This window comes from Kitasatospora sp. NPDC001261 (genome assembly GCF_042896795.1).
Taxonomy (GTDB): Bacteria; Actinomycetota; Actinomycetes; order Streptomycetales; family Streptomycetaceae; genus Kitasatospora.
Map to the genome: position 1 here is coordinate 71277 of NZ_JBIAXP010000020.1, position 115343 is coordinate 186619.

General features: G+C 74.3%; 87 protein-coding genes and 4 pseudogenes (1 of these 91 only partly in view). 51 read left to right on the top strand and 40 right to left on the bottom strand.

The window, feature by feature from the left end; all coding sequences use genetic code 11:
* Positions 1–143: 143 nt before the first annotated feature.
* A complete protein-coding gene (locus ACFY4B_RS25950; RefSeq protein ID WP_387971479.1) occupies positions 144–875 on the bottom strand; it encodes a maleylpyruvate isomerase family mycothiol-dependent enzyme in 732 nt (243 codons plus the stop codon).
* Positions 876–1193: 318 nt separating this feature from the next.
* Here ACFY4B_RS25950 and ACFY4B_RS25955 point away from each other — a divergent pair, with 318 nt between their 5' ends.
* From ACFY4B_RS25955 to ACFY4B_RS25965, 3 genes are all read left to right on the top strand, one after another.
* Positions 1194–2237, top strand: coding sequence for a DUF1702 family protein (locus ACFY4B_RS25955; protein ID WP_387971481.1), 1044 nt, complete (start codon positions 1194–1196; stop codon positions 2235–2237).
* A gap of 88 nt (positions 2238–2325) precedes the next feature.
* A complete protein-coding gene (locus ACFY4B_RS25960; RefSeq protein WP_387971483.1) occupies positions 2326–3300 on the top strand; it encodes a DUF1702 family protein in 975 nt (324 codons plus the stop codon).
* A gap of 2 nt (positions 3301–3302) precedes the next feature.
* Positions 3303–4661, top strand: a complete 1359-nt coding sequence (locus ACFY4B_RS25965) for a cytochrome P450 (RefSeq protein ID WP_387971486.1) — start codon at positions 3303–3305, stop codon at positions 4659–4661.
* Between the two features lie 140 nt (positions 4662–4801).
* On the opposite strand, the gene ACFY4B_RS25970 is transcribed toward ACFY4B_RS25965, so the two are convergent.
* On the bottom strand, positions 4802–5593 hold the full coding sequence (locus tag ACFY4B_RS25970) for a helix-turn-helix transcriptional regulator (RefSeq protein ID WP_234348608.1): 792 nt from the start codon (positions 5591–5593) through the stop codon (positions 4802–4804).
* A 578-nt stretch (positions 5594–6171) separates the two neighbouring features.
* On the opposite strand from ACFY4B_RS25970, the gene ACFY4B_RS25975 reads away from it, so the two are divergent.
* The 8 genes from ACFY4B_RS25975 to ACFY4B_RS26010 all read left to right on the top strand — a co-directional run bounded on the left by ACFY4B_RS25975 (position 6172) and on the right by ACFY4B_RS26010 (position 19087).
* Positions 6172–6702 (top strand): DUF5987 family protein, encoded by a 531-nt coding sequence (locus ACFY4B_RS25975; RefSeq protein WP_387971489.1) that lies wholly within the window; start codon positions 6172–6174, stop codon positions 6700–6702.
* Positions 6699–8354 (top strand): FAD-dependent oxidoreductase, encoded by a 1656-nt coding sequence (locus ACFY4B_RS25980; RefSeq protein ID WP_380740993.1) that lies wholly within the window; start codon positions 6699–6701, stop codon positions 8352–8354. Before ACFY4B_RS25975 ends, ACFY4B_RS25980 begins: the two co-directional genes overlap by 4 nt.
* A 40-nt stretch (positions 8355–8394) precedes the next feature.
* Positions 8395–9462, top strand: a complete 1068-nt coding sequence (locus tag ACFY4B_RS25985) for a carboxymuconolactone decarboxylase family protein (protein ID WP_387971492.1) — start codon at positions 8395–8397, stop codon at positions 9460–9462.
* A 289-nt stretch (positions 9463–9751) separates the two neighbouring features.
* Positions 9752–15622, top strand: a complete 5871-nt coding sequence (locus ACFY4B_RS25990; RefSeq protein WP_387971495.1) for an SDR family NAD(P)-dependent oxidoreductase — start codon at positions 9752–9754, stop codon at positions 15620–15622.
* Positions 15622–16119, top strand: coding sequence for an acyl-CoA thioesterase (locus ACFY4B_RS25995; protein WP_387971498.1), 498 nt, complete (start codon positions 15622–15624; stop codon positions 16117–16119). Before ACFY4B_RS25990 ends, ACFY4B_RS25995 begins: the two co-directional genes overlap by 1 nt.
* Before the next feature lie 98 nt (positions 16120–16217).
* Positions 16218–16694, top strand: coding sequence for a flavin reductase family protein (locus ACFY4B_RS26000; protein ID WP_053112049.1), 477 nt, complete (start codon positions 16218–16220; stop codon positions 16692–16694).
* Positions 16695–16710: 16 nt separating this feature from the next.
* Positions 16711–17742: an NAD-dependent epimerase/dehydratase family protein gene (locus ACFY4B_RS26005; RefSeq protein ID WP_387971501.1), complete on the top strand. Its 1032-nt coding sequence runs from the start codon at positions 16711–16713 to the stop codon at positions 17740–17742.
* A gap of 160 nt (positions 17743–17902) precedes the next feature.
* The gene (locus ACFY4B_RS26010; protein WP_117486069.1) at positions 17903–19087 is read left to right on the top strand and encodes a cytochrome P450; all 1185 of its coding nucleotides are present in this window, start codon (positions 17903–17905) and stop codon (positions 19085–19087) included.
* A gap of 45 nt (positions 19088–19132) precedes the next feature.
* Here the strand turns inward: ACFY4B_RS26010 and ACFY4B_RS26015 are convergent, their stop codons facing one another.
* Together ACFY4B_RS26015 and ACFY4B_RS26020 are read right to left on the bottom strand one after the other, a co-directional pair.
* Complete coding sequence (locus ACFY4B_RS26015) at positions 19133–20497, bottom strand: ammonium transporter (protein ID WP_387971504.1); 1365 nt, start codon at positions 20495–20497, stop codon at positions 19133–19135.
* An 11-nt stretch (positions 20498–20508) separates the two neighbouring features.
* On the bottom strand, positions 20509–20880 hold the full coding sequence (locus ACFY4B_RS26020) for a hypothetical protein (RefSeq protein ID WP_387971507.1): 372 nt from the start codon (positions 20878–20880) through the stop codon (positions 20509–20511).
* Between the two features lie 187 nt (positions 20881–21067).
* On the opposite strand from ACFY4B_RS26020, the gene ACFY4B_RS26025 reads away from it, so the two are divergent.
* From ACFY4B_RS26025 to ACFY4B_RS26035, 3 genes are read left to right on the top strand one after another with little or no spacing between them, the layout of a single operon-like run.
* Entirely contained in the window at positions 21068–21643 is a 576-nt protein-coding gene (locus ACFY4B_RS26025; protein WP_387971510.1) for a hypothetical protein, read from the top strand.
* Complete coding sequence (locus ACFY4B_RS26030; RefSeq protein WP_387971513.1) at positions 21640–22143, top strand: hypothetical protein; 504 nt, start codon at positions 21640–21642, stop codon at positions 22141–22143. Before ACFY4B_RS26025 ends, ACFY4B_RS26030 begins: the two co-directional genes overlap by 4 nt.
* Positions 22133–22447, top strand: coding sequence for a DUF6968 family protein (locus tag ACFY4B_RS26035; protein WP_387971516.1), 315 nt, complete (start codon positions 22133–22135; stop codon positions 22445–22447). Before ACFY4B_RS26030 ends, ACFY4B_RS26035 begins: the two co-directional genes overlap by 11 nt.
* A gap of 39 nt (positions 22448–22486) precedes the next feature.
* Here ACFY4B_RS26035 and ACFY4B_RS26040 read toward each other — a convergent pair whose 3' ends face one another.
* From ACFY4B_RS26040 to ACFY4B_RS26085, 10 genes are all read right to left on the bottom strand, one after another.
* Positions 22487–22954 (bottom strand): ester cyclase, encoded by a 468-nt coding sequence (locus ACFY4B_RS26040; protein ID WP_387971519.1) that lies wholly within the window; start codon positions 22952–22954, stop codon positions 22487–22489.
* A 114-nt stretch (positions 22955–23068) separates the two neighbouring features.
* On the bottom strand, positions 23069–23704 hold the full coding sequence (locus ACFY4B_RS26045; RefSeq protein WP_387971522.1) for a TetR/AcrR family transcriptional regulator: 636 nt from the start codon (positions 23702–23704) through the stop codon (positions 23069–23071).
* Between the two features lie 79 nt (positions 23705–23783).
* The gene (gene mdlC, locus ACFY4B_RS26050; protein WP_387971525.1) at positions 23784–25394 is read right to left on the bottom strand and encodes a benzoylformate decarboxylase; all 1611 of its coding nucleotides are present in this window, start codon (positions 25392–25394) and stop codon (positions 23784–23786) included.
* Between the two features lie 143 nt (positions 25395–25537).
* A complete protein-coding gene (locus tag ACFY4B_RS26055; protein WP_387971528.1) occupies positions 25538–26374 on the bottom strand; it encodes an alpha/beta fold hydrolase in 837 nt (278 codons plus the stop codon).
* A gap of 282 nt (positions 26375–26656) precedes the next feature.
* Positions 26657–27928 carry an MFS transporter gene (locus tag ACFY4B_RS26060; protein WP_387971531.1) on the bottom strand — a complete coding sequence of 424 codons (1272 nt, stop codon included), beginning with the start codon at positions 27926–27928 and terminating at the stop codon, positions 26657–26659.
* Positions 27921–29120: a cytochrome P450 gene (locus ACFY4B_RS26065; protein ID WP_387971534.1), complete on the bottom strand. Its 1200-nt coding sequence runs from the start codon at positions 29118–29120 to the stop codon at positions 27921–27923. Before ACFY4B_RS26065 ends, ACFY4B_RS26060 begins: the two co-directional genes overlap by 8 nt.
* Positions 29121–29167: 47 nt before the next feature.
* Entirely contained in the window at positions 29168–29884 is a 717-nt protein-coding gene (locus tag ACFY4B_RS26070) for a DUF5825 family protein (RefSeq protein WP_387971537.1), read from the bottom strand.
* Positions 29865–31778, bottom strand: a complete 1914-nt coding sequence (locus ACFY4B_RS26075; RefSeq protein WP_387971540.1) for a RiPP maturation radical SAM C-methyltransferase — start codon at positions 31776–31778, stop codon at positions 29865–29867. The genes ACFY4B_RS26070 and ACFY4B_RS26075 overlap by 20 nt, the downstream gene beginning before the upstream one ends.
* Positions 31779–31936: 158 nt before the next feature.
* Positions 31937–32095, bottom strand: coding sequence for a hypothetical protein (locus ACFY4B_RS26080; protein ID WP_181970410.1), 159 nt, complete (start codon positions 32093–32095; stop codon positions 31937–31939).
* Positions 32092–34020, bottom strand: a complete 1929-nt coding sequence (locus ACFY4B_RS26085; RefSeq protein WP_387971543.1) for an alpha/beta hydrolase family protein — start codon at positions 34018–34020, stop codon at positions 32092–32094. Before ACFY4B_RS26085 ends, ACFY4B_RS26080 begins: the two co-directional genes overlap by 4 nt.
* A gap of 352 nt (positions 34021–34372) precedes the next feature.
* Here ACFY4B_RS26085 and ACFY4B_RS26090 point away from each other — a divergent pair, with 352 nt between their 5' ends.
* A complete protein-coding gene (locus ACFY4B_RS26090) occupies positions 34373–35437 on the top strand; it encodes a polyprenyl synthetase family protein (RefSeq protein ID WP_387971701.1) in 1065 nt (354 codons plus the stop codon).
* A gap of 36 nt (positions 35438–35473) precedes the next feature.
* Here the strand turns inward: ACFY4B_RS26090 and ACFY4B_RS26095 are convergent.
* Both ACFY4B_RS26095 and tnpA read right to left on the bottom strand, forming a co-directional pair.
* Positions 35474–35863: pseudogene (locus ACFY4B_RS26095) on the bottom strand (LuxR C-terminal-related transcriptional regulator); the annotation flags it as partial.
* A gap of 3 nt (positions 35864–35866) precedes the next feature.
* Positions 35867–36162: pseudogene (tnpA, locus tag ACFY4B_RS26100) on the bottom strand (IS200/IS605 family transposase); the annotation flags it as partial.
* Between the two features lie 18 nt (positions 36163–36180).
* On the opposite strand from tnpA, the gene ACFY4B_RS26105 reads away from it, so the two are divergent.
* From ACFY4B_RS26105 to ACFY4B_RS26120, 4 genes are all read left to right on the top strand, one after another.
* Positions 36181–37416 carry an RNA-guided endonuclease InsQ/TnpB family protein gene (locus tag ACFY4B_RS26105; protein WP_387971704.1) on the top strand — a complete coding sequence of 412 codons (1236 nt, stop codon included), beginning with the start codon at positions 36181–36183 and terminating at the stop codon, positions 37414–37416.
* Positions 37417–37650: 234 nt separating this feature from the next.
* Complete coding sequence (locus ACFY4B_RS26110; protein ID WP_375873014.1) at positions 37651–37809, top strand: hypothetical protein; 159 nt, start codon at positions 37651–37653, stop codon at positions 37807–37809.
* Positions 37810–37997: 188 nt separating this feature from the next.
* The gene (locus ACFY4B_RS26115; protein WP_387971546.1) at positions 37998–39173 is read left to right on the top strand and encodes an FG-GAP-like repeat-containing protein; all 1176 of its coding nucleotides are present in this window, start codon (positions 37998–38000) and stop codon (positions 39171–39173) included.
* A 29-nt stretch (positions 39174–39202) separates the two neighbouring features.
* Positions 39203–40732: an FG-GAP-like repeat-containing protein gene (locus tag ACFY4B_RS26120; RefSeq protein WP_380779512.1), complete on the top strand. Its 1530-nt coding sequence runs from the start codon at positions 39203–39205 to the stop codon at positions 40730–40732.
* Between the two features lie 119 nt (positions 40733–40851).
* Here the strand turns inward: ACFY4B_RS26120 and ACFY4B_RS26125 are convergent, their stop codons facing one another.
* A complete protein-coding gene (locus ACFY4B_RS26125; RefSeq protein ID WP_387971549.1) occupies positions 40852–42408 on the bottom strand; it encodes an FAD-dependent monooxygenase in 1557 nt (518 codons plus the stop codon).
* A 58-nt stretch (positions 42409–42466) separates the two neighbouring features.
* Here ACFY4B_RS26125 and ACFY4B_RS26130 point away from each other — a divergent pair, with 58 nt between their 5' ends.
* Positions 42467–43108: a TetR/AcrR family transcriptional regulator C-terminal domain-containing protein gene (locus tag ACFY4B_RS26130; protein WP_387971552.1), complete on the top strand. Its 642-nt coding sequence runs from the start codon at positions 42467–42469 to the stop codon at positions 43106–43108.
* 46 nt (positions 43109–43154) lie between these two features.
* Here the strand turns inward: ACFY4B_RS26130 and ACFY4B_RS26135 are convergent, their stop codons facing one another.
* Positions 43155–43295 (bottom strand): hypothetical protein, encoded by a 141-nt coding sequence (locus ACFY4B_RS26135; RefSeq protein WP_387971555.1) that lies wholly within the window; start codon positions 43293–43295, stop codon positions 43155–43157.
* Between the two features lie 73 nt (positions 43296–43368).
* Between ACFY4B_RS26135 and ACFY4B_RS26140 the strand changes: the two genes are divergently transcribed.
* The 11 genes and pseudogenes from ACFY4B_RS26140 (at position 43369) to ACFY4B_RS26190 (ending at position 63296) form a co-directional block, all read left to right on the top strand.
* Entirely contained in the window at positions 43369–43542 is a 174-nt protein-coding gene (locus ACFY4B_RS26140; protein WP_387971557.1) for a hypothetical protein, read from the top strand.
* Positions 43543–43691: 149 nt separating this feature from the next.
* Positions 43692–44030, top strand: a pseudogene (locus ACFY4B_RS26145) (sulfotransferase); the annotation flags it as partial.
* A gap of 285 nt (positions 44031–44315) precedes the next feature.
* On the top strand, positions 44316–45428 hold the full coding sequence (locus tag ACFY4B_RS26150) for a hypothetical protein (RefSeq protein ID WP_387971709.1): 1113 nt from the start codon (positions 44316–44318) through the stop codon (positions 45426–45428).
* Positions 45429–45864: 436 nt separating this feature from the next.
* Entirely contained in the window at positions 45865–46878 is a 1014-nt protein-coding gene (locus ACFY4B_RS26155) for a 3-oxoacyl-ACP synthase (protein ID WP_387971559.1), read from the top strand.
* Entirely contained in the window at positions 46875–47168 is a 294-nt protein-coding gene (locus ACFY4B_RS26160; RefSeq protein WP_387971562.1) for an acyl carrier protein, read from the top strand. Before ACFY4B_RS26155 ends, ACFY4B_RS26160 begins: the two co-directional genes overlap by 4 nt.
* Positions 47152–48411 (top strand): acyl-CoA dehydrogenase family protein, encoded by a 1260-nt coding sequence (locus ACFY4B_RS26165; RefSeq protein WP_387971565.1) that lies wholly within the window; start codon positions 47152–47154, stop codon positions 48409–48411. The genes ACFY4B_RS26160 and ACFY4B_RS26165 overlap by 17 nt, the downstream gene beginning before the upstream one ends.
* On the top strand, positions 48408–49454 hold the full coding sequence (locus tag ACFY4B_RS26170; RefSeq protein WP_387971568.1) for an HAD-IIIC family phosphatase: 1047 nt from the start codon (positions 48408–48410) through the stop codon (positions 49452–49454). Before ACFY4B_RS26165 ends, ACFY4B_RS26170 begins: the two co-directional genes overlap by 4 nt.
* Positions 49451–51400: a non-ribosomal peptide synthetase gene (locus ACFY4B_RS26175; RefSeq protein ID WP_387971571.1), complete on the top strand. Its 1950-nt coding sequence runs from the start codon at positions 49451–49453 to the stop codon at positions 51398–51400. Before ACFY4B_RS26170 ends, ACFY4B_RS26175 begins: the two co-directional genes overlap by 4 nt.
* Positions 51401–51422: 22 nt before the next feature.
* Positions 51423–57383, top strand: a complete 5961-nt coding sequence (locus ACFY4B_RS26180; protein ID WP_387971574.1) for an amino acid adenylation domain-containing protein — start codon at positions 51423–51425, stop codon at positions 57381–57383.
* On the top strand, positions 57380–62089 hold the full coding sequence (locus ACFY4B_RS26185) for an amino acid adenylation domain-containing protein (protein ID WP_387971577.1): 4710 nt from the start codon (positions 57380–57382) through the stop codon (positions 62087–62089). Before ACFY4B_RS26180 ends, ACFY4B_RS26185 begins: the two co-directional genes overlap by 4 nt.
* A gap of 151 nt (positions 62090–62240) precedes the next feature.
* Positions 62241–63296, top strand: coding sequence for a beta family protein (locus ACFY4B_RS26190; RefSeq protein ID WP_049651707.1), 1056 nt, complete (start codon positions 62241–62243; stop codon positions 63294–63296).
* 103 nt (positions 63297–63399) lie between these two features.
* Here ACFY4B_RS26190 and ACFY4B_RS26195 read toward each other — a convergent pair whose 3' ends face one another.
* Complete coding sequence (locus ACFY4B_RS26195) at positions 63400–64359, bottom strand: alpha/beta fold hydrolase (protein WP_387971581.1); 960 nt, start codon at positions 64357–64359, stop codon at positions 63400–63402.
* 115 nt (positions 64360–64474) lie between these two features.
* On the opposite strand from ACFY4B_RS26195, the gene ACFY4B_RS26200 reads away from it, so the two are divergent.
* On the top strand, positions 64475–65455 hold the full coding sequence (locus tag ACFY4B_RS26200; protein ID WP_049651711.1) for a YafY family protein: 981 nt from the start codon (positions 64475–64477) through the stop codon (positions 65453–65455).
* Between the two features lie 99 nt (positions 65456–65554).
* Here the strand turns inward: ACFY4B_RS26200 and ACFY4B_RS26205 are convergent, their stop codons facing one another.
* Positions 65555–66118 (bottom strand): YdeI family protein, encoded by a 564-nt coding sequence (locus tag ACFY4B_RS26205; protein WP_049651705.1) that lies wholly within the window; start codon positions 66116–66118, stop codon positions 65555–65557.
* A gap of 283 nt (positions 66119–66401) precedes the next feature.
* Here ACFY4B_RS26205 and ACFY4B_RS26210 point away from each other — a divergent pair, with 283 nt between their 5' ends.
* Positions 66402–67238: a hypothetical protein gene (locus tag ACFY4B_RS26210; RefSeq protein ID WP_387971584.1), complete on the top strand. Its 837-nt coding sequence runs from the start codon at positions 66402–66404 to the stop codon at positions 67236–67238.
* A gap of 70 nt (positions 67239–67308) precedes the next feature.
* On the opposite strand, the pseudogene ACFY4B_RS26215 reads toward ACFY4B_RS26210, so the two are convergent.
* The 7 genes and pseudogenes from ACFY4B_RS26215 to ACFY4B_RS26245 form a co-directional block, all read right to left on the bottom strand.
* Positions 67309–67413, bottom strand: a pseudogene (locus tag ACFY4B_RS26215) (dihydrofolate reductase); the annotation flags it as partial.
* A gap of 156 nt (positions 67414–67569) precedes the next feature.
* The gene (locus tag ACFY4B_RS26220; protein ID WP_387971587.1) at positions 67570–68730 is read right to left on the bottom strand and encodes a CopD family protein; all 1161 of its coding nucleotides are present in this window, start codon (positions 68728–68730) and stop codon (positions 67570–67572) included.
* A gap of 97 nt (positions 68731–68827) precedes the next feature.
* Entirely contained in the window at positions 68828–70270 is a 1443-nt protein-coding gene (locus ACFY4B_RS26225) for an MATE family efflux transporter (RefSeq protein ID WP_387971707.1), read from the bottom strand.
* 40 nt (positions 70271–70310) lie between these two features.
* Entirely contained in the window at positions 70311–71342 is a 1032-nt protein-coding gene (locus ACFY4B_RS26230) for a cysteine synthase family protein (RefSeq protein ID WP_387971590.1), read from the bottom strand.
* A 49-nt stretch (positions 71343–71391) separates the two neighbouring features.
* Positions 71392–72735, bottom strand: coding sequence for a Y4yA family PLP-dependent enzyme (locus ACFY4B_RS26235; protein WP_387971593.1), 1344 nt, complete (start codon positions 72733–72735; stop codon positions 71392–71394).
* Entirely contained in the window at positions 72726–73715 is a 990-nt protein-coding gene (locus tag ACFY4B_RS26240) for an ornithine cyclodeaminase family protein (protein ID WP_198959361.1), read from the bottom strand. The genes ACFY4B_RS26235 and ACFY4B_RS26240 overlap by 10 nt, the downstream gene beginning before the upstream one ends.
* A 59-nt stretch (positions 73716–73774) precedes the next feature.
* Positions 73775–74764, bottom strand: coding sequence for a TauD/TfdA family dioxygenase (locus ACFY4B_RS26245; protein WP_387971597.1), 990 nt, complete (start codon positions 74762–74764; stop codon positions 73775–73777).
* A gap of 375 nt (positions 74765–75139) precedes the next feature.
* On the opposite strand from ACFY4B_RS26245, the gene ACFY4B_RS26250 reads away from it, so the two are divergent.
* Genes ACFY4B_RS26250 through ACFY4B_RS26265 form a run of 4 tightly spaced genes read left to right on the top strand, consistent with a single transcriptional unit; the run spans position 75140 to position 79987 of the window.
* Complete coding sequence (locus ACFY4B_RS26250; protein WP_387971600.1) at positions 75140–76699, top strand: ABC transporter substrate-binding protein; 1560 nt, start codon at positions 75140–75142, stop codon at positions 76697–76699.
* Positions 76696–77676, top strand: coding sequence for an ABC transporter permease (locus ACFY4B_RS26255; RefSeq protein ID WP_387971603.1), 981 nt, complete (start codon positions 76696–76698; stop codon positions 77674–77676). The genes ACFY4B_RS26250 and ACFY4B_RS26255 overlap by 4 nt, the downstream gene beginning before the upstream one ends.
* The gene (locus tag ACFY4B_RS26260) at positions 77673–78524 is read left to right on the top strand and encodes an ABC transporter permease subunit (RefSeq protein WP_387971605.1); all 852 of its coding nucleotides are present in this window, start codon (positions 77673–77675) and stop codon (positions 78522–78524) included. The genes ACFY4B_RS26255 and ACFY4B_RS26260 overlap by 4 nt, the downstream gene beginning before the upstream one ends.
* Positions 78521–79987, top strand: a complete 1467-nt coding sequence (locus tag ACFY4B_RS26265) for an ABC transporter ATP-binding protein (protein ID WP_387971608.1) — start codon at positions 78521–78523, stop codon at positions 79985–79987. The genes ACFY4B_RS26260 and ACFY4B_RS26265 overlap by 4 nt, the downstream gene beginning before the upstream one ends.
* 48 nt (positions 79988–80035) lie before the next feature.
* Here ACFY4B_RS26265 and ACFY4B_RS26270 read toward each other — a convergent pair whose 3' ends face one another.
* From ACFY4B_RS26270 to ACFY4B_RS26285, 4 genes are all read right to left on the bottom strand, one after another.
* Positions 80036–80617 (bottom strand): MarR family winged helix-turn-helix transcriptional regulator, encoded by a 582-nt coding sequence (locus ACFY4B_RS26270; RefSeq protein ID WP_387971611.1) that lies wholly within the window; start codon positions 80615–80617, stop codon positions 80036–80038.
* A gap of 208 nt (positions 80618–80825) precedes the next feature.
* Entirely contained in the window at positions 80826–81773 is a 948-nt protein-coding gene (locus ACFY4B_RS26275; RefSeq protein WP_387971614.1) for a M48 family metalloprotease, read from the bottom strand.
* Positions 81770–82192, bottom strand: a complete 423-nt coding sequence (locus tag ACFY4B_RS26280; protein ID WP_074002949.1) for a BlaI/MecI/CopY family transcriptional regulator — start codon at positions 82190–82192, stop codon at positions 81770–81772. The genes ACFY4B_RS26275 and ACFY4B_RS26280 overlap by 4 nt, the downstream gene beginning before the upstream one ends.
* 243 nt (positions 82193–82435) lie before the next feature.
* Positions 82436–83656 (bottom strand): hypothetical protein, encoded by a 1221-nt coding sequence (locus tag ACFY4B_RS26285; protein WP_387971617.1) that lies wholly within the window; start codon positions 83654–83656, stop codon positions 82436–82438.
* Positions 83657–83938: 282 nt separating this feature from the next.
* Between ACFY4B_RS26285 and ACFY4B_RS26290 the strand changes: the two genes are divergently transcribed.
* From ACFY4B_RS26290 to ACFY4B_RS26300, 3 genes are read left to right on the top strand one after another with little or no spacing between them, the layout of a single operon-like run.
* Positions 83939–84343 carry a hypothetical protein gene (locus ACFY4B_RS26290; protein ID WP_387971619.1) on the top strand — a complete coding sequence of 135 codons (405 nt, stop codon included), beginning with the start codon at positions 83939–83941 and terminating at the stop codon, positions 84341–84343.
* Positions 84343–85689 (top strand): DUF4062 domain-containing protein, encoded by a 1347-nt coding sequence (locus ACFY4B_RS26295; protein ID WP_387971622.1) that lies wholly within the window; start codon positions 84343–84345, stop codon positions 85687–85689. Before ACFY4B_RS26290 ends, ACFY4B_RS26295 begins: the two co-directional genes overlap by 1 nt.
* Before the next feature lie 11 nt (positions 85690–85700).
* Positions 85701–86387 carry a hypothetical protein gene (locus ACFY4B_RS26300; RefSeq protein WP_387971625.1) on the top strand — a complete coding sequence of 229 codons (687 nt, stop codon included), beginning with the start codon at positions 85701–85703 and terminating at the stop codon, positions 86385–86387.
* A gap of 72 nt (positions 86388–86459) precedes the next feature.
* On the opposite strand, the gene ACFY4B_RS26305 is transcribed toward ACFY4B_RS26300, so the two are convergent.
* The 4 genes from ACFY4B_RS26305 to ACFY4B_RS26320 form a co-directional block, all read right to left on the bottom strand.
* On the bottom strand, positions 86460–90554 hold the full coding sequence (locus ACFY4B_RS26305) for an AAA family ATPase (protein WP_387971627.1): 4095 nt from the start codon (positions 90552–90554) through the stop codon (positions 86460–86462).
* A gap of 5 nt (positions 90555–90559) precedes the next feature.
* A complete protein-coding gene (locus ACFY4B_RS26310; protein WP_387971630.1) occupies positions 90560–91669 on the bottom strand; it encodes an effector-associated domain EAD1-containing protein in 1110 nt (369 codons plus the stop codon).
* A gap of 4 nt (positions 91670–91673) precedes the next feature.
* Entirely contained in the window at positions 91674–92732 is a 1059-nt protein-coding gene (locus ACFY4B_RS26315) for a trypsin-like peptidase domain-containing protein (RefSeq protein ID WP_387971633.1), read from the bottom strand.
* Between the two features lie 64 nt (positions 92733–92796).
* Entirely contained in the window at positions 92797–94122 is a 1326-nt protein-coding gene (locus ACFY4B_RS26320) for an alpha/beta hydrolase (protein ID WP_387971636.1), read from the bottom strand.
* A gap of 231 nt (positions 94123–94353) precedes the next feature.
* Between ACFY4B_RS26320 and ACFY4B_RS26325 the strand changes: the two genes are divergently transcribed.
* Genes ACFY4B_RS26325 through ACFY4B_RS26340 form a run of 4 tightly spaced genes read left to right on the top strand, consistent with a single transcriptional unit; the run spans position 94354 to position 100558 of the window.
* Complete coding sequence (locus ACFY4B_RS26325; RefSeq protein WP_387971639.1) at positions 94354–94965, top strand: hypothetical protein; 612 nt, start codon at positions 94354–94356, stop codon at positions 94963–94965.
* Between the two features lies 1 nt (position 94966).
* The gene (locus tag ACFY4B_RS26330; protein ID WP_387971642.1) at positions 94967–98269 is read left to right on the top strand and encodes a WD40 repeat domain-containing serine/threonine-protein kinase; all 3303 of its coding nucleotides are present in this window, start codon (positions 94967–94969) and stop codon (positions 98267–98269) included.
* A gap of 31 nt (positions 98270–98300) precedes the next feature.
* Positions 98301–99203: a tetratricopeptide repeat protein gene (locus ACFY4B_RS26335; protein ID WP_387971645.1), complete on the top strand. Its 903-nt coding sequence runs from the start codon at positions 98301–98303 to the stop codon at positions 99201–99203.
* Entirely contained in the window at positions 99200–100558 is a 1359-nt protein-coding gene (locus ACFY4B_RS26340) for a protein kinase (RefSeq protein ID WP_387971648.1), read from the top strand. Before ACFY4B_RS26335 ends, ACFY4B_RS26340 begins: the two co-directional genes overlap by 4 nt.
* Before the next feature lie 30 nt (positions 100559–100588).
* On the opposite strand, the gene ACFY4B_RS26345 is transcribed toward ACFY4B_RS26340, so the two are convergent.
* The 3 genes from ACFY4B_RS26345 to ACFY4B_RS26355 all read right to left on the bottom strand — a co-directional run bounded on the left by ACFY4B_RS26345 (position 100589) and on the right by ACFY4B_RS26355 (position 104675).
* Positions 100589–101866 (bottom strand): alpha/beta hydrolase family protein, encoded by a 1278-nt coding sequence (locus ACFY4B_RS26345; RefSeq protein WP_387971650.1) that lies wholly within the window; start codon positions 101864–101866, stop codon positions 100589–100591.
* A 192-nt stretch (positions 101867–102058) separates the two neighbouring features.
* Positions 102059–103936, bottom strand: a complete 1878-nt coding sequence (locus tag ACFY4B_RS26350) for a sensor histidine kinase (RefSeq protein WP_387971653.1) — start codon at positions 103934–103936, stop codon at positions 102059–102061.
* Positions 103926–104675: a response regulator transcription factor gene (locus ACFY4B_RS26355; RefSeq protein ID WP_387971656.1), complete on the bottom strand. Its 750-nt coding sequence runs from the start codon at positions 104673–104675 to the stop codon at positions 103926–103928. Before ACFY4B_RS26355 ends, ACFY4B_RS26350 begins: the two co-directional genes overlap by 11 nt.
* 142 nt (positions 104676–104817) lie before the next feature.
* Here ACFY4B_RS26355 and ACFY4B_RS26360 point away from each other — a divergent pair, with 142 nt between their 5' ends.
* The 5 genes from ACFY4B_RS26360 to ACFY4B_RS26380 all read left to right on the top strand — a co-directional run bounded on the left by ACFY4B_RS26360 (position 104818) and on the right by ACFY4B_RS26380 (position 111494).
* Positions 104818–105759, top strand: a complete 942-nt coding sequence (locus ACFY4B_RS26360) for a M20/M25/M40 family metallo-hydrolase (RefSeq protein WP_387971659.1) — start codon at positions 104818–104820, stop codon at positions 105757–105759.
* A 26-nt stretch (positions 105760–105785) separates the two neighbouring features.
* Positions 105786–107219, top strand: a complete 1434-nt coding sequence (locus ACFY4B_RS26365; protein ID WP_387971662.1) for a M1 family metallopeptidase — start codon at positions 105786–105788, stop codon at positions 107217–107219.
* A 216-nt stretch (positions 107220–107435) separates the two neighbouring features.
* Positions 107436–107684, top strand: coding sequence for a hypothetical protein (locus tag ACFY4B_RS26370; RefSeq protein WP_049651741.1), 249 nt, complete (start codon positions 107436–107438; stop codon positions 107682–107684).
* 351 nt (positions 107685–108035) lie between these two features.
* On the top strand, positions 108036–109562 hold the full coding sequence (locus ACFY4B_RS26375; protein ID WP_049651742.1) for an FMN-binding glutamate synthase family protein: 1527 nt from the start codon (positions 108036–108038) through the stop codon (positions 109560–109562).
* 372 nt (positions 109563–109934) lie between these two features.
* Entirely contained in the window at positions 109935–111494 is a 1560-nt protein-coding gene (locus ACFY4B_RS26380; protein WP_387971666.1) for a carbohydrate binding domain-containing protein, read from the top strand.
* 164 nt (positions 111495–111658) lie between these two features.
* On the opposite strand, the gene ACFY4B_RS26385 is transcribed toward ACFY4B_RS26380, so the two are convergent.
* A complete protein-coding gene (locus tag ACFY4B_RS26385) occupies positions 111659–112702 on the bottom strand; it encodes an NAD(P)-dependent alcohol dehydrogenase (RefSeq protein WP_049651744.1) in 1044 nt (347 codons plus the stop codon).
* Positions 112703–112995: 293 nt separating this feature from the next.
* Between ACFY4B_RS26385 and ACFY4B_RS26390 the strand changes: the two genes are divergently transcribed.
* Both ACFY4B_RS26390 and ACFY4B_RS26395 read left to right on the top strand, forming a co-directional pair.
* The gene (locus tag ACFY4B_RS26390) at positions 112996–114321 is read left to right on the top strand and encodes a peptide ligase PGM1-related protein (RefSeq protein WP_387971668.1); all 1326 of its coding nucleotides are present in this window, start codon (positions 112996–112998) and stop codon (positions 114319–114321) included.
* Positions 114318–115298, top strand: coding sequence for a zinc-binding alcohol dehydrogenase family protein (locus ACFY4B_RS26395; protein WP_387971671.1), 981 nt, complete (start codon positions 114318–114320; stop codon positions 115296–115298). Before ACFY4B_RS26390 ends, ACFY4B_RS26395 begins: the two co-directional genes overlap by 4 nt.
* A 9-nt stretch (positions 115299–115307) precedes the next feature.
* On the opposite strand, the gene ACFY4B_RS26400 is transcribed toward ACFY4B_RS26395, so the two are convergent.
* Positions 115308–115343 carry the 3' end of a sensor histidine kinase gene (locus ACFY4B_RS26400; protein WP_387971674.1) on the bottom strand. 1236 nt of this gene lie beyond the right edge of the window, so the window shows 36 of its 1272 coding nt (coding positions 1237–1272); its start codon lies beyond the right edge, outside the window; it ends in the stop codon at positions 115308–115310.

The window sequence follows — 115343 nt, forward strand, 5'->3', positions numbered from 1 at the left end:
CCCGCCCCGGCCCCCCCCCCCCCCCCGCGCGGGGGGGGGGGGGGGGGGGGGCGCGCCCCCCCCCCCCCGCTTGGCCCCCCGCGCCCCCCCCGGGGGCCCCCCCCCCGGGGGCGCCCCCACGGAGCCGTTCCGCGGCCCGGGCGCTACCGCGCGGCGACGGCGGCCTCCACGGGCCGCTCCGGCGGCCGGAACGGCCCCCAGGTGAACGCGGGCAGCCAGGCGTCCGGCGCGGCGCTCCAGGCCAGTCCGGAGACCTGCTCGACCGTCCGCCGGCCGGTGAGCGACCGGAGCAGGTCGTGGCGGTGCCCCTGGAGGACGGCGGCCGGCTCGCCGTCACCGGCCTGCCACTCGGCGCCCGCCGTCCGGATGCGCAGCGCCGGAAGCCCGTGGGAGCGCACCGAGTTGGCGAAGCCCCGGACGACCAGGTCCAGGGCCGAGGGGTACGACGGCTGGTCCGCGACCACCGGCGCCCGGAGCGCGCCGCGCAGGTCGAGCTCGTGGGTGAACGCGTCCATCATCATCATGGTGTGCCGCAGCTGCGGCGTGTCCGAGAGCACCCGCTCCACCGGGCCGTCCAGCCGCGACCACTCCTCGAGCAGGCCGGCCAGGCCGGTGCCGGACTCGGCGTGCGGCACCTCCCAGAGGTTGCCGGGCACGTCGGCGGCCACCGTCCGGCAGACCTCGACCAGGTGGCCGAGCAGGTCCAGGACGGTCCACCCGGGACAGGCGGGGACCGGGACGCCGGCCGCCCCGGGCCGGGCGGCGAGCAGCAGTTCGGTGATGTTCCGCCGGGACCGGCGGTAGGCCACCCAGTCGGGCGCCCGGTCCCAGAGCGGCTCGGGCGGGGCCTCGTCCTGCTGGTGACGCGTGTTCATGCGCGCACTCCTTCGATGGGACGGCCTGGACGGGGAACGGACCCGACGGCGCCGGGGATCAGCTCCCGCACGGCCCCATTCCACCGCGCCGCCGGGGATTTCGACAACACGGTCCGCGGCACCCCCGGGCGCGGTTTCCGAGGCCTTTCGACGGCCTGGCCGAGGAAACCTCAGGTGAGGAAAGGCCGCTTCGTGAAAGGGAGTTCGGGTAGCGACGGTCGTCCGGCCGAAAAGAACGCAACCGCGGAGATGCGGCCGCCCCCGCCGCCCCCGGAGCATGGAGGGGCCGTCATTCAGGACGCTGGGCTGGGAGGGATCGTGCCGACGACCTTCGGATCACTGCGCCGACTGGTGCTGACACCGTCACTGGCCTCGGTGGCCTTCGCGGGGCGGGGCTTCCCGGTGACCCCCACGGCCGCCACCGAACGCCTGGAGGCGGTGCCCCAGGCGGTGGTCTGCGGCTTCGAGTGGGGCATCGACGCCCGCAACCAGTGGGAGGTCGAGCGCCGGCTGCGCCTGGTCGACCCGGAGCAGCGCGGATTCGCCTACGAGGGCGCCACGATGGCCTTCACCGTCCTGGACGCGACGGGCCGGGGCAGCCGCACCCGCGACCTGCTGGCCGGGCCGGGGCAGCCGCACATCTTCCTGGCGTACATCGGCATCGGCTTCGCCATGGCGCGCCTGCCGCGGCCGCTGTGGCGCAAGGTGCTGCCGGACCTGGCCGGGACGCCGTACCACCCGACGATGAGCTGGCTGGCGGTCGACGGGTACGGCTTCGACCTCGCCTACTTCGGCACCCGGCGCTGGGTGGACGAGCAGCGCGAGGTGAAGCCGTACCCGTGGCAGGGCGCGCCGGAGTACTTCCGGCGGGCCGTCGACCAGGGCATCGGGCGGGCGCTGTGGTTCATCCACGGCGGGGTGCCGGAGCAGGTGGCCGTCGCGGTGCGGAGGTTCCGCGCCGACCGGCGGGCCGACCTGTGGAGCGGGGTGGGACTGGCCGCGACCTTCGCCGGCGGCGCCACGGCGGACGGCCTGGCCGTCCTGCGCGGGGAGGCGGGGGAGCACCGGGCGGAGCTCGCCCAGGGGTCGGTGTTCGCCGCGAAGGCGCGCGCGTACGCGGGCTTCGTGCCCGCGCACTGCGAGGCCGCCGCCACGGCCCTGACCGGCCTGTCGGTCGACGGGGCCGCGAAGCTGGCCGACGACTGCGCGGTGGACGAGCCCGCCGCGGCCGGCCGTGCCCCGGGCGCCACCACCGCCGGACCGCCGGCGTACGAGCTGTGGCGGGCCAACGTGCGGACGCACTTCCGTGCCGCCGGGCAGCCGGACCGGCCCCGGCCGCCCGCGGCGGCCCCCGCGAACTGAGCAGGTGCGGAGAAGCCCCGCCGGAGCCGGCCGGGCACCATCCGCGTGGCAGTACACCGACGTGAGGAAGACCTGAGAGGAGAATGGCGTGCCCAGTGCATGGCGAACGCTCCGACGACGCGTTCTCACCCCGAGCACCTCGGAGACCCTACTGGAGAAGCGCGGCTTCCACCGGAAGTCACCGGACGCCCAGCACCTGCTGGAGTCGGTCGGCGGGCGGTTCCTGGAGGGCTACGCGTACGCGATGGAGGCCCGGAACCCGGCGGCGGCGGAGCTCCGCCTGGAGGGCGTTCCGGTCCCGTTCCGCGGATTCGCCTACGAGGGCGCCGGCATGGGCTTCGCCGTGCTCGACGGGCTGCCGCTGTCCGGCCGCGGCTCGGTGGGGCGCTTCCTCGCCGGGCGGGGCGCGGACCACGTCTACATGGTCTACGTCGGGATCGGTTGGGCGATGGCCCGGCTGCCGAGGTTCCGCTGGCCGGACGTCGACGGGCTCGACCCGCTGCTGCGCTGGCTCGTGCTCGACGGGTACGGGTTCCACCAGGCGTACTTCCGTACCGCCCGGTACGTCCACGAGCAGTACCGCGAGCCGGCCTTCCCCTGGCCGGCCGGTGACACGCCGTCGTACGCCGGCCGCGCGATCGACCAGGGCATCGGCCGGGCCCTGTGGTTCGTCGGCGGCACCGACGCGGACCTGGTCGCGACCATGATCGAGAAGTTCCCGGAGTCCCGGTGGTCCGACCTCTACAGCGGGGCCGGACTGGCGGCCACCTACGCCGGGGGCGCGGACGAGGCGGAGCTGCGGGCGTTCCGGGACCGGGCCGGCCCGCACCGGGCCATCGTCGCGCAGGGCAGCGCGTTCGCGGCCGAGGCCCGGCTGCGGGCCGGCCTGCTGGTCCCGCACACGGAACTGGCCACCCGGGTCCTCTGCGGCACGGGACCGGAGGAGGCGGCCAGGGTCACCCGGGACGTCCGGCCGGCCGGGCCGGTGCCGGGCGCGCTGCCCGCGTACGAGGTGTGGCGCCGGGCCGTCGCCGACCGCCTGGCGAACGACGGGGGGTGCTAGCCGTGCCCGCGACCCGCCGGGTGCCGCCAGGACCGCCGCGCCGGGCCGCCCCGGTCCTGCTGCGCAGGCTGGTGGGGGACCGGCTGGAGCTGATGCGCTCCGCCGCGCGGGAGTACGGCGACGCGGTCCGGATCTCCATCGGCCCCAAGACGCTCTACTTCTTCAACCACCCCGAGCACGCCAAGCACGTGCTCGCGGACAATGCGGCCAACTACCACAAGGGAATCGGCCTGGTGCAGGCCCGACGGGCCCTCGGCAACGGCCTGTTGACCAGCGAGGGCGAGCTCTGGCGCAAGCAGCGCCGGCAGATCCAGCCCGCCTTCCAGCACAAGCGGATCGCCCGGCAGGCCGGGGTCGTCGCGGAGGAGGCGGCCAAGCTGGTCGGCCGGCTGCGGGCGCACGAGGGCGGCGGGCCCGTCGACGTGGTCCACGAGGTCACGGCGCTCACCCTCGGGGTGCTCGGCCGCACGCTGCTGGACGTCGACCTCGGCGCCTTCGAGGCGGTCGGCCACGACTTCGAGGCGGTGCAGGACCAGGCGATGTTCGACATGGTCACCATGGGCGCGGTGCCCGCCTGGGTGCCGCTCGCCAAGCAGCTGCGCTTCCGGCGGGCCCGGCAGGACCTGCAGCGGGTGGTCGACCGGCTGGTCGCGGACCGGACCGCCCGCGACGGCGGGCGGAGCACGGGCGACGACGCGCTGTCCCGGCTGATCACGGCCACCGCGGAGGAGCCCGACCCGCGGGTCGGCCGGCAGCGGATGCGCGACGAACTGGTCACCCTGCTGCTCGCCGGCCACGAGACCACGGCGAGCACCCTCGGCTGGACCTTCCACCTGATCGACCGGCACCCCGAGGTGCGGGAGCGGCTGCACGCCGAGGCCGTCGAGGTGCTCGGCGACCGGCTGCCCGAGTTCGAGGACCTGCACCGCCTCCGGTACACCTCCAGGGTGGTGGACGAGGTCATGCGGCTCTACCCGCCGGTGTGGATCCTCCCGCGGCAGGCGCAGGCGGACGACGAGGTGGGCGGCTACCACGTGCCGGCCGGCGCCGACGTCCTGATCTGCCCGTACACCCTGCACCGCCACCCCCGCTTCTGGGACGCGCCCGAGCAGTTCGACCCGGAGCGCTTCGACCCGGACCGGGCCACGGACCGGCCGCGCTACGCCTACATCCCGTTCGGGGCGGGGCCGCGCTTCTGCGTCGGCAACCACCTCGGGCTGCTGGAGGCCGTCTTCACGATCGCCGTGGTGGCCCGGGACCTCCGGCTGGTCAAGGTGCCCGGCCACCGGGTGACGCCCGAGCCGATGCTGTCGCTGCGGGTGGCCGGCGGCCTGCCGATGACCGTGCACCCGGCCGGCTGAGGCCCGCACCCTCCGTCGCGGCCCGGATCCCCCCGCAGAGGACCTCCGCGGGGGGATCCGGGCCGTAAGGACCTCGCCGTCCGTCGGGTCTTCACTGTCCTGTCCTCGCCTGTCCTGTCCGGGCCGGGGCCGGCGGCGGCTCAGGCGCTGTCGGCCCGGGGGGCCTCGGCGACCTGGGACAGCTCGTTGAACGCCGTCGACCGCACGTCCAGCAGCGCCAGCAGGACCGGTGGGTCCAGGGCCCGGATCGGGCGCAGCCGCAGTTCCATCGGCAGCAGCGGCACGTCCGGCCGCACCTCGATCGGTCCGACCGATCCCACCGAGACCTCGCCGTCGCCGGTCAGCACCTCGTCGAAGGAGACGGGGACGGAGTGCGCCAGCAGGTACCAGGTGCCGCTCGGCACCCGGTCGAGCAGGAAGGCCCCGGGGCGGGGGAGGACGCAACAGGCGGCCGGCCGTCCCTCCGGGATCCGGGTCGGGAAGAGTCCGACGAACACCCGGCCGAGGTCCCCCGCGACCGAGGCCCGGATCTCGCCCCGGAACGTCGAGAGTTCCGCGCCGCGGCCCCGGCCGTGTAAGTCGACCTCGATCCGGGGAGTGAAGCCCCGGAGCTGACGGAACATCGTGGGGGAGGCGCCGACGCTGCTGGTGAACCGGGAGCTGAACGTGCCGACGCTGTTGTACCCGACCCGGTGGCTGATCTCCGTCACGGTGAACGTCGTCTCGATGAGGAGGCGTTTCGCGGTCTCCAGGCGTATGGCGGAGAGGAATCGCCGTGGCGAGACCCCGGTCATCCGTTGGAACTCACGGGAGAAATGGAATTTGCTGTACATGGCCGCCTGCGCCATATCGTCTATGGTCAGCAGCTCGCCGATGTTCTCGTGCATGGTCTCGATGGCCCGGGTCACGGCTTGCTCGATGGCAGATTTCATGATCGACTCCAGGTTCTCTGCTGTACATGCGAATGAACAGAAATTCCGCCCGTGCGATGGTCGGGTACGAAAGTCGCGGCCGTGGTTTCCGGGCCGGCGGTCAGAGAGGCCATGGCATGCGAAGGCGTCCCCCGCCGGAAAGGGGAGGACGAAAGGGGGCCGCCGCCATAACGAGAGACGACGTTATCAGTTGGTGCATGACAAGTGCAATGGCGCGTTGGCACATTCCGTTGGCATGTCTGAAAGTTGGGATGCCGGGGGGGTTCGTATGTTTGAACCCGATTGTCAAGGGCGATTGCCGGAACGGGCGGGATCGGGTGCGCACCACTGCCGACCCGCGGTGGGGGATGGTGCGCTCACGGGTCAACGCCGCCGCGCGGCCGCCGGGTTGAGGCCGCCGAAGCCGATCAACGCTCCTCAGCAACGCAGGAGATGCGGAGGTGGAGGTATTGCCCGGACGATGCCAAAGTCGCGTATGCGAATCGGGGTCGGCCGGTGCGTCGGGCCCGTTTTTTCGACGACCACCTGAGGAGATGCCGGTGGGCTCGCGTATCCCAGATCAGCAGGATTACCGCACCATGACGCTCGAGGCGTTCGCGGACACGATCGTCCCGGGGGAGAAGCGCTCCCCCGACGACCAGGCCGTGGCCGGCGCCTCGACCGGAGGCGGCGCGGTGCAGGCAGGCGCCATCGAACTGCTGGAGACGCCCGCGACCGGGCTCTCGAACGCCCTGGACGACTACGAGCAGGCGCTCAACCGCCACGCCCGCGCCTACGCGGAGGAGCACGGCCGGCCGCTCGACGACGCGGTGCCGCCGTTCGTCGCCCTTCCGTTCGCGGACCGGACCGGCCTGGTGCGGACGCTGACCGGCCCGGACCACCCGGAGCGCGAACTGTGGGTCCTGCTGGCGCTGTTCAGCAACATGGCCTACGACACCGCCGCCCACCTGCACACCGCGGACGCGATCGCGGCGGGCCACCCCGGTCTCACGGCGATGGGGTTCATGGACCCGGACGCCGACGGCCTGTGGCGGTTCTCCGACTTCTCGTACCGGCGGCAGCTGGCCGAACCCCACCCGGGCACCACGTCCACAGGGAGCCCCGCATGACGAGCACCGAGAGCACCGACGTCCTGATCGTCGGCAGCGGCTTCGGCGGCGCCATCGCCGCCTACCACCTGGCGGCCGGCGGCGCGCGGGTCACCGTGCTGGAGCGCGGCCCGTGGCTGGAGGCGCCCGACTTCGAGCACGACTTCCTGCTCGGGTCCTCGTACACCCGCATCTTCGACTTCGTGGTCGGCGACGGCATGAGCCTGCTCGGCGGGAACTGCGTCGGCGGCGGCAGCGTGGTGTACTTCGCCGCGATGCCGCGCGCGCCCCGGTTCGCCTTCGAGCGCCGCGGCGGCATCGGCCGCCGGATGTGGCCGGCGGCCATCACCCGGGACACCCTCGACCCCTGGTACGACCGGGTGGCCGAGGCGCTGCCGATCACCCAGCAGGACTGGAACGACGTCACCTACGCGGGCGGCCTGTTCGCCGCCGCCTGCGACCACGCGGGGCGCACCGCCAACCCCGTCCCGGCCGCCATCGACCGGGCGAAGTGCACCAACTGCAACTGGATGATGTCCGGTTGCCGCTTCGACGCGAAGCGGTCGCTGCTGCTGAACTACCTCCCCGCCGCCCTCGCGCACGGGGCCGAGATCCGGCCGTTGCACGAGGTGCAGCGGCTCTCCCGGACGGACGGCGGCGGCTACCGGGTGCACTACGAGGTCGTCGACGACACCGACTACCGGGTGCACGTCGGCAGCGGCACGATCGACGCGAAGATCGTCGTGCTCGCGGCCGGCGCCGGCGCCACCCCGGTGATCCTCCAGCGCTCCGAGGCGGACCTCGGCACGATGCCCTCCGCCGTCGGCCGCTACTTCTCCGGCAACGGGGAGCGCCTCAACACGGCCGTCGTCGACGAGGACCGGGCCCGCGACCTGCTCGGGCTCAAGCGCTCCGACGGCCTGGCGTTCGGGGCCAACCAGATCGGCAAGGGGCCGGTCGTGGCGAGCTGGGACAACCTCGACGGCTCGCTCCCGGAGCACTCGCGGTTCTCCCTGGAACAGCTCTACTTCCCGCCCGGGTTCGGCACCATCCTGGCGCAGGTGCCCGACGCGACCGGCCCCGGCTGGTTCGGTGTGGAGAAGAAGGAGATGGTCCGGCGGTGGCAGTCCTGGCTGACCGTCTTCACCATGGTCGAGGACGACAACGAGGGCGTCTTCGGCCCGCCGCCGGCCACCGGCAACGCGGACCGGATCTCCCAGCAGATGCTCGGGCGCGGACCGATCAGGTACCGGCCGACCGAGAACACCCTGCGCGGCTGGGCCGAGTCGGACGCCGTGGTGAAGGACATCCTGGAGCGCGACGGCCTGGCCCGCGTCATGCCGTGGACCAACGACCTGGTGGGCGCGTACACCGTGCACCCGCTGGCGTCCTGCCGGATCGGCGACGACCCGGGGACCTCGGCGCTCGACGACCGGCACGAACTCCGCGACCACCCGGGCATCTTCGTCACCGACGGCTCCGCCGTCCCGGGAGCGCTCACCGTCAACCCCGCGCTGACCATCTCCGCGCTCGCCGAACGCGCCGTCCCCGGCATCGTGCGCGCAGCGCGGGAGCGCGGCGTGAACGTCCGGTACGGCGCGCCCTCGCCGGACGGCGGGACCAGCGGACGGCGCGGGGTGCGGACGCAACTGCCCGGCCTGACGCGACCCTAGCGTGCCACGGCGACAGATCGAGCCAGAGAGGAGGAGACCGATGGTGATACCGCTGCTGCGGCCGGCCCTGCGGCCGCTGGCGCAGATCCGCCGGGTCGCCCCGGTCCGCCCGGCCGACGCGGGGAAGGAGGTGGCCCGGGTCTACGCCGAGGTCGAGCGGGAGTTCGGCCTGCTCGCACCGCCGATCGGCCTGCACGCGCCCTCGCCGGCGGTGCTCGCCGCCTCGTGGGTGATGCTCCGGGAGACCCTGCTCGCCGCCGGGCGGGTCGACCGGGCGCTCAAGGAGGCGGTGGCCGTCGCCGTGTCGGAGGCCAACGCCTGCCCGTTCTGCACGGAGGTGCACGGCGCGACGCTGGCCGCGCTGCGGCCCGGACCGGCGGCGTCCGCCGGGGCCCGGGCGGCGGCGGGGAGGGAGCGGGAGGTGGCCGACTGGCTCCGGGAGACCGGGGACGGCGCGGGCGGCCGAGGTGCGCGACCGCCGTTCCCCGCGGACCGGGTGCCCGAACTGGTCGGCGTGGCGGTCACCTTCCACTACCTGAACCGCATGGTCAACCTGTTCCTGGAGGAGAGCCCGCTCCCGGCCGGCCTCCCGGCGCCCGCGCGGTCGGCGGCGACGGCCGTGCTCGGCCGGCTGATGCGCCGCAGCGCGCGCGGCACCCCGCCGGCCGGCGCCTCGCTGGACCTGCTGCCCTCCGCGCCGCTGCCGGCGGACCTGCGGTGGGCGGCGGGCACCCCGAGCATCGCCGGCGCGTTCGCGCGGGCGGCGGCCGCGATCGACGAGGCGGGGGCCCGCTCGGTGCCGGACGGCGTCCGGCGGCTGGTGACGGCCGGGCTCGCCGGGTGGGACGGGGGCCCGCCCGGGACCGGCCGTGCCTGGGTCGAGGACGAGGTGTCGGCCCTGCCCGAGGAGCAGCGCCCGGCGGGCCGGCTGGCGCTGCTGGTCGCCAAGGCCTCGTACCGGGTCGACGACGGTCTCGTCGCCGAGTTCCGGCGCGGCCGGCCCGGCGACGCCGCGCTGGTCGAGCTCGCCTCCTGGGCCGCCCTGGCGGCGGCCCGGGAGCTGGGCGCCAGGCTGGGGGAGCGCGCTCTGACGGGTGGTCACGGCTGACACCGAAGCCGCCCGCGGCACTCCGGACGCACCGAGGCCCCCGCCCCGCGGCGGGGGCCCCGGTGCGTTCACGGCCGTCGGCTCCGGTGGGCCGCGCGGAATATCACGGCGTTATGGAATGCGAACGCGGGGAAATAACGCCGTTATTGAAAGAGCGCGACCCGCGCGGGTGGTAAAGCAAACTCGGAGAAGGCATTTTCCCGGCCTTGGTCGCACGCTTGACCGATGGGTGGATCGCCGGGTTGGCGAAGGGATTCGCCGTCAATTCATCTCCATGGGTGGTGGATACATGAGCAGTGAACGGATCGCAATCGTGGGAATCGGCCTCCGCTATCCGGACGCCAATTCCCCGGGCGAGTTGTGGGACAACGTCCTGGGCGGCCGCCGGGCCTTCCGGAGGCTGCCGGACGAGCGGATGAACCAGGCGGACTACTGGTCGGCGGACCGCACCGCGCCCGACCGGTACTACGCGACCAAGGCCGCCGTCCTCCGGGACTACAGCTTCGACCGGGTCGGGTACAGCGTCGCCGGCAGCACGTACCGGGCGACCGACCTGACCCACTGGCTGGCCCTCGACGTGGCCGCCGAGGCGCTCGCCGACGCCGGGTTCCCGGACGGCGCGGGCCTGCCGCGGCAGGCCACCGGCGTGGTGGTCGGCAACAGCCTCACCGGGGAGTTCTCGCGCGCCAACACCATGCGGCTGCGCTGGCCCTACGTGCGCCGGACGCTGGCCGCCGCCCTGGCGGGCAAGGGCTGGCCCGAGGGCGACGTCGCCGCCTTCCTCGGGGAGCTGGAGCCGCAGTACAAGGCGCCCTTCCCGCCGATCGACGAGGACTCGCTGGCGGGCGGCCTCGCCAACACCATCGCCGGGCGGATCTGCAACCACTTCGACCTGCGCGGAGGCGGGTACACCGTCGACGGCGCCTGCTCCTCCTCCCTGCTGTCCGTGGTCACGGCCGCCGGGGCGCTCTGCGACGGCGACCTGGACGTGGCCGTCGCCGGCGGGGTCGACCTGTCCATCGACCCGTTCGAGGTGATCGGCTTCGCCAAGACCGGCGCGCTGGCCACCGGGGAGATGAAGGTCTACGACCGGGACTCCAACGGCTTCTGGCCCGGCGAGGGCTCCGGCATGCTGGTGCTGATGCGCGAGCGGGACGCGGTGGCGCAGGGGCGGCGGATCTACGCGAGCATCAGCGGCTGGGGGGTCTCCTCGGACGGCAGGGGCGGCATCACCCGGCCCGAGGCGGGCGGCCACCGGCTGGCACTGGACCGCGCCTACCGGCGGGCGGGCTACGGCGTCGAGACGGTCTCGTACTTCGAGGGCCACGGCACCGGCACGGCCCTCGGCGACGCGACCGAGATCGAGGCGCTGTCCTCCGCGCGCCGCGCCGCGGACCCGACGGCCCGACCGGCCGCGCTCGGGACGGTCAAGGGGAACTTCGGGCACACCAAGGCCGCGGCGGGCGTGGCCGGCCTGATCAAGGCCGCCCTCGCCGTGCACCACCAGGTGATCCCCCCGGCGACCGGCCACCACGACCCGCACCCCGGCCTGCTCGGCGAGACGGCGGCCATGTACGTGCCGGGCCGGGCCGAGCTCTGGCCGGCCGACCAGCCGGTCCGGGCGGGCGTGTCGGCCATGGGCTTCGGCGGGATCAACACCCACGTCGCGGTCGCCGAGGGCCCCGGCCGCACCCGGCGCGAGGCGCTCGACGAGCGCACCACCCGGCTGGTCGCCGGACGCCAGGACGCCGAACTGCTGCTGCTGGACGGCGCGGACCCGGCCGCGCTGCGCGCGGAGCTGGGCCCACTGCTCGACCTGGTGCCCCGACTGGCCCAGGCCGAACTCGCGGACCTGGCCGGAACGCTGGCCGAGCGGCTCTCCGGCGCCCCGGTCCGGGCCGCCGTCGTCGCGACCTCGCCGGACGACGCCGCGCGGGCCCTCGAACGGCTGGCCGCGCTGCTCGACTCGGGCGCGCGGGAGGCGTTCTCGGCCGCCGAGGGGGTCTTCCTCGGCCGGGCGCGGACCGCGCCCCGGATCGTCTACCTCTTCCCCGGGCAGGGCTCGGGACACGGCGCCGTCGGCGCGATCCGGCGCCGGTTCGCCACCGCGGAGGAGGTGTTCGGCGCGGCCGGACCGCCCGCCGGTACGGACCAGGTCGCCACCGAGGTGGCCCAGCCGCGCATCGTCACCGGTTCGCTGGCCGCCCTCCGGGTGCTGGACGGACTGGGCATCCGGGCCGGGGCCGCGGTCGGACACAGCCTGGGCGAGCTGACGGCGCTGCACTGGGCCGGGGCGATGAGCGAGGAGCAGCTGGTGCGCCTCGCCACGGTCCGCGGCCGGGTGATGGCGCGGGCGAGCCGCGGCGGCGGCGCGATGGCCGGCCTGGCGGCGACCCCGGAGCGGACCGCCCGGCTGTCGGACGGATCGGACGTCGTCGTCGCGGGCTACAACGGCCCCCGGCAGACCGTCGTCTCCGGCCCCGCCGGGGCGGTCGACGAGGTCTGCCGCCGGGCGGCGGCCGAGGGCGTCACGGCGACCAGGCTGCGGGTGTCGCACGCCTTCCACTCGCCGCTGGTCGAACCGGCCGCGGCCGCGATGGCGGCCGAGCTGGCCGGGTTCGACCTCCGCCCGCCGGTCCGCCCGGTCGCCTCCACGGTCACCGGGCGGCTGCTGGACCCGACCGCCGACCTGCGGGAGCTGCTGCGCGCCCAGGTGCTGCTCCCGGTCCGGTTCCACGAGGCAGCCGAGACCGCGGCCGCCGACGCCGACCTGGTGGTGGAGGTCGGCCCCGGCCGGGTGCTGTCCGGCCTGCTGGCGGAGATCGCGCCGGACCTCGCGGTGCTGGCGGTCGACACCGACAGCGCCTCGCTCGGCCCGCTGCTCAGGGTCGCCGGCGCCGCCTACGTGCTCGGTGCGCCGGTGCGGACCGCGGCCCTGTTCGGCGACCGCCTGGTCCGGCCGCTGCCGCCGGAGAGCGAGCCCACCTTCCTGGCCAGCCCCTGCGAGGCGGCTCCGGCCATCGGCGCGGCCCTGGTGGCGCGGGCCGACGGAGCGGACGACGGGGCGGACGGCGCCGAGCGGTCCGCGCGTCCGGCGGGCGCGGACACCGGCACCGGCCCGGTCTCCACCCTGGACCTGCTGCGCCGGCTCGCGGCCGAGCGGGTCGAGCTGCCGCTGGACTCCGTCACCGCGCGGACCCACCCGATGGACGACCTGCACCTGAGCTCCATCACGGTCGGCCAGATCGTCAACGACGTCACCCGGGCGCTGGGCCAGCCCGCGCTCGCCGCCACGACCGGCTTCGCGACCGTACGGCTGGGCGAACTCGCCGAGCTGATCGACCGGTTGGCGGACACCTCGCAGGCCGGGGCGGAGCCGGCGGGCGAGGTCCCCGGGGTGGCCCCGTGGGTGCGCCCCTTCGCGGTCGAGCACGTGGCGGCTCCCCTGCCGGCCGGGCCGCACCCCGGCCCCCGGGCGTCCGACCCCCGGGCCGCGGCCGACGGCTGGACGGTCTTCGCCACGCCCGGCCACCCGCTGGCCGCACCGCTGCGCACCGCGCTCGCCGCGGCGGGCCTCGGGGACGGCGTCCTGCTCTGCCTCCCGGACGAGTGCGGCGCGCAGGACACGGAGCTCTTCCTGACCGCCGCACGAGCCGTCCTGGCCGCCCCCGAGGGCACCAGGCTGGTCGTGGTCCAGCACCGCCTCGGGGCCGCGGGCCTGGCGAAGACCCTGCACCTGGAACACCCGTCCGTCCCGACCACGGTGGTCGAGCTGCCCGACACCGCCCCCGAGGGGTCCGCCCGCGACGAGGCGGTGGCCCGCGTCGTCGCCGAGGCCACCGCCACGGCCGGCTTCGCGGAGGTCCGCTACCAGCGGGACGGCCGCCGCACCGTCCCGGTGCTCCGCCCCCTGCCGCGCCGCCCGGTGGCGGAGGGGGAGTCACCGCTCGACGCGCGGGACGTCCTCCTGGTCACCGGCGGCGGCAAGGGCATCACCGCCGAGTGCGCCCTGGCGGTCGCCCGGGACTCCGGGGCGGCCCTGGCCCTGATCGGCCGCGCCGACCCGGCCGCCGACCGCGAACTCGCCGGGAACCTGGCCAGGATGGACGCCGCCCGCCTGCGCTACCGCTACGCCCGGGCGGACGTGACCTCGCCCGAGGAGGTCGCCGCCGCGGTGGGCCGGCTGGAGCGCGAACTCGGCCCGGTCACCGCCGTGCTGCACGGCGCCGGCCGCAACGAGCCGGCCGCCCTGGACGCGCTGACCGCCGAGGACTTCCGGCGGACCCTGGCGCCCAAGACCGACGGCCTGGCGGCGGTGCTGGCGGCCGTCGACCCGGACCGCCTGAAGCTGCTGGTCACCTTCGGCTCGATCATCGGCCGGGCCGGGCTCCGCGGCGAGGCCCACTACGCCACCGCCAACGACTGGATGACCGAGCTGACCCTCCGCTTCCGGGACCGGCACCCGCGGGCCCGGGCGATCGCCCTGGAGTGGTCGGTCTGGTCGGGCGCGGGGATGGGCGAACGGCTCGGCGTCGTCGAGGCGCTGATCCGGGAGGGCATCACGCCGATCTCCACCGAGGACGGGATCCGGGTGCTCCGCGAGGTGCTCGCGGACCCCTCGGCCGGCCCCGTCCTGGTGGTGAGCGGACGGGCCGGCGGCCTGCCCACCCTGGCCACGGTCCAGCGCGAACTGCCGCTGACCAGGTTCGTGGAGCGGGTGGTCGCCCACCACCCGGAGATCGAGCTGATCACCGAGGCCGAGCTGTCCGAGGGCAGCGACCCCTACCTGTCCGACCACCGGCTCCAGGGCGACCTGCTCTTCCCGGCCGTCCTGGGCATGGAGGCGATGGCCCAGGTGGCCGCCGCGGTGAGCGGGCACCAGGGCTCGCCGCTGCTGGAGGACGTCGAGTTCCGCCGCCCCGTGGTGGTCCGCCCGGGCGGCTCGACCACCATCCGGATCGCCGCGCTGGTGCAGGCCCCCGGGACGGTCGACGTGGTGCTGCGCAGCGAGGACACCGGCTTCACGGCCGACCACTTCCGGGCGAGGCTGCGCTACCCCCGTCCCGAACCGCCCGGCACACCGCCGCCGCTCGGCTCCGGCCTGCCGACGGTGCCGGTGGACCCGGTGACCGAGCTGTACGGCGGCGTGCTGTTCCAGGGCAAGCGGTTCCAGCGCCTGCTGGAGTACCGGCGGGCGAGCGCCCGGCACGCCCTGGCGGAGATCTCCACCGCCGCCCAGGCGCCCTGGTTCGCCGCCTTCCTGCCGCAGGACCAGCAACTGGCCGATCCGGGCACCCGGGACGCGATGATGCACGCCATCCAGTGCTGCGTGCCGGACGCCACCCTTCTGCCGCAGAGCATCGAGCGGCTCTGGCTGGCCGACCGGGCGGACCAGGACACCGGGTTCGTCGTGCTCGACGCCCGGGAGCGCTCCCAGGACGGGGACCGCTACGTCTACGACCTCGTCGTGCGCACGCCCTCCGGAGCGGTGGTCGAGCACTGGCAGGGGCTGACCCTGGTCGCCGTGCGCCGGCGCGACGGCGCCGGCCCGTGGGTGCCCGCGATGCTCGGCTCGTACCTGGAACGCAGCCTGGAACGGGTCCTGGGCGGCAGCCGCGCGGTGGTCGTCGAACCCGCCGCGGACGGCGACGCCGGGCACCGCGACCGCCGGGCCCGCACCGCGACCGCCGTCGGTCGGGCGCTGGGCCGGCCGGTGGAGCTGAACCACCGGCCGGACGGCAGGCCCGAACTCGGCGGCGGGCCGGGGCTCGAGGGCTGGACGGTGTCGGCCTCGCACGACGGCGGCCTGACCCTGGCGGTGGTGGGCCGGGGACGCCTCGCCTGCGACGCCGAGTCCGTCCTGGAACGGACCCCCGAGGACTGGGACGCGCTGCTCGGCCCCGGCCAACACGCCCTGCGGGACCTGCTGGCGGCCGAGGCCGCCGAGGCTCCGGAGGTGGCCGGCACCAGGGTCTGGAGCGCCCTGGAGTGCCTGCGCAAGTCCGGTGCGACCACGCAGGCGCTGACCCTCGACCGCGTCCACCCGGACGGCTGGGCCGTCCTGTCCGCCGGTGACGCCGCCGTCGCCACCTGGGTGACCACCGTCAACGGACGGCCCGGGCCGGTCGTCTTCGCCGTACTCGCCGGAAAGGAGAACTGATGTCGGGCTACTACGAGCTGCGCCACACCGTGGGGTTCGAGGAGACCAACCTCGTCGGCAACGTCTACTACGTGAACTACCTGCGCTGGCAGGGGCGTTGCCGGGAGATGTTCCTCAAGGAGAAGGCACCCGGGGTGCTCGCCGAGCTGCGGGAGGACCTGAAGCTGTTCACCCTCAAGGTGGAGTGCGAGTTCTTCGCCGAGATCACCGCGTTCGACGAGCTGTCGGTCCGGATGCGGCTGGAGGAACTGACCCGGACCCAGGTCCAGTTCAGCTTCGACTACCTGCGGATCGACGGCGGGCCGGGGAGCCCGGTCGCCCGCGGCCGCCAGCGGATCGCGTGCATGCGCGGGCCGAACACGGCGACCGTCCCGGCCCCGGTGCCGGAGGAGCTGCGCCGGGCGCTGGCGCCGTACGCCGAGGACGCGGTGGCCGCCCGGGTCCTGGCGGCGCCGGCCCCGCCCGGCCGGCCGGTGGGCACGGGGAGGGCGCGGTGAGCGACAACGGCCGCGCCCTGGTCGACGACCCGTCACCGTCCACGACCTCGCCGTCCTCCCGGCACGCCGCCGTTCCACCGGACGCGCTGCGCGAGACGATGGCCCGGTTCGCCACCGGGATCACGGTGCTGACCACCGGCGGCGAACACGTCCACGGGATGACCGCCAACGCGTTCAGCTCGGTGTCGCTGGAGCCGCCGCTGGTGCTGTGCTGCGTCGCCCGCACCGCGACGATGCACCGGGCGATCACGGCGACCGGGTCCTTCGCGGTCTCCGTCCTGGGGGCCGAACAGGAGCCGCTGGCACGGTACTTCGCGGGCCGCGGCCGACCGCGCGGCGCCGCCCAGTTCCACGGCGTCGACTGGCGGCCCGGCCCGTTCACCGGCGCCCCGCTGCTGTCGGGCTCGCTCGCCTGGCTGGAGTGCAAGCTGGCCGCGCAGTACGACGGCGGCGACCACTCGGTCTTCCTCGGCAGCGTGCTCGGGTCGGGCTGGACGGAGGGCCGGCAGGCGCTGCTGTTCTACGGCGGAGGATTCCACCGGGGCGTCGGCGGTGCCGGCGACGGGACCGGCTGAGCGGAGGGGTGGTCCGATGTTGGTGAGCGTGACCGGCGGCACCGGGTTCGTCGGCATCCACTCGGTCGCGGCGATGGTCCGGGGCGGGCACCGGGTGCGGATGCTGGTGCGCGACCCGGCCCGCGCGGAACGGGCCCTCGCCCTGCTGGAGGTGGCCCCGGGCGCCGTCGACCTGGTCGTCGGGGACGTGACGGACGAGGGCGGTGCGGCCCGCGCGGTGCGCGGCGCCGACGCCGTCCTGCACGCGGCCTCGGTGTACTCCTTCGACAGCCGGCGGTACGCGGCCATGCGCCGGACCAACGAGCGGGGGACCGACCTGGTGCTGGCCGCGGCCCGCCGGTCGGGCGCCGATCCGGTCATCCACGTGTCGAGCATCGTCGCGCTGCTGCCGACCCGCCGGCGGCCGCTCCGGGAGGACTCCCCGGTCGGCCGCCCCCGGGAGACGTACATGGCCACCAAGGCCGCCGCCGAGCGCGTCGCCCGCCGCCACCAGCGGGACGGCGCACCGGTGGTCATCAGCTACCCGCCCGCGCTGCTCGGCCCGCTGGACCCGGGGCCGGGCGACCAGAACACCCGGCTGCGCAACACCCTGCGCGGGCTGATGCCGGTCTGGCCGCTCGGCGGCTTCCCGGTCGGCGACGTCCGCGACACCGCGCGGCTGCACGCCCGACTGCTGACCGCACCGAGGACGGGCCTCGACCGCCACTTCGCCCCGGGCCGCCAACTGGCCACCCGGGAGTACGTGCGGACCCTGCGGGAGGTCACCGGGCGGCGGCTGCCCGCGGTCTTCCTGCCCGCCCGCGCCATGCTGCCGGTCGGCGCCCTGGCCACCCTGGTGCAGCGCGGCTGGCCCTGGCACATCCCCGCGGAGTACGGCGCCGTCTACACCTGCGCCTGCGCGGCTCCCGTCCACCCGGCCGCGAGCACCTGCGGACTGCTGCCGAGGCCGATCGCGGAGACCATGGCCGACACGGTGCGCTGGCTCTGTACCGAGGGGCTCCTGACGGACCGGCAGGCGGGCCTCCTGGCGGACGGGAAGGGCAGGTGAGCCTGAGGTGAGGCGCGCCGGGGGCGGCTCCGGCTCGGGAGAGGGGGCGCGGGCGAGGCCGCCGCGCCCCCGCGCGCCGTACGGGATAGCCGCCGGCGTGCGCGGTGGCCCGGGGCCGGGGGTATCGGGAAGGGGATACCGGATGATCACGGGAGGTTCCATGAGCGAGCAGGACGTGCCGCCGATCTCGATCTTCTACCGTCGCGACGGGTTCGACCCGGGCCCGGCCCTGGGCGAGGCCCAGCGCGGGGACCCGGCCCGGCGGGTCCGGGACTTCTGGCTGCACCGGGTCGGCGAGTACCGGCTCGTCACCCGGCACGCCGACGTACGGCGCGTCCTGGCCGACCAGGAGACCTTCGCGATGTACGACCCGGAACGCGCCCCGGTCCTACCGAACGAACTCCTCAACATGGACCCGCCGGAGCACACCCGGCTGCGCCACGTGCTGACGCCGGAGTTCACCGGGAAGCGGATCCGCTCCCTGGAGCCGATGATCCGCGCCCTGGTCGGCGAACTGCTCGACGCCATGGAGGCGCGGGGGCCCGCGGCGGACCTGATGGACGCCTTCGCCCTCCCGCTGCCGCTCGGGGTGATCTGCGCGATGCTCGGCGTCCCCGACCCGGACCAGGGGGACTTCCACCGCTGGTCCCGGACCACGCTGGACCTCGGGCTCCCCATGGAGGAACGGCTCGCGGCCGGCCGGGAGTCGCACGCGTACGTGGCCTCCCTGGTGGCGGAGAAGCGGCGCAGCCCGGACGACGGGATGATCGGCATGCTCGTCCGGGAGCACGGCGGCGCGGTGTCGGACTCCGAACTGGTCGGGGTCTGCGAGCTGCTGCTGCTCGCCGGCCACGTCACGGTGTCCAACACGATCGGCCTGGGCGTGCTCGCCCTGCTGTCGCACCCGGAGCAGGCCGACCGGCTGCGCGACGCGCCCGAGGGCGATCCGGTGGTCGACGCCGCCGTCGAGGAACTGCTGCGGTACCTGTCCGTGTCCAGCACCGCGCTGGCCCGGACGGCGCGGTGCGACACCGAGATCGGCGGCGTGCCCGTCAAGGCCGGCGAGCAGGTCGTCTGCCAGCTGCCGGTGGCCAACCGGGACCCGGCGCTCGGCGCCGGGATGGACCGCCTCGACATCGGACGCGAACCCGTGTCGCACCTGACCTTCGGGCACGGCCCGCACCACTGCCTCGGCGCACCGCTGGCCCGCGCCGAACTGCGGATCGCGCTGCCCGCGCTGCTGCGGCGGCTGCCCGGCCTCGCGCTCGCGTGTCCCGTCGAAGAGGTGCCCTACCGGGTCAACAACGAGGTCTACGGGCTGCACGCACTGCCCGTCACCTGGTGACGGCGGCCCTCGGCCGGTGACGGGGGCCCCGGCACGTCCCGCCGGCTACGGGGCCCTCCTCCGCAACGCCTTCCGCACGGCCGTCGCCAGGCCGTCCGCCATTCCCCGGGACCGGGACCGGGACCGGGGCCGGGACGCCGGGGGCTCGGGCCAGGGAGCCCCCGACGCCGTGAAGTCGTAGGCGGTCTCGGCGTGCTCGGTCTGGTCGATGCCGACCACCTCGACCTCCTCGGCGACCCGGAAGCCGATGGTCCGCTGGATCGCCCGGCCGAGCAGCCAGGAGAGCACGAAGGAGTAGCAGGCGACCACCACGACTCCGACCGCCTGCCTGCCGAGCTGCCCGAAGCCGCCGCCGTAGAACAGGCCCCTGGCACTCTGGCCGACGTGCCCGGTGGCGAGCAGGCCGACCAGCAGCGAGCCGATCGCCCCGCCGACCGCGTGCACGCCGACCACGTCGAGCGAGTCGTCGAAGCCCAGCCGGTACTTGAGGCTGACCGCCGCCGCGCAGACCGCGCCCGCGACCAGCCCGATCACGATGGAACCGAGCACCGAGACCGACCCGCAGGCCGGGGTGATGGCGACCAGTCCGGCCACCGCGCCGGAGGCCGCGCCCAGCGAGGTGAAGGCGCCGTTCCTCGCCCGTACGTAGGCCAGCCAGCCGAGCATCGCGGCGGCGGTGGCGATCTGGGTGTTCAGGAACGCCGCGCCGGCGACGCCGTCGGCGGCCAGCGCCGAGCCCGCGTTGAAGCCGAACCAGCCGAACCAGAGCAGCCCGGAGCCGAGCATCACCAGCGGCAGGCTGTGCGGGCGCATCGGGTGCTTCCGGAAGCCGACCCGCTTGTCCAGCACCAGGCAGAGCGCCAGGCCCGCGACTCCGGCGTTGACGTGCACCGCGGTGCCGCCGGCGAAGTCGATCACGCCCACCCGGTCGACCAGCCAGCCGCCGCGCCCGTTGTCGGTGCTGAACACCCAGTGCGCGACCGGGAAGTACACCACCGTGGCCCAGACCGTGACGAACAGCGTCCAGGCGGTGAACCTGGCGCGGTCCGCGATCGCGCCGCTGACCAGCGCCGGGGTGATCACCGCGAACATCAGCTGGAACACGGCGAACACGGTGACCGGGATCGAGCCGTGCAGCTCGTCCCGCCCGATGCCGCGCATCCCCAGGTGGTCGAGGTTGCCGATCAGGCCGTGGAAGGCGTCGGAGCCGAAGCTGAGCGAGTAGCCGTAGAGCACCCACAGCACGCTGACGATCGCCAGCACGACGAAGCACATCGACAGCATGTTCAGCGTGCTCTTGGCCCTGACCATGCCCCCGTAGAAGAAGGCCAGCCCGGGTGTCATCAGCATGACCAGGGCCGCACTGATGAGCACGAAGGCGGTGTCGCCCGCACTGAAACCGGCCGGCATCGGTGGCTGGCTCAGCCGAGCCGGGTGCCGGTGCTCCGGTGGACCGCCGTCTTCCCGGACTCCACCGTGCCGTGCGCGGCGCGGACCGAGTCGCGCAGCAGCTCCAGTCGGTGGGGGCCGGGGGCGGCGCCCAGGGCGGTGAGCACGCCGAGCGCGGTGTCGGTCGCCTGGCGCGCGGTCCGCAGGATCGCCGTGCGCTCCTGGTCGTCGTCCTCGCCGAGGCTGTGCAGCGCCGCCGCCGCCTCCGCCAGGTGGGCGGCCACGCCGTGGACCGTCGGCGGGTGCGGATGCCGCCGGGCGGCCTGCCCGTGCGGCCACAGGTGGCAGCGCACCCGCAGCGGCCGGGAGTGGCGGTCATGAGCAGGGTCAAGGTGCGTACTCATCGCGAAGCTCCTCGGGATCTCCTGGGGACGGCCCCCTGCTCCACCGGAATGCTAAGGCGGCTCCTCGATCGGCGCCCGCCGGGGAGGCCGGGGCGGAGGCGTGCGGAGCACCGGCCGGACACCTCATTGGGTAACCTTGAGATTACGGACAGATTTCGGAAAGGTAAACCACTATGGGGTGATCGTGATGCCTCCCCTCCCAGCCTCCTCCCCTTCCCTGACCGCTTCCTCCTCCCTGACCGCGACGCCGACGACCACGCCCCGAGCGGGGCCGCTGCGCCTGTTCGTCCGCCAGCCGTTGACCCGTTCCGGCCCGGGCGACCGGGACGTGGTGCAGAGCGTGGTCGACCTGGCCGCCGACCCAGGGGTGGCGAGCGGCCCGGTGACCCTGCTGCCCTACCCGGCCGCCCAGCACGCGGGGACGTTCAAGGAGGCCTTCACCGAGGAGACCGGCCTGCTGTTCACGCCCGCGGCGTTCCGCGCCTGGCGGCTGGGCCTGCTCGACAGCGCCCACGCGATGCTGGTGGTGCGCACCGAGCTGAGCGAGTCCGGCGCCTACGAGGTGGCCTACAACGTCCACGCCGGGCCCCGGCTGCCCGTCTTCTTCGCCGTCCACGCCTCCTGCCCGATCAGGACGACCCTCCTGCAGGACCTGGCCCCGCTGGTGGACGCCCGCTACCACTCCTTCACCCGTGCCGGGGAACTGGCCGGGCCGCTGCACTCGTTCCTGGTCGCCGCCCGCCGAAGGGGACGGTCGGCATGATCTCCCTCGCCTCCCGCCCCGCGTCCGGCGGCCACCCCCGGGAGGTGGCGGAGTGGGACGCACGGCGCCACCTCGGGTGCGCGGCGCGAATGCTCCAGGTGCCCGACACGGCCTGGCCGCAGCAGCAGGACGCGGCCTGGGCCACCCTCCGGGAGGCCGTCCGCACCGCCCTGTCCGCGCTGGCCGCGGCCCGGGTGCCGCCCGGACCGCGCCGCCTGGTCCTGCTGCGCGAGACCGTCGGCAGCGCCCGCGCGACGGGGCTCTCGGCCCACATGGCCGTCTACCAGCAGCAGGCCGCCACCGCCCACCCCGGAGCCGGCGAGACCGCGCTCCGGCACCACCCGGCGGGAGTCCGCGCCGAGCGGCGCCCTTCCGCTCCTCCGCCGCCCGGAGCGGACCCGAGGATCATCGGGACGAGGGCCGGCGCCCGGCCGCGCGGGGGACCTGCCGTCGATCACCCGGTGGTACGTCGTGTGGTGTACTGCGGCGGTGAGCACTGAGCACGAACTTGGTCGGGCCGTAGCCAGCCGTGAGCTGGTCTTCACCGCTGCGGACGGCACGCGGGTGCCGGTGCTGGTGGAGGTCGGGGTGCCGTCCCGCGACCCGGAGGGGCCGGACTGGTACTGCCCGTACCGGATCACCGGGCACCCCGGCATCGCCGACCGCGTGACGGCGATCTTCGGCGTCGACTCGTTGCAGGCGCTGCAGCTCGCCCTCACCTGCCTCCCCGACGAGTTGAGCGACGCGGCCGGGCTGACCTTCCTGGGCGGGACGGACCTGATGCTGGGGAGCGGCGGTTCGTGAGGGCGGAAGCCTGACGGATCGGGGGCCGGGCCCGGGCGGTCAGGACGGTGCGGCCGCCGAGGAGGCGACGGCGGCGGCGAAGTCGGGGTGCACGCCGAGCTGGGCGAGCATGACGCTGAGCCCGACGTAGCAGTTGAACTCCTTGACCTTCCCGTTCTCGACGTACCAGAAGTCGGCGGTGGGGATGCTGAGTCGGGCGCCGGGCGCCCGGACGGTGCCAGCGGGCGTCTCGAAGGGGCCGGTGACGGTGCCCTCGATCGTCAGCTCGACGGCGACCACGTCGCCGATGACGTGGACCCGGTGGAGTTCGCGGTGGATGTCGGGTGCCAGGGCTGCCATGAAGACGACCTGGTCGCCGAGGTGTTCGCCGCGGTAGCTCTCGCCCGCGACGACGTTGTTGAACACCCCGTCCTCGGCGAACTCGTCGATGAAGCCCGGTACGTCGAGGACGTGGCCCTCGGCCGCGTGGTAGGCGGCCCGCACCACGGCTTCCGCGTTGGTGGTCATCGCACTTCCCCTTCCATGAAAGCAATCAAATGCTTGCTTGAAATTATGGGAGCGCCATGGCGAGTGGTCAAGCATTTGCTTGAATGGTTCTGGTCGGACGGGGGTCCGTGCAGGTCAGCCGGGGTACGGCTGGCCGTGGAACGCGCCGGTCAGGACGGGCAGCAGCTGCCGCTCGATCCGTTCGGCGGGCTCGCTGGCCAGCTCGGCGCCGATGGGGGCCAGGGCGAGCCAATTCAGCAGGCCGGCGGCGCAGCGGGTGCGGAAGACGAGTTCCCGCTCGTCGACACCGGGCAGGTGGGCCGCCAGGACGCGGACGGCGTCCTGGCGGGCCCGTTCGAACTTGCCGCTCAGGCGGTCCCAGCCCTGGGGCGGGTCGATGCCGACCCGGGCGACGGTGCGCATCACGGCCAGTTCCGGTCCGCCGGCGGCCAGTGCCCTGATCATCGGCCGGGCGAACGCCGCCGCGAGCTCCTGGAGGGTCGCGTCGGGGCCGAGCGGGTCGAGCGCCTGGATCTGGGCGTCCAGGTACCGCTCCAGCGCCTGCTCGATCGCGGCGTCGCAGAGCGCCCTCAGCGAACCGAAGTGGTAGCTGACCGCGGCGACGTTGGCCCCGGCGCGGTCGGTGACGTCGCGGAGCTTCACGCCGTCCTGGCCGCGTTCCGCCAGGAGGTCCAGGGCGGCGGCCAGCAGGCCGTCCCGGGTGCGCCGGCCGGTCTCCCGGCGCTGGTCCGTCTTCTCTGCCCGTGCCATGGTCCGGACTCAAGCAGGGGCTCGCGATGATTGTCAAGCGACTGATTGAGTTCCCGCCGCCCGGGCCCGGCGGTACCCCCTACAGCGTGGCGGGCTGGGGTTGGGTGGGGACGACGATGACGGTGGTGGTGTCGGCGGTCAGGGCCGTGGTGAACTCCCGTTCCAGGTCCTCGGTCGTCTCTACGTCGACGGCGTGGCAGCCGAAGCCGCGGGCGAGTGAGGCGATGTCGAGGCCGGGGAGGTCGAGTGCGGGGACGCCGGGGGTGTCCTCCAGTCGGGCGAAGGACTTGAGGATCGCGTACTCGTGGTTGCGCATGACCACGTAGACGATCGGGAGGCGGTGCCGGGCCGCGGTGTAGAGGGCCTGGACGCAGTACTGGAAGGAGCCGTCGCCGATCAGGCCGACCACCGGGCGGCGCACTCCGCGCTCCCGGTCGGCGAGCGCGATGCCCACGGCGGCGGGGACGGCCCAGCCGATGCCGCCGCTGGCCGTGGAGAAGAAGGATCCGGGGCGGGTGGTGGGCAGCCATTCGAGTTGCTCGGCCATGGTCGAGGTGGACTCGTTGACGATGACGGCGTCCGGTGGGCGGACCCGGCTCAGGGCGGCGTAGACGGCGGGCGGGGGGAGCGGGAGGGTCGGGGAGGCCGGCAGGACCCGGGGCCGGGGCATCGGGTCGGGCGCGGTGCGGGCCGTGCCCTCCTGGACCAGGTCCAGCAGCCCTTCGAGGGCCAGTCGGGGGTCGCCGAGCAGGCTGTCGCCGGCCCGGGCGGTGGCGGCGGCGTGCGGGTCGCCGGTGAGCTGGAGCAGGGCGGTGCCCGCGGGGAGGTAGTCGCCCGGTACGTACGGGTAGTAGCGGAACACCTCCGCGCCGATCACGGCGACCAGGTCGTGTCCGGTCAGGCGTTCGCCGACGGCCTTGACCGACAGGCCCAGCGGGCCGGCGTAGAGCGGATGGTCCTCCGGGAAGGAGGTGCGCTCCGCGAGCGGGGGGCCGTAGACGGTGGCGCGCAGCTTCTCGGCCAGGGCGACGGCCGCGTCCCAGCCGCCGCCGCGGTCGACCTCGGGTCCGAGGACGAGCGCGGGCCGGCGGCTGGCGGAGAGGCGTTCGGCGAAGGCCCGTAGCCGTGCGGGGTCGGGGGCCACCCGGTGGCTGACCGTCCGCACCCGGGTGAAGGCGGACAGCGGCTGCTTCCAGTCGTCCAGCGGGATCGACAGGTAGACCGGCCCGGCGGGCGGCTGGAGCGCGTGCGCGTAGGCGCGCATGACGGCCTCGGGAACGTCCTCGGCGCGGGCCGGTTCGTAGGACCACTTCACCGAGGGCAGCGGCAGCAGGGTGGCCTCGCGGTTGGCGAGGTACGGCTCGCCGATCAGCAGTTCCCGGTGCTGCTGGCCGGAGGTGACGATCAGGGGCGTGTGCGCGTGGGAGGCCGACACCAGGTTGCCCATGGCGTTGCCGGTGCCGGCCGAGGAGTGCAGGTTGACCAGTGCGGGGCGGCCGGTGACCTGGGCGAAGGCGTCGGCCATGGTGATCGCGGAGGCCTCCTGGAGGGCCAGGACGTAGCGGAAGTCCGCGGGGAAGTCCTGGAGGAAGGGCTCCTCGGTGGAGCCCGGATTGCCGAAGACCGTGGTGAGTCCGAGCGTGCGCAGCAGGTCGTACGTCACGGTGCGGACGGTGGATCGCTCGGCCATGGGGGCCACCGGCTTTCCCTCGGGGGCGTCGGGCGATTCGGCTGCGGCCGTCGCACGGCCCGACACCAGCAGGAGAGCACCGGCCCCGAGGGCCCCGCAACCGGACGGGCGGGTGCGGGGCCCTCGGGGCCGGACGGATCCGGCTACTTCGCGAGGAAGGTCAGGAGGGCGGTGTTGACCTCTTCTGCGTGGGTCCACAGCAGGCCGTGCGGTGCGCCCTCGACCTCCACGTACTCGGCGGAGGGCAGGGCCCGGTGGAACGGGCGGGCGGTGCTGTCGATGGGCAGGATGCGGTCGCCGGTGCCGTGCAGGATCAAGGCCGGCACGTCGATGCGCGGGATGTCGGCGCGGAAGTCGGTGTACCAGGTGGAGGGTGCCGCGGCGGCGGCGTACCAGCCGCCGGCCGCCGCGACGTTCCAGCTGTTGCGGACGGCCTCCTCGCTGATCCGGGTGCCGAGGTTCTCGTCGAGGTTGTAGAAGTCCTGGTAGAAGGCGGTGTAGTAGGCGTACCGGTCGGCCTTCACAGCAGCCACGATGCCGTCGAAGAAGTCCTTCGGGGCCGCGCCGTCCGGGTTGTCGTCGGTCTTGAGGAGGTAGGGCTCCAGCGAGCCGAGGAAGGCCACCTTGGCGACGCGGCCGGAGCCGTACGCGGACACGTAGCGGGCGACCTCCCCGGTGCCCATCGAGAAGCCGACCAGGACGGCGTCCCGCAGGTCGAGGGTCTCCAGCAGGGTGTGCAGGTCGGCGGCGAAGGTGTCGTAGTCGTAGCCGGTGGTGGGCTGGGAGGAGCGGCCGAAGCCGCGGCGGTCGTAGGTGACGACCCGGTGGCCGGCGTCCAGCAGTGCGGCGCTCTGCCGTTCCCAGGAGTGCCCGTCCAGCGGGAACCCGTGGATGAGGACGACCGGCTGCCCGGAGCCGTGGTCCTCGTAGTAGAGCTCGACGGGGGCGGAGTTCTCCTGGCCGACGGTGACGAAAGGCATGGGCGCTTCCTTTCTCTCGGGCAGCGTCAGGGCTGCGGTGGGTCACACGCTAGGGCGTGTCTGACAATTGGCGTCGGATCAGCGCGCGGCGTTGGGGTGCGTGCATCGCAAGGCGGAGGAGGGAGCCACTGCGGAGCATTGGCGACCGACGACAACGCGGCGAGGTGCGTGCACCGGCGTCGCGCGCCCGGCGGGAATTGTCAGACACGCCCCCGGACCGGCCGGGTACGAATGGTTGCCGCTGCGGGCACCGCGTGTCGTCCGGGAGCGGCGTCGGGAGTCCTACAGCTCGCGCATCTCGCGCCTGGTCAGCGCGTACCCGAAGGCGCCGATCAGGCACAGCCCGGTCGTCGCGAACACCCACCGGCTGCCGAAGGCGTCCACGGCTGCGCCGGCCGCGATCACCGAGACCGGGAAGACGCCCAGCGCGCAGAAGGTGACGGCCGCCATGACCCGGGCCAGCAGCGCGGGCGGGGTGCTCTTCTGCACGCCGGTGACGACCAGGACGTTGGTCACCGTGCTGGCGCCGCCCGCCACGCAGAGCAGCAGGACGGCGCCGACGAGGCCGGTGAACGGCACCAGGCCGATCGCCGCGCCCATCGCCAGGCCGGAGAGCATCGCCGTGCGGCCGCGGGAGCGCACCTCGGTGAGGCCGGCCGCGAACAGGCCGCCGACCAGCGCGCCGCCGGTGAACGCGGCGAGCAGCAGGCCCAGCCCGGTGGCACCGGCGGAGAAGCCGTGGGTGGCCAGGGCCGGCAGGGCGACCCGGGTGGCGCCGCCCACCGTCAGGTTCGCGATCGCCGTCACCGTCAGCACCGCCCGCAGCAGCGGCGATTCCCGCAGCAGGGTACGGAAGTTCCTTGGTACGGAGGCGCGTTCGGAGATCGGGCGGGCCGGTGCGACGAGGCCGCCGCGACCGATCAGCAGCAGCGTCGCCGTCGACACGGCGAAGGTCGCCGCGTCCACGCCCAGGGCGGTGGCCGGGTTCAGCCAGGCGACCAGCGGGCCGGCCACCGCCGGGCCGAGCAGGCCGGCGCCGAAGGTGACCGTGCTGTTCAGGGCGTTGCCCGCGTGCAGGTCCTCGGCGGGCAGCAGGGCCGGGGTGATCGCCCAGGCGGCCGGCAGGAAGACCCCCGCCCCGAGGCCGACCAGCAGGGCGAGTCCGCCGATCAGCCAGAACGCGGCCGCCCCTCCTGCGGCGACCGCGCAGAGCCCGGCGGTGGCGAGCAGCCGGCCGAGGTCGGCGGTCAGCATCACCCGCCGGGCGCCGAACCGGTCGGCGAGGATCCCGCCGAGCGGGGTGGCGGCCAGCCGTCCCGCGCCGTAGGCGGCGACCACCAGGCTCAACTGGCGGGCGCCGCCGCCGAGGGAGTAGACCAGCAGCGGCAGGGCGACCACCTGGAACGCGTTGCCGAACTCCGAGGTGGCCTGGCCGATCACCAGCAGCCGGAAGCCGCGCGAGCGCAGCGGGGCGACGCCGAACCGGGGGCGGAACCGCAGCAGGCCCGAAGCGCCCGCTGTCCTCGCGCCGTCCGCCTTCGCGCCGCTAGCCATCGAGCGAGACCGGCAGCGACTCCAGGCCGCGCAGCATGATCGTGTTGCGCCAGGGCAGGGTCTCCTCCGCGGCGGCCAGCTCGATCCGCGCGAAGCGCTCCAGCAGGCCGGTCAGCGCGACCTCGCTCTCCAGCCTGCCGAGGAAGGAGCCGAGGCACCGGTGCAGGCCCTGTCCGAAGGCCAGGTGGCCCGGATCGCCCCGGTCCAGGATCAGCCGGTCGGGATCGGTGAAGCGGGCCGGGTCCCGGTTGGCCGCGCCGAGCGAGAGCAGCACCAGCTCGTCCGCCGGGATCTCCACGTCGTCGACCATCACGTCGGCGTTGGTGAACCGCAGGGTGGCCATGCTCACCGGGGACTCGTAGCGCAGGAACTCGTCGATGGCGACGGGCATCGCCGCCGGGTCGGCGCGCAGCCGGGCGAGCTGGTCGGGGTGGTGGAGCAGGGCCAGGGTGGCGGTGCCGAGCAGGTTGACGGTGGTCTCGTGACCGCCGATCAGCAGCAGGAAGACCATCGAGAACACCTCCTGCTCGGTGAGTTCGCCGGCGTCGCGGGCCCGCACCAGGTCGGTCAGGACGTCCTCGCCCGGGGTGGCCCGTCGGGCCGTCATCAACCCCCGGAGGTAGTCGTTCATCTCGGTGGTGGCCTGGTCGAAGGTCATCTCGCCGCCCTGGGTGAGGATCGCCGTCGACCAGGTGCGGAAGGCGTGCATGTCCTCCGGGGGGAAGCCCAGCAGCTCGCAGATGACCATGATCGGCAGCGGGAAGGCGAAGTCCGCCACCAGGTCGGCGGTCTCCCGTCCGCGCAGCCCGTCCAGCAGGCCGTCGGAGATGCGCTCGACCATCGGCCGCATCAGGTCGACCCGTCGGCGGGTGAAGACGCCCTGGATCAGGCGGCGCAGCCGGGTGTGGTCCGGCGGGTCGCTGTTGAGCATGTGGACGACCTCGGAGCCGAGCGTCAGGCCGGAGCCCCGCCCGCTCGCGATGGCCTGGCTGCGGCGGACGTCCTGCCCGAAGCGCGGGTCCATCAGCGCCGCCCGGACGTCCTGGTAGCGCGTCACCAGGTAGACCGGCAGGCCCTCGCCGAACTCCACGACGGAGACCGCGCCGGCCTCGCGGATCCGGGCGAGGGTGGGGTAGGGGTCGCGGATGAAGGCGGACATCCGCCCGGCGGCGTCGTCGACCGCGGTGGTCATGGATCTCTCCTCGGGCTCGGAACTCTCGCGGTTACGCGGTTGCGCGGCTACACCGTCAGCGACGGGAAGGGCCAGCGGCGCACCCGCATCGGCAGGAACCAGGCGCGGCCGGCCTGTTCGGCGATCAGACCGGCCTCGGCGAAGTCCCGGTGGACGGCCTCCGGCAGCCGGCCGACCTCGACGCCATCGGCCAGCGCGTCCACCTGCGCCAGGTGGCCCGGCTCGTCGATGGTGAACAGCTCCAGCGTCCCGAACCGGCGGTCGCGCACCTCGACGAAGCCGGGGCCGCGCCGGAAGACGCACTTGCTCGGGTAGTACGTGGCGCGCCAGTCGGCGACGACCTCCTCCGGCCCGCCGGTCAACCGCTCCGGCGGGTACAGGTGGTGGAACCGGCGCCGCGCGGCGCAGCCGTCCGTGCAGACCGCCTGCCAGAGCACGGCCAGCCCCTGCCCGGTCGCCTCGCGCAGCAGCATCAGCGCCCGTGCGGAGGCCGCGGGCGCGTCCGCGCAGAGCCGCACCGGCTCGGTCAGCCGCAGGCAGCGCACCCCGGCGCGGTGCAGCCCGGTGACCTCCTCCTGCGCCGGTCCGGGCAGGGTGCGGCGGCCGAGGGCGAAGCCCGGCAGCTCCCGGGCGGCGGGGTCGTAGTCGAACCAGAGCTCGACCTCCGGGCCGGCCGCGCGCCAGGCGGCGTCGGTCCTTCCAGCACCGGTCCTTCCGGCGTCGTCCCGTGCGGCATCGTTCCGTTCAGCCGATCGCGACGGCATCGGGCACCTCCTCGGTGCGGGGGAGGGCGGCGGCGGGGCCGTGCCGGTGCCGCATCCGCATCAGCACCTGGTTGTCGGACTCGACGGCGACCTGGAGGTAGCCGGCCCCGTCGTGGAACAGCAGGCCCAGCGCGGTGAAGCGCTCCAGCACCGGTTCGACCGCCGCCGCCCCGCCGGGGACCTTCGCGGCCAGCGCGGCGGCCGAGCGGGGCTGGGCCAGCAGCCGGAAGACGGCGAGCTCCACCGGATCGGTCAGCTCGACCACCCGCCAGTCGTACCCGGGACGGGTGTTGACGAGCACGACCCGTCCGCCCGCGTCCCGGTAGCTGAGCCGGCTGTCGGGGAACCGCGCGAGCCAGGTGTCCACCGCCGCGCCCAGCCGCTCCGCGAGCCCGCCGCCGATCCCGCGCGGCGGCGCGGTGAACACGTAGGCCAGTTCGTTGAGTTCGCTCTCCGGCAGGCGGTACGTCGCGCGGTACTGGAAGGCCGGCCGGGTGATCGCGAAGCCCAGTTCGGGGCGGTCGAAGTACGGGCTGAACCGCTCGATCGCGATCCGCCCCGCCCCGGTCGGCGGGTCCAGGTGGTGCAGGACGGGCAGCTGGCGGATCACCGACTCGTAGTCCTCCGGCTGTTCGCCCGGGAAGCCGTAGAGGTAGTTCCAGGTCACCGAGACCCCGGCGCTCTGCGCGTCCCGCAGCGCGCGGACGTTCTGGCAGCCCGTCACCCCCTTGTCCATGATCCGCAGGACCCGGGTGCTCAGGTTCTCGATGCCGGGCTGCACCTGGGCCGCGCCCGAGTCGCCGAGCAGCTGGAACTGGTGGCGGCGCAGGTTGGCCTTGATCTCGAAGTGCAGCCGCAGGTCGACCGGGAGTTCGGCCAGCGACTTCAGGACGGTGTCGAAGTAGCCCATGTCCAGGATGTTGTCGACCACGTAGACGTCCAGCAGCTGGTGGCGTTCGGCGAGCCCGAGCACCTCGGCGAGGAAGTCCGCCGGCGGCTTGGAGCGGAACTCCATCGAGGAGCCGTTGAGCCCGCAGAAGGTGCAGTGGTGCTTCTCGCCCCACCAGCAGCCCCGGGAGCCCTCGACGACCAGCTTGGGATCGACCCAGCCGGCCGCGACGGAGGCGTCGAGCCGCTCGAAGAAGCCGTCGTAGCGGGGCGCCAGGATCGCGGAGGGCGGCAGCGGGCGCCTCGTCATCGCGTTGGCCGTCGACGTCCCGGAGCCGTCGCGCCAGCACAGCCCGGGGACGGCGGAGAGGTCGCCGCCCGCCAGGAGGCCCGCCAGGAGCGCCGGGAAGGCGGCCTCGCCCTCGCCGCGCACCACGTAGTCCAGGAAGGGGAAGTTGCGGTGCAGCGCGGCGCCCTGCGGACCGTCGCAGTTCGCGCCGCCGAACACCGTGCGCACCTGCGGGCAGCGCTGCTTGAGCAGCCTGGCGGCGGCGAGGCTCGCGGTGTTCTGCTGGAAGGTGGTGGTGAAGCCGACCAGGTCCGGCGGGTCGGCGGCGAGTTCCTCGACCAGGCGGGCGATGAACGCCGGGGCGATCGCGCGGACGGCCCGGGTCAGGGCGATCTCCTGCTCGCTCGCGCCGTTGGCGGCCAGGTACTCGAAGTAGCCGGTGCTGTCGGTGCTGTCGTCGCCGCCGCCGTCGTCGCCGTACAGCGCGCCGGCGAACGCCCAGTCGCCCGCGCCCTGGAAGTAGGACTTCTCGGAGAAGTACTGGTAGTCGTCCGCGCCGAAACCCGCGGTCTCGGCGGCCCAGTCCACGAAGTCCAGGTTGGCGTACCGGACGTCGACCTGGTGGCCGGCGCGCGCGGCGGTGGTGTGCAGGATCCCGAGCGCCAGCGACGGCACGTCGATCGCGCCCCAGGGCATGTGCAGAAGAACGATACGCATGGTGGCCAGTTCCGTCGGTCGCAGGCGGTCGGTCAGGGGTGTCGGCGGGGTGTGGGGGGGGGGGGGGCCCCGGGCGCCCGCCCCCCCGGGGGGGGGGGGGGGGGGGGGGGGGGGGGGGGCGGGGGGGGCCCCGGGGGCCCCCCCGCCCCCACGGGGGGTCACTTCTTCGCTTCCGGCTTCGGCTTCGGCTGCCCCTTCAGGGCAGGCGCGACCGGCGCGGCCTTGGTGATGTCGAGCGCGAAGTTCTGGACCACCACGGCGCCCCGGTCACGCTCCGGGGTGCTGATCGGGTCGTTCTGGATGCTGCGTCGCTTCATGGCTGTTCACCTCCTTCCATCGAATCGGCGGGAACCCCGGGGCGGTCGCCCCGGGGTGGCCGGGGGAGCGGTGGCGGCCAGGCGTGTTCGGCGAACCGGACCATCGCGGCCAGCACCGATCGGTGGTCGGCGGTCCGGCGGCTGTAGTGGCCGCCGTCCACCCAGAGCAGCTCGTGCGGCACCGCCAGCCGCCGCAGGTCCGCGGCGTACCGGGCGACCTGGTCGGGCGGGCACCGCTCGTCGGTCCGCGAGGCGACCAGCAGGACGGGCGAGCGGACCTGGTGCACGTACGTCCGCGGGTCGGCGGCTCGGTAGCGTTCGGGCACCTCGTCCGGGGTGCCGCCGAAGAGCTGCCGGTCGAGCTCGCGCAGTGCGGGGGTGGTGGTGCGGTACGTGGCGGGGTAGTCCGCGATCGGCTGCGCGGCCATGCCGAGCGACCACAGCTCCGGCTGCGCGCCCATCGCCAGCAGGGCCAGGTAGCCGCCCCAGGAGAAGCCGCACAGGCCGGTGCGGTCCGCGAGCGCCGTACCGTCGGCGACCAGCTCCGCGCGGACGGCGGCCAGGTCCTCGATCTGCGCCAGCCCGACCCGGTGGCCGTACTCGTGCTGCCAGCGGGCGCCGTAGCCGGTGGAGCCGCGGTAGTTGGTGCGCACCACCGCGTAGCCGCGGTCGACCAGGGCGTTCACCCGCGGGTCGTAGGAGTCCCGGTCGTGGGTGGCGGGGCCGCCGTGGACCAGGAAGAGGGTCGGCCACGGGCCGGGGCCGGTCGGGGTGCTGACGAAGCTGTGGATCCGCCCGTACGGCCGGGGCGTCCAGCGCCGGGTACGGGAGGTGTCGCCGCCGTCCGGGTCGGGGTGGTCGGCCGTCGCCGTGCCGGGGTGCAGGACCAGCGGGCGGGGCGGGGTCGACTCTCGGCTCCAGACGCAGTGCAGGGTGCCGTCCGGGGCGCAGGACAGGTCGTGGATGGTGCCGCCGGGGGTGCTGATCTCCTGTACGCGCGGCTGTGCGTGCGACTGTACGCGCGACTGTGCGTGTGCCTGTACGTGCGTCTGTACGCGCGTCGCCTCCTGTCCCGTCGGCGGGTCGAGCTCGGCGAGGAGGAGCCGGCTCCGCCCGGCCCGCTCGTGCTGGATCAGCACTCCGCGCGGTCCCTGGTACCAGCCGGCCGAGATCTGCGAGTCGAAGGAGAGCCCCGGGTGTCTTCGCAGGCCCGTGCTCGCCCGCCAGGTCGCGACGGTGTACCGCTCGTCCTCCTCGGCCACCAGGAGCAGCTCCGGTTCGTGCACCGCGAGCGGGTTGAACTCGATCGGCCAGAGCCGCAGTCGGCGGTTCCCGGCGAGCCGCAGCGGACCGTCCACCGGGGTGTCGTGCTGGGCGTCCGGCCGGATGTCCGTCGGCCAGAGGACCACCGAGTCGTCCCCGTCGGGGCGCCCGCCGAGGGCGAGCAGCCGGCCGTCCGGCGACAGGTCGGCCAGGCTCAGGTAGCCCGGCGCCGAACCGACCAGCCGCGCCTCGCCCGCGGGCGGTCCGACGTAGCAGTGCGAGGCGCCGTCGACGCCGACGGCCACCGCCGCGAGCGCGCCCGTCCGGTCGAAGGCGACGCCGTAGGCCCGCCCGGGCGGCACGCCGTGCAGCGCCGCGCCGCCCGTTCCGTCCGTTCCACCCGCTCCGCCTGTTCCGCCCGCGAACGGCTCGCGCCACCACCGCCCCTCCCCGGCGCTGTCGGCGTCGAACCACCAGATGGCCCCGCCGTCCGGCTCGATCTCGCTGAGGTGGACGCCTCCCGGTCGGTCGGTGACCACCCGGCGTCGACCCGTTCCCAGATCCCAGGCGACCGCCTGCCAGCGCTCCTCGACGAGCCGGGTCTCGACCGCGCGGTCGGCCGCGAGCGCGGCGAAGCCGGGGGACTGGAACGCCTGCGTCATGGACCCGGCCCTTCCGGCTCGACGGCTCGATGGTGGGAACAGGCTGCGCTGAACGTCCCGGGGCCGGTGCGCCGGTGTGAAGGTCCGGTGAACCAGCGTGAAGAAAGGGTCACTTGCGGAAGATTGCGGCCACTCTAGGGAGACACCGTGGCGGCGACCAGACCTTTCGCACAGTTGGCCGAAAGACGGCTGAAGTGACCGCCGGTAGGCGGTGATGCGGATGCGCCGGCAAGGCGCGGAGGCCACCGGCAACGGGCGTCCGCCCACGGGCCCGCCCCGACCCCGACTCCGACCCCGGCCGCGCGGCTGCGCCCGTACGGATGCGAGGGTGGGCCCCGTGAACGAGACGATCATGGCAGCCGCCCGCGAACGAGCCGCCGGACACCGGCGCCGGTTCGACCTCCGCTTCGAGGCCTACTTCGCCGCCCTGCCGGAGCGCCTCGACACGCCGCCGCTCAGCCGCTTCACCCCGCGCTGCCTGGAGCTGCTGCGGGACCTCTCACTGCGCGGCGGCAAGCGCCTGCGGGTCGCCCTGCTGTACGAGGCCGCCCGACTGGTGACGACCGACCCGGTGCCCGGCCTGGCGGAGGCCGCGCTGAGCATCGAACTGCTCCAGACGCACGGGCTCGTCCACGACGACATCATCGACGACGCGCCCGTACGCCGCGGCGGCCCCTCCACCTACTACGCCTACCGCCGGGAGTTCCCGGAGGCGGACCGCACCGCCCTCGGCCTGGCCGTCCTGGCCGGTGACCTCGCGGCCTTCCTGGCGATGCGGGTCCTGCTGGAGGCGGACGTCCCCGCCGAGCTGCGCCAGGCGATGCTGGAGGTGCAGCTGAACGCGGGCGCCGAGACCGTCACCGGCCAGATCGTCGACCTCGAACGCGATTTCCGGTCGCTCCCGGACGAGGAGTTCCTGCACACCGTCTGCGAGTACAAGTCCACCCGGTACTCGGTGCTCGCCCCGCTGCGGCTGGGGCTGCTGGCCGCCGGCGAGGACGTGGCCGCCCACGACGCACGGCTGCGCCGCTACGCGACCCTGGTCGGCATCGGCGGCCAGCTGCGCGACGACTACCTCGACCTGTTCGGCGACGAGGACGCCACCGGCAAGTCCACCGGCGCCGACCTCCGCGCGGGACGCCGCAGCTACGCCGTGAGCGCCCTGCTCGCCGCCGCGGACGAGGCCCAGCGGGCCGTGGTGGAGTCCGCGCTCGGCGACCCGCACTGCCCGGACGACACGGTGGAGCGGGTTCGCGAGCTGGCCCGGCGGCTGGGCGTGGACGGCAGGCTCCGCTCCGACATGCGCTGCTGGGCCGAGGCGGCCCGCGCCGAGGCCGAGGGCTGGCGCCCGCACTGGCGGGAGGAGGCGGTGGCCTTCTTCGCGGGCCTGCCGCTGTCGAACGTGGTGCCGGACTGACCGGGCGGTGCGGGCCCGCGTCCGAGGGAGCGCCGCTCAGACGCGGGCCGGGAGCCAGCCGTGCTGGACGGCGCGCACACCGGCCTCGAACCGGCTGCGGGCGCCGAGCCGCTCCATCAGTTCCGTGGCGATCCGCCGCGCCGTGCGCGGCGAGACGCCCAGCCGCTTGGCGATCGCCTCGTCGGTGTGCCCCTCGGAGAGCAGCCGCAGGGCGGCCGACTCCTGGCCGCTGAGGCCCCGGGAGTCGCGCACGGCGGGGCCCACCAGGGGCCGCGCGGCGTCCCAGACGTTCTCGAACAGGGCACACAGGGCCGTCAGCGTGCCGTGGCCGGTCAGCACCACGGCCGCCGCCGCCGTGTCGTCGCTGTTCACCGGGATGACGGCGGTGGCGCGGTCGACCACGATCATCCGCGTCGGCAGCGACGGCTGTCGGAGCCTTCGGGAACTGACGCCCTTGAGGCTGTTGACCAGCTTGGAGAGCTGGATCTCGGGCGGGTAGTGCACCAGCAGATGGACGTGGTCCTGTTCGCCGTTGGACTGCTTCAACTCGGCCTCGAAGTCCGCGCATACGTCCTGCGTGATTTCCTCGCAGCGGGTCGGCATGGCGTCCATGGAGGCCCTGCGCCAGTACTTCGTGACAAAACCAGGTGGACGTGCAGGCTGTGGGCGGCATGGCAGCCGGTGCGCACATCGGGATTCGGATTCCAACGCGTGACATGAACCAAACTGCTACGGTGAATATCGTGCAGCTTCGGTACGCCTTCCGTGTGTACCCGAGTACCGGTCAGCGTGCTTCGCTGGCAAGGTCGTTCGGGTGTGCACGGGTGGTCTTCAATGACGCGCTCCGCGTCCGCGAGGACGCCCGCGCCGCCGGGCTGCCGTTCGTCACGTCGGCCGAGCTGTCCAAGCGGCTGACGGCCTCGAAGAAGACCCCCGGGCGTGCCTGGCTCGGCGAGGTGTCCTCGGTGATCCTTCAGCAGTCCTTGCGGGACCTGGACACCGCGTACCGGAACTTCTTCGACGGCATCAGGGGCAAGCGGCCGAAGGCCGGACCGCCCCGTTTCAAGTCCCGCAGGGACAACCGGCAGGCGATCCGCTTCACCGCCAACGCCGGATGGAGGATCACCGACGGCGGGAAGCTGCGTCTGCCGAAGATCGGTGGCGTGCGGGTGAAGTGGTCGCGGGCGCTGCCGTCGGTGCCGTCCACGGTGACCGTGGTCCAGGACGCCGCCGGGCGGTACTTCGCCTCCTTCGTGGTCGGGACCGACCCGGCCGCCGACCGTGAGCGGATGCCCGCGGCCGACGCCACGGTCGGCATCGACCTCGGACTGGCCCACTTCGCCGTGCTCTCGGACGGCACGAAGATCGACAGCCCGAAGTTCCTGCGCCGCGCCGAGAAGAAGCTCAAGAAGGCGCAGCGGGTGCTCAGTCGCAAGGTGAAGGGGTCGAAGAACCGGGACAAGGCCCGGGTCGGGGTCGCCCGTGCGCACGCACGGGTGGCCGACGCGCGGCGCGAGTTCCACCACCGGCTCTCCACCAGGTTGATCCGCGAGAACCAAGCGGTCGCCGTGGAGGACCTGGCGGTGAAGGGACTCGCCCGCACACGCCTGGCCAAGTCCGTGCACGACGCCGGGTGGTCGGCGTTCGTGACCATGCTGGAGTACAAGGCCGCCCGCTACGGGCGTGCCTTCCACCGGACAGGCCGCTTCGAGCCGACCTCGCAGGTCTGCTCGAACTGCGGCGTCAAGGACGGGCCCAAACCCCTCAGTGTCCGGGAGTGGACGTGCGGGGCGTGCGGGGCTGTCCTGGACCGGGATGTCAACGCGGCGGTCAACGTCGCCAAGGCCGCCGGACTGGCGGTATCAGCCTGTGGAGCGCAGGTGAGACCGGAACGCGTTCCGGCACAGCGCGGTGAAGCAGGAACCCACCCGAAGCCGCACCGGGCAACGGTGCGACAGGCGGGAATCACTCGCCTTTAGGCGGGTGAGGATGTCAAGAACTGGAACTGTCCCGATCCGGCCCCGCTGGACGAAACCGGCAGGGGACGTTTCCGTCCACCTGACAGCCCTTCCGTCCGCCTCGGGCCACGACGAAGGTAGAGGTCGCCGGCCGGGAGCACCGGCCGGCGAGGCCACCAGGACGAAGCGGCACCGCGGGACGCACGGTCCGGCCGCTCCACCCACCCGGCCCCGCCTCCGTTGAAGGGCCCCACCATGCTGCGCACCCGTCTCGCCAAGGCCGCCGCGGTCGTCACCCTTGCCGTCGCCGCCGCCCTGCCCGCCGTCGCCCTGTCCGTCGCCGGGCACGCCACCGCCTCAGTCCCCCGCGTTGAGGCCGCCGACGTGCACGACGACAACATGATCTGGCAGTAAACGGCACCGCTAACCGGCACCGCCGCGGGCGCCCACGACCGCTGCTCCTGCAGGGCAGCCGTCCCGCCCCGCGCCTACTGAACACCGGTCCCGGTCTCCGTGCCCGTCGCCACCGCCCGACCCGCGGACCGTTCCTCCACTGCCGTACCACGCCTGTCCCAGCCATGCCCGAAACAGGAGAACCCACCATGCGCAAGCGTTCCGCCCGCACGCTGGTCACCGCCGCGTTCGCCACCGCCGCGGTCACACCCGTCCTCATGCTGGCGGGAGCCCAGATCGCCGTCGCCGGCGTCGGGTCGAACATCGTCGGCACCGCCGAGGCCAACCTCGGCCACGGCGCCTGCGACACCAACAGCGCCGGCGGTAGCGGCTACTACACCAGCTGCGGCGAGAACTGGTGCGCCGACTTCGCCCGCTGGGTCTGGGCGCAGAACGGCGTCAACGTCTCGGGGCTGACCTCCGGGGCCGGCAGCTTCGGACAGTACGGCTCCGGTCTGCACTCGACCCCCCGCGTCGGTGACGCCGCCGTCTTCAACTACAGCTCCGGCTACGCGGAGCACGTCTCGCTGGTCGTCTCGGTCAACTCCGACGGGTCCGTCGGCACCATCGGCGGCAACCAGGGCAACAGCCAGGTCACCCGCGGCACCATCACCGCCGGCGGGATGTACGGGTCGAAGCACGTCAGCGGCTACGTATCGCCGATCGACGGCCGGGGGTCCTCGGCCGGTACGGAGTCGGGTGGGGCGGGTCGGGTGCGCTGGGCGGACTTCGACGGTGACGGCCGTGCGGACTACGTCATCCTGAACGACAACGGTTCGGCGCGGGTGTTCCTGAACAAGGGTGGTGACGGCCACGGTGGTTGGAGCGACCTGGGTCAGGTCGCGAGCGGGCTCACCGCCGACCCCTCCCAGGTCACCTTCGCCGACTTCGACGGCGACGGCCGCACCGACTACGTCATCACCCAGCCGGACGGTGCGGTGGGTGTCTTCCGCAACACCGGGATCGGCAGCTGGAGCGACCTGGGCAAGGTCGCCGGCGGTGTCACGGCCGACACGTCGCGGATCAAGTGGGCGGACATCGACGGTGACGGGCGTGCCGACTACAACATCGTGAACCCGGACGGCAGCATCACCAGCTACGTGAACCACGGTGGTGACACCGGTGGCGGCTGGACCCTGCGTTCCAAGATCACCACCGGTCTGACCAGCAACCAGAACACCGTCGACCTGGCCGACATCAACGGCGACGGCCGTGCCGACTACCTCGTGACCACCGGTCCGACCACCGCCTTCCTGAACAACGGCGGAGACGACCGGAACAACCCCGGCTGGATCGACTACGGCCAGATCGCCGCCGGCGCCTGAACCGCGACCGGAAACAGGGAAGGAACCCCGTGAAGCGCACCACCACACTCGCCATGGCCGCGGTGACCGCAGTGGCCGCACTCGCCGCCGTGGCCCCCACGGCGTCCGCCGCCGCACCGACGCCCGCCCCGGTCCTGCGGGTGATGCCGCTCGGCGACTCGATCACCGCCGGGTACCGGAGCACCACCGACGCCGGGTACCGCGGACCGCTCGCCGACCTGGTGGCCCAGCAGAACCGCTACACCGTCGACCTGGTGGGCTCGCGCGGCAACGGCGCGGTGCTCGACCCGGACAACGAGGGCCACAGCGGGTCCATGGTCAACGACCTCCTCGCCGGAGTCGACGGATGGCTGGCCGCCGCCCAGCCGGACGTCGTCCTGCTCCACATCGGCATCAACGACCTGGACCGGGGCACCGACAAGGCGCACGCCGCGGACCGGACGTCGGCGCTGATCGACCGGATCCTGGCCGACCGGCCGGGGGTGACCGTCCTCGTGATGGGCCTGATCCCGACCACGCCGAACCTGACCGCCCAGGTGGCCGACTACAACAGCGCCCTGAGCCAGGCCGTTCTCGCGAAGCAGGCCCAGGGCCGCAAGGTCCGCTACACCGCCGCGCCCGCGCTGACCCCGGCCGAGATGGCCGACGGGCTGCACCCCGACGACCTGGGCTACCAGCGGCTGGCGCAGACCTTCGACCAGGCCCTGGACCGCGCCTTCACGGACGGCCTGGCCGCCCCGGCGCCGGTGCACCACGCCGGTACGGAGTCGGGCGGGGCGGGCCGGGTGCGCTGGGCCGACTTCGACGGCGACGGCCGCGCCGACTACATCGTCCTCAACGACGACGGCTCGGCCCGGGTGCTCCTCAACAAGGGTGGTGACGGCCACGGCGGTTGGAGCGACCTGGGGCAGGTCACGACCGGGATGACCAGTGACCGCAGCCGGGTCCGCTTCGCCGACTTCGACGGCGACGGCCGCGCGGACTACATCCTGATCAACGGTGACGGTTCGGTGCGGGTGTTCCTGAACAAGGGCGGTGACGGCCACGGCGGCTGGAACGACCTCGGCCAGGTCGCGAGCGGGCTCACCGCCGACCCCTCCCAGGTCACCTTCGCCGACTTCGACGGAGACGGTCGCGCCGACTACCTCATCACCCAGCCGGACGGCGCCGTGGGCGCCTTCCTCAACCGGGGCGGCGACGGCCACGGCGGCTGGATCGACGACGGCAAGGTCGCCGGCGGTCTCACCACCGACCGCGGCCGGGTCCGCTTCGCCGATCTCGACGGTGACGGGCGGGCCGACTACAACGTCATCAACCCGGACGGCTCCATCACCACCTTCCTCAACAAGGGCGGCGACGGCCACGGCGGCTGGACCGACTACGGCCGGACGGCGACCGGGCTCACCACCGACCAGGCCACGGTGGCACTGGCCGACATCAACGGTGACGCCCATGCCGACTACCTCGTCACCACCGGCCCCACCACCGCCTTCCTCAACAACGGCGGTGACGGCCACGGCGGTTGGACCGACTACGGCCGGATCGCGGCGGGCGTCTGAGCCGGCGGGTCGTTGATCGACCCGCGTGGCGCGATGCGCAGGGCGGTGGTCTTCGCGGTGGGGAACCCCGCGAAGACCACCGCCCCGCGCGTTCGTGCCCGTACGGCCGCGGTCGGCGGCTACCGGCGGGCGAGCGTCGCCCTGACCGCGTCGCGGGCGGCGTCGCGCGGGTCGGCCTCGGTGGAGAGCCAGGCGAGGTGGCCGTCGGGGCGGACGAGGGCGGCGGTGACGCCGGACCAGGCCGGGCGGTGGCCCGCTGGGCGGTCGCCGGCCGGCGGGGCGGTGCGGACGTCGAGGCCGGGCGTCACGTCGTGGGCCAGCGGCGCGAGCGGTGACGGGGCGTCGGGGGCGGTGGCGAGGTCGAGCAGGACGTAGCGGCCGCGGCGCAGCAGGGGCAGCAGCGTGCCGCCGCCGTGGACGGCGAGGTCGGGGGCGCGGGTGCCGGTGAGCGGGTGGGCGCCGGACGGGTCGGCGGGCGGGTAGGTGACGGCGAGCCCGGCGGAGCGCAGGGCCAGGGTGTCGGAGAACTCCGGGACGCGGGCGATGAGTTCGCCCAGCAGGTCGCGCATGGCGAGGTTCTCCGGGGTGTAGGTGGTCATCAGGCCGGTCTGCGCGCGGGTGCTGCGCAGCAGGTCGGCGCCGACCGGGTGGCGTTCGGCGTGGTAGCTGTCGAGCAGGCCCTCGGGGGCGGTGCCGGCGAGGGTCTGGGCGAGCTTCCAGCCGAGGTTGCCGGCGTCCTGGAGGCCGACGTTGAGGCCGGGGCCGCCGGCGGGGAAGTGGGTGTGGGCGGCGTCACCGGCGAGCAGGACCCGGCCGTGGCGGTAGCGCTCGGCCTGGCGGGTGGCGTTGCCGAAGGTCGAGATCCAGCGCGGGTCGCGCATGCCGTAGTCGGTGCCGGTGATCCGGCGCACCCGGGCGCGGAGCTCCTCGACGGTGGGGGTCTCGGGCCGTTCCCGGACGCTCCGCGCGTCGTTGCCGACCACCCGGTGGAGGCCGTCGGGCAGTGGGAAGACCATGACGGTGCCGTGCTCGTTGGCGACGGAGTGCGCGGCCGGCGGCGCGTCGAGGACGACGTCGGCCATCCAGGCCCACCGGGTGGCGGCGGTGCCGGGGAAGCCGATGCCGGCGGCGGTGCGCACGGTGCTGCGGCTGCCGTCGCAGCCGACCAGGTAGGCCGCGCGCAGCCGCCGGGGCCCGGCCGGGGTGTCGACGTCGACGGTCACCGCGTCCTCGTTCCGGGTCAGCCCGGTCACCCGGTGCTCGCGCAGCAGGCGGACGCCGACGGCCTCGGCGTGGGCGGCGATGAGTTCCTCGGTGCGCGCCTGCGGCAGGGCGAGGGTGAACGGGTAGGGCGTGTCCAGCCGGGAGAAGTCCATCCGGCTGGTGAGCGAGGCGAAGTGTCCGCTGGGCACCCGCAGGCCTTCGGCGAGGAACGGCGCCACCAGCCCCCGGGCGGCGAACAGTTCGAGGCTGCGCGGGTGGACGGTGAGGGCGCGGGAGTGCGGGTCGGGCTCGGCCCGGGTCTCCAGCACGGTCACGTCGACGCCGTGGAGCCGCAGCTCGCAGGCGAGCCAGAGGCCGACCGGTCCGCCACCGGCGATGACGACCTGGTGCGTGGCGTCCGGTGCGGTGTCGGGGGCGGAGGCGTGCGTGCGGGTGTGCGTGGCTTCGGACATGGCGAAGCCCCCTTTCTTGGTCACTGACCAACGATGGCTCCTCCAGTACACTTGGTCGGTGACCAAGAATCAACCCCGGACCACCGCGCGGCCCCGGCTCGACCCGACCGCCGTGGTGAACGCCGCGCTCGAACTGCTCGACGAGAAGGGCGCCGACGCCGTGTCCCTGCGCGGCACGGCCGAACGCCTCGGCGTACGGATGAACACCGTGCTCTGGCACGCCAAGACCAAGGCCCGGCTGCTGGAGCTGATGGCCGAGGCGATCGTCGCCGAGGTCCGGTTCTCCGACCTGCCCGAGGCCCCGGCCGAGCGCGTGCGCGAACTGGCCCGCCGCTACCGCCGCAGCCTGCTCGCCCACCGCGACGGCGCGGCCGTCGTCGCGGGCACCTACGCCGCCGAGCCCGCGACCCTCGGCTTCGCCGACCACGTCGTGGCGGCCCTGCTCAGCACCGGACTCGACGAACGCCGGGCCGCCTGGACGTTCTGGAGCATCCAGTACCTGACGCTCGGCCTGACCCAGGAGGAACAGGCACTCCGCGCCTCCGACGAGGAGCACACCCTCGGCCCCGCACTCGCCGACGGAGGCTACCCCGCGCTCGACCGGGTGGCCCGGCACATGGAGGACACCGCGTTCGACGAGCGCTTCGAGTTCGGCCTCGACCAGCTGCTGCGCCCCCTCGGGGAGGCCGAGGAGGGGTGACCCGGGTGGCGAAGGGACCGGGCCGGAGGCACGCCGGCTCCTCCGGTCAGCGGTGCAGGCGGATGCCGGTCGGGACGATCTGGCCGCCGTTGGCGGTGGCGAAGGTGGTGCGGTACCCGTAGAGGGCGCTCGAGCCGACCGCGGACCCGGCCGACTTCGCCGCGCTGCGCCGGCGCCTCGGCCTCACCGACGACACGGCCGCGGGGGACCGGCTGGCACTCGATCTCCCCGGTACGGACGGTGAGGCGGAGAAGGTGGTCGTGGACTACCTGACCCCCGACCTGATCGGCCTGCGCGGGCCGGACACGCTCTACCGCTTCTACAACGGCAGCCCCTGGAACTGGCCGATCTGGCTGGGCCACCACCTGTTCGCCGGGGGAGCGGACGAGCAGCGGACCACCGAAGCCTGGGACGCCTGGCTCAACGGCTCCTGACCCGCGCACGACGGACAGGACGTCGTGCGGGACACCGTCCAGGTCACGCGGGATGACACCCGTCGGGCAGGTGGCGGTCCCACCGTCGGGGGGCGCGGTCCGCTCCAACTTCTCCTTGACTGAGAGGAGTTGGACGGCTACTTTTGGTAATGGCGAAGGGGGGTGGCGACCCCAGGACTTCGCGGCCCCTGGGTACCGCGTCCCCCCATCGGGCCCTCCACCTCCTCGGCCGCACGCCCTGCTACCACTGCACGACCCTCCTCGCCGAGCCGTCCGGAGCGGCGCACCGGCACCAGGTCCCGGACACCACGGACGCGGACAGGATCCCGCGCCGGCGCGATGTGCGGGCCGGGTTCCGCTCGACGGTCGACCGGCCCACCGCGGCGTTCCGGCGGGAACTCGCCGACGCCCAGCCCGCGGCCAGGGTGATCCTGGCGGTCCGCGACCCCGCCGCCTGCTACGACGGCTTCGCCCGGACCATCTCCGTACGGCCGAAGGCCGCATCCCCGCTCCCCCCGACCAGGGCGGCCGTCGCCGCCTGCCGGCGCCATGTCGACGACCGGGGCCGCAGGCCCCGGCGGGACCGGGCGCGAGATCGGAGCACCGGCCGATTCCGGCCGCTCCGAACGATCAGGAAAGGCGTGTGCACCGTGTACGAGAAAGAACACCGGCCCGTGCCGGCGACCGGTACGGAATCACCCCGCCGGTCCGGGAAGCGGCTGATCGGTGCCGCGAGCGTGCTGGCCCTGGGCTGGAGCACGCTCTGCGGCCCCATGCCGGCATCGGCCCTGCCGGCGGCTGCCGCCGGGCCCGAGCCCGCGGTCAAGGCGGCGAGCGGCTTCCAGCTCTTCACCACGCCGGGGCCGGCGTCCTTCACCGTCCCGGCGGGGGTGACACTTCTGACGATCTCGGCATGGGGAGCGGGCGGGCCCGGTGGGGGCGGCGGAGGTGGCGGTGGTGGGGGCGGCGGGGGCGGAGGGGAGAGCGCCAGCGGTGACACGGGCGGTGGCGGAGGCGGGGGTGGTGGCGGCGGTGGGAGCGGTGGCGGCGGCCAGGGCGGCCAGGCCGGCACGTTCGTCACCTGCACGTCGAGGTTCCTGACCGAGCCCGGCGAACCGGCGCCCGTCCTGCAGATCAACATCAGCGGGCCTGCGGGAGCGCCTGACGGCGGCTCGGGCGGCACGGGCGGTACGGGCGGCCCCGGGGACAACAAGGACGGTACGGGTGGAGGCAACGGCGGCAACGGTCAGGAGTACCTCAACGCCGACTCCATGACCTCCACCTCCATCACGGAGAACGTGAACCTCGGTGGCTCCCCGTTCTCGTTCCGGTTCGTGAACGCGCCCGTGGGCGGTGGTGGACACGCGGGCGGGGCCGGAGGCTACGGCAAGGGCGGCGACGGCGCGGGCGGCTTCCTCGAAGGCTATGCCAAGGGCGGACCCGGAGGCAGCGCGGGCAACGGAAGCTCCGGCCCGCCGGCGGCCCCCTCCGTGTTCAACGCGCCCCTGTGCATCGGTACCGGGATCGAGTTCGTCCCCGGGGCGGCTGGCGGCGACGGCACCGAGGCGGACCCCGGACAGGACGGCGACAACGGTCAGGGCCGCCTGAACGGCGCCGGCGGCATGCCCGGCGGCCGCGGCGGGTACGGCGGCCCGAACGGCGTGGGCCGTGCGGGCGGCGCGGCCTACGCCTTCGCCGGCTACGCCTACGGCGCCGGCGGCAAGGGTGGTGACGGAGGGTACGGCGGTACGGGCGGCTCCGGGGGGAGGGGTGGTTCGCCCGGAGTCAACGGCGGCAACCCGCAGGGCGGCAGTCCGGGCCAGAACGGCGCCGGCGGAATGAGCGGAGCCGTGGGCGGAGCCGGGGCCGTCCTCATCCAGTGGTGACCGCACCGCCCGCCTGACAGGGCCGCCCCGCGATCGATACGAGCGGTGCGAACGGTGCCCGGGAAGGCTCGCTGGTGGGGGTGTCCCGGCGCGACTCCTGTGCTCGCGACCACGACCTCCCACCACCGGCCTGACCGGGCACCGGCATGTCCGCATCCGGGCGACCGGCCCGCTCGGGCGGCCGGAGATCGACGGCCACGCCGCCTTGCGGGGGTTCGGGCTGCGGTCCGAGCGGGAGGGCGGACGCTGTGGCCCCCTCGCGTCCTGCGTCCCCGGGGCAACGGCCCGGCGGCGTGGGCCCCCTCGTCAGGCACCGGTCAGCACCGTGTCAGTGGGCCCCGGCAGCATCGTGATCGACGCTCCGGCCCGCCTGGCGGCCGCGCTGTGCCAGGCCCGGACGTCGTGCCCCAGAGGAGCCAGACGAGGGGGAACGACCGTGTCCCAGCAGGCCGTCCAGTACGGCGCGGCACCCGTCGCCATCCGCAGCGCCGCCTGGTACCTTCCCGAGCGGACCCTGCCGATCACCGAGGTGCGGACGCTCGACGAGACCGAGCGCGCCACCCGCGACCGCCTCGGCATCGAGACGATCCGGGCGGACGACCGGCTGGACTCCGTCACCCTCGCGGAACGCGCCGCGCGGCGGGCGCTCGACCAGGCGGGGCTCGACGCCCGACACCTGGGCGCCCTGGTGATGGTGGAGTCGCGGGTCCAGGAGACCTTCCTCAGCTCCGAGGTGACGCGGCTCCAGCAGCGGCTCGGCGCCGGGAACGCCGTCGCCTTCTCGGTGGGCGGGCTCGGCTGCGTCTCGATCACCCCCGCCCTGCTGGCGGCCCGCGGACTGCTGGCCGCGGACCCCGCCCTGGACGACGTCCTGGTCGTCCACGGCAGCAAGCCGGCCGCCGCCCTGCGCTACCGCCACCCCGTCACGGTGAACGGCGACGGCGGGCAGGCGCTGCTGCTCTCCCGGAGCGGTCGGATCCGGGTGCGCGACATCGCCCAGCTGACCGACGGGCGGTACTGGGACCTCTTCCACATCGACTACCGGGACCGCCCCACCGCCCAGTGGCGCGAACAGTGCACGGAGCCCGAGACCTACTCCTTCCGCCTGGCCGTGGAGACGCGCAACCGCCTCTCCTCGATGCTCGGCGACCTGCTGCGGCGCAACGGGCTCGGCCGCGGGGACGTCGGCGGCTTCGTCAGCCAGAACCTGTCCACCGGGAGCCTCGCCTTCCTGGAGGACGCCCTGGACATCGAACTGCTGCCGGCCTGCCGGGAGAACCTCCGGAGGTACGGACACCTCGGTCCCAACGACGTCTTCCTCAACCTCGGCACCGCGCTCGACCGCGGGGAGCTGGCCCCCGGAGCTCTCGCGGTCCTCGTCAACGTCAGCCCGGTGGCCGCCTGGAGCCTGCTGCTGGTCGAGACAGGTCCTCAGGAGGACGCGGCATGAGTGACGGCAACGCGCGGCTCACCGGGCAGATCACCGAGCAGATCACCGACTTCCTGAGCGCGGCACTCCGCCGGCGGGTCGAGCCGGACGACGACTACTTCGCCCAGGGCCTCGCCGACTCGCTGTTCGCACTGGAGTTGGTGACCTTCGTCGAGACCCGCTTCGCCCTCACCGTCGAAGTCGAGGACCTGAACCTGGACTCCTTCCGGACCGCCAACCGCATCACGGAGTTCGTCCGGCGCAAGACCGCGGCGCCCGAACGGGGAGAGGCGCATGGCGAGGCTTCCTGAAACGAGGCTCTCCGAAACGAGGGTGCCCGGCAGCGGCCCCGACGCCGCGACGGCGAAGCCGCGGGCCCTGGACCTGCTCCGGGCGGCGGACGACCTGGCAGCCGAAGCGCGGGCCCGTGCCTCGCGGTGGGACCAGGACGGCGGACTGCCCGACGCGGTGCGCGAGGAGGTCGCCGGGACGGGGCTGCTCGCCGCCGACCTGCCCGAGCGGTACGGGGGAGCGGGCCTCGACCCGCTGACGCTCGGGGAGATCACCGCACGGATCGGCGGCGAGTGCAGCGCCCTGCGCGGGCTGCTGACCGTCCAGGGCATGGTCGCGGCCGCCCTGCTGCGCTGGGGAACGGCGGAGCAGCGGGACGACTGGCTGCCCCGGCTGGCCGGCGGCGGGCTGACCGCCGGCTTCGCGGCGACCGAGCAGGCCGCCGGCAGCGCGCTGGGCTCGGTGGAGACCCGGATCGAGGCCTCGGGCCGGTCGGGCCGGCCGGACCTGGTCGTGAGCGGCCGCAAGAGGTGGGTCACCTTCGGCGCGGTCGCCGACGTGTTCCTGGTGCTCGGCACGTGCGAGGGGAGGCCGGCCGCCGTGCTCGTGGAGGCGGACCGTGCCGGTGTCGAACGGGAGCCGGTGAACGGCCAGCTCGGCATGCGGGCGGCCCGGATCGCCCACCTGTCCTTCGACGGCGTGCGGGTGCCCCGGAACCGGCTGGTCGCCCCTCCCGGCCTGGGCCTCTCCCATGTCGTCGGGACCGCGCTCGACCACGGCCGCTTCACGGTCGCCTGGGGGTGCGTGGGCATGGCGGAGGCGTGCGTCGAGGACGCCGCCACCCACGCGGCGGTCCGCCGGCAGGGCGGCGTCCCGCTGGGCGACCACCAGTCGGTCCGTTCGCTGCTGGCCAGGGCGGCGGTGGACGCCGCCGGGGCCCGCGAACTCGCCCGCAGGGCCGCGGAGGCCCGGGCTCCGGGCCCGGGGCACGGGGTGGCCGAGACGGTCATGGCCAAGTACGCGGCGGCCTCGGCGGCGGCGTCGGCGAGCCGCGACGCCGTCCAGGTGCTCGGCTCGGCCGGCTGCGCGCCGGACAGCAGGGCGGGCCGCCACTTCCGGGACGCCAAGGTCATGGAGATCATCGAAGGAGCCCAGCAGGTGTCCGAACTCTACATAGCGGAGCGGTTGTTACGGCGTTTCGGGGAAACGGCGCGGGGCACGGACAGCCCCGTCGGGCCCGGTCTCCCCGGAGGCGCGTCATGACGGCGGCGGACGCGCCCACCGTCAAGTGCCTCGTGTGGGACCTGGACGACACCCTGTGGGACGGCGTGGTGCTGGAGGGCGACGACCCCGCGCCCTTCCCCGCGGCGCTGGGGACCCTGGCCGAGCTGGACCGCCGCGGCATCCTGCACGCCGCCGCGAGCCGGGGCGAACCCGGCGCCGTCCGGCGCCACCTGACCGAACGCCGGTTGAGCGACTGGTTCTGCGCGGTGCAGGTGGGCTGGGGCGCCAAGTCCGCCGCGGTTCGCCGGATCGCGAAGGCCCTCAACATCGGCCTGGACACCGTCGCGTTCATCGACAACGACCCGGTGGAGCGGGCGGAGGTCGCGAGCGAACTCCCCATGGTCCGCTGCTACCCGGCGGCGGAGGCCGGACGGCTGCCGGGCTTCCGGGACTTCCGGCCCGAGCACCTCACGGCGGAGGCCGCCGGGCGACGCCGGCTCTACCAGGCCGAGTGGCGGCGCCAGGAGGCCGAAGAGGGGTTCACCGAAGGACGCCAGGCGTTCCTCGACTCGCTCGGCCTGGTCATGGAACTGCGCCCGGCCACCGAGGAGGACCTGGCCCGGGCCAGCGAGCTGACCGTCCGCACCCATCAGCTCAACAGCACGGGGCTGACCTACGGGATCGACGAGCTGCGCCGGCTGAGCGCCTCCCCGGACCACCAGGTGCTGCTGGCCGGGCTCCGGGACCGCTTCGGCGACTACGGGACCATCGGCCTGTCCGTCACCGAACTCGTCGGGCGGGACGCGGTCCTGCGGCTGATCCTGATGTCCTGCCGGGTCGCCTCCCGCGGTGCGGGGAGCGTGCTGCTGCACCAGCTGATCCGGCAGGCCCTGGCGGACGGCCGGCGCCCGGTCGCGCACTTCGTCCCGACCGCGGTCAACCGGAACCTGCTGGTCACCATGCGCTTCGCCGGCTACGAGGCGACGGCCGCCGACGGGGACCGCCTGGTGCTCGTCGTGGACCCGCGGCGCCCGCCGGCCGAGGCGCCAGGGCACACCCGGGTGATCGGCGGTGCGGCATGACCGGCACGGGCGGCGGCGCCGCGACGACCCGGCACCCCGGTGGCACCGGCAAGGACGCCCCGGCGGAGGTGCGGCCGGTGTGGGCCGCCTTCCGGAGCCAGGTGGCCAGGACACCCGAGGCGGCCGCACTCGTCATCGGCGGGGTCTCGCTGACCTACCGTGAGCTCGACCACGCCTCGGCGGGTCTCGCACGGCTGCTGTGGCGGCACGGGCTGCGGCCGGGCCGGGTGGTCTGCGTCCGGACACGGCAGAGCGCGCTGTCCGTCCTCGCCATGCTCGCCGCGCTGCGCACCGGTGCCACCTGGGCGGTCCTGGAACCGGACCTGCCGGTGGGGCGGTTCGAGGCGCTGTGCCGGGACGTCGACTGCGCCGTGGTGCTGAGCGAGGGCGATGACGCCGTGCCGGCCTCCGTGCTCGCCGCGCTGCCCGTACCGCCGGCCGTCCTGGACGCGGCGGACCTCCGGCCGGCGCGGCTCGTCGAGGCGGGCCGGCGGGAGCCACCCGGCGACCCGTACCCGGCGGTCCCGGAGCAGAGCCCCGCCTACGTCGCCTACACCTCCGGGTCCACCGGTGCGCCCAAGGGCGTCCTGGTCGGCCGGGACCAGCTCGCGGCGTCCATCGGCGGCCGGGGGCCGGTGTACGGCACCGGGCACGCCGTCCTCCTGATCGCCTTGCGGCTGTCCTTCGACGGGATCCTCGGCGGCATGTTCTGGTCGCTCACCGGCGGCCACACGCTGGTGCTGCCCGATCCCGAACAGCTGGTGCGCGTCGCGGAGTTCGCCCGGCTGGCCAGGGAGCACCGGGTGACCCACCTGTTCAACATCCCCTCCTACTACCGTGCCGTGCTCCAGGACCCGGGCGGCCTGCCCGACACGCTGCGCCTCGTGGTCGTGGGGGGAGAGGTGTGCACGCCCGGGCTGGTGGGCGCGCACCGCGAGCGGTTCCCCCGGATACCGATCGTCAACGAGTACGGGCCCACCGAGACGACCATCGCCTGCACGGTGGAGACCGATCCGGACCCGGAGCGGGACCGGGTCCCGATCGGGCGGCCCTGGCCGGGGGTGCACACCCTGGTCCTGGACGAGCGGCTGCGCGAAGTCCCCGCCGGGGAGCGGGGCGAGCTCTACGTCGGCGGCCCGCTGGTGGCGCTCGGCTACGCGAACCAGCCGGCCCGGACGGCCGAGCGGTTCGTCGCGGACCCGTACGGCCGGCCGGGCGGGCGCCTCTACCGCACCGGGGACGTCGCCAGCGTCGACGAGCGGGGCGCGCTGCACTACCACGGCCGAACGGACGACCAGGTCAAGATCCGCGGTGCCAGGATCGAGCTCGGCGAGATCGAGAGCGTGCTGGAACGCCACCCGGGCGTGGAGCAGGCCGTGGCGCTCTGCGAGCCGGCCGGCCCGGGAGGGCCGCAGCTGGTCGCCTTCGTCCTGCCGACACCCGGTGGCAGTCCGCCGGACGCCGCGGAGCTGCGCGGACACTGCCGGGGCCGGCTGGTCGAGCAGGCCGTGCCGGCCCTGTTCGTCCCGGTCGACCGCATTCCGCTCGACCGCAGCACCAAGGCGGACCGGGCCGCGCTCCGCGCGCTGCTCCCGACCGCCGGGCCCGGCTCCGGGGCCGTCGCAGGCGTTGCGGGCGTTGCGGGCATTGCGGGCGTCGCGGGCGGGGACTGGGGCGGGCACCGGTGCGCCGTCGGCCGGATCTGGGCCGAGGTGCTCGGGCACTCCGACTCCGCCCCGGACGACAACTTCTTCGCGGTCGGCGGGAGTTCGATCAAGGTCGTCGACCTGCACGACCGGCTGGACGGGCAGTGGCCCGGGGCACTGCGGGTGGGCGAGCTGTTCGACCACGTCACCATCGCCGCCCAGGCGCAGCGGATCGCCGACCACCTGGGCGAACGCGGGCAGGACGACGGACCGGTCCCACCGGCCGCCTACGAGCTCTGAGACGCGGGAACGGAGAGGCGAGATGAGCGGTACGGACGTGGCACCCGGCAGGCCGGTCGTCGCGGTGATCGGCATCGCCACCAGATTCCCGCAGGCGGACTCCCTCGCCGCCTTCCGGGCGAACCTGCGGGCGGGGCGGGACTCGGTGCGCCCGATCCCCCCGGAGCGGATCCGGAGCACCGGGCTCGACCCCCGGCAGGACTATCCGGAGCAGGGCTACCTGGAGCGGATCGACCTCTTCGACCACGAGCACTTCGGCCTCTCCCGGCGCGAGGCGGAGGTGACCGACCCGCAGCACCGGCTGGCGCTCCAGCTCACCGAGGAGGCGCTGGAGAACGCCGGATACGCCCCGTCCGAGCTCCGGGACAGCCGGACGGCGGTGGTCTTCAGCTCGCCGAGCAACGGCTACGCACCGCTGGTGCGCGAGCCCGGCACCCTCGGGATGAGCGGCAACATCCCCTGCGCCCTGCCCGCCAGGGTCTCCCACCTCTTCGGCTTCACCGGCCCCTGCTACGGCGTCGACACCGGCTGCAACGGCGCCCTCGTCGCCGTCCACCAGGCCTGCCGTGAACTGCGCGACGGCGACGCGGACTACGCCGTCGTCGGCGGGGTGAGCCTGCGCCACGTCGTGCCGCCCGCGGCCGCGATGGCCGACTTCCCCGGCATCGCCTCGCCCACCGCCCGGTCCCGCGCGTTCGACCGAGCCGCGGACGGCGCGGGCTCCGGCGAGGGCGGCGCGGTGGTGCTCCTCACCACGCTGGACCGGGCGCTGGCGGAGGGCTCGTTCATCCATGCCGTGATCCGCGGCAGCGCCGTGGTGCACAACGGCCGGCACTCCGCGACCATCAGCACCCCGAGCGCCCGCTCGCAGGCCGAGGCCATCACCAGGGCATGGCGCAGCGCCGCGTTGGACCCGGCGACCGCCGGATACATCGAGACCCACGGTTCGGGCACCCGGCTCGGTGACGCGGTCGAGGCCGAGGGCCTGGCCCTGGCCCGCCCGGACGGCGGCCGCACGGTCAAGGTGGGCTCGGTGAAGACCAACATCGGGCACCTGGACCACGCCGCGGGGATCGCCGGGCTCGTCAAGGCGGTCCTCAGCGTGCACCACGGCGAGCTGTACCCCTCGCTGCACTTCGAGGAGCCCGCCGACGAGGTCGACCTCGACGGCGCCCGCCTGGAGGTCGTCACCTCGCTCGAACCGTGGGACGAGGAGACGCGCCGGGCGGGTGTGAGCTCGTTCAGCCTCGGCGGCGTCAACGCGCACTGCGTGGTGGAACAGCCCCCGGCGGCGGCCCCGGTGGCCACGCGCCCCGCCGTCGGCACCCCGCGGCTGGTCGCGGTGTCCGCCCGCGGCCGGGCGGACCTGCTCGACCAGTGCGAGCGGCTGTCGCTCGAACTGCGGCACACCGCCCACCCGTTGGCCGATGTCGCGCGGACGCTGAACGAGGGCCGGGAGCACGCCCGCCACCGGGTGTCCGTGGTCGCCCGGGACACCTCGGAGCTTGCGGCGCGCCTGGCCGCCGAGGTCACCTGGCGTCGGCCCGGGGCGGCCGGGGCACCCGAAGCGACCGGCCCGCTCGCCGCGCCCCGGGTGGTGTTCCTGCTCTCCGCGGACGCCGTACCCGGCGAGCCGTTCGACCAGCCGCCGGGCGAGCCGCCGGGCGAGCCACCGGCCGGGCCGCCGACGGGGCTGCCGGACGACCTGCCGGACGAGCTGCCCGCCCCCGCCGACCGCGCCGCGATGGTCCGCGGACAGCTCGCCGCGTACCGGCGGCTGGTCCGGGCCGGCGTCAGGCCGGACGGGCTGATGAGTTCGGGGATCTCCCGCTACACCGCCCGGTACCTGCGGGGCGATCTCAGCGCCGAGGACACCGCCACGCTGCGACGGGCGCGCAGCGGCGGGGACCCGGCGGTGGCGGGCGACCCGCTGCGGGTGGAGCAGCTCCACGCGGCGGCGGACGAGCAACTCGCCGCCGGCCCCGTCGTGTTCGTGGAGCTGGCGGTCCGCGGCGAGCTCGGCGACCGGTTGACGGCCCGTCTGCACGGCCGTACGGACGCCCGGGTGCTCCGGCTGCGGCCCGGTGCCGCCGACGCCGCCGTCCTGGAGCTGCTGGGGCGGTTGTACGAGGAGGGCGTCGGCCTGGACTGGCCGGCGCTGCGGGCCGACCCGTCGGCGGGCCGGGTCCCGCTGCCGGGGCACCCGTTCACCGGGGTGCGCTGCTGGGCCAGGCCACTGGGCGAGGTGCTGTCCTCCGATGACGGGCTCCGTCCGGCCGCCGCGCCGACCACCGCTCCGCCTCCGGCCCCGGCTCCGGCTCCGGCTCTGGTGCCCGCGCCGGCCGCCGAGGAGACTGTCCGCTCGCCCGGCGCGGAGCCGACCGGGGAGCCGGGGACCGTACTGGAGTGGCTGCGGGAGACCCTGGTCGAGCTGCTGCACGCGGACGAGGTCCCCGCCGACGCCGACTACTTCTCGATCGGTGGCAACTCCGTCATCGCCCTCCAGCTCCTGGACCGGATACGGGAGCGGCACGGGGTCCGGCTCAAGACGACGGACATCTACGACCATCCCGTCGTCGGCTCGCTCGCACAGGCCGTGCACGACCGGGCGCGGCACGCGCCCACGCCCTCGCCGGAACCGCCGGCCGCCGCGGACGCGCCGGCCGCCCCGGCCGTCCCCGAGTCGTCCGGCGCCGGACTGCCGCCGATCGTCCCGGGCGGGGAGCCGGTGCTGTCGTACGGGCAGGAGCGCATGTGGTTCCACCACCAGCTCGACCCGTTGACCACGCTCTACAACCTCCCCGGCGCCTCCCGGCACCGCGGCCCGCTGGACGTCGGGGCGTTCCGGCTCGCCTGGGAGGACCTGGCCCGGCGCCACGAGGTGCTGCGGTCCAACCTCGTCGAGACCGACGGCCTGTCCGGGCTGAGGATCCGGCCCGAACTCGGCGACTTCTTCACGTACCTGGACGTCTCGGGCGAGGACGACCCGATGACCGCGGTGGGCGAGGTCATCGCCTCCGCCATGCGCCGGGCCTTCGACATCGCCGGGGAACCGCTCGTCCGGGTGACCGTCGTGCGGATCGGCGAGGACGACCACGTCGTCTGCTGGTGCATGCACCACGCGGTGAACGACGGCTGGGCTCCGCAGATCCAGCGGCGGGAGCTGCTGGAGTTCTACACGGCCCGCCTGGAGGGCCGCGCCCCCGACCTCGATCCGCTGCCGGTGCAGTACGCGGACTACGCGCGGTGGCAGCGCGAGCTGGTGGCCGACTCCCGCCTCGACCGTGAACTGGACTACTGGCGCGAACGGCTGAGCGACCCGCCCGTCCTGGAGCTGCCCACCGACCGGCCGCGTCCCGGCCGGATGGACTTCGTGGGAGCCACCCACGGGTTCACCATCCCGGGCCCGCTGGTCCTGCGGCTGCGCGAGGTGGGAGCCCAGGAGTCGGCCACGCTGTTCATGGTGCTGCTCACCGCGCTCAACGTGCTGCTCGCCCGCTGGTCCGGTCAGCGGGACATCGTCGTCGGCACCTCGACCATCGGCCGCAGCCGGCCCGAACTGTGGGGTCTGCTCGGCTTCTTCAACAACACCGTGGCCCTGCGCACGGACCTGTCGGGCGACCCGGGCTTCCGCGAGCTGCTGCGCCAGGTGCGCGGGGTGGTGCTCGGCGCCCTCGACCACCAGGAGGTCCCGTTCGAGAAGGTCGTGCACGAGGTCGTGGGCGATCGCGATCCGAGCCGCAACCCGGTCTTCGACGTGATGTACGTGCACCAGACGCTGCCGCCGGCCACCGACTTCGGCGGGATCGCCGTCGGACCGGCGCACGACCCGGAGCTTCTCGCCCACTTCCCCGGGCTCCCGCCCGGCACCGCCAAGTTCGACCTCTCGATGATCGTCGGCGAGCTGGCGGACCAGGACGGGCTGACGGTCATGATGGAGTACGCGACGCGGCTCTTCGACGCCGACACGATCACCGCCGCGTCCGAGGCGTTCGTGGAGCTGCTGTACGCCGTCGCGGACGACGGGGAGGCCCACTGCGGCGGCCTCCTCGGCGGTCCTGCTCCGCCGGCCGGCCAGGTCGCGGACGAGCCGGCGGCCGCTCCCTCCCGGCCGGGCGGCGCGGCCTCCGGACCACCCGGACGGACGCTCACCGACCTGCTGGAGGACGCCGCCCGGGGCCACTGCGACGCGGTCGCCGTCATCGACGCCGAGGGCGGGCTCAGCCATGCCGAGCTCCACGAGCGGGCCAACCGGCTGGCCCGGCTCCTGCTCGACCGGGGCGCCGGGCCGGAGTCGGTCGTCGGGCTGCTGCTCCCTCGGCGCGCCGGGACCCTCGTGGCGATGCTCGCGGTACTCAAGACCGGCGCCGCGTACCTGCCGCTCGACCCCGGCTACCCGGCCGAGCGGCTCCGCTTCATGGTCGAGGACGCGGAACCCGTCTGCGTGCTGGCCGACGCGGCGGCCGGCCCGGGCGTCACGGACGCGGTGAGCCGGACGACCACGACCATCCGGCTCGACGACCCCGCGATCGCCCGGGAGCTGGCGCGCCTCTCGCCCGCGGCGCCGTCCGACGCCGACCGCCCCGAGCCGCTGCGGCCCTCGCATCCCGCGTACGTCGTCTACACCTCGGGCTCCACCGGTACGCCCAAGGGGGTCGTGGTGCCGCACCGCGGTGCGGTCGCCCTGGTGGAGTGGGCGGCCGCCGGATTCGGCGCCGGGTCGTTGGCCCACGTGCTGGCGGCGAGCCCGTTCGGCTTCGACGTGTCGGTGGCCGAGATCTTCCCGGCGCTGGCGGGCGGCGGCAGCGTCGAGGTGGTCGACAGTCTCCTGTCGCTGCTCGACGGAGACCCGCCGCGCTGGTCGGGCGGCCTGCTGTGCGCCGTCCCCTCGGTGTTCTCGGCGCTGATCGGGGACGGCGGCCTGGAGGTGTCGGCCACGACGCTCGCGATGGCCGGTGAGCCGCTCCCCGCCGCCCTCGCCGCGCGGATCCGGGAGACCGCGCCCGGCACCCGGGTGCTCAACCTGTACGGGCCCACCGAGGCCACCGTCTACGCCACCGCGGCCACCCTCGGGGCCCCCGCCCCGGCGGGCGACGGTCCGCTGCCGGAGGGCGCGCCGCCCATCGGGCGGCCGCTGGGCCACGTACGCGCCTACGTGCTCGACGGTTCGCTCCGCCGGGTGGAGGCCGGCCGCCAGGGCGAGCTGTACCTGGCGGGGGACGGCCTCGCCCGGGGCTACCTGCGCCGACCCGGGCTGACCGCCGCGCACTTCGTCGCCGACCCGTTCGGCCCGCCCGGCGAGCGGATGTACCGGACCGGCGACCTGGCCCGCCGGCGCCCCGACGGGCAGCTCGACTTCCTCGGCCGCGCGGACGCCCAGGTCAAGGTCAACGGCTTCCGGGTCGAACTCGGCGAGGTGGAGGCGGTGCTGGCCCGGCACCCCGCCGTCGCCGAGGTCATGGCCGGCGTTCGGAAGGGGACGAGCGGCGACGCCAGGCTCGTGGCCTGTCTGGTGCCCGTGCCGGGAGCCCGCGTTCCCGGCAGCCGCGCACTGCGGGACTGGGCGGCCGAACGGCTGCCGGCACACCTGGTCCCGGCAGAGGTGGAGGCCGCCTCCGCGCTGCCGCGCACGGGCAGCGGCAAGCTCGACCGGGGGAGGCCGCCGACGGGCGTGCGGCCGCTGGAGGCCGACCCGCAGGCCGCCGACGGAGCGCGGGAGGAGCTTGTGGCGCGGGCGTTCCGCGAGGTGCTCGGACTCCCCGACGTCGCGGCGGACAGCGGCTTCTTCGACCTCGGCGGCGACAGCATCATGTCGATCCGGCTGCTGAGCCGACTGCGCCGGGCGGGGCTCGCCCTCACGGCGCAGGACATCCTCGAACACAAGACGGTCGGAGCGCTGGCCAGGGTCGCGGGCGGGACGGACCGTACGGACGGCGTGCGGGTCGTCGAGGCACCGCAGGAGGGATCGGTGAACACCCCGTGAGGAACGGGCCGGAGCAGGAGCGCTCGGCGGACCACCCGTCGATTCCGCTCACCACGACGCAGCAGGGGATCTGGTCGGCGCAGCAGCTGGCGTCCCCGGTCCGGTACCGGCTGGCGAGCGCGTTCGAGGTCGCCGGAGACCTCGACCCGGGGCTGTACGAGGCGGCCTTCCGGTTCGCCGTGGCGGAGACCGGGCCGTTCGGGTCCCGGTTCGCCGTCACGGCCTCCGGGGAGCCGAGGCAGTGGGCCGGCCCCCTGCCCGCCTGGCACGTGCCGGTCGTCGACCTCCGGGGGGAACCCGCGCCGACGGCCGCCGCGCTGGACTGGATGCGGGCCGACCTCGCCCGACCGCTCGACCTGGAGAACGGTCCGGTGTTCAGGACCGCGTTCCTGCGCCTCGCCGAGGACCGGGTCTGCTGGTACCTGCTCGTCCACCACCTGGCGGTGGACGGCTTCGGCCTCGCGCTGTTCGCCCGGCGGCTCGGCGAGGTCTACGCGGCGCTGGAGCGCGGCGAGTCCCCGGAGCCGGGCCACCAGGTGCCGTCGGACACCCTGCTGAACGCCGAGCGGGCCTACCGCGCCACGCCCGACTTCGAGGCCGACCGCGTGTTCTGGACGGCGACGATGGCCGGCTGGCCGGGTGTGCCCCTCCCGGCCGCACCCGGCCGGGAGCGGCCCGACCGGACGGACCGGGCGCCGGTGCGCGGCGCCTCCCGGATGCCCGAGGCCCGGGCGGCCGCCCTCCGCGCCCGCGCCCGCGAACTCGGCGTCCCCTGGACGGCGGTGGCGACGGCCTGCGCCGTCCTGCTGGAGCACGTCCGCACCGGCGGGGGCGACGAGGTCGTCGTGGGGTTCCCGGTCGCCGGCCGCACCGCCAGGACGGCGGGCGCCGTGACCGGCGCGGCGTCGAACGTGCTCCCCCTGCGGGTGCCGGTCGACCAGCGCCGGCCGGCCGCCGACCTGATCCGGACCGTCGATGAGGCCACCACCCTCGCCCTCGCCCACCAGCGCTACCGGTACGAGGACCTCCGCCGTGACCTCGGCTTCACCGGGTCCGCCCGCGCGCCGTACCGACTGACCGCGAACATCGTCCCCTTCAGCTTCGGCCGGAGCTTCGCCGGGCGGCCGATGACCCTCCGGCAGCTCAACACCGGCGCGCTGGAGGACCTCTCCGTCATGGTCAGGCCGGAACGCGGCCGGGCCGGCCTGATGGTGGAGGTGCACGCCGAGGCCGGGCGGTACGGGCCCGAGGAGGTCGCCGCCGAGGCCGGGCGTTGCGTCCGCCTGCTCGACCAGCTGGTCGACGAACCCGGCTGCCCCGTCGGAGGGTTGGACCTGCTGTTGCCGGACGAGCGCAGGCTGCTGGTGCCGCGCCCCGGCGCACCCACGCCCGCCTCGCCGCGTGAGCCGTGTACGCCGCGTACGCCCGCCTCGCCCCGTACGCTGCCCGAGCTGTTCGAACAGTGGGCCGCGCGCACCCCGCACGCCCCGGCCGTCGGCCACGGCGACCGGTGGCTCACCTACGCCGAACTCAACGCGCGCGCTAACCGGCTGGCCAGGACGCTGATCCGGCGCGGCGCGGGACCCGAACGCACCGTCGCCGTCCTGCTGCCCCGCTCCGAGGCCGTGGTCACCGCGATCCTGGCGGTGACCAAGACCGGCGCGGCCTACCTCCCGCTCGACCCGGACTGGCCGCCGGAGCACACGGAGCGGATCCTCGCCGACGCCCGGCCGGTCTGCGTCCTCTCCGAAACCGACCTGGCAGGAGCCGCGACCGCGACCGGCGATGCCGATCCGACCGGTGCCGATCCGACCGACGCGGACCGCACGGAGGCGCTGATGCCCGACCACGCCGCGTACGTCATCTACACCTCCGGATCCACCGGCCGCCCCAAGGGCGTGGTGGTCCCGCACCGCGGCCCGGTGGCGCTGCTGAGCGAGGGAGCCGCCGGGTTCGGGTTCGGCCCCGACGACACCTGGACGATGTTCCACTCCTGCGCCTTCGACTTCTCCGTCTGGGAGATGTGGGGCGCCCTCGCGCACGGCGGCCGCCTGGTGGTCGTCCCCCGCGAGGTGAGCCGCTCGCCGCGGGCCTTCCTCGACCTGCTGGTGCGGGAACGCGTCACGGTGCTCAACCAGACGCCCTCCGCCTTCCTGGCACTGGCGCGGGCCGACGCCGACGAGCCGGAGCGGGGGCGGGACCTGGCCCTGCGCCGGGTCGTCCTCGGTGGTGAGGCGCTCTCCCCGGCCGTCGTGCGCTCCTGGTACGGGCGGCACCGGGACCGCGGGCCCGTCCTGGTCAACATGTACGGCATCACCGAGACCGTGGTCCACTCGACCCGGCTCGACCTGGACCACGGCCACGGCACGGCGCGGGCCGTCCCGATCGGCAAGGCCCTGGCCGGCACCCGGCTGTACGTCCTGGACAACCGACTGCGCCCGGTGCCCCCCGGGGTGGCCGGCGAACTGTACGTCGCCGGTTCGGGAGTGGCCAGGGGCTACCTGCATCGCCCCGGGCTGACCGCGCAACGCTTCGTGGCCGACCCCTTCGGCCCCGCCGGGTCCCGGCTGTACCGCTCGGGCGACCTCGTACGCGCCCGCCGGGACGGCACCCTGGAGTACCTCGGCAGGGCGGACCACCAGGTCAAGGTCCGCGGTTTCCGGATCGAACCGGCCGAGGTCGAGGCGGCGCTGCTGGCCGCCCCCGGCGTGGCGGGCGGCGCCGTGCTGGCGAGCTCCGGCCCTCCGGACGGTCCGGCCCCCGCCGGGGAGCGGAGCGATCAGCGGGCCGACGGGGCCGCCCGGTTGGTGGCCTTCGTCGTCCTTGCCCGCGAGGCGGCGGCGGACGATCCCGGGCCGGACCTCGCCCGGCTGCGGCAGTGGCTGCGCGGGCGGCTTCCGGAGCATCTGGTCCCGTCCCTGTTCGTCCCGCTCGACCGGCTGCCGCTCACCCCCAACGGGAAGCTGGACCGGGCGGCGCTCCCCGCCCCCCGCGCCCGCGCGCACCTGCCGTCACGCGCCCCGGGCACGCCGCTGGAGATCGAACTGGCCAGGCTGTACGGCGAGGTGCTCGCCGCGGAACGGGTCGGGGCCGACGACGACTTCTTCGACCTCGGGGGCGACAGCCTGCGGGCGAGCAGGCTGGTCGCCCTGGTGCGCCGCGCCGGCCTCGGCGCCCGCGCGGAGCCGGACGTCAGGGACGTCTTCGACCACCCGACCGTCGCCGCGCTCGCCGTCCACCTCGGCGACCCGGACCGTCCGGGCGACGTCCCCGGGGGACCGGGGCCCCGGCCCGTCCCCCGGCTCCCACGGGCCGGGGACCGGGGTGCCGAGCCGGTCCCGCTCTCCTACGGCCAACGGCGCTTCTGGTTCCTGCACCGGCTCGCCGGCCCCGACAGCACCTACAACGTCCCCCTGGTGCTGCGCTGGGACGGCGAGCCGGACCGGGAGGCGCTCCGCGCCGCCCTGGGCGACCTCACGGCCCGGCACGAGACCCTGCGCACCCTCGTCCGGCAGCGGCACGGCCAGGCGGTCCAGCACATCCTGCCGGTCGCGGCCGCGCGCCCCGCACTCACGGTCGAACCCGTCGCCCCGGGCGGGCTGCCCGCCGCACTGGCCGCCGCGGCCGGCCGCCCCTTCCAGCTGGAGAGCGAACTCCCCCTGCGAGCAGTCCTGTTCACCGAAACGGCCGCTGGCCGGCCGACGCTGCTCCTGCTGCTCCACCACATCGCCTGCGACCGCGCCTCGCTGCCCCGGCTGCTGGACGACTTCGCCGCCGCGTACCGGGCCCGCGTCGGCGGCGACGCCCCGGGCTGGCCGCCGCTGCCCGTCCAGTACGCCGACTTCACCCGGTGGCAGCGCGGACTGCTCGGCACCGACGAGGAGCCCAGCGCCCTGCGGTCCGGCCAACTCGCCTACTGGAACAAGACCTTGGACGGCCTGCCGGAACGCATCCCGCTGCCCGCCGACCGTGCCGAGCGGGCCGCGCCCGGACGCCCGGCGCACCGGGCCGGCGACACGGTGGCCTTCACCGTCCCCGCGGACGTGCACCGGAGGCTCCTGGAACTGGCCGCGGACGAGCACGCCAGCCTCTTCCTGGTGGCGCACGCCGGACTGGCCGCGCTGCTCACCCGCCTCGGCGCGGGGACGGACCTCCCGATCGGCACGGCGGTGTCCGACCGCCCGGACGCGGAACTCGACGACCTCGTCGGCTTCTTCGTGAACACGCTCCTCCTGCGCACCGACACCTCGGGCGAGCCGACCTTCCGCGAGCTGCTCGGCCGGGTCACGCACACCGACCTGGCCGCCTTCGCCCACCAGGACCTGCCCTTCGACCTGGTCGTGGAGGCGCAGGGGCCACGGCGGGCGGCGAGCGGGCGTGCCGTGTTCGGCCGGGCCCCGTTCCAGGTGATGCTGGTCCTCGCGCCGGCCCTCCCCGAGAGACTGGAACTCCCGGGCGCGACCGCCGCGGTGGAGCTGGTCGGAACGGGGGCCGCCGGGTTCGACCTGAGCTTCGGCCTGTCCGAGCGCCGGGACGCCGACGGCACCCCGCGCGGACTCGACGGCGTGGTCGAATACCGGACCGACCTGTTCGACCGCTCCACCGTCGAGGCCCTCCGCACCCGCTACACCCGGCTGCTGGGCACGGCCGCCGCCGACCCGGACATCCCGGTCCACGACATCGACCTCTCCGAGGGCACTCGGTAGGGGAGCCCGCCGGGCCGTCCGGCCGCCGTCGCCGCGCGCCCGCCCGCTGCGCCGGGTGCGCGCCCTGGTGCGACGGCGGCGGGCGTCGCACACTGGCGGGGCGACAGTAACCCCGGGTAACGCACGCGCCACCGTCAGCAGGGGGATGCCGATGGAGTACGTACCGATCCTGCGTGGCAAGGCGGGCGAGTTCATCGCCCTTCGCAACATCAGCGCCGACGTCCAGGCGCGCATCCGCCCGCTCCTCGAAGTCCACCCCGACCAGCGCCTGGCCGACGTCGTGCAGACCTTCGCCGACCACGCCGGGGACCACCTGCCCGGCAACCTCACCGTGACCGTCGACTGCGGGCAGCTCTGGCAGTACGGCGCCGTGGGGACCGGCTTCCGCGGCCACGCGATGCGCTGGCTCAGCGACGCCTTCCGCGAGTGGCTCCACACGCTCGTCCCCGCCTTCCGCACCACCGACCCGGACGGCTCCCTCGACGAGACCCGCCAGGCCCAGCTCGCCCACGGCGCCGGAGGGTGCCTGCGCGTCGACCTCAACCACCTGCCCCACGGCCCCCGGGAACTGACCGAGGACGTCCGCCGCACCCTCGACGCCGTCGTGCTCAAGCCGCCGGACACCGACCTGCTGCTCGACGCCGGCTACCTCCCCGACGCCGACACGGTCACCGGCCTCGTGCCACGGGCAACCGAGGTCCTGGCCTGGGCCCGCGCACTGCCCTGGCGGCGCATCGCGCTCGCCGGCGGCGCGTTCCCGCCGTCCCTGCGCCGCGTCACGCCCCACGTCCTCACCGCGCTGCGCCGCCACGACCTCGACCTCTGGGAGCGCGTCGCCCGACGGGCCGGAGGCCGACCGCCCGACTTCGGCGACCACGGCGTCACCCACCCCGAGCCGCCCGCTCCCGCCCGCGTGCGAGCCGCACCCGTCAACCTGCGCTACACCAGCGGGCGGCACTGGCACGTCGTGCGGGCCGTCGGCATGGCGGGGATCGACACGCTCCGGCTGTGCCGCGAACTCACCCGGGCCGAGGTCTGGTTCGGCGGTCGGACGAACGACGAACTGTCCTGGGGGGACGGTGAGATCCGCCTCCGGGCCGACGGCCTCGCGGCCGGTCCCGGCGGCCCCAGCCAGCGGCGCGCCTGGGAGACCTCCCACCACCTGGCCGCCGTCACCCGGTCCATCGCGGAGCGGGGACGGCCCTGACGGTGCCGCCCGCACGCGGGGCCGTGACGCCTACGGGTGACGCCTACTGGCCGACGTCAGGACGGCAAGGCAATTTGGACCGAGCAATGCACCCGCTCGGTGATCATTTGTCGGACAGGCTCCAGCCCTGCCGCTCCAGCCATTCCGAAATCACCTGGTTGGTTTCTTCCGGCATTTCCTCCTGGATCCAGTGACCGCAGTCCAGGCCGACCACTTCCACGTTGGGCACGAACTCTGCCAGTCTTTCGAACCTCGGGATCGCGAAGTCCTGGTCGCCGTAGATCATGAGGGCGGGCTGCTTGATGACCGGGTCCGCGTCCGCCAGCTGGTGCCAGTTGCGGTCGAGGTTCCTGTACCAGTTGATGCCGCCGGTGAATCCCGACGTCTCGAACGCGGCGACGTAGACGGCCAGGTCGCTGTCGCTCATGACGGGCTCACCGAGTGCTGTTTCCGCCTTGGCGAGGTTGATGAACGCCATGCCCGGCTCTGGGGATGCGGGGGGCACGTTCTTCCGGTAGAGGTTGCGGAGGAACCGGGAGGTGTTGGCATCGAATGCGGCGTCCGCGACGCCCGGCTGCCGGTTGAAGTGGACGAAATAGAAGTCGCCGCCGAGGAAGGTCTCCATGACCTCGATCCACGGCGTTTCTCCGCGCTCCTGGTAAGGCAGGCTCAGGTTGATCAGCTTGTTCACCCGGTCGGGGTGCAACAGGGTCAGCCCCCAGACGACGAACGCACCCCAGTCATGGCCGATGAAGGTGGCGTCCTCGTAGCCGTAGTGGTCCAGGAGCGCGACGAGGTCACCCGTCAGGTGTTCGATGTCGTAGTCCGTCACCTCGGTCGGGCGGGATGAGTTGCCATAGCCCCGCTGGTTCGGTGCGATGACGTGGTAGCCGGTCGCTGCGAGGACGGGCATCAGGTGACGCCAGGAGAAGGCGTGCTCCGGCCAGCCGTGGCAGAGCACGATGGGCTTGCCCTTGTTCTCTCGGCCTGCCTCGAAGACTTCGAGCTCCACACCGTTGACCTGGACGAGGGTGGGCTCGGGAAATTCTGCTGGATTGAACACTGCATTTCCTCTCTGGGGCGTTCGCCGGCGGTCGACCTCCTCGATGAGGCCATGTCGCCATCGTGCTCCCCAAACCGGTCACCCCATGACCGGTTTCCATGAGACTTTTGTCAGCATGCGATCCGATCGGCTGGTGGCCGTACTCCTCCTGCTCCAACGGCGCGAGCAGGTGACAGCCGCAGAGGTCTCCCGAGAGCTGGACGTCTCCGAGCGCACCGCCCGCCGCGACCTCGACGCCCTGGCCATGGCCGGGGTGCCCGTGTACTCCGTACAGGGCCGAGGTGGCGGCTGGCGCCTCGTGGGCGGCGCTCGTACCGACCTGTCCGGGTTGACCGCCAGTGAGGCCCGCGCCCTGTTCCTGGCCGTCGGTCCGGCCTCGGATGCGACGCCGGCGATGAAGGCAGCCCTGCGCAAGCTCGTCCATGCCCTACCGAAGCCATTCCAGGTGCAGGCCGAGGCAGCGGCGGCGTCGCTGGTCGTGGACCCGCAGCGATGGGGGGCGAGCCGGATCGAGCACCGGCCGCCGCGCTTCCTCGACGAACTCCAGGACGCGGTGATCAGCGGCGTCCAGGTGTCGCTCGGCTACGTCGACAGCAAAGGCGTCGAAACCCGGAGAACCGTCCACCCGCTGGGCATCGTCGCCAAAGGTCCTGTGTGGTACCTCGTCTCCAACACCGGGACCGGCCGACGGGTCTTCCGGATCGACCGCGTGTCGTCCGCTGACCCGACCGGCGACCCTGTGCACCGACCCGGGGACTTCGACCTTGCCGAGAGCTGGAATGAGATCGCCGAAGAGGTCGATCGCAAACGAACGCCGCTGGAGGTCCAGGCGGTATGCACACCCGACGGGATAGGCATACTCCGGATGGCGCTCGGCGACCGGCTCGACGTGGGAGGTTCCACGACCGATGGCCGCATCGAGGTCGTGATCCGCGGCCCCAATGAGTACATCCTCGCCGGCGAGCTCTCCGGGCTGGTCGAATGGGTCGAGGTGACCGGCCCTCCGGGTGTGCGAGACCACCTGGCCTCGATCGGCAACGCCCTCGTCGAACGATACGGCCGGCCGCGCACCCGCGGAGACCTTCACCCGTCTTGAAGCGGACGAGGCAGGGCTTCGAGAACAGTTCCGTTCAACAGGGTGGGTTCGTCCGTTCCGGCAGTCGCCTGGTCACGAGTCGGCGGGTCTGCCGGGCCCTCAGGTTCCGGGGCGCCGGAACGGCTTGAGCCGCACCCCCTCCAGGCTGTCGGCGATCAGCTGGTCCAACCGCCGCTCCCGAGTCTCGTCCCGCTTGGCACTGATCACATGGTGGATCGCCGACTTGCGGTAGGACGGCGCCTGCCCGCTGAACCACTCCCACGCCCGCGGTTCCGCTTGGAAACGAGCCAGCTGCGCCGCCTCGAACTCCCAGACCGGCTTCTCCTCGCGGCCCCGGTCACGGGCTTCGAACACCGCGATGCCGGCCGGCCGCATGAGCCCCTGCGCGGTCAGCTCCTCGATCTTGCGGAGGTTGACCTGGCTCCAGTTGCCGCGCGGCCTGCGCGGGGTGAACCGGATCGTCCAGGAGAAGTCGTCGATCGGGCTCTGCCGGCCGTCGATCCAGCCGTAGCACAGGGCCTGGTCGACCGCCTCCGACCAGCTCAGGGTGGGCTTGCCCGTTCCCTTCTTCCACATGCCCACCCGGCATTCGGAGGCAGTCGCATGGTGCTCCTCCAGCCAGTCCCGGAACTCCTCAGGACTTGAGAAGAAGGTTGGTTCCATGCGCGGTGCTCCCGTCGGTCGTCTCGTCGGTTCCATTGAACCCGTCGGGTGCGACAATCCGAGACCTGGGCGAAGCTACTGGAACACGTTCAGGTCGACGATGCGGTGGGCCGGGGGGAGTGGACGGTTGCCGTGGACTCCACGGTGTACGGGTGCGGCCCGCGTGTTCAGGCCATTCCCGGGTGCGGGCGCCCGAACCCGTCGCCCTGGCGGGCAGGATGGCCGGCAGCCCGCGCCCCGCCCGGCCGGGCCTCGACGACCGATCGGAAGGCAGGAACCAGCGATGCCGAAGAGCCCACGGCGATTCACGGCGGCGGCCACCGTCTGCGCCGCACTCATCAGTGCGGTGGGCCTCCTCGCACCGACCGCGCAGGCGCAGGTGCGGACAGGGGCACCGGCGTCGGTGCTCGCCGCACCGGACGCGGAGACGGGCCTGCCGAGGGACACCGGAACTCCCCCGGGCACCGAGGGCCAGTCCACCACGGTCACCCGTCCCGACGGCACCCAGGCGCGGTTCGCGGTCTTCTCGACCGACTACGCCACCGGCCAGACCATCTGGTACCGGACGCAGTCCGCCCCCGGCGGCCCGTTCGGCGCCTGGAGCCAGGTCAACGGCATGAGCCTCAACTTCCAGAACCTGGTGCTCACCGCCGCCGCGGACGCCGACGGCGCCCTGGAGGTGTTCACCATCGGATACCAGTCGTCGGTCCTGGTACGGATCCACCAGGCCGGCCCGGACGGTCCGTGGTCGGCGCCCGAGCCCTTCGGCCCCGCCGGGGCGGGCGTGCCGAGGTTCTTCGGGCCACCGGTGGCCTTCCAGCGGGCGGACGGCACGCTGGCCTTCTTCGAGGTCTACCAGGGCTCGGGCAGCCCGCGGTTGTACGTCAACGAGCAGAGCGCCCCCGGGGTCTGGGGCTCCTGGAACGACCTGGGATCCGGCCCGCTCCCGGCGGGGGTGGCCACTCCCTCCTCCGTCACGCAGTCGGCGGACGGGCGGCTGACGGTGCTCGCGCACATGTGGAATGCCACGTCGTGGACGGCCCGGATCTCCGAGCAGGCTCCGGGTGGCCCCTGGGACCTCTGGCAGGACTGCCGGAACGGCGGCTGCGCCGCGGGCTGACCCCGGCACCCGCCACCCGTATCCGAGCGGCGCCCCGCACGTGAACCCCTCCTGGCCTCCCGGGAGTTGCGTGCGGGGCCGGGCCGCCGGTGCCCAGGCCGTTGTCCGGTCCGGGGTCGGGGCCGGTGACGAAGCCGTCCGGGGAGACCGAGATGTCGGCGATGACGCGGGTCATGCCGGGGTGCGTCCGGTCCGCTGCCCGGGGGCGGCGTCTCCGCCTCCGGCGGGCCGGCTCCGGACTGCCGCTGCCTGGTTCGTGCCCGGGTCGACGACGCGCGGGCGGAGGGACACGTGGGGCCGCCGACCCGGGTCGGCGGCCCCACGTCCGTCGTCAGGCGGTGGCGCCCTGACGGCGGGCCAGGGCGTCGGAGGCCTTGGCGGTGGCGTAGAGGGAGACGCCGAGGGCCAGCGCGAGGGCGGCGCCGGCCGCGAAGACGGTGCCGGAGGAGACGGCCTTGGCGTCCGCGGCCTCGGCGCGCGCCGATCCGGTGATGAACGGGACGACCGCCAGGACGGCGACGCCGAGGGCGACCTCTCCCCACACGACCTTCGGGAAGTGCCGCAGCGTGAGGTGGAGCAGGGAGGAGGTGTCGTCGGCGCGCCGGGCGTGGGCGATGCGGGGCATCAGCCAGAACTGGTTGAAGGCGCCGGCGGTGACGAGGCCGAGGACGAGGAGGACCTTGACGAGCAGGGCGAGGCCGTAGCCGGTGGTCCACAGCTGGGAGACCGCGCCGACGTGCTTCCAGCTGAGCCAGAGGCCGGAGACGGTGACGGCGGCGACGCAGACCATGGCGACCAGGCTGAAGCGGCGCCACAGGTCCGCCCACAGCAGGCCGGCGCCCGTGCCGAGCCGGCCGCGGGTGCCGGCGAGGGCGACGAGCAGGGGGAGGCCGCCGAGCCAGACGGTGCCCGAGACGATGTGCGCCTGGTCGAGGAGGAGGTCGAGCCAGCGGTCGAGCCCGGCGGGGGTGGTGGTCGGGACGGCGGCGATCAGGGTGACGGCGAGGGCGGCCGGCAGCGCGGTGAGCGCTATCGCGTCGACGTGGCGGCGTACGGCCGGGACGAACAGGGCGGCCAGCAGGACGGCCGTCGCGGCCAGGACGGCGTTCTGGACGAGGTGGACGGTGCCCTGGGCGATCCAGGCGCCCTTGGCGGCCGGGGCCTGGAGGTAGTCCCAGAGCCTGCCGGGGGCGAGGGCGTCACCGAAGGGCATGCCCTTGCCGGCGCGGGCGAGGCGGGCGGCGAGCTGGAAGTAGCCGGCGACCAGGAGGACCACGCCGGACACGGCCAGGTAGGTCGCGGCCCTGGCACGCAGGACCCTGGAGTCGTCGGGGTCCGCGCCGCGCAGGGCGGGGCGGACGGTGGTGGCGTAGGTGACGGTGGTGCCGATGGCCGCGCTGAGGCCGAGGAAGTAGCCGGCCTTGGTCAGGACGCGCCACAGCGGGGGCAGGACGTACGGGGTGGCGGTGGCGGCGAGCGAGGCAGCGTGCATGGGGGAGTCTCACGTGGTGGTGGGTGGATGCGGAGCAGGGTGGTGCGCCGGAGGACGGGCGGGGTGGCACCCGCCCTCCGGCACCGCCGACGGGCTGTCAGGCTCCGGCGGCGACGGCGTCCGGTGCCGCGGCGGCCCTGGCGGTGAGGGCGCGGCCGTAGCGGCGCAGCAGGAGGACCGCGGTGGTGGCGAGGCCGATCAGCAGGCCGAACCAGAGGCCGCGGGTCTCGCCGCCGAGGGGGTAGGCGAGGAGCCAGGAGGCGGGCAGGCCGACGGCCCAGTAGCCGACGAGGGTGATGCGGAAGCCGCTCCTGGTGTCGTCGAGGCCGCGCAGCAGGCCGACGCCGATGTTCTGGGCGCAGTCGAAGAACTGCAGGACGGCGACGACGACGAGCAGGCCGGTGGCGATCTCCAGGCCCTGCTGGTCGGTGGGCGCGTTCGGGTCGAAGTAGGGGCGCAGGACGAGGTCCGGGAGCGCGAGGTAGAGGATGCCGACGACCGTCATCACCACGGCGCCGCAGGCGAGCGCGGTGTTCTTGATGCGGCGGGCGGCGGCGTACTCGCCGAGGGCGAGTTCGCGGCTGACGTTGATGGACGCGGCGTGCGAGAGGCCGACGGCGACCTGGAAGACGATGTAGATCAGCTGGTTGACGGCGGTGTGGGCGGCGAGCGCGGCGGGGCCGAAGCTGCCGGCGAGCAGCGCGGTGACGGAGAAGAACCCGGCCTCGGAGCCGTAGGTGGCGGCGATCGGCGTGCCGAGGCCGAGCAGGCGGCGGACGGTCGCGGAGTCGGCGCGCCAGAAGTCCAGGCTCAGCAGCGGCGCCAGCCGGTCGTCGCGGCGGGCGGAGGCGTAGAGGGCGAGGAAGGACAGCAGGTAGACGCTGCTGGTGGCGACGCCGATGCCGGTGAGGCCGAGTCGGGGCAGGCCCCAGGTGCCGTGGATGAAGGCCCAGTTGAGGGCGGCGTTGACGGCGACGGAGGCGAGGGTGATGCGCAGCAGCGCCTGGGGGCGGCGCATGCCGACGGTGAACTGGCGGATCGCCTGGAACCAGAGGCAGGGCACGAGGCCGGGGGCGAGGGCGGCGAGCATGCCCTGGGCGCGGTGGGCGACCTCCGCGTCCTGGCCGAGCCAGGTGGCGGCCTGGCCGATGAGGACCATCAGGACGGCGCCGGCCAGCCCGGCGAGGGTGGCGACGGCCATCGCGGCCCGCACCAGGCCCCGGACTTCCTGGTCGGCGGCGTCGGTGTCGGCGTCGGCGGCGGTTCCAGTGGGCTCGGCGGTTCCGGCGCGTTCGGCCCGGGCCGCCGCGGCCGCCACCTGGTTGCCGACGGAGGTGACCAGCCCGACGCCCATGGTGCGGAGCTGGTTGAAGATCACCAGGGCGAGGCCACCGGCCGCGAGGGCCTCGGTGCCCAGGACGCCCATCATGATCGTGTCGGTGGTGGTGAGGGCGACCTGGGCGAGCTGGGTGAGGGCGAGCGGCACGGCGAGGGCGGCGAGCGCGCGGCTGTCGCGCGCCAGGGTGGTCAGCTGCTGCATGGTGGGTGTCACGTCTCTGGGTGTCACGTCTCTGGAGGTGTCAGGGCCTGCGGAGTTTGGCGAGGGATTCGTCGATGTCGGTCTCGACGGCCTCGTCGAGGAGGTCGCGGGCCGTCATCCAGTCGTCGTTGAAGACGGTGTCCAGGTACTTCTCCCCGCCGTCGTTGATGAACGCGACCATAACGGCGTCCGGCGGCAGGGTCGTCAGGCGGGCCAGGGCGTCGTGGACGACGCCGCCGGCGGAGCCGCCGATGAGCAGCCCGGTGCGGCGGGCGACGACGCGGGCGGTGGCGAAGGCCTCGATGTCGCCGACCTTGACGCCCTCGTCGATGAGGTCGTAGTCGACGAGCAGGCCGATGGTGGCGCCCTCGGGGGTGCCGGTGCCGGACTGGTAGTAGTCGTGGGCGGGCGGGCCGAAGGCGATGGAGCCCTTCGGCTCGACGCCGACGACCGTCACGTCCGGCACGTACGCCTTGAGCTCGCGGGCGGTGCCGCACAGCCCGCCGCCGGTGCCGACGGCGCCGACCAGCACGTTGACCCGGTTGTCCAGGGCCTGGGCGATCTCCCGGCCGACCGCGTGGTAACCGACCGCGTTGCTGGGGTTGTTGTGCTGCTCGGTGAAGAAGGTGTTGTCCTTGCCGCGGGCCATCTCCTCGGCGAGCTCCTCGCGGGCGGCGGTGTGCAGCTCCTCGCCGTCGGTGTCCGCGTCGACGTACACCAGCTCGGTGCCCATGGCCTTCATGCCGCGCAGCTTGTCGGCGGCGGCGTGGTTGTCGACGACGGCGGTGAAGCGGTAGCCGCGTTCGGCGGCGACGACGGCCAGCCCGAGGCCGGTGTTGCCGGAGGTGGACTCGATGATGTGGCCGCCCTCGCGCAGCTGTCCGCGCTCCTCGGCGTCGAGGACCATCTGCCGGGCCATGCGGATCTTGGCGCTGCCGGTGGGGTTGAACATCTCCAGTTTGAGGAGCAGGCGGGCGCCGTTGTCGGCGCGGGCGAGTTCGAACAGCGGGGTGTAGCCGATGAGGTCGGAGATCCGGGTGACCACCGGGGGGCGGTGCAGGGCGTCGGTCATGGCGGGGGGCTTTCTGGTGAGCGCGGTGGGCGGCGTCGGATCAGTGGGATCAGAGGGCGGGGCGGCGGTCGAGGCGCCAGCGCGGTCGGCCGTCCTCGTGCTGGACGACGACCTTGGCCGGCAGGGGGAGGTCGTGGAAGGGGGACTCGTTGGAGTCCATCTGGTAGCCGGCGGTGTTGGGGTAGACGAGGAGGTCGCCGACCCGGGGCCGGGCGGGGAAGGGGATCTTGCGCCAGGTCAGGAGGTCGGAGTCGAGGCAGCTGGCGCCGCCGACGCACGCCCGGTACTCCTCGGCCGCCTGGCCGGGAGAGCGGGGCAGGAGTACGGGCTCGGGCAGGTACTCGCTGTTGAACCACTGCTCGGACAGGCTCAGGCTGGTGCCGTCGACGGTGACGATGCCGTATCCGGCCCGGTCCTTGACGCCCTGGACGACGAAGACGGAGGAGCCGGCCCGGTCGAGCAGCGCGCGTCCGGGTTCCAGCAGCAGCGTCACGCCGGCCTCCCGCAGCCGCTCGGCCAGGTCGGCCCCGTGCCCGCCCGGGCGGCCGGTGAGGATCGAGCGCAGCGCGTCGGCCCCGGCGACGGGGGAGTGGTAGGGGTAGAAGTCGCCCGTGGTGAACGCCCTGCCGCCGTGGTAGTGCCCGGGCTCCTGCTCGGCGAGGAACAGCTCCCAGGCGTCGGCGGGCACGTAGTCGACGGCGAAGCCGCCGCCGATGCTGATCCGGTCCGCCGGCAGGCCCATCGTCCGGGCCTTGAGGCACAGGTCGACGAGTTCGCCCGCGAGGTCGGTGCGCGGCCGCACCTCGTAGCCGGACAGGTGGAAGCTGAAGCCCTCCATCCGGACCCGCCCACCGGCCGCGGCGCAGCGCGACAGCGCGGCGTCCAGCTGGTCGTCGTCGAGGCCGAAGCGGCTACGGGGCTGGGCCGGCGGGTGACGGCGCAGCAGGAGGCGGACGGGCCGGGGGACGTCCAGGTGCAGGACGCGCTCCAGTTCGTCGAGGGCGTCGACGGCGATCAGCGCGCCCTGGAGGGCCGCGATGCGCAGCAGGGCCTCGGACTTGGCGGGGCCGGTGACGACGAGGTCCTCGCCGCGCACGCCGTGGCCGAGCGCCTCGCGCAGCTCGCCGAGCGAGGCGACGTCGACCCCGGCCCCGGTGGCGGCGCAGCGTTCGACGAACGCGGCGGCCTTGTTGGCCTTCTTGGCGTAGTAGACCCGCCCGTCCACGCCGGTGTCGGCGAGGACGGCGCGGAACGCGGCGAGGTTGGCGTCGAAGCGCTCGGGCAGCAGGTAGTGGAACCCTCCGCCGAGGCCGTGGGCGAGTTCGTGGAGCAGGCCGCTCGCGTGGAGGCGCTCGGTGAGGGGGTCGGGGTGGGCGGGCAGGGTCAGCGCCACAGGTCCACCTCGGTGCCCAGGCCCTGGTCGGCGGCGAGTTGGGCGAAGCGGTGGCCGAGCGCGATGTCGGTGACGACCAGGCCGCTGTTGTAGGCGAAGATCCGCTGGTCGGGCGCGGTACGGGCGTTGGAGGCGCCGGAGATGGCGGCGGGCAGTTCCAGGTCGACGGCGGGCAGGGTGCCGTCGGCGTCGGCCATGTCGGTGCCGGTGACGCGCATCTGGGCCTCGCTGGTGGCGATCACCCGGTCCGCGCGGTGCAGCGTGGACGGGGCGAGGCCGTGGCCGACGAGGATCGCGGTCGCGCCGGGCTTCAGCCAGTCGGCCTCGACGGCGGCGGGGGTGTGGCCGCCGGCGGTGGCGACGATGACGTCCGCGTCCCGGGCGGCCGCCTCGAGGTCGGTGACCAACTCCAGCTCGCGGCCGGGGAAGTGGCGCTCCAGCTCCTGGCGGACGGCGGCGATGCCGTCGGGGTGGGTGCCGGAGAGCAGCAGGCGCTTCAGCCCGGGCAGCGTGGTGAGCAGGAACGGCAGCGCGAGGCGGCCCTGGGTGCCGGTGCCGATCACCAGCGCGGTGGCGGCGTCGGGGGAGGCGCACTCGCGGGCCAGCAGGGCGGAGACGGCCGGGGTGCGCAGCGAGCCGATGCGGGAGCAGTCCATCATGGCGACCGGCAGGCCGGTGACGTCGTCGTAGACCGTCAGCGTCGTGTAGTAGTGCTGCTCGTCGCGGCCCTTGTCCAGGCCGTGCTTGTACGAGGTCTTGAACGCGACGACGTTGCGCACCCCGTCGCGGCCGAGCATGGCGTAGGAGACGGAGTGGCCGTCGGCGGGCCGGACGGTGAGCTTGCGGGGGTTGTCGGACCGGCCGGCGGCCAGGGTGCGGTAGGCCTGTTCGACGGTGTCGACGACGTCGGCCAGGGTGATGTCCAGGCCGGCGAGGTCGCTGGTGGAGAGTACGCGCAGGGTGGTGTCGTCCCGGTCCACGCGGGTGCCCTTTCGGTTCGGTGAGGCGGCGTCTGGAAAGCAGGGGGGAGAGCGGGCGGTCAGGAGGCCCAGGCGGTGAGGGCGGCCTGGCCGTAGCCGTGCTCGTCGTGCTCGGCGAGCGGGCGGGTGGGGCGGTCCTCGACCCGGACGGAGGCGCGCTTGAGCCAGCGGTCGGTGCCGTCGTAGCGGGCCCGGAAGGGGACGCGGCCGTGGACGACGAGGTCGTTGTCGACGACCAGGACGTCGCCCGGCTCCAGGCTCACCGCGACGGACACCCGGGCCAGCTCCTCGCCCAGGCGCTCGTAGGCGCCGCGCCAGGCCTCGTCCGTCCCCTCCAGCGGGGTGTAGGCGGGGTCGTAGCGCATGGTCAGGCCGTCGGGGGAGTCGAAGAGGGTGGGTACCGGGGCGGGCCGGCCGGGGAACTGCTGGGCCTGCTCGTAGGCGTCGTCGGGCAGGATCGGCGCGACGGGGCGCTTCAGCTGGTCCAGGTCGGCCTGGGCGAGCGCGGTCAGCCGTACGCCGGCCGCGGTGGTGGCGATCCGGTCGTGGTTGCGCATGCAGCAGAGCAGCAGCAGGTGGGCGCGGCCGGGGTGGAAGGCGTCCTCGGTGTGCGGGGTGAGCAGGACGGAGCTGGAGGCGCCGGTCTGCTCGCTCTCGTGCCCGGGCGAGGGCACGATGTTGTGCACGAACCGGCCGTCCTGCTGGCCGTCCCAGGCGATCGGGGTGCCCATCAGGGCGGAGACCAGCAGGAGTGTCACGTCCCACAGCGCGCCGGCGTCGCCGACGGTCGACCAGTGGCCGGGCGTGGGGCCGAGTTCGGTGTCGTCGGGGCGCAGGCCGCGCAGCACGAACAGGCCGTCGGCGGTGTCCACCGGGCGCAGCGCGTGCCGGAGTTCCGTGCTGAGCCGGGTGCGGGTCGCGGGCAGGTCGGCCAGCAGGTCGGGGCTGGTCGCGGAGCCGTGGCGGGCCAGCAACTCGGCGGCGGTGTCGGTCAGTTCCTGGGCGGTGGCGGTGTCGAGGCGGCGTACCGGGGCAGGGCAGGTGGGCACGGCGGGACCTTCCGGGGGCGGGACGGGAGAGGTGTGCGAGCACGCGGCATCACCGCACCGGTGTGGGACGGGCGGGAGCAGCGCGTGGGGCGTGGGGTCCGGGGCGGCTCGAACGGCCGGACGACATGAACGTAACAACGACTTCGAAGTAAGGCAAGCCTTACCCAAATCGGATGTCTACATTTACGTAGTCTCGGCTTCCGGCGGCGGCGCACAGGCCGCGCAGGGTCAATCCTGCTGCTCACGCGGTGTTTTGGGAGTGAGGGGCGCATGGCCCGGATGAGCGTGCGCTCCGCCGTGCGGGTTGCGAGCGGCCTCGAACTTAGGGTAGGTAAGCCTAAGCAAAACGAGCTCAACCCGAAACGAGGAACGAACGTGCGCGTCACCCGACGACAGCTGCTGTGGGCCGGTGCCGGTATCGGGGCGGCCGGTGCGCTGGCCGCCTGCGGCAGCGGCACGGGCGGATCCAAGGACGCCGCACCGGCCGGTACGGCGTCCGCACAGCCCCGCGCCGGGGGAACACTGAAGGTCGGCGCCCTCGGCAAGGCCTCGGCGATCACCCGTGACCCGCACGGCACCCAGGCCAACGAGAGCGACTACCTGATCATCAGTCTGCTCTACGACACCCTCGCGATACCCGGGGACACCGCCAACACCGTCCCGCGCCTGGCCGCCTCCTGGAAGCCGTCGGAGGACCTGACGACCTGGCGCTTCACGATCGCCGACGGCGCGGTCTTCCACGACGGCACCCCCGTCACCGCCGACGACGTCGTCTGGTCGCTGCAGCGCCTGCGCAACACCCCGGCCGGCAAGAGCCGCCTGCCCGGCATCCAGCCCGAGGGCATCAGGGCCGAGGACCCGAAGACCGTCGTCCTGGTCTCCGACTACCCCAACGCGGACCTGCCGCTGCAGACCCGCCTCACCACCTTCGTCCTCAAGAAGGACACCAAGGACGACGCGATCGCCGGAGCCCCCGGCACCGGCCCGTTCAAGCTCGACTGGTACCGCGACGGCAACGCCCGCCTGGTGCGCAACGACCAGTGGTACGGCGGAAAGGTCCTCCTCGACGCCGTCGAGGTCCGCCTCTTCGAGAGCCCCCAGGCCATGGCGAACGCCCTGCTCGCCGGGCAGATCGACGTCGCCTCCAACGTCGGCGCCGTCGCCGCCCGCACCGCCGAGGCCCGCAAGGACGTTCAGATCCTGCGCCGCCCCAACGACATGGCGATGCCGATCGTCATGCGCACCGCCGACGGCCCCTTCGCCGACCCCCGGGTGCGCGAGGCGCTGAAGCTGGCGGTCGACCGCGACGCGATGGTCAAGCAGGTCCTCTCCGGCTACGGCAGCGTCGCCAACGACATCCTCGGCACCGGCGACCCCGCCCTCGCCAAGGACATCCCCCAGCGCACCCGCGACCTCGCCAAGGCCAAGCAACTCCTCGCGGACGCCGGATTCGACACCTCCCGGACCTACGACCTCATCACCACCGAGGACATCTCCGGCCTGGCCGAGTCCGCGACCCTGTTCGCCACCCAGGTCCGCGAGGCCGGCGTGAAGATCAACGTCGTCAAGCAGGACTCCAAGGTGTTCTGGGACGCAACCTGGCTCAAGGGCACGCTCTACACGACGTACTGGGGCACCAACGACTCGGTCGTCTTCTTCGCCTCCAAGACGATGCTCTCCGACGCCGGCCAGAACGAGTCCGGCTTCAAGGACCCCGCCTTCGACGAGGCCTACCGCACCGCCATGGGCACCGCCGACGCCGCCGCGCGCGGCACGCTGCTGCACCAGCTCCAGGAGATCGAGTTCGCCAGGTCCGGCTACCTGCTGTGGGGCATGGCCGACGGCATCGACCTCGCCGGCGCCGCCGTGCGCGACCTGCCCAAGCTCCCCGGCTACGGCCGCGTCCAGCTCGAGAAGACCTGGCTGTCCCGTTGACCACCCTTCAGCCGCACAGCGTCCCGGCCCGCATCCTCCCCGGTGCGGGCCGGGTCGCCCGGCAGGCCGCCCGGCGCCTGGCCATGCTCGTCGTCCTGCTCGCCGGCGTCTTCGCCGCCGTCGAGCTCCTCCCCGGCGACGCCGCCGGCGCGACCTCCGACCGCGGCGTCACCGCCGCCGACCTCGCCGCCCGCCGCACCGCCCTCGGGCTCGACCGCCCGGTCGTGGAACGCTTCTGGGACTGGATGACCGGCCTGCCCACCGGCGACCTCGGCACCACCGCACGCGGCCAGCACGTCACCGACGTCCTCGCCGGCCCCTTCCCCAACACCCTGCTGCTCGGCACCCTGGCCCTCGCCCTGAGCACCATCGGCGCCCTCGCGCTGGGCAGTTGGGCCGCGCTGCGCCCCGGCGGGCGCACCGACCGGGCCGTCGACGCGCTCTCCACCGCCGCCTTCGCCCTGCCGGAGTTCGTCGTCTCCGTCGCCCTCCTGCTCCTGCTCTCCCAGTGGACCGGCTGGCTGCCCGCCGTCACCCTCACCGGCCCCGACGGCGCCCCCGAATCCTGGACCATGCTCGTCCTGCCGCTGCTCTCCCTGGCCGTCCCCCAGATCGGCTGGAACACCCGCATCGTGCGCGGCGCCCTCGCCGACCAGGCCGCACTGCCGCACGTCCAGGCCGCCGTCCTCGACGGCCTGCCGCGCCGGCGCGTCCTCGGCCACCACATGCTCCCCGGCGCGCTGCCCGCCATCGCCGTCGGCATCGCCACCTCCGCCGGCATGCTGCTGGGCGGCACCGTCGTCGTCGAGACCCTCTTCAACTACCCCGGCATCGGCGCCGTCCTGGCCGGAGCCATCACCGACCGCGACACCCCGCTCATCGCCGGCGTCGTGGCCGCGGCCGGAGCCGCCATCAGCCTGCTCCTGCTGCTGGCCGACCTCGTCCGCACCACCGCCCTCGGAGAGGAGCGCCGATGACCGCCGACGCCCCGACAGCAGCGGCCCTTGCGCCCGCCACCCGGCGCACGGCGCGCGCCCTCGTCCGCGCCGTCCCCGCGCTGCTCCTCGTCCTCCTCGCCCTCGTGGGGCCGCTCCTGGCGCCCCACCCGATCGACACCCCGGTCACCTTCCCGTACGCCGGGGCCGGCGCCGACGCGCCGCTCGGCGGCGACCAGCTCGGCCGCGACGTCCTCAGCCGCCTGCTGACCGGCGGCGCGCCCCTGATCGCCACCGCCCTGGCCATCGCCCTCGTCGTCACCGCCGCCGCCACCGCCCTCGGCATCCTCGCCGCCCTGCGGCCCCGGCTGGGCCGGTGGATCGAACGCCTCGCCGACCTGACGATCCTCCTGCCCTCCGTCCTCGCCATCATGCTCATCGCCCTGGCCTGGCCCGCCGGAGGACGCCTGGCCGTCGCAGCCGCCGCCGTCCTCCTGGGCATCCCGTACGCGGTGCGCATCGTCGCCGCCGCGGCCGCCCCCATCGCCGCCACCGGCTACATCGAGGCGGCGGCCGCGGGCGGCGAACGGCTGGGGCACCTGATGCTCCGCGAGGTCCTGCCCAACCTGCGCTCCACCCTGCTGGCGCTGTTCGGCCTGCGCTTCGTCGAAGGCGTCTACATCGTCTCCGTCGCCGCGTTCCTCCAGCTCGGCCCCCAACCACCCGAGGCCGACTGGGCGCTGATGATCCGCGAGAACGCCGCGGGCATCACCCTCAACCCCTGGGCCGTCGGCGCGCCCTGCCTGGCCATCGGCCTGCTCGCCATCAGCGTCAACCTCGCCGCCGAAGCCCTCGCCCCCGCCCGGCCCACCCCGGAGACCCCGCTGTGAGCACCCCCGCTGTGAGCGCCCCCGCCCCCGCCGCCCGCGCCACCGGCCTGACCGTCATGCTTGGGGACACGCCCCTGCTCGCCGACGCCGACCTCGCCCTCGTCCCGGGCCGGGTCCACGCCATCACCGGCCCCTCCGGCGCCGGCAAGACCACCCTGCTGCGCGCCCTCGTCGGCGCCCTCCCGCCCGGCGCCCGCGTCAGCGCCGGCAGCGTCGACGTCCTCGGCCAGGACATCCTCGCCCTGCCGCCCGAGGAACTGCGCCGCCTCCGCCGCCACCGGCTCGCCTTCGTCGGCCAGGACCCGGGCTCCGGCCTCAACCCGCGGATGCGCGTCGAGCGCCTCGTCACCGAGACCGCCGCCGACCGCCGCCGCACCTCCGTGCCCGAAATGCTGCGCACCGTCCGGCTGCCCGCCGACGAGCGCCTCGAACACCGCCGCACCGCGGGGCTGTCCGGCGGCCAGCAGCGCCGGGTCGCCCTCGCCCGCGCCCTCGCCCGGCGGCCGGAGATCCTCCTGCTCGACGAACCCACCACGGGCCTCGACGCCGCCCTGCGCGACGACATCGCCGAGCTGCTGCGCGCCATCGCCGAGCGCGACGGCATCGCGATCGCCTTCACCAGCCACGACCCCGACCTCGTCGCCCGCTGCGCCGACGACGCCCTCGCCCTGTGGCCCGCGTCGGCCCCGCCGACCCGCCCGGCGGCGGTGGTGGCCGAGAGCGGGCCCCGGCCTGCCGAGGGCGGCGGCCCCGTGCTGAGCGTGCGGGCGCTCGGCGCCCACACGGGCAGCGGCCGCACCCGGCGCACCGTCCTCGCGGACGTCGACCTCGACCTGACCCCGGGCACCCTCACCGGAATCGTCGGCCCGTCAGGCTGCGGAAAGACCACCCTGGTCCGCACCCTCGCCGGACTCCACACACCCGACACCGGCACCCTCACGCTCCACGACCAGCCGCTGGCCGCCTCCTACCGGCGCCGCACCCGCGACCAGCGCCGCCGCATCCAGCTCGTCCCGCAGAACCCCCTCGGCGCCCTCAACCCCGCCCGCACCGTCGGCGCCACCCTCACCCGGCCGCTGAAGCTGCACTTCGCCCTGCCCGCCGCCCGGTGCGAGGAGCGCGTCGCCGAACTGCTCGACGCCGTCGGCCTGCCCGCGCACTACGCGGCCCGCCACCCCCACGAGCTCTCCGGCGGTCAGCGCCAGCGGGTCTCCCTGGCCCGCGCCCTGGCCGCCGAACCCGACGTGCTGCTCTGCGACGAGGTCACCTCCGCCCTCGACACCGACACCGCCGCCGCGCTCATGGACCTCCTCGACGGCCTGCGCACCGGCCGGGGCCTGGCGGTCGTCCTGGTCAGCCACGACCTTCCCCTGGTCACCGGCCGCGCCGACCGCGTCCTGCCGCTCGGGGGGCCGTTGTCCGCACCGTCCGTGAGCAAGCAGCCCGCGGGCAGCGTGCGCTGACCCGGCGCCGCACCGGCTACGGGAGCCCCGCCGGTCGCGGCGCCGTTCTCACCGGCCGGGTGCGGCCCTGTCCGGGCGCGCGGCCGCACCGGCGGCGGCGTCCTGCTCGACGACCCACCTCCGGCGCTGTCCGCCGGTCAGCACCCAGCGGGGGCCCGGCCGCGCGGGCGTACGGCGTCCCGCGCCGCGGCCGGCCGCCGCGCACACCCGCCGCAGCAGGGAGTTGAGCTCGGCGCGCTGGCCTTTCGTCAACGGGGCGAGCAGGTCCTCCTGGACGGCGGAGGCGTCCTCGTGCAGCACGTCCAGCGCCGCCTGCCCGGCCGGGGTGATCGTCAGCACTTCCTGCCGTCCGCCGATGTGGACGACCATGGAGTGCACCAGGCCCGCCGACAGCAGGTCGTCCAGCGCCTGGTCGGCGTCGGTCCCGGTCGCGGCGGCGCGCTCGACGAGGTCGTGGCGCCCGTGCGGCCCCAGCTGGGCGAGTGCGGACAGCAGCGTCTGGTGGGCGCGGCCCATCCCGCGCGAGTCGAGGCGGTCGGCCAGCAGGCGGTCGGCCGCCCGGCCGGCCGTCGACAGGAGGTAGACGGTCTGTTCGAAGGGGCTCGTCGACCCCGTCCTCCCGTCGTACACAGCAGGTCCAATCGTCCGGGAAGGCCGCCGTGTTCTCGGGCCGGGGGCCACAGGGGTGGCATCCGCACGGGAGCGCCGGGCCCCGGGACCGGGTGGACACGGTCCCCGACGGACGGCTGACCGTCGACGGACGACGGCGGCACGGCCCGCGCGCGCAAGCCGAGGCTCACCATACCCGGGCCCGAACAGTTGGTCTACATCGATGTCGTCAAACGGTGCCGTGCGCCAGCAGGGCCCGGGCCGCGTACTCGACGTACTCGTGCAGCCCGTAGGCCAGGCCCACGCCGAGCAGGGCCGCGACCGCGACGGCCGCGAGCAGGGCGACGGCGGCCCGCGCCCGGTGGCCGGTCGGCCGGGCGGGCGCGGGGCCCAGGAGCGCCTGGACGCGCTGGGGCACCGGACCGGAGCTCACCGACAGCAGCGGGCCCGTGGCGTGGCGGACGGACGGCGACCCGGCCAGGGCCGCCCGGGCGATGGCGGTCGCGGCGGTGCGCCGGTCGGCGACCGCGCGGGCGGCCTGCTCGTCGGCCCACCGCTCCAGGTGGAAGTCGAGGTCGGCCCGCAGCCGGCCCAGCGCCGGGTGGACGGCGGCGGCGAGGTCGGCCGCGGCCGAGAGCAGGTGGTGGCGCCCGCGCAGGTGGGCGCGCTCGTGGGCGAGCAGCACCGCCCGCTCCGTCGGCCCCAGCGCGCGGAGCATGCCGGCCGAGACGACGACCCGGCCGGGACGCCCCCGGTGGGCGGGCAGGGCGAAGGCCTCCGCCTCCTCGCCCGCCACCACGAGCAGGTCGCCGTCGCTGGTCGCGCCGCCGGTCAACTCCCAGGCGCGGGCCAGCAGCGCGCGCTGCCTCCGCCACCGCAGCCCCAGCCGTACGGCCTGGACGGCCAGCAGCACCCCGGCGGCGCCCGACACCGGCACCACGGCGGGCCACCGGGCGAGGACGCGGGACAGCGGCAGGTGCTCCAGACCCGCCAGGAACGGGACGTGGAACAGGCCGACGAGGGCCGCGACGGTGCCGCCCGCCAGCAGGACGGCCGCGCCGGCGAGGGTGAACGAGGCCTCGCGCGGCGGCAGCAGGACGGCCAGGCGGCGGGCCGCCGGCACCGCGGCCCAGGGGACCAGCAGGGCCAGGGCGACGAGCACCAGGACCAGGCTCATGCGCGGTCCTCGGGTTCGGCGGCTGCTCCGGCAGTGGCCTCGGCCTCGGGGCGGGCGTCGAGGAGCAGGCGGCGCAGGACGTCCTCGTCGTCCTCGGACAGCGAGGAGACGAACCGCTTCAGCACCAGGTCGCGCTGGGGCTCCTTCTCCAGCTCCCGGCGCATCCGCCCGGCGGCCAGTCCGGCGGCGTCCTCCACGGGGGCGTAGGCGAAGGACCGCCCGGGGCGGGAGCGGACCAGGGTGCCCTTCTCGTGCAGGCGGGTGAGGATCGTCGCCACGGTGGTGCGGGCCAGCCCCTGGTTCAGGGTCTCCTTGACCTGCTGGGCGGTCAGCGGCTCGCCGGCCGCCCACAGCACCGCCAGCACGTCCGCGACCAGCTCCCCGTGCGGACGTCTGGCGTCCCGACCGCCACCCAGCATCTCCACTCCCGTTCTCGCAGCTCTCCGGCAGGCACACCGGAGCGGGCCGCGCGCGTCGGGATGTGAGGTCCGTGCCGCCGCTGTCCGCGCCGAGGGCGAAGCGCCCTCGATATTAGGTGTGCCTAAGCTAACTTTACGGGCCGCTGACACCGCGCTGCCCGGGGGACCGCGTTCGACGGTCCCCCGGGCAGCGCGGTGTCAGCGTGCGCCGTCAGGCCGAGCCGTTCGGACGGCCCGCTGTGCTCAGCGGGCGACGACCGGGTCGAGTGGCGCGACCACGTGCGTGTTCGTGGTCGCGCTCGCGCCCGCGTTCGGGTTCTTGAAGCACTGGTCCGAGACCGTGGACCCCTTCGGGTAGTGGCAGGCCGTCAGCAGCAGGCCGCCGCGCACCCCGCCCACGTAGCCGAACTCCACCGGTTCGGCCGGCGTCGGATCCTTGGTCGGCTTGTTCATGAGATCGGTACGGAAACCGTGCGCGGTGTCCAGGAGCTGGTAGACCCAGCCGCCCGCCTTGGCCTCGCTGACCAGCTCCTCCGCGTCCGACTTCGCGCGGAACCCCGGGACGGCCGCGCCGACGGCCAGGGCCTCCCAGCCGTGCTCCAGCACCGACGGCGTCGGCTTGTTCAGGACGTGCTCCTTGAACAGGCCCAGCCACGGAGCCGTCCCGACCCGCGGCTTGAGGCCCTCCCGGAAGGCGTCCTCACCCTGGAAGGGGTTCAGCGTGTCGGTTCCCACCGCCCAGGCGATCCCCTCCTCCGAGACCCACGGCAAAGCCCCGGCGTCCTGGGTGGGCCACAGGCGGGCCCAGTCGATCGTGACCGCCGCGACGTCCTGCGGCTTGTCGGCGCCCGAGGGGTCGTAGTGCGGGTTCGACTGGCACGCGCCCCCGTCCCTGGGGCAGGCGTCCTTGATGAACCGCGACTTGATGCCGCCCGGGAAGGTGATCTCCTGCTCGCCGCGGTACAGGCCGAACATGGTGGTGTACGTGCCGGACGCCTCCTGGTCGATTCCCCAGGGTGCGTGGACCTCGTAGATCCAGGCGCCGAAATCCACTGCCACACTCTGGTCCCGTGAGGTGCCCGAGAACACGGTCTCGGGCGTCGAACGGTCGACCTGGCTGACCCAGTTGTACTGGCGCTGGTCCTCGGGTGTCTTCTCCCCCTGTGGTCGCAGCCCGTCGGCGAAGATGACCTCGGGGGTCCGGTTGGACCCCCGCCAGAGGACGTCCTGGTCCGAACGCCAGGTCAGTTTCGGTCGTGTCTCTTTCACCGGTGCGTCGGGATCGGCCGTGGTGTTCTTCCACTGGGTGTACCAGTCATCGGCGAGCGGGCCGGGTACGGTCGGTAGCGGCTGGGCGGGGGCGCTGTGGGCCTGTGCCGGAACCGGTGTCCACCCGGCGGCCACCGCGACGACGACGGCCGCGACGACCTTGGCGATGCGACGGCCGGTGATGGTTGCTGCCATGTGCGGGCATCCTCTCGTTCGGGGAGGCGTTGATCGGGAAGGTGAGGCCTCCGGACCGAATGGTGTGAAGACGCCGGGCGCGCCAATCCCGGCCGCCCGGCGCACCCTCCTTTCCGGGCACCCCGTACGGGCCACCCGGCGCACCGGGAGCCGGTCCGGGCGGCGCGGTGGTATCCGTCGCCGGATGCGCGACCCGGTTCGAGGTGCCTCCGGAGCGTGGTGCGAGCGGGGGCCGGGTACTACGGTCTCACCGGGTTGTCGCTGTGATGGAGGGCATCGCACATGCGCCTGCTGTTTTGGTCAACGGCCTCGGCCTGTACGGGTGTTGCGGTCGCGCTCGCGCTGTGGGCGGTGCTCGGGGACGCCGCCGGGGTCGAGCGGGCGAGCGCCGTCGTCGGGGCGGTCGTCGGACTCGCCGGGCTCGTCGCCTCGGTGTACGCGCTGCGGCGCGGCGGGCAGGACGACGGCGGCGCCGTCCGGGCCGGCGGACGCGGTGCCGTCGCCGCCGGGGGGAGCGTGACGGGCAACGCGATCGGCGCCGACAGCAGGGTCACGGGGGCGCTGCCGGCCCCGCGCGGGGTGCCCGGGCCGGGGCGGGCCGTGTCGGCCGAGGGCGAGGGAGCGGTGGCCGCGGGGGGCGATGTCGCCGGGAACGCGCTGGGCGAGGGCGGCGAGGTGGCCGGCTGATGCCGGGGTCGCGCTTCCGGCGGCGCAGGCCGCAGGACCCGGGAGAGCCCGAGCGGCCGGCCGAGCACGTGGAGGTGCGGGGCGGCGGGGTCGGTGCCGGGGCCGACGTCGCCGGCAACGCCATCGGCCCGCGCAGCTCGGTGACGAACAACTTCAACTACTACGGGCCGGCGGAGTCCGACGCCCACCCCGGAGCCCCGGCGTCGTCGGGCACCGCGCCGCCGCCCGACACCGCCCCTGACGAGCGCCGCTACCAGGTGTTCGTGAGCTCGACCAGCCTGGACCTGAAGCAGCACCGCGAGGCCGTCATCGACGAGCTGGTCAAGGAGGGGTACATCCCCTCCGGCATGGAACTGTTCGACGCGCGGGCGGAGGGCGCCTGGGAGGTCGTCGAGCGGGTGATCAACGACTGCGACTACCTCGTCCTCATCCTCGGAGCGCGGTACGGGGACGTCGGCGCGGGGACCGTCAGCTTCACGGAACGGGAGTACGACCACGCCCGCTCGCTGGACAAGCCCATCCTGGTGTTCGTCCACGCCGACCCCGTCGAACTGCACACCGACAGCTGGCAGCCGACGCCCGAGGACGCGCAGCGGCTGGCCGACTTCCGCGAGAAGGTGCGGCGCGAGCGGCTCTGGAGGTCCTGGCGCACCGTCGCCGACCTGCGCAACGACGTCACCAGGGCGCTGCGGCTGGCGGTCCGGCACACTCCCCAGCCCGGCTGGGTCAAGGGCAATTCGATCGCGCACACCTTCTCCGCCGAATGGCAGAACCTGGTGGCCCCGGGGACGCAGATCGGTGTGGCCCGGATCAGCGTGGACGGGCAGGCCGGCAACGCCCTGAGCGAGAACCTCGGGAAGGCCTCGTCGATCGGGATCATGTCCACCAGCGGAAAGCGGCTGATCGAGATCCAGACGCCCTACCTGACGAAGGCGCTCGCGGCCGGCTCCCGGATCCGCGTCCTGGTGCCGACGCCCGACGGGCAGTTCCTCGCCGACGTCGACGAGTCCGAGTCGCTGTGGGACCAGCGCTCGCCGATCGCGGCCGAGGTGCGCGAGGTGGAGGCCCGGCTGCGGTCGATCGTCCGCGAGGCCGGGGCGCGCAGCACGGCCGCCGGATCGATCGAGATCGGGTTCTTCACCACGCACCTGCGGTCCACGATGATTCTCTGCGACCGGACCTGGGGATGGGTCACGCTGACCCTGCCGCCGGCGCGGGCCCCGGAGACCCCGTCCCTGGAACTGCGCGGGACCCGGGACTTCGGTCTGATCGACGCCTGCTGGAAGCACTTCGACCGGACCTGGGCCATCGTCGAGGAGCGCGGCGAAGTGAGGACGATATCGTGAGGCGGTCTGCGATGGACTTACGTGACACGGCGGCCCTGTCCCCTGCTGCAGCGGGGCGGTGGCGCGAGCGGCTCTCCACGGCCCAGGCCTTCATGCGGGCACGGCGCCACCTGCCGGGCGTGCTGATCGAGGTGGCCGCCCAGCACCCGCTGGCCGACCGGGCCGTGCCGGGCGAGGAGTTCGAGGCCCGGCTGCGGCGCGGCCACGAGCTCTACCGGGGCTACCTGGAGGCCGGGCGGCCGGTGGAGGTCTACGTGCCCGGCAGCCGCCACCGGCACCTCGGAGTGGAGGACGAGAACAGCCTCAGCCGGGCCGGCGGGGAGTTCCTGGAGAAGCTCGGCGTGCCGGCCCCGGCCGTGCGCGGCGACGACCTCAACGAGCGGTACAAGGGCGAGGCCGGCGTCTACGGCTCCGCCGACGAGTGCTTCGTCGCCGCCTCGTACTTCAGGGACGGGGAGTTCGGCACGCTCGTCTCGGTCTGCTCGCCGGCCCAGATGATGCGCAAGACCCTGCACTACCTGCAGTTCGGGGTCTACCCGCTGACCCACACGGCGCCGACACCGGAGGGCTTCCACGACTTCCTCTACGAACTCCTGGTCGCGGTGCCCGAGGTCATGGGCACCGACGACACGCTCCAGGACCCCGGCTCGGACGGCGCCGAGCGCCTGCGGTCCGACCGCCGCCCCTCGGCGGGCTGACACCCGCCGGAGGCGGAACGGCGGAGCGGGCGGCTGGAGCTGTGGGCTCCGGCCGCCCGTCCGCCGGTGAGGTCAGTCGGGGCCGGTGGTGAGGAGGAGGTCGCTGACGCGGTCGGGGCCGGAGGTGACGGTGACCCGGTAGAGGCCCGGGCGGGGGAGGGTGACGGCGGCGACCAGGGTCGCGTCGCTGAGGAGCAGCCGGGGGGTGGCGACGGTCGCCCCGGTGGCCTCGTCGGTGATGCGGCAGGCGGCGTCGTCCGGCGAGGCGCCGTGCACCATGAGCGGCCAGGGCTGGCCCGGGGCGGTCCTTTCGGGGAGGGACAGGCCGAGGCCCGGACGCTGAAGGGCGTGGCTGACCGGGCGGGGCCGGACGGCGGCCGGCCGCCGGTCGGTGAGCACGGACCGGACGAGTTCCAGGACGTGCGGATCGGAGCAGAGGGTGCCGTGCCGGCCGGACACGAACAGCACGGCGTTCGAGGCGGAGGGCGCGGCGGCGTCGCGCGGGACGAGGCCGTCCCCGCCGCGGTCCCAGCGGACGGCCTCGCCGGACTCGCTCCGGTACGGGCGGCCGTCGTCGTGGGCGCGGGGTGCCGTCAGCACCGGTTCGAGGCCGTCCCCGGCCGACCGCAGGCCCTGCACGGTCGGTTGGCCGATGCCGACCACGGCGCGGGTGCGGGGGAGGAAGGCCGCTCGGGATTCCGCCGCCCGCGCCGCCATGGCGGCGGCGGCGAGCTCCGGATCGCCGCCGAGGCGGCGGACGTCGTCGAGGTCCAGCCGGCGCAGCGCGTCGTCGGTCTCGACGCAGCGGAAGGTCGGCAGCAGGTCGTACACCCCCGGCAGGGTGGCGGCCAGCCCGGACAGCGGGCGCGGGAGGAACCGGCGGCGGCCGCCCAGCATCTCGGCGACCGCGGGGGTGCCGTGGAAGGGCGTGGCGATGGTGACCAGGTCGCGGGTGAGCGCTGCCAGCCGGGAGTCGGCCGCCAGCGCCGCCCGGGCGACGAGTCCGCCGGTGGAGTGGGCGACGAAGACCAGCCGGGGCTCCTCGTCGGGCACCCCCGCCCGACGGCGGTGCGGGCTCGCGCGCCAGGCCGCCAGGTGGCGGTGGGCGGCCTCGGCCAGCAGACGGGCGTTCACCTCGGCGGAGAGCCGCCAGTCGTAGGGGAACGGCAGGACGGCGTCCTCGTGGAGGACGGTGGCGTGCAGGGCGTCCAGCAGGGGCTGGTAGGTCTCCAGGCCGCCGAGCGCCGAGAGCCAGGCCGGGGCGCGCAGCAGGCCGTCGGGGCGCAGGCGGCCGGTCCGGCCCGCCCGCTCGTCGGGGGTGACGCGCAGCGAGGAGTCGTCGGTGAGGCTCAGCCGGAGGAGGGTGGTGGGTCTGAGGTCGCCCCAGACGTGCCGGCCGGTTTCGGTGTCGAGGAGCGAACTGCCCATGTGGCCGGGGAGGAGGACGACGGCGTCGTGGGTGGTGTCGCGGGCGGGGGCGGAGGGCGAGGCGAAGTCCACCTCGTGCCGGAGGTTCTCCACCACGGCGTTGTTCAGGGCCTCGGCGTGTTTGCCTCCCGCGCCGAGGTAGGTGTTGATGGCATCGCCGAAGTCCACGCTGGTGAGTGCGGGGCCCGAGGGTTCGGTGTCGGCGTCGTCCGTGGGGATTGAGACGTTGACGCCGGTGGCCCGGGTGAAGTCCTGGAGCTCCTCCGGGGTGAGGGATTCGAGCAGGGCGGCGTCGCCGCCGTCGGATAGGCCGACGCCGGACTGCCGGGCGGTGAGGGCGATCAACTCGGGCGCTTCGTCACCGACTTCGGCGGCAATGAGCCGGATGAGTTCAGGATCCTGAGCGACGTCGTGCAGGTTCAGGTCGTCGACGAGCGCGAGTGCGCGGACGCGCAGCTGCCGGGCGTCAAGTGAGTCGAGGGAACCGCCATCCCTGTGCAGACGCAGGTGGGTCACAATGATCCCGAGAGTGATCATTGTGTTCTGAATGACGTCTGCCGCCCGCAGGGCCTGGTTGAGTAGATCATGGGCCGAGCTGAAGTCTCCACGACTCATGGCACTGTGGGCACGCAGCGTGAGTACCGCTGCTGCGGTGACCGGAGTGGGGTCGGCGGCGAGGATGTCGTCTGACAAGGCGTCCACCTCGTCCCAGCGGTGCAGGATGGCAAGGGCCCTGATGCGCAAGCCGGAGGACCGGATGTGAGGTCGTTCCCGGAGGAGTGCCAACACCTCCTCCGGGCGGTCGTCCACGAGGAGCTGGTCTCCGGCCCGCACCGCCTGCCGGAGCCAGGTCAGGTCGTCGGCCTGCGCCCGGAGCTCCGCGGAGACGATGTTCCCCATCCGCTCGGCGAGGTACACCTGCGAACAGGGCGGCAGCTCGTCGTTGGCCGGCTCCAGCAGCCGGCCCGCCTCCTCCTCCCACCGGGCGTCCAGGGTGGCGGTCGGTTCGCCGAGGGCCAGCCGGTGGTACAGCTCCTCGACCCGGTCGCCGGCGTCCTCGTAGTGGGCGGCCGCCCGCCGGTGGATCAGCTCCACGACCTCGGCGTGGTCGCGGCGGAGCAGTGGCAGCATGACGGCGCGCACGTCGGCCCGGTGGAGGACCGCGTCCTGCCCCGGCACCTCCTCGACGAGGGAGACCTCGTCCCGGAAGCGGTGGAACAGGCCCCACGCGCGATCCTCGTCCACGGCGCCGAGCCCGCACGGTTCGGCCAGGACGTGGCGGATGACCTCCGGCGTGACCTTCCGGACGATCAGGCCGGGGCTGGCGATGCGGCGCAGGTCCGGGTCCTCCAGGTGGTCGAGGATGCGCCGGTACAGCACGCCCTGGACGGTCTCGGCCTCCAGCTTCCGTCGGAGCTGGTCGTGCAGCGCCGGGTCCCGCAGGGCGTCGGCCTCGCGGCGGAGCAGGGCGGCGGCCAGCTTGAGGTTGAGCGGGCTCCGGCCGACGGTGTCGGTGACCAGGTCGAGTTCCTCGTCGGTGCGCCCGGCGAGTTCGGCGACCTGGCGGCGCAGGTAGTGGCGGGCCGTCGGCGGGTCGAAGCCTTCCAGCGGGAGGGAACGGAAGCGGGGGTCGTCGACGGGCGCGCGGCCGGCGACGATGACGCGCAGGTTCGGGCAGCTCCACCGCAGGTCGTCCAGGGCCTGCAGCAGGCGGCGCTGGGCGTACTGGCCGCGCCGCTGCACCCGCTCGAAGGTGTCGAGGACGAGCAGCGGCGCCCGGCCGCCGTGCTCGGTCCCGAAGGCCGCCAGGAAGGTGCCGACCCGGTGGAGCAGCACGTCGGTGTCGTGGCGGCGTGAGGTCCGGCGCCCGGAGGAGGAGCTGCGGTCCCGCTCCGACCGGAGGTCGGCGGCGATGGTGCGGCGGAGGGAGTGCTCCAGGGCGTCGGCCGGCTCGCGCATGGCCGGTGCCAGCAGGGCGACCTGGCGGACGGCTTCGGCCAGGACGGTGAGCGGGCGTTCCGGCGCCAGTTCGGGACGCTCGAAGGTCAGGTAGACGTGGGCTCCCGACTCCGCTCCGGCGCGGTCCAGGAGGAAGCGCGACAGCAGCGTGGACTTGCCGACGCCGCCCGGCCCGTGCACCAGGAGCCAGGGGGAGTACCCGTTCTTGGCGTCGACGTAGTCGGTCAGCGTGCCGAGTTCGTCCTCCCGTCCGGTGAAGCTCTCGTCGGCGAGGGCCTGGAGCGGTTGCAGCAGCCGGGCCCGCTTGAGGTGGTGCTGCACCTCGTCGGCGGACGGCAGGTCGAGTCCGTGGTCGGCGAGGGCGGCCCGGGCGCGGGGGGCGTCGCGGAACCAGCCGACCACGGTGAGGGCCGCGTACAGCTCGTCGAAGTCCTGTGCCTCCAGCGGCGGGTTCCGCGCGGCGAGGAACCGTTCGGCCCAGTCGCGTGCGGCGTCGCCCTCAGTACGGGGTGCGGTGGCGAGGGTGGCCAGCAGGCGTTCCGGACGGCCCAGGGTCTCGATGGTGTGGCTGCGGACCTCGGGGGTGAGCCGCCAGCGGCGGCCGTCCCGGGTGGTGACCCGTTCGCAGTCCTGGGTGAGGAAGTCCCGCAGGAGCGCGCCGGGTTCGGCCGCGTCCGCGCCCGGGGTGGTCGCCGCCAGGCTCTCGGCGGTGAACGCGCCCAGCAGGACGGTCCGTTCACGGTAGACGGCGTCGGGCATCGGGGCGAGGGTCTCGGTCACCGTCGTCAACATCCCTGGTAGAGGCTTCGGCCGAGGCCGGCGGCCGTGTGCTGGATCGCGGTGGTCAGGGGGAGCGGGCCGTCGGGGAGGCAGCTGTCGTGGCCGGTCTCGCTCAGCACCTTGGCGGCGAGGCCGCGGGCGGTGTCGGCGTCGATCGGGCGGCCGGCTTCCGCCGCGACCGTCCGGAAGAAGTCGTGGAGGTCCTCGATGCCGATCGGGCCCAGCTGTTCCCGGGCGGTGTACCCCTCGACGTCCGGCGGCAGCCAGCCGTCGTAGGCGAGCAGCACGATCCGCAGCCGGTCCGCCATCTCCTCCTCGACCACCGCCTGCACCAGCCGGACGACGGCGCGCAGGGCGGGTTCGGTGAAGCGGACGGACTCCGAGTCGTCGAAGACGAGCCAGTGCCGGGGCTGCGCCGGGACGGACCGCCGCTCCTCCCGCATCCGGCCCCTGAGCTGGCTGACCAGCCGGTCGGCCTGCTGGTCCTCGGAGGAGTGGTGGTCGATCTGCACGCTCCACTCCCGGAACTCGTCGTTGAGGAATCCGGTGAGTTCGGCCACCCGGACCGGCTCGGTGTACTCGCTCATCCGGATCCGGCAGGGGTGGATCCCCTGGCTCGCGAGCACGTGGTGGATGAGGAACCAGGTGAAGGTCCGTCCGGTCCGCGGCCCGCCTTCGACGGTGAGCACGCGGTGGCCGCGGTCGAGGACCATCTCCCGCAGCCGGGAGCGGAGGGACGTCCGGTCGAAGAAGGCGCGCTGCCGGTCGTTGATCAGCCCGTGGCCGAACGGGTCGGTGGTCTGTTCGGCGGGTCGCGAGGTGCGCTGCTCGGCGAGCAGGTACGCGAACACCGGTGAGGCGGCCCGGGAGTTCGGGTCCTCGGCGACGACCTCGACGAGCCTGCGCAGCCGTCCGGTCGCGGCGGCCTTCTCGACGATGTCCGGCCAGACGTCGAGCATCGCCCCCTGCCAGGCGATCTCGGCCTCGGCGATGCCGGCGCGGGCGACGACCTGCCGGGCCGGCTGCGGGAGGCCGTACGTGTACATGAGGGCCCTGAGCAGTTCCCCGGCTCTGGGGTCCTCGTTCGGGAACGCGCGCAGGTCCAGCAGTGCCACCGGCTCACCTCACCCCGGCGGCGGCCAGGCCCTCGGCCACCCGCTCGATCCGGAGGCCCTCGTTGCGGAACTCCGAGGCGCTGAGCCGCTGCCCGATGCGGACGTGGCCCCGGTGCAGGGCGACCAGCCGCCAGCGCTCGTCGAAGACGGGTGCGCCGGAGGAGCCGTACTCGGTGTCCGTCCAGTACTGCACGACCTGCTCGTCCACGTGCCGGACGACGTTGTGCCGGGCGGCGAGCTTCTTCACCAGGCCGTGCGGGTGCTGGATGATGCAGACCCGGTCGCCCTCGGCGACGGTGGCCCGGTCGGGGATCGGCACCACCAGGGCGTCCTCGGGCAGGGGCTCGGCGGCGCGGATCACGGCCCAGTCGCCCTCGGGCCGGCCGACGGCGGTGGCGGGGGCGCAGCGGACGGTGCGGTACCTGAGCTCCCGCCCGTCGAGGTCCTGCTCGTAGCCGAACCAGGCCTCGACCGCCTCGGCGGGCCGGCCGTCGGAGTACAGGACGTGGTGGTTGGTCAGCAGGAGGTCGGGCCCGATCCGGAAGGCGGTGCCGTAGCAGGACTGGCCGTCGGCGTGGGTGACCAGCAGGCGGCAGACGGCGGTGGCGAGTTCGGCGCCGCGGCGCAGGAACGCGACGTCCTGGAACCCGGAGGCGCGGAAGATCTGGCGTTCCAGCTCGTCCGGGTCCCGGAAGGCGGCCCAGGTGCTCGACGGGAGCTCCGGCTCGGGGGCGGGGAGTACGGGCCGGGCGGCGAGCAGTTCGCGGATGCGGGCGGCGAGCGCCTGGTCGGGGCCCGCGGCGATCCGGTCGAGCAGCGGGCGGAGCTTCTCCTGTTTCCGGGCGACGGTGATGAGGTCGAACCAGACCAGGGACATCGGCTGGTCCCAGTTGACCTCGGCCGGGGCGATGCCCGCCTGCTGGGCCAGCTCCAGCACCGGGTTGACCCGGAAGTGGACGGAGGCGAGCAGGTCGCGGAGTTCGACGGCGCCGGGGTCGGTCCACCGGAAGGGGTAGCTGTCCAGGAAGTGGGTCGTTCGCGGTGCGGGGTTCGTCGTCGCCATGCCCTGTGTGCTCGCTCGTCGGAGAGGGGGAAGTCGTGCTGCCGGGGAGGATTCGCGAGGATCGTTACGGCTGGAAGGCCCAGTACGCGCCGTCCGGGTGCGGGACCCGTCCCAGCCCGTAGCGCTGGGACGGCCGGTGGCCGTGGCGCAGCAGCCCGTACAGGTCGGAGAGGACGGACCGGTGGTCGCCCGGGTAGGAGTGGCCCGTCAGGCCGGTGTCGAGCTCGGAGACGTCGACGGTGTCCAGGCCGGGTGCGACCACCACGCCCGGGCCGGCCTGGCCCGCCCGGGGGTGTTCGGCGAGGAGGCGGGAGGCGGCGAGCGCGCGGTCGTTGGCGGAGACGTAGAGGGTGCAGCCGCTCGCCTGGTTGACGATCCGGGGCACGAGCTGGCGGAACACCTCGGCGTCGACGTCGGGCGCGGTGAAGACGACCTGCCCGAGCCGGCCCGCGCCCTCGGGGAGCGCGGTGGTGTCCAGGTCGGCCAGCGCGTCGACGACCACCCGGTTGCCCATGCTGTGGGCGACGACGTGCAGTTCGTCGACGCCGGTGTCCGTCAGCACGTGCCGCAGGAACTCCTGGAAGTACGGGACGGCCCGGCGGGCGGCGTTGCCGTCGGCCGCGTAGTCGGTGACGGAGGCCTTGGACGGCCAGCTGTACAGCATGGGGAGGCCGGTGAAGTTCAGGTCGTAGGCGATCTGGGCGGCGCGGACGGCGGCGTCGGCGAAGGAGACGTTGTAGCCGTGGACGAACACCAGTGCCGATCGGGGGGTTTCGCCGTCCTGGGGCGGGTGGTGGCCCCGGGCCCGCTCGGCGAACCCGGCGGCGGTGAGCGGGTTGACGTCGCCGAGCTGGGTGTCCCGGGCCGGGTTGGTGCGGAACCGCAGCCGCCACCAGCGGGGCTTCTCGACGGAGCCGATGCGGTGGTCGTCGGGGACGCTCACCACGGCTTCCCCGTAGGAGAGTTGGCCGCGGGCGCCGCCGTAGGCCGCGCTGGTGCCGCTCCCGCCGGCCGGCGCGCGGTCGGTGGCGTAGAGGACGGGGACGAGCAGCGAGCGCAGCGCCGTGCCCCAGGAGGGCGGGGGCGCGTCCGGGCCGAAGCGCTCCTGGCCGTCGACGAGCGCGTCGAACGCGGCGACGAGGAGGTCGCCCAGCGGCGGGTAGGCCTCGAAGGCGGCGGCCACCGCCTGGGCGGCCTCCTCGACGGGATCGGCCCCGTCGGCCCCTTCGGTCCCGGCTGACGGCGCACCGCCGCGCGCGGTCTCCAGGGCGCGCAGCGCCACCAGGACCTCCGCCTCCAGACGCTCGCGCTCGGCCTCGGACAGGCTGTCGGGCACCTTCGGCCAGACCCGGGCGACGGCCGGCTCCAGCACCTCCCACATGTCCACCATCGTCCCCCACCTGGCTTGTTCACGACGTACCCGACGGCGTGACAACGCGACAACACGTGTCGAACCGGATCGCTCGCATCATAGGTCGTGGAGGGCCGCGCGCGGGCGGTTCGCCCAGGTCCGGTGCCGGATCGGGCCACTGTCACGAATACGTACCGGGGAGAATCTGAGGATGTATCAGAAATCGGAGCATGCCTGACGGTTGACAGGGCCGCGTGTTAGCTTCCGATCGTGTCCCCATCAACTCCGCTCCCGCTCCCGGTGGCCTTCGACACCGCCGGCCTCGAACCGCTCGACGAGGGCCGGTGGTTCGTCCCGGACACCTGGAACGACGTGGTGGTGCTGAGCGTGCGCGAGGCGCTGCCGCCCGCCCCCGTCTGGCTGGACGGAATCGAGGCGCTGCGGGTGACCCTGGCGCGCGGCCACGCCGCGGCCGGCGGATCGCTGCTGGAGGCGGCGGCGGTGTCGCTGGGCGGTGTTCCGGCGCTCTACACCCTGGTGTCCGAACGGCTGCCCGGCTCTCGCACCGGCTTCCGGTTCCGGGGTTCGTTCCTGCTCGCCAGGTCGACCGTCACCGCCGTGCTGACCGGTCAGTTCCAGGAGTCGGGCGTCACCGGCGTCCGCGAGTCGATGGTGCGCCTCAGGCTCGACCCGGCGGGGACGGACAGCGGCGGCCACCCGTACGACCCGGAGCTGCCGTACGAGCGCAGCCACGCCGCCGACTGGGACCCGATGTTCCCGAGGCACGCCCTCTCGCTGGCCCGGGCCTGGGCCCGGACGGTGTGCCGGACGGCCGTGGTGGCACCGGCGTTCGCCGCGCTGCCGCCGTACCGGGCCGCCTGAGGTGCCCGGACCGGCCGTCGGGGTTCCGGCGCCCTGGTCGGTCGGCGAGGTGGTCGCCGACCAGTACCGGGTGCTGCGGGTGCACACCGAGGGCGGCATGGGCGTGGTCTACCGGGTGCGGCACCTGGAGTGGGACGTTGACCTGGCGGTGAAGTGCCCGCGCCCCGAGCTGTTCGGCACGCCGGAGCAGCAGGAGCGGTTCGTCCGGGAGGCCGAGACCTGGGTGTCGCTCGGCCTGCACCCGCACGTCTGCGGCTGCCACTACGTCCGCGTCCTGGACGGGCTGCCCCGGGTCTTCGCCGAGTACCTGCCGGGCGGCAGCCTGCGGGAGTGGATCGACGACCGGCGGCTCTACGCGGGCGGCCCCGCCGAGTCCACGGCCCGCATCCTGCGCCTGGCGGTGGAGGCCGCCTGGGGCCTGCGGCACGCGCACGGACGCGGCCTGGTGCACCAGGACGTCAAGCCCGCCAACGTCCTGCTGGACCTGGACGGCACCGCCAAGGTCACCGACTTCGGGCTGGCCCAGGCGCGGGCCACGGGCGGTGAACGGGTGTCCGGCGGCGGGATGACCATGGCGTACGCCTCGCCGGAGCAGGCCAGGCGCGAACCGCTGGACCACCGCACCGACCTCTACAGCTTCGCGGTGTCGGTGGTGGAGCTGTTCACCGGTGAGGTGACCTGGCTGATGGGCCCGGTGGTCGGCGAGGCGCTGGCCTCCTACCGGGCGGGTGGCGGTCGCGGGCCCGGGTCGTACGGCCCGACCGGGCGTCCGGAAGCGGATGGCCCGCCGCCGCTGCCGGAGCCGGTCGCCGAGCTGCTGGCCCGCTGCCTGCGCGAGCGCCCGGCCGACCGGCCCGCCTCGATGGCCGAGGTGGCCGACGAACTCGCCGACATCCACCTTCAGTTGACGGGGCGGGCGATCGACCGCGGCGAGCCGCGCGAGGCCGAGCTGCGCGCCGACGAGCTCAACAACCGGGCCGTCTCGATGCTGGACCTGGGCCGCGCGCCGGAGGCCGAAGCCGCCTTCGGCGCGGCCCTGGCCGCCGACCCGCGCCACCCGGAGGCGACCTACAACTCCGGGCTGATGCACTGGCGGCAGGGCGGCCTCACCGACGAGGACCTGCTCGCCGCCCTGGACGCGGCCAGGGCGGACGGCGGCGCCGCGGGGCTGGGGCCGCTGATCGACGCGGTGCAGCGCGAACGCGGCGCCGTCGGCCCCGCCGCCGAGCCGACCACCTGGACCGTGCCCTGGTACGAGTACGAGCGCTGGACGGATTCGCCCTGGGACGGTGGCCGGACCCGGCGGGCGGCACCCGACATCGAGATCCGGCCCACCCCCGACGGCCGGCTCGCGCTCACGGCCTGCGACGGCGGCGTCAAGCTCTGGGAGGTGGCCACCGGCCGGTGCCTGCGGGAGCTGGACGAGCTGCGGCACACGGTGGACCTGGACGCCGAGGGGCGGCGGGCCGTGGGCGTCGGCTCCGACGGCCTGGTGCGGCTGTTCGACCTCGGCGACGGCCGCTGCCTACGGGTCTTCACCCCGTACTACCGGTCCGGCAGCACCACCGTCCGCTCGCTGCGGCTGCTCGCCGAGGCGGGCCTGGTGGTCGGCGGCACCAGCGACGGCACGGTCCTGGGCTGGGAGCTGACGACCGGCCGGGCCCGCTTCATCCTGGACGGCTTCTCGGGCGGCACCGTAGAGGCGACGCCGGACGGCCGGCTGCTGGTCTTCGACGGCCCCGAGGGAGTGGTCGCGGTGCGCGATCCAGCTGGCGCCGGTGAACAGACCCCGTTGCTGGAGCGCCGCTACGTGCACGAACCGTGCTGCCTCAGCCGGGACGGCCGCACCGTGGCCGCCGCCGTCGGCGACCGGCTCCGGGTGCACGGCCCGGGCCCCGACGCGGAGATCGCCGCCGGCCACGGAGCCGGGCACCGCCTCGCCCTGAGCCCCGACGGGCGGCTGCTGGCCGGCGGGGGCCTGGACGGCGCGGTCCGCCTCTGGGAACCGGACACCGGCCGGTGCCTGCGCACCTTCCGCGGGCACCGGGGCCACGTCGACGCCGTGGTGTTCCTGGCCGACGGCAGGCACCTGCTCTCCGCCGGGCGGGACGGCACCGCCCGGCGCTGGCCGCTGCCCGAGCCCCACCCGGCCGCGGCCCGGCTCAGCCGCCCCCGGCGGCATGCCGAGCTGGACGACCTGAGCAGCCGGCTGGCCGCGCTGGTCGAGCGGGCCGGGCGGGAGCACGCGGCCGGCCGGTGCGCCGCCGCCCTCGACCTGCTGAGCCGGGCCCGGGCCCTGCCCGGCCACGAGCGCGATCCCCGGGTGCTGACCGCCTGGCAGGAGCTGGCCCGCGACCGGCGGGTGACCCGCACCGGACTGCGGGCGGCCTGGCCCGCCCGGGTGCTGTACGAAGGCGCCTGGGGCGCGCCGGCCCTGGCGCCGGACGGCCGGACGGTGGCCGTCCGGGTGTCCGGGGGCATCCAGCTGCTCGGTGCGGAGACCGGTGAGCGCGGGCCGCTGATCGAGGGCCTGTCACGGGTGCACGGCAGGCTCCGCTTCACCGGTGACGGCCGGACGGTGCTGTTCGCGGGCGGCGACGGGACCCTGGGCGCCTGGTCCGCGGCGACCGGTGCCCGGCTCAGCTCGGCCCGGCTCGTCCTGGGCGCGGGGACGGCCTCGTTCACCGCGGACGGGCGGTTCGTCCTGGCCCGGGGCGCGGACGACGGGATCCGGCTGTTCGAGACGGCCACCGGCGCCTGTCGCCGGACCCTGGAGGGCGACCACGGCCGGGGGCCCAACCTCTGGGGGCCCGCGCTCTGGCTCTCCCCCCACGGGCGCACCGCCGTCACCGCGGGCCCGAAGCACTCCATCGGGCTCTGGGACGTCCCCACCGGCCGCCGCCTGCGGGAGTTCCACGGCCACACCGCCACCGTGACCGAGCTGCTGGTCGACGCCGACCGCGGAGTGCTGCTCTCCGGCTGCGGCCAGGACCGCGCGATCCGGGTCTGGGACCTGCGCACCGGGGCCTGTCTGCGGGTCCTCGACGACCAGCCGGGCGGCACCGGGGCGCTCCGGCTGAGCCCGGACGGGCGGTTCGTGCTGTCGCTCGGCGAGGACGACGGCGCGCTGCGGGTCTGGGAGCTCGGCACCGGCCGCTGCCTGCGGGTGCTGGCCGGCCGTCCGGCCGGCTTCTCCGGGGTCGAACCGGGCCCGGACGGCGGCTCGGCGGTGTGCGTCCGCGGTGACGGTTCCGTTCAACTCTGGTGCCTGGACTGGGAGCTGGCGGTCCGTCGGCAATCATGACGGGAGCGTCGAGGAGAGAGGGGAGGCCGTCGTGTGGTTCGGCCGTAAGCGCAGCAAGAAGGCGTCCGAGAAGGCGTCCGCGAAGGCGTCCGGGAAGGCCGGGAGCGACCTGGCGCCGCTGACCCGGGCGATCATGGAGCTGAGCGGCGACCCGGGGCTGGACAGCCGGGTCGCCCGGCAGGAACGGCAGGCCCGGTCCGGCGATGCCGAGGCCCTGATCCGTCTGGGGGCCCGGCTGCTCGACGAGGGCCGTGACGCCGAGGCCGAACAGCAGTTCCGCCGCGCCGCCGAGCTCGGCGAACCGCTGGCCATGCACAACCTGTCCGTGGTGCTGGGGAAGGCCGGCCGGGCCGCCGAGGCCGCGTCCTGGCAGCAGCGCGCCGCCGAACTCGACTGCGCTCCCGCCATGGTCGGCGCCGGCTTCCGCGCCGTCGACGAGAACCGCCTGGCCGACGCCGAGCGGTGGTTCCGCGGAGCGGCGGAACAGGGCGAGGACCAGGCCGCGTACATCCTGGGCGTGCTGCTGTCCGAGGCGGGCCGCACCGCCGAGGCCGAGCGGTGGCTGCGGGCCGCCGCCGACAAGAAGAACGCGGAGGCGATGTACTCGCTGGCGTACCTGGTGCAGGATGCCGGACGCGAGCCCGAGGCCGAGCTCTGGTACCGGCGGGCCGCCGACGAGGGGCACCCGCAGGCGATGAACAACCTGGGCACCGTCCTGCGCTACAGCGACCGGGTGGCCGAGGCCCAGGAGTGGTTCCGTCGCTCGGCCGAGGCGGGCGAGCCGATGGGCATGCTCAACCTCGGCGAACTGCTGGAGGCCGGCTCGCCCGAGCGGGCCGCCGAGTGGTACCGGCAGGCCGCCCGACGGGGATCGGCGAAGGCGCAGCGGCACCTGACACGGATGGCGGAGCAGGGCCCGGGGCGGCCCGCATGAGCGAGGCCACGGTCGTCCTCCACCAGGTGGGCGGCCCTGGGACCGGCGACGAGCACGTCTTCACCGAGCGCACCACCTGCCTGCTCGGCCGCGCCGCCGAGTGCATGCCGCGACTGCCGGACGACGAGCGCCACCGCACCGTCTCCCGGCACCACTGCCTGCTCGACATCAACCCGCCCGACATCCGGATCCGCGACTTCGGCAGCCTCAACGGGACGTACGTCAACGGGAGGAAGATCGGTCAGCGCGCCCGGAACCAGAGCCCGGAGGAGGGCGCGGCACTCGACCTCCCCGAGCACGACCTGGCCGACGGCGACGAGATCCGGATCGGCGACACCGTCTTCCGGGTCGGCCGGTCCGCCCCCACCCTGCGCCTGCGACCGGCCCGCTGCGCCGCCTGCGGCCGGGACACGGCGGACGAGGCCGACGGCCGGGACGGCAGCTACGTCTGCGCGACCTGCCGGGCCGAGCCCGGCATGGTGCTGCGGCAACTGCTCGCGCTGGCCCGCCAGGGCGGCGGGGCGGTCGCCTCGCTCGCCGACTACGAGCTGTCGGCCCAGCTCGGCCGGGGCGGGATGGGCACCGTCCACCTGGCCCGCCACCGGGGGACCGGCCGGGAGGTGGCACTGAAACTGATGCTGCCCAAGGTGGCGGCCAGCACCCGGGCGCGGGCCCTGTTCCTGCGCGAGGTCGCCGTCACCCGCACCCTGCACCACCCGAACATCGTCACCCTGCACGAGGTCGGGTTCGCCGGCGGCACCTTCTTCTTCACCCTCGAGTACTGCCGCGGCGGCAGCGTCGAGGACCTGCTGGGCCGACGCGGCGGGCGACTGCCGGCGGACGAGGCCGTACCGCTCGCCCTCCAGGCGCTGGCGGGACTGGCCCACGCCCACGCGGCCGGCGTGGTCCACCGCGACCTCAGCCCGGGCAACCTGCTGCTCGACCACGGGCCGGACGGCCGACCGGTGGCGAAGGTGGCGGACTTCGGCCTGGCCAAGGCCTTCGACCAGGCGGGCCTCAGCGGCCTGACCCGCACCGGCACCACGGCCGGCAAGCCCTCCTGCATGCCCCGCCAACAGATCGTCAACTTCCGCTACGCCACCCCGGAGGTCGACGTCTGGGGACTGGCCGCCTGCCTCTACAGGATGCTGACCGGACGCTACCCCCGCCCCTTCCCGCCCGGCACCGACCCGTGGCAGGTCGTCCTGCAGACCCCGGCCACCCCGCTGCGGGAGGTGGCGCCGCACCTCCCGCGCCGCCTCGCCGAGGTGGTCGACCAGGCCCTCCGCGAGCAGCCGGCGATCGGCTTCCCGGACGCCGCCGCCTTCGCGGCGGCCCTCCGGGAGGTGCTCTGACCGGCCCGCCCCCGGCACCCGGGGCGGCCGCTACCGCTCGTAGACCATCTCGGGGAAGCGCGGCGACGGGCCGTCCAGGAGGTGGTCGTCGTGGCCGCGCAGCCAGCGGTCGAAGAACGACGCGACGTACGAGCGGGTGGCCAGCACCGCGCGGTCCGGGGGAACGTCGCCGACGGCGCCGGTCAGGTCCGTCCCGCTGATCGCGCCCTGGCGGGCGAGCTGGGGCAGCAGGGACTGCGCGTCGGTGTAGGAGCCGTGGCGGGAGCCGGTGAGGGTCACGTCGGCGTGCCAGCCGGTGCTGTGCCGCCACAGGGCGTCCCAGCCGGGCTGCCGGTGGTAGCTGCCGGATTCGGGGTCCTGGGTGCCCATGAGCAGGAAGGGCCGGGTGAGGCCGTCCTCGGCGGCGGTGGGCAGGGGCAGCTGGACCCCGGAGCCGTCCGGGTTGGAGAAGTGCAGCTGGCCGTCGAGGTTGACACCGGCCTTGAGGCGCGGATCGTCGTGCATGGTCTGGAGGGCCGCGGAGCCGCCACCGGAGTGGCCGACCATGCCGATCCGGTCGAGGTCGAGGGAGGCGGCGAGGCCGGCCGGCAGCCGCTCGTCGTGGCGCAGCCCGTCGAGCCGGTCCAGGACGGAGCGGGTGTCGTCGACCCGGCTCTGCAGCATCCTGCGCAGGAGGGCGCTCATGTCGAGGCCGGGCTGGGCCAGCAGCGCGGGGAAGACGGAGGTGGCGAGGTCCCCGTCGGGGAAGGCGACCTCGGAGGCCTCGTAGGTGTGGTCGACGGTGACGACGACGTAGCCGCGCGAGGCGAGGTCCTCCACCAGGCCGGTGCCCCAGGTGCGCGGGTCGCCGAAGCCCGCCGAGTACAGCACGACGGGCCGCTTGCCACCGGGGAGGGCGGGCGCGTCGGCGCGGGCGTGGGTGCGGATGCCCGCCCAGTCGGTGCGGCCGGGCTCGAACCGGTAGTCGCTCTGGCCGACGCTCCCGGCGCTGCCGAAGTGGTCGGCGGCGGCGGGGACCATGTACGGTGCGCGGTCGTCGCCGGTGGCGGCCCGGGTGGTCGGGTACCAGAGGCTGATCATCAGCTTGCGGTGCTGCCCGGGCTTCCAGGGGTCGTCCCGGCGGTCGTCCGTCAGCTGCAGGGACGTCGTGCCGACCGGGTACGGCCCGGTGGGCTGCGGCAGCCAGGCCCTGGCCTGCTGCCCGGCGCCCGGCCCCGCCGCCGCCACCGTGCCCGGCGCGCCGACCACACCCAACGTCACCGTCGCCGCCAGCAGCACCGCCGCCACGGCCCGTCCTCGCCCGCTCATCGTGGTTTCCCCCTTGTTCGGTTTCCGTCGTCGCTTTCGACACGGGCGACGGTACGGGCGAGGCGGGGCGGAAACCGTCATACAGGGGTGCCAAGTCCGCTGTGCTACCCCGGTATGACGGGGCGTCCGGCGCGGCGGGCCCTTCTCCGGCCCCGCCGCGCCGTGCACCCGTGCCCGATGGCCCGAGCGCCCTCAGCGGTGGCTCCGCCGGCCGGTGAGGGGCTCCGGTGGGGCGGCCGCCGTGCGGGGGAGGCGTACGGTGAACACCGAGCCGGTGCCGGGGGTGCTGGCCGCGTGGACGTCGCCGCCGTGGAGTTCGGCGAGTTTGCGGACGATGGCGAGGCCGAGGCCGCTGCCGCCGCTCTGGCGGTTGCGGGACTTCTCGGCCCGCCAGAACCGTTCGAAGACCAGCGGCAGGTCCGCCGGGGCGATGCCGTTGCCGGTGTCGGCGACCTCGATGAGCAGGGCGTGGGCCTCCGGACGGGTCCGCAGGGTGACGGTGCCGCCCGCCGGGGTGTGGCGGACGGCGTTGGCCACCAGGTTGCCGACCATCTGGCGCAGGCGTACCGGGTCGGCGGACAGCTCGTACCGGGCCGTGGCGGTGTCCGTGTCGACGACCAGGGTCACGCCCGACGCCTGCGCCAGGGCGCCGTGCGCGGTGGCGGCCTGGGTGAGCAGGTCCTCGGCGTCCACGGGCTCGCGGTGCAGGGCGAGTTCGCCGGCGTCGGCGGCGGCGAGGTCCCGCAGGTCGTCGATCAGGTGCTGGAGCAGCAGGGCCTCCTCCAGCAGCGAACTCGTCAGGGCGCCGTCGGCGGTGACGACGCCGTCCTCGACGGCCTCCAGCCAGCCGCGGATGTTGCTCAGCGGGGTTCGCAGCTCGTGCGCGATGTCGCCCACCATCGCGCGGCGCAGCTCCTCCAGCTGTTCGCGGCGCTCCGCCATGGCGTTGAAGGCGGCGGCGAGTCCGGCGATCTCGTCCCGGCCGGTCGCGGTCACCCGGGCGGAGAGGTCCCCGTCGGCCATCCGCCGGGCGGCCCGGGTGAGGGCGTTCAGCGGCCGGGAGAGCCGCAGTCCGACCGCCGTGGTGATCGCCACGGTGACCGCCAGCACCAGCGCGGCGACCTCGACGACCCGGCCGCGGTGGGGTGCGGACAGGACGGGGGCCGGCTCCGCCGTGCCGGAGGGCGCGCCGACGAACAGCAGCACGGGCGGAGCCACGTACCGGACGAGCTGCTGGCGACGGGAGTTGGCGAGGCAGGCGGAGGCCACCTGCTCCTGCTCCCGGTCGAGGGACGGGGCCCACTGCAGCGACAGGGACAGCTGGACGGGCCGGATCCGCTGGCGCTCCAGGCAGGCGTTGACCAGCCCGGTGAGGTCGGCGAGAGCGGCGCTCTCGGTGCCGGTCGGGGCGTCCAGCACCTGCGGTGACGCGCAGCGCACACCCGAGGCCGCCTGGCCGCCGGGGACGTTCACCACGGGGTGTCCGGCGGCGTCGTCGGTGACGGTCGCCTCGACGCCCAGGGCCGACCGCAGGCAGTCGGCGCGGTCCCGGGCGGCCTCCTCCATGGCGGCGCGCTCGGTGGCCGTCATCCGGAACGGGCCCACGGCGCGGGCGTCGATCCGGTCGGCGGGGGCGTCGGGCAGCATCGCGAGGTCGACCGAGAGCGGGTCGACGGTGGTGGTGGGCGTACGGGGCAGGGCCGTTCGGCCGGCGGCGGGGTCCGGGGCGGCGGTGGCCGAGGGGGCCGCGGCGGGTGCGGCGGTCGCCGAGTCGATGACCGGCTCGAAGCGCGGCGTGGCCAGCAGGATGCGCTGCCCGGTGTCGGCCGCGAGCCTCCGTACGGTCGGCTCCGCGCCCGTCCAGTCGGGGTGGGTCGCGGCGTAGCCGAGCAGTTCGTGGTAGATCCGGACCTGGTCCGCGAGGACCTGGTGCTGCTCCTGCCGGATCGCGCCCGTCGTGGTGCGGGCCGTCAGCCAGGCCGTCGCGGCGATGGAACAGAGGGAGACCAGGGCGGAGAGGGCGAGCAGCCGGAGCAGCAGCGTCCGGCGGGGAGGGGCGTCACGACGCACCGTGCGGCTCCTCGGCGAGCTTGTAGCCGATGCCGTAGACCGTCAGGAGCCGGGTGGGGCGCCGTGGTTGGGGCTCGATCTTGCGGCGCAGGTTCATCACGTGGGTGTCGACGGTGCGGGTGGTGATGTACCGGTCGATGCCGTGCAGCTGCTCCAGCAGCTGGGCGCGGGTGAAGACCCGGCCGGGCTGGGCGGCCAGCACCTCCAGCAGCCGGAACTCGCCGGGGGTGCAGCTGACGGGCCGTCCGTCGGCGGTGATCTCGTGGCGCAGCGGGTCGACGGTGAGGGCCCCGGCGGTCAGCACGCCCGGCGGCGGCGGGGTCGGCGTGGCCGGGGGCGTGGCGGAGTCCAGGGGCAGGGACTGGGGGAGGGGTCGGGAGCCGCGGCGCAGCAGGGCGCGGACCCGGGCGACGAGTTCCCGGGGGCTGTACGGCTTGGTGAGGTAGTCGTCGGCGCCGAGGTCGAGGCCGAGCAACAGGTCCTCCTCGGTGGTGCGGGCGGTCAGCATCAGCACCGGGACGGCGGATTCGACGCGCAGGGCGCGGCAGACGTCGAGCCCGTCCATGACGGGCATCATCACGTCGAGGACCAGGAGTTGGGTCGGGCCTCGGCGGGCCTCCTCCAGCGCGGAGCGGCCGTCGTGGACGACGACGACGTGATGACCCTCCCGCTCCAGGTACAGCCGGACCAGGTCCGCCTGCTTGGGATCGTCCTCGGCAACCACGACGTGTGCGCACATGACCATGATCGTAAAGCGCCTTGGGAGGGCACCCCCACCGGTTCGGGACGGCCTCCCGACAAGTTCCTGACATCTCCGGACCAGGGTGGGGGAATCCGCCGGGGCACGTGCCCCGGACCCTGCTGCGAAAGGCGCCCGCCTGATGCCCTCCTCCCGTCCGGTGTCCCTCACCGCCCGCGCCCTCGGGGCGGCCCTGCTGCTCTCCACCGTCCCCGCCGTCGCGGCGACGGCCGCCACCCAGGGGCCGACCCCCGCCGCCGCCACGGCCGTTCCCGCCGCCGCGCCGACCGTCACGGCGGCGGAGGTGATGCCGCACCTCCAGGCCCTGCAACGGATCGCGGACCACAACGGCGGCAACCGCGCGCACGGCACCCGGGGGTACGCGGAGTCGGTGGCGTACGTGAAGCGGGCGCTGGACCGGGCCGGCTTCCAGACGCAGCTGCGCCGCTTCTCCCACGACGGCAAGGACGGCTACAACCTGGTCGCCGACTGGCCTGGCGGCGACCCGAACCACGTGCTGCTCTCCGGCGCCCACCTGGACAGCGTCCCGATGGGCCCGGGGATCAACGACAACGGCTCCGGCTCGGCGGCCGTCCTGACCACCGCCCTCCAGGTCGCCAAGGCCGGGCTGAAGCCCGAACGGCACCTGCGGTTCGCCTGGTGGGGAGCGGAGGAGGCGGGGCTGGTCGGCTCGGCGGACTACGTCAAGAACCTGTCCGTCGACGACCGCAAGGCCATCGACCTGTACCTCAACCTCGACCAGGCGGGCAGCAAGAACCTCCAGCAGTACCTCGTGGTGAAGGACGAGAAGAACGGCGGGGCCGCGGCCTTCAAGGCCTTCGAGAACTGGTTCGGCAGCCGGGGCTTCGCCACCTTCGACATCCCGCTGGACAGCTCCGACACCGAGTCGTTCGGGAAGGCCGGCATCCCGACGTCCGGCTTCAGCAGCGGCGTCTCGGACTGCCTCCACAGCGCGTGCGACGACCTCGCCAACGTCGACCCCGCGACGCAGGCGACCAGTACCAACGCGCTGATCGGCGTGGTGTGGCAGTACGCCGCCTCCGCTGCCACGGCCCGACCCTGATTCCCCGTCGCCTCCAGGAGCCACAGATGCGCGCACCACTGAGCCACCACCGCCGCAAGGCCGCCACCCTGGTCGCGGCCGCCACCGCCCTCGGCGTCGCCCTGACCGCCGCCCCCGCGGGAGCGGCCGGCATCGGGGACCCGTACTTCCCCGAGGACGGCAACACCGGCTACGACGTGGCGAACTACGACGTCCGGATCGCCTACGACCCGGCGCACCCCGACCGGTTGGACGGCGACACCACCGTCACCGCCCGGGCCCTGCGCCCCCTCGACCGCCTCTCCCTGGACCTGAAGGGCTTCCAGGTCGCCTCGGTCACCGTGAACGGCGCCCCGGCCAAGTCGTTCTCCCGCTCCGGCGAGCACAAGCTGGACATCGAGCCCGCCCGCCGGGTGGCCGGCGGCGCCACCTTCGCCGTACGGGTCGTGTACGCGGGCAAGCCCGACCCCGAGGGCTGGCACCAGCTGGTGTCCGGCGGCGTCAACGCGATGGGCGAGCCGCACGGCGCGACCTCCTGGTTCCCGTCCAACGACCACCCGTCCGACAAGGCGACCTTCTCGCTCACCGCGACCGTCCCCGACGGCTGGACGGCCATCGGCAACGGCCGGCCCGGCCCGACCACCGGCAAGGACGGCTCGACGACCTTCCGCTGGCGCGAGGACAAGCCGATGGCGACGTACCTCAGCACCGTCGCCATCGACAAGTTCACCGTCCACCGCTCGGAACTGCCCGACGGGACGCCGGTCATCACCGCCTACGGCCCGGACGTGCCGATCGACGATGTGGCCAAGGCGACCGAGGCCCAGCAGCCGGAGATCATCGCCTTCCTGGCCTCCAGGTTCGGCCCGTACCCGTTCTCCTCCGCGGGCGCCATCGTCCGCAGCTGGACCAAGGAGTCGGGTACCGGCGCGCCGGACCTGGAGACCCAGAGCCGGCCCACCTACACCAACTACTTCTGGGACGCCGCGGCGGTCCACGAGATCTCCCACCAGTGGTTCGGCGACAGCGTCTCGTTCACCGACTGGCGCGACGGCTGCATCGCCGAATGCGTCGCCCAGTACGCCAACCAGCTGTGGGACGAACACCAGGGCAGCGACCTCGACACCGGCTTCTACGCCCCCACCGTCCAGGAGAACCGGAACAAGCCGGAGTTCTGGTCCACCAAGCTGTACGACCCCGGCCAGGGCAAGGAACTCGCCCCGGCCCTCTACTTCAAGGGCTCCCTGATGATGCACGCCCTGCGGCGCACCGTCGGGGACGACGCCTTCTTCGGCACCCTCAAGCGCTGGACCGCCGACCACGCCTACGGCAACGCCTCCTTCCCCCAGTTCGAGGCCCTCGCCGCGAAGGTCTCCGGCAAGGACCTCAAGGGCTTCTTCGACGCCTGGGCCCACGGCACGACGATCCCCCCGCAGCAGTACCTCTACCCCGGCTCCCTGGCCCCGCTGGCCGGCCGGTAGGAGCCCGCTGACGACCGTGCCCGCGGAGGGGCTGTCCTGCTCGGGGACAGCCCCTCCGTCGTGGTGCGGCAGCGGCGACGGTCCAGGCCGTGCCGGTGGGCTGTTTTCTGCCAAATTGGTCTCTACCATTGCCCCGAATCCGGGATTCCGGAAGGCTCGCCGCCGAGCGCCGGGAAGCGGACTCCGGCGTTCTCGCCCGAGGGAGGATCCACCGAGATGGCATTGCGCACAGCGGTTTCCACCATGGCCCTGGCCGGACTGCTGACGGTTGCGGGTGGCCTGGCGGCCGCTCCCGCCGCCCAGGCGTCCACGACGAGGACGACCGGATACACCTACATCGGCATGTACCCGAGCGGCGCCGCGTGCGACGCCGCCGGCCGGGCCTACGTGGCCCGCGGGGAGGCGGTCAGCTACTTCTGCGACGTGGCCCCGACCACGGCCCGGCTCTCGGTCTGGTTCTACTGAGACCGCCTGCCGGGTGCCGTACGGGGTCCGGGCTGACGTCCGCCGCGGCGGGTGTCCGGCGGTGTGACTCCGGCTGAACCGGCAGGTCCGGGTGAGCAGTCGGGGGCGTTCGCGGCGGAGTTCTTCGCTCCGCCGCGGCGCTCGACCTCCGGCGGTGGGCCCGCCGCCGGAGCGGCAGCCGTACCCCCTGGCCGTTTGCCTGTTCGGGTGGCCTTTTACCATCGTGTCGGATTCTCCGACGGACGGTGCCGCCCGCTCGGCCGCTGTGGCCGGGGGGCTCGCCGTCCGACACCCACACGGCACCACGACTCCACCGCAGACGCTGGAGTCGTGCATCTAGGAGGAACGTTCATGCAAGCCCGGAAGATCGGCGCGGTCGCCGCGACAGCGGTGGCAGTCCTGGCGGCCCGCGACCTCGTCCAGAAGAGGCACGCGCTCCTCCGGAACTTCCCGGTGGTCGGCCACGCCCGGTACCTCCTGGAGACGATCGGGCCGGAGCTGCGGCAGTACATCGTGACCTCCAACGAGGAGGAGCGCCCCTTCAGCCGTGACCAGCGCACCTGGATCTACGCGTCGGCGAAGGAGGAGAACAACTACTTCGGCTTCGGCACCGAGGTCGACGTCGAGCACGTCCAGGGGCACGCCTACCTGAAGCAGCGCACCTTCGCCGGTGCCCTCCCCGACGCCCACGACCCGCAGGCACCGCTGCCCTCGGCCAAGGTGCTGGGCGGGCCGCGCGGCCGCGCCAAGGCCTTCCGGCCGGCCAGCGTGGTGAACATCTCGGCGATGAGCTTCGGCTCGCTCTCCGGCGCGGCCGTCACGGCGCTCAACAAGGGGGCGGCGCTGGCGGGCACGATGCACAACACCGGCGAGGGCGGCCTCTCGCCGTACCACCGCAACGGCGGTGACCTCGTCCTCCAGCTCGGGACGGCGTACTTCGGCTGCCGCGACGAGAACGGCGCCTTCAACCTCGACAAGCTCAAGGAGGTCGTCGCCGGCGCCCCCGTCAAGGCGATAGAGATCAAGCTCTCCCAGGGCGCCAAGCCGGGGCTGGGCGGGATGCTGCCGGGCGCGAAGGTGACCCCGGAGATCGCCGGGATCCGCGGTATCCCGGTCGGCCAGGACTGCGCCTCCCCGTCGCGGCACACCGCGTTCGGCGACGTCGACTCGATGCTGGACTTCGTCGAGCTGATCGCCACCGAGACCGGCCTGCCGGTCGGGGTCAAGAGCGCGGTGGGGGAGGCGGGCTTCTGGCAGGAGCTCGCCACGCTGATGGCCCGCGGCGACCGCGGGGTCGACTTCGTGACGGTCGACGGCGGCGAGGGCGGCACCGGCGCGGCGCCGCGGATGTTCGCCGACTCGGTGTCGCTGCCGTTCCGGATGGGCTTCTCCCGGGTCTACGGCACCTTTGCCGAGCTGGGGCTGACCGACGACCTGACCTTCATCGGCTCCGGCAAGCTCGGCCTGCCCGAGAACGCCGCGGTCGCCTTCGCCCTGGGCGCCGACATGATCAACGTGGCCCGGGAGGCGATGCTGTCGATCGGCTGCATCCAAGCGCAGAAGTGCCACACCGACAAGTGCCCCACCGGCATCGCGACCCAGAACGCGTGGCTCGCCCGCGGCCTGGACCCGACGTCGAAGGCCGACCGGGCCGCCGCCTACCTGCGCACCCTGCGCAAGGAGCTGATGAAGGTCTCGTCGGCCGTCGGCGTCGCCCACCCGGCGCTCATCACCGCCGACGACATCGAGATCCTGAACGGCGACTACGAGGCCCGCACCCTGGCCGGCGTGTACGGCTACAAGGAGGGCTGGGGCGAGCTCGGCCCGGAGCTGGCCGAGGAGATCACGGCGCTGATGACCGCCGGGCCGGCCGTCTGATCCACCCTGCCGACCCCCGTCGGCCGGCGTCAGGTCGACCGCGACCCGGAGCGCCGACCGTACGGGGGTTCGGCGCTCCCCGGGGGATTGGTCCAGACCTTAAATGGTCCAGACCTATTGACGGGCCCTGCCGCCCCTCCTACGATCCGGACCGGCACAGCCCCACATGTCCCCCACCTCACCCAAGCCGGGCGTCGCGCCCCCACGCGTCGGTCATGTCCATGGCGCTCGGCGGGAAGGGAGCACCACATGTTCCGTCGAAGGCCGAGTCGTCCACGCCCGCAGCAGGCGCCCGTGGAACGCGCGTCGCAGGCCCCCCGCACCGGCCGCGCCCGGCACGGGTCGAGCGTCCTGACGCGTTCCCTCGCCGGGGTGAGCGCCGCCGCCGTGATCGGCGCCGGCATCGCCGTGGCGGGCACCGTCACGGCCGGCGCCGCCACCCCCAACCTGGTGTCCAACCCCGGGTTCGAGGACGGGCTCTCCGACTGGACCTGTTCCGGCGGCTCCGGCGCGGCCGTCGGCAGCCCGGTCCACTCCGGCGCCTCCGCGCTCCAGGCCACGCCGACCGGCCAGGACACCGCCCAGTGCACCCAGACCATCAGCGTGCAGCCCAACTCCCAGTACACGCTGAGCGCCTACGTCCAGGGCAGCTACGTCTACCTGGGCGCCACCGGCACCGGCGTCACCAACGCCTCCACCTGGACGGCGAGCAGCCCCTCGTACAGCCAGCTCAGCGTCGGCTTCACCACCGGGGCGAACACCACCTCGGTGACCGTCTTCCTGCACGGCTGGTACGGGCAGCCCGCGTTCTACGCGGACGACGTGGTGCTCACCGGCCCCGGCGGCAGCAGCCCCAGCCCCACCCCGACCACCGCGCCGCCGACCAGCACGCCGCCGACGACGACGCCGCCCACCAGCACTCCGCCCACCACCACGCCTCCGACGACGACGCCGCCCACCACGACGCCGCCGAGCGACACCTGCCCCACGAAGCCCAAGCCGTCGGGCAAGGTCCTCCAGGGGTACTGGGAGAACTGGGACGGCGCCCTGAACGGCGTCCACCCCGGCATGGGCTGGGTCCCCATCACGGACAGCCGGATGGCCGCGCACGGCTACAACGTCATCAACGCCGCCTTCCCGGTGATCCTCTCGGACGGCACCGTGCTGTGGCAGGACGGCATGGACAGCAACGTCAAGGTCTCGACCCCCGCCGAGATGTGCCAGGCCAAGGCGGCCGGGGCGACGATCCTGATGTCGATCGGCGGCGCCGCCGCGGGCATCGACCTGAGCTCCAGCACGGTGGCCGACAAGTTCGTGGCGACCGTCGTCCCGATCCTCAAGAAGTACAACTTCGACGGGATCGACATCGACATCGAGACCGGCCTGTCCGGCAGCGGCAACATCAACACGCTGTCCGCCTCCCAGGCCAACCTGATCCGCATCATCGACGGCGTGCTGGCCCAGATGCCCGCGGGCTTCGGCCTGACGATGGCCCCCGAGACCGCGTACGTCACCGGCGGCAGCGTCAACTACGGGTCGATCTGGGGCGCCTACCTGCCGATCGTCAAGAAGTACGCCGACAACGGGCAGCTGTGGTGGCTGAACATGCAGTACTACAACGGCAGCATGTACGGCTGCTCCGGCGACTCCTACCAGGCCGGCACCGTGCAGGGCTTCACCGCGCAGACCACCTGCCTGAACAACGGCCTGACCATCCAGGGCACCACCATCAGGGTGCCGTACGACAAGCAGGTGCCCGGCCTGCCGGCCCAGCCCGGCGCGGGCGGCGGCTACATGGACCCGGGGTCGGTCGGCCAGGCGTGGAACGCCTTCAGCGGTTCGCTGAAGGGTCTGATGACGTGGTCGATCAACTGGGACGGCTCGAAGGGCTGGAGCTTCGGCGACAACGTCAAGCGCCTCCAGGGGCGTTGATCCCCGGCTGAGGTGACGGTGACCTGCCGCGGACCGGGCCGCAGCAGGTCACCGTCAGCCCGTGAAGCGGTCGGCGTGCCGCCGGACGACGCGGCCGGCGGCCCCGGTGGCCAGGATCGGTCGCACGGCCCCTCCGAAGGGGTCCGGACCGGCCCGGCCGGTCGTCAGATGGTGGCGGTGTCGATGACGAAGCGGTAGCGGACGTCGCTGGAGAGGACCCGCTCGTACGCCTCGTTGATCCTCTCGGCGCCGATCAGCTCGATCTCGGCCGCCACGCCGTGCTCGGCGCAGAAGTCCAGCATCTCCTGGGTCTCGGCGATGCCGCCGATGCCCGAGGAGCTCATGCTGCGCCGCCGGCCGCCCAGCGCCCGGATGTCGACCTCCAGCGGCTCCTCCGGGAGGCCGACGTTGACCATCGCCCCGTCGGTGCGTAGCAGGGAGAAGTAGGCGGCGAAGTCGATCGGCGCGGAGACGGTGTTGAGGATGAGGTCGAAGGTGCCCGCGAGGCTCTGGAAGGTCGCCGGGTCGCTGGTGGCGAAGTAGTGGTCGGCGCCCAGCCGCAGGCCGTCGTCCTTCTTGCGCAGCGACTGGGACAGCACGGTGACCTCGGCGCCGAGCGCGTGGGCTATCTGCACGCCCATGTGGCCGAGCCCGCCGAGGCCCACCACGGCGACCCGCTTCCCGGGGCCCGCGTTCCAGTGGCGCAGCGGGGAGTAGGTGGTGATGCCCGCGCACAGCAGTGGCGCGGCCTTGTCCAGCGGCAGCGCCTCGGGGACGCGGACCACGTAGTTCTCGTCGACGACCACGGTCTTGGCGTAGCCGCCGTAGGTGGGCCGGCCGTCCTTGCCGACGGCGTTGTACGTCCACACCGGGCCCTCGTCGCAGTACTGCTCCAGGCCGGCCCGGCAGTTGTCGCAGGTGCGGCAGGAGTCGACCATGCAGCCGACGCCGACCCGGTCGCCGACCGCGAAGCCGGTGACGCCGGGGCCGACCTCGGCGACGACGCCCGCGATCTCGTGCCCGGGCACCATGGGGAAGACCGCCCGGCCCCAGCCCTCGTGGGCCTGGTGGATGTCGGAGTGGCAGATGCCGGCGAAGGCGATGTCGATCAGCACGTCGTGCTCGCCGACCGCGCGGCGCTCGATGGTCGTACGTTCCAGCGGGGCCTTGGGGGCCGGCACGGCGTAGGCGGCGACGGTGGTGGTCATGGGAGTTCGTACCCTCTCTGCGGATGGAGCCGGGCCGGTCGGGTCGGACGGACCGGGACGGTCGAACAGCACACCCACGGTACTCCTGGGGCCGGTGCGCCCTGCTGGGGCGGTGCCCGCTCCGGGGGGCGACCGGCCCGGGTCGGAGGGCCGCCGGTTGTTCGGCCTTTTGTTCAATGACCGAGCGCCGAACCAGAACAACCCCGGTGCGCTACACCGGTAGCGCACGCCACACCCGTGCCGCACGTGGGACCAGGGCCGCAACAGCGGCGAAGGCCGGAAGGGTTCACCAGATGACGACGCTCTGCATCGCGAACAACCGCACCGAGGAGATGGTCGGGGACCTCGCCGGGACGCCGCCGGCGGAGCTGCTGTTCGCCGGGTGCGGGGCGCAGCGGATGCTCTGGTGGGCCGAGGACGGGGACGTCCTGGTGCTGCCCTGCGGCCCCGACCCGGAGTACCTGGCGTACGTCACCGGGCTGACCGGCGTACGGGCCGACAGCCTGGCCTTCGTGGTGCCGCCGCCCGGCGCCCACGGCGACCAGGTGCTCACCGCCGACCGGCTGGCCGACCCGGGCTTCCGCGCCGAGCTGCGCCGCGCGCTGGACGGGCGCGCCGTCGACGAGGTGCTGGCCGTCTCGCCGAACGGCGCGGTGGCCGAGCTGGCGGACGCGCTCGGGATCGGGCACGCCATGCCCGGCCGGCCCTTCGCCGCGCAGGGCGGCAACGCCCTGGTCAACAGCAAGGCCGGGTTCCGGGCGCTGGCCGCCGGCGCCGGGGTGCCGATCCCGCCCGGGCGGGTGGCCGGCTCGCCCGCGGAGGTCGAGGCCGCGATCGAGGACCTGCTGGCGCGGGGGCACAGCGTGATGGTGAAGGTCGAGTACCAGGCGGGCGGCCTCGGCAACGAGATCCTCGCCCGGGACGAGAAGGTGGAGCCGGTCGGCGCCGAGCGGGTGGTGCCGCTGCCGGACCGGGCGGCGGTGGCCGCGTACGTGGCCGAGCGGTGGACCTGGCTGACCGGCGGACGCGGCCAGCGGGTCGTGGTGGAGCGGTACTTCGCCGACTCGGCGCCGCTGTACGCCGAGTTCGTCATCGGGGACACGGGCGCCGTGCTCTCCGGCTGCGGCGAGATGGTCATGCGGCCGGTGGTGGTCGGGGAGATCACCCCGCCGGTCACCCCGGACGCCGGAGCGCGGGACGGACTCGTCCGCGAGGCCGCCCGGCTGTGCGAGGCGCTGCGGGTGATCGGCTACCGGGGCACGGTCAGCGCGGACGCCGTGCTGACCCCCGAGGGCGAGATCTACTTCCACGAGACCAACGCGCGGCTCACCGGCTCCAGCCACCTGCACCACGCCTACGCCGGCCGCCTGCTGCGCCCCGAGCACCGCGGCTCGCGCCACCTCCTGGAGCTGGCCGGCCTCAAGGTGCCGTCCTTCGCCGAGGCCGTGGCGGCGATCGGCGCGGCCGGGCTGGCCTTCGACCGGGAGAGCGGCACCGGCGTGCTGTTCAGCTCCGACTTCGGGCCCGCCGACGGCTCGGTGATGTACTGCGCGGTCGCCGAGGGCCCGGAGGCCGCCCGCGCCCTGGAGGGCGCCCTGCTCGCGCTGTTCGCCGGATGAGTCCCGACCTGGAGGAGAACGGAATGATGCGCGCCGCGCTGATCCACCGCTACGGCGGCCCGGAGGAGCTGAGCGTCGAAACGGTGCCGGAACCGGAGGCCGGCCCGGGCCGGGTGCTGGTCGACGTCGCCCTGGCCGGGCTCAACTACGCCGACCTGGAGTGCCGCACCGGCGAGTACCTCAGGTTCCCGCTGCCGGCGGTGCTCGGCGTCGACGTGGTCGGGCGGCGTCGGGAGGACGGCCGGAGGGTCGTCGCGCTGCTGCGCACCGGCGGCGGGTACGCCCACGTGGCCGCGCCCGAGTCGGCGCACACGGTGGAGGTGCCGGACGGCGTGGACGACGAGCAGGCGCTGGGGTTGCTGGAGCAGGGGGCGACGGCCTACGGCGCGCTGACCCTGGCGGGGCGGCTGCGGCCGGGCGACGCCGTCGGGGTGAGCGCGGCCGCCGGCGGGGTCGGGCACCTGGCGGTGCAGCTGGCCAGGGAGCTGGGCGCGGGCCGGGTGGTCGCCCTGTCCTCCACCCCGGAGAAGCGGGAGTACCTGCTCTCGCTGGGCGCCGACACCGTGCTCGACCCGGCCGACCCCGACCTGGCCGGGCGGCTCGCGGAGTCGGGCGGGCTGGACCTGTTCCTCGACTCGGTCGGCGGCCCGGTGCTGCGCGCCGGGCTGGCCGGACTGGCGCCCTTCGGGCGGCTGGTGTCGGTCGGGGCGCGCGGCGGGGTGGAGGACGCCTTCACGATGGGCGAGCTGACCGAGCGCTCGGCGGGCGCCCAGGGCTTCTGGCTCAAGCACGTGCTGACGGACCGGGCGCTGTTCGAGGGCGTCGCCGACCACCTGTTCCGGCTCGCCGCCGAGAAGCGGGTGGTGGCGCGGATCGACCGGACCGTCCCGCTGTCCGGGGTGGCCGGGGCGCACCGGGCGATGGCCGCGCGGGAGACCATCGGCAAGGTGCTGGTGGACGTCCACCGCGAGGAGTGAGGGCCGGGATCAGCGGAGCGCCTCCTCCGCCTCGCCCGGGGCCAG

Bases quoted from the DNA above. Each gene is read 5' to 3' on its own strand.
- ACFY4B_RS26385 (WP_049651744.1), bottom strand. From the start codon at position 112,702: ATGACCACCACCGTCGCCGCCTACGCCGTGCCGGCCCCCAAGGCCCCG.
- ACFY4B_RS26090 (WP_387971701.1), top strand. From the start codon at position 34,373: ATGGCAGCCGCCCGCGAACGAGCCGCCGGACACCGGCGCCGGTTCGAC.
- ACFY4B_RS26390 (WP_387971668.1), top strand. From the start codon at position 112,996: ATGACGACGCTCTGCATCGCGAACAACCGCACCGAGGAGATGGTCGGG.
- ACFY4B_RS26290 (WP_387971619.1), top strand. From the start codon at position 83,939: ATGCGCCTGCTGTTTTGGTCAACGGCCTCGGCCTGTACGGGTGTTGCG.
- ACFY4B_RS25990 (WP_387971495.1), top strand. From the start codon at position 9,752: ATGAGCAGTGAACGGATCGCAATCGTGGGAATCGGCCTCCGCTATCCG.
- ACFY4B_RS26015 (WP_387971504.1), bottom strand. From the start codon at position 20,497: ATGCCGGCCGGTTTCAGTGCGGGCGACACCGCCTTCGTGCTCATCAGT.
- ACFY4B_RS26295 (WP_387971622.1), top strand. From the start codon at position 84,343: ATGCCGGGGTCGCGCTTCCGGCGGCGCAGGCCGCAGGACCCGGGAGAG.
- ACFY4B_RS26005 (WP_387971501.1), top strand. From the start codon at position 16,711: ATGTTGGTGAGCGTGACCGGCGGCACCGGGTTCGTCGGCATCCACTCG.
- ACFY4B_RS26165 (WP_387971565.1), top strand. From the start codon at position 47,152: ATGGCGAGGCTTCCTGAAACGAGGCTCTCCGAAACGAGGGTGCCCGGC.
- ACFY4B_RS26210 (WP_387971584.1), top strand. From the start codon at position 66,402: ATGCCGAAGAGCCCACGGCGATTCACGGCGGCGGCCACCGTCTGCGCC.
- ACFY4B_RS26085 (WP_387971543.1), bottom strand. From the start codon at position 34,020: ATGACGCAGGCGTTCCAGTCCCCCGGCTTCGCCGCGCTCGCGGCCGAC.
- ACFY4B_RS25950 (WP_387971479.1), bottom strand. From the start codon at position 875: ATGAACACGCGTCACCAGCAGGACGAGGCCCCGCCCGAGCCGCTCTGG.
- ACFY4B_RS26370 (WP_049651741.1), top strand. From the start codon at position 107,436: ATGGCATTGCGCACAGCGGTTTCCACCATGGCCCTGGCCGGACTGCTG.
- ACFY4B_RS25985 (WP_387971492.1), top strand. From the start codon at position 8,395: ATGGTGATACCGCTGCTGCGGCCGGCCCTGCGGCCGCTGGCGCAGATC.
- ACFY4B_RS26280 (WP_074002949.1), bottom strand. From the start codon at position 82,192: ATGCTGGGTGGCGGTCGGGACGCCAGACGTCCGCACGGGGAGCTGGTC.
- ACFY4B_RS26075 (WP_387971540.1), bottom strand. From the start codon at position 31,778: ATGCGTATCGTTCTTCTGCACATGCCCTGGGGCGCGATCGACGTGCCG.
- ACFY4B_RS26345 (WP_387971650.1), bottom strand. From the start codon at position 101,866: ATGAGCGGGCGAGGACGGGCCGTGGCGGCGGTGCTGCTGGCGGCGACG.
- ACFY4B_RS26065 (WP_387971534.1), bottom strand. From the start codon at position 29,120: ATGACCACCGCGGTCGACGACGCCGCCGGGCGGATGTCCGCCTTCATC.
- ACFY4B_RS26315 (WP_387971633.1), bottom strand. From the start codon at position 92,732: ATGGCGACGACGAACCCCGCACCGCGAACGACCCACTTCCTGGACAGC.
- ACFY4B_RS26115 (WP_387971546.1), top strand. From the start codon at position 37,998: ATGCGCAAGCGTTCCGCCCGCACGCTGGTCACCGCCGCGTTCGCCACC.
- ACFY4B_RS26025 (WP_387971510.1), top strand. From the start codon at position 21,068: ATGCCTCCCCTCCCAGCCTCCTCCCCTTCCCTGACCGCTTCCTCCTCC.
- ACFY4B_RS26230 (WP_387971590.1), bottom strand. From the start codon at position 71,342: ATGACCGACGCCCTGCACCGCCCCCCGGTGGTCACCCGGATCTCCGAC.
- ACFY4B_RS26355 (WP_387971656.1), bottom strand. From the start codon at position 104,675: ATGTGCGCACACGTCGTGGTTGCCGAGGACGATCCCAAGCAGGCGGAC.
- ACFY4B_RS26080 (WP_181970410.1), bottom strand. From the start codon at position 32,095: ATGAAGCGACGCAGCATCCAGAACGACCCGATCAGCACCCCGGAGCGT.
- ACFY4B_RS26180 (WP_387971574.1), top strand. From the start codon at position 51,423: ATGAGCGGTACGGACGTGGCACCCGGCAGGCCGGTCGTCGCGGTGATC.
- ACFY4B_RS26375 (WP_049651742.1), top strand. From the start codon at position 108,036: ATGCAAGCCCGGAAGATCGGCGCGGTCGCCGCGACAGCGGTGGCAGTC.
- ACFY4B_RS26320 (WP_387971636.1), bottom strand. From the start codon at position 94,122: ATGGTGGACATGTGGGAGGTGCTGGAGCCGGCCGTCGCCCGGGTCTGG.
- ACFY4B_RS26060 (WP_387971531.1), bottom strand. From the start codon at position 27,928: ATGGCTAGCGGCGCGAAGGCGGACGGCGCGAGGACAGCGGGCGCTTCG.
- ACFY4B_RS26275 (WP_387971614.1), bottom strand. From the start codon at position 81,773: ATGAGCCTGGTCCTGGTGCTCGTCGCCCTGGCCCTGCTGGTCCCCTGG.
- ACFY4B_RS26110 (WP_375873014.1), top strand. From the start codon at position 37,651: ATGCTGCGCACCCGTCTCGCCAAGGCCGCCGCGGTCGTCACCCTTGCC.
- ACFY4B_RS26040 (WP_387971519.1), bottom strand. From the start codon at position 22,954: ATGACCACCAACGCGGAAGCCGTGGTGCGGGCCGCCTACCACGCGGCC.
- ACFY4B_RS26160 (WP_387971562.1), top strand. From the start codon at position 46,875: ATGAGTGACGGCAACGCGCGGCTCACCGGGCAGATCACCGAGCAGATC.
- ACFY4B_RS26285 (WP_387971617.1), bottom strand. From the start codon at position 83,656: ATGGCAGCAACCATCACCGGCCGTCGCATCGCCAAGGTCGTCGCGGCC.
- ACFY4B_RS26070 (WP_387971537.1), bottom strand. From the start codon at position 29,884: ATGCCGTCGCGATCGGCTGAACGGAACGATGCCGCACGGGACGACGCC.
- ACFY4B_RS26395 (WP_387971671.1), top strand. From the start codon at position 114,318: ATGAGTCCCGACCTGGAGGAGAACGGAATGATGCGCGCCGCGCTGATC.
- ACFY4B_RS26055 (WP_387971528.1), bottom strand. From the start codon at position 26,374: ATGCCTTTCGTCACCGTCGGCCAGGAGAACTCCGCCCCCGTCGAGCTC.
- ACFY4B_RS26030 (WP_387971513.1), top strand. From the start codon at position 21,640: ATGATCTCCCTCGCCTCCCGCCCCGCGTCCGGCGGCCACCCCCGGGAG.
- ACFY4B_RS26125 (WP_387971549.1), bottom strand. From the start codon at position 42,408: ATGTCCGAAGCCACGCACACCCGCACGCACGCCTCCGCCCCCGACACC.
- ACFY4B_RS25970 (WP_234348608.1), bottom strand. From the start codon at position 5,593: ATGAAATCTGCCATCGAGCAAGCCGTGACCCGGGCCATCGAGACCATG.
- ACFY4B_RS26150 (WP_387971709.1), top strand. From the start codon at position 44,316: ATGCCGGCATCGGCCCTGCCGGCGGCTGCCGCCGGGCCCGAGCCCGCG.
- ACFY4B_RS26340 (WP_387971648.1), top strand. From the start codon at position 99,200: ATGAGCGAGGCCACGGTCGTCCTCCACCAGGTGGGCGGCCCTGGGACC.
- ACFY4B_RS25975 (WP_387971489.1), top strand. From the start codon at position 6,172: ATGACGCTCGAGGCGTTCGCGGACACGATCGTCCCGGGGGAGAAGCGC.
- mdlC (WP_387971525.1), bottom strand. From the start codon at position 25,394: ATGGCCGAGCGATCCACCGTCCGCACCGTGACGTACGACCTGCTGCGC.
- ACFY4B_RS26170 (WP_387971568.1), top strand. From the start codon at position 48,408: ATGACGGCGGCGGACGCGCCCACCGTCAAGTGCCTCGTGTGGGACCTG.
- ACFY4B_RS26220 (WP_387971587.1), bottom strand. From the start codon at position 68,730: ATGCACGCTGCCTCGCTCGCCGCCACCGCCACCCCGTACGTCCTGCCC.
- ACFY4B_RS26205 (WP_049651705.1), bottom strand. From the start codon at position 66,118: ATGGAACCAACCTTCTTCTCAAGTCCTGAGGAGTTCCGGGACTGGCTG.
- ACFY4B_RS26360 (WP_387971659.1), top strand. From the start codon at position 104,818: ATGCCCTCCTCCCGTCCGGTGTCCCTCACCGCCCGCGCCCTCGGGGCG.
- ACFY4B_RS26045 (WP_387971522.1), bottom strand. From the start codon at position 23,704: ATGGCACGGGCAGAGAAGACGGACCAGCGCCGGGAGACCGGCCGGCGC.
- ACFY4B_RS26225 (WP_387971707.1), bottom strand. From the start codon at position 70,270: ATGCAGCAGCTGACCACCCTGGCGCGCGACAGCCGCGCGCTCGCCGCC.
- ACFY4B_RS26200 (WP_049651711.1), top strand. From the start codon at position 64,475: ATGCGATCCGATCGGCTGGTGGCCGTACTCCTCCTGCTCCAACGGCGC.
- ACFY4B_RS26260 (WP_387971605.1), top strand. From the start codon at position 77,673: ATGACCGCCGACGCCCCGACAGCAGCGGCCCTTGCGCCCGCCACCCGG.
- ACFY4B_RS25995 (WP_387971498.1), top strand. From the start codon at position 15,622: ATGTCGGGCTACTACGAGCTGCGCCACACCGTGGGGTTCGAGGAGACC.
- ACFY4B_RS25980 (WP_380740993.1), top strand. From the start codon at position 6,699: ATGACGAGCACCGAGAGCACCGACGTCCTGATCGTCGGCAGCGGCTTC.
- ACFY4B_RS26010 (WP_117486069.1), top strand. From the start codon at position 17,903: ATGAGCGAGCAGGACGTGCCGCCGATCTCGATCTTCTACCGTCGCGAC.
- ACFY4B_RS26020 (WP_387971507.1), bottom strand. From the start codon at position 20,880: ATGAGTACGCACCTTGACCCTGCTCATGACCGCCACTCCCGGCCGCTG.
- ACFY4B_RS26175 (WP_387971571.1), top strand. From the start codon at position 49,451: ATGACCGGCACGGGCGGCGGCGCCGCGACGACCCGGCACCCCGGTGGC.
- ACFY4B_RS26365 (WP_387971662.1), top strand. From the start codon at position 105,786: ATGCGCGCACCACTGAGCCACCACCGCCGCAAGGCCGCCACCCTGGTC.
- ACFY4B_RS26190 (WP_049651707.1), top strand. From the start codon at position 62,241: ATGGAGTACGTACCGATCCTGCGTGGCAAGGCGGGCGAGTTCATCGCC.
- ACFY4B_RS26300 (WP_387971625.1), top strand. From the start codon at position 85,701: ATGGACTTACGTGACACGGCGGCCCTGTCCCCTGCTGCAGCGGGGCGG.
- ACFY4B_RS26000 (WP_053112049.1), top strand. From the start codon at position 16,218: ATGGCCCGGTTCGCCACCGGGATCACGGTGCTGACCACCGGCGGCGAA.